The sequence below is a fragment of the Pseudomonas sp. MWU12-3088 genome, from assembly GCF_023242405.1.
Lineage (GTDB): Bacteria > Pseudomonadota > Gammaproteobacteria > Pseudomonadales > Pseudomonadaceae > Aquipseudomonas > Aquipseudomonas kribbensis.
The window spans coordinates 227,597-340,356 of record NZ_JALJEA010000003.1 but is presented as its reverse complement, the minus strand read 5'-3'; the positions used below and the strand labels follow the sequence as shown (position 1 = coordinate 340,356).

Genomic DNA, 112,760 nt, shown 5'->3' with positions numbered 1-112,760 from the left:
CGGGCGTGAAGGATGAAACCCAGATCCACACCCACATGTGCTACAGCGAATTCAACGACGTGATCAAGGCCATCGCCGACATGGACGCCGACGTGATCACCATCGAAACCTCGCGCTCGGACATGGAATTGCTCGATGCCTTCGAAGCGTTCGACTATCCGAACGACATCGGCCCGGGTGTCTACGACATCCACTCGCCACGGGTGCCGGACACGGCGGAAATGGTCAAGCTGATGAGCAAGGCCGTGAAACGGATTCCGGCAGCGCGGTTGTGGGTCAACCCCGATTGCGGGCTGAAGACCCGTGCCTGGCCGGAGACGGAAGCAGCGTTGGTGAACATGGTGGCGGCAGCGCGGCAACTGCGCAGTCAGCTGGCTTGACGCACAGCAAAACGGAGAGCGGCCAACCGCTCCCCGTTTTGTTTTACAACGCTTCGAACCAGGGCAGAACCGGCGAGCGTTTGCCGATGTCGGCATACGGCAGCGCCGCATTGTCGGCGTGAGTCAGGTAGCGGTGGTCCGGCAGTTTCAGGTGCGCTTTCTCGAACTCGGCGAATGACGGCCTGAGTTTGTTGTAGTGGAAATGCGCATACCACAGCAGACGCGGCGGGCGGACGCTCAGGTCGTGGATTTCGTATTCCTGCATATGGTCGGGACGACCGTCGGCGCGATTGCGCAGTTGTTTCATCAGGGCCACCTTGCGCACTTCCACGGCGTTCTGCCGGAGCAGGTCATCGAGCATGCCGTCGGTGGGTTTACGACTCCTCAGGGTTTGTCGGGTGCGCAGTTGCCGTCCGGTGAGGCGCAATTCGTCGGCCTTCGATTTCAGTTCGCCGATGATCGGGTTCTCTGCCGACATCGCTTCAATGTCGCTGGCCCGACGGCCCAGGTCATCGGCTTCACTGAGCATCATGTGTTCCACATCCACCGGGAGCATGTCGCGCTCGGCGTGTCCCTGCACCTTGGCCTGATAGGCCGCTTGCCCGTCGAGGCGCTTGCGGGCGTCGGCCAGCAGTGATGCGAGATTGCGGGAAGGGGCAGACTGCGGTGTGTTCTCCGTCAGCAAACGGAACTTGCCATTGTCAGCCTGCTCCCAGACTTCCCGGCCCGCTTTGCCATGGTTCAGTACGAACTGCCGCTTGCGGGTTCTGGGTTCCCAGTTTTCCACCCCGATCAGCCACTGCTGGTCTTCGGTCTGGAAAATCTTCTTCTCGCTTTGTGCCGCTGCACGAGGTGGAGCGGGATGATCGATAGCCTTCCTGGCGCGTTCGGCCATGGCTTCGATACCGGCCATCAGCGGTTCGAACTCTTCCATGTGAAAGTACTGAGGATAGCTGGCCGTCCACTGGTTCATTTCCCGGCAGTATCGGGTGTAGGTGTCGAGGCAGTTGCCCAGGATCTGTGTGCGCTGCGCACGGTTGGCGCTCACTTCGGACAGGCTGAACTGGGTGAAGAGCGCACGATCCATGTCCACGCGTAGTTGCCAGGCCCGTTGTTGCAGGTAGAGCCAGGAGACATCACCGGTGTTTTCGAAATTCTTGATGGATTCCAGGCGGTGAGCGGTCTTCAGATATCCCAGATTGAAATCGTTCATGCGCCCGTTCAAATAGGTGACGGCCTCGGTCAGTCTGGCCTTGTCCGCACGTACCCCGATCAGTGCGTACCAGCGGTTCATTTCGCCCATGAGCGCTTCGACTTCTTCAATGGCGATGGTCACATCGACGCGCAATCTGCGCATTTCCTGCAGCAGGACCAGGCGTTCGGCAACCGAGTTGTCCGGCAGGGCATCGAGGGTTGCGTGCCGGGTGTCGATCTCGTCGAGCCATTTGTAGATCCGGTGGTTGGCCATATAGACACGGTGCTTGAGCCGGTCGGTCACCCTTGCGGCGTCCTGGCTTTGTATTTCAAGCAGGGCGCGCAACTTGTTGCCATGGGTAAGGGGGCGCAGCTCGGCGACTGTCTGGTATTGCCGGGTGAGCAGGGCAATATCCTCGTCGCAGGCTTTCTGTGCGACGTTTCTCAGCAGAGCGTCATCGGGAGCCTGGCTGTAAGCGTTGATTGCCCTGTCGGTTCGTTCGATCTGGGGATCGAGGCGGTAACTCAGGTCATCGCATTCAAGCGTCAGTTGATGATGTCGGCGGTAGGTCCGGTCGACCAGCCAGCGCGGAAGGCGCTCGCGGATTGCCAGTGGCCAGAGCGGGTCGAGTGTATCGGCCATGTGCCCGAGCACGCCGCCGCCACCGGCACCGCCGCCTTCGAAGGTGGTGCCGTAGACGCCGAACCAGGTGTCCCATTCTCCGGCCTCGTTCAAGGCGACGGGTTGCTTGTAGGTATTTTGTGAAGTGCCGCTCAGGCGCCAGTTGCGTGAGTCGCGGCTCCATTCGACCTGATAGATCCGGCCCTGCCGGACGATGAAATCACCGTCGGCGTGGCGGTAAATGTTGCGCCAGACGCCTCCTTCGGCCGGTCGCAGGCCTGCCAGCGAAACGGGTTTCTCATATTCGTAACCGGCAAAACGCTCGACGATGCGCCGGGCCTGCTGTGTATCGGGAGCGGTCAGCGTGACGACCTCCGAGGCCAGGTTTCGCAGCAGGCGGGCACGAGTGGCCGAACGGGCCGTCAGGGCTGCACCGGCGCCAGGAACGATGTCGATCAGCGCGTCGATCAGGCACAGCAACACCGATTCGACTTCGGCCAGGCCGTCGCCGAGCCTGCCCCGCAAAAAAGCCGCGACTGCCTGGTTGGCCGCGTTCCAGGCGTCGTACAGGGCGATGGCACTGCCAACGAATGGCAGCATGCCCAAGGCCATTTTGATGTAATCGAACACCCGTGTGCCCTGCAGGGCATAACGTTCCCGATACAGCGTGTCGTTGGAGCGCGAGGAACCGCGATGGGCCTCGATCAGACGGCCCATGTATGCATTGAGCAGATGAGCGGCCAGCGACGTGGTTGCCGGCCAGCGTGGACCGACACCGATCATGGCATCGAAGCGTTTGTCCACCGCCTGAGCGATACGACGTTCGTGGGCGTTTACATTGCCTTGCAAGGCCCGGCCGGCCAGATAGCGGATCATCTCGTCCTGGCTGCAACGGTTGAACAGATCCTTGCGCGCAGCTTCAAGGCTGTCGTAGCGGCGCAGAAACCTCGCGTCGGGAGCGTCCGGCAAATAGAGCAGCGTCGTGCCGCTGATTTGTTCTTCGATGAAGGTCACTCCCGACAGCGTGACGGGGCCTTCATTCGGTGTATCAGTGCCACCGGCGGCGAGGAACGCCGGAAGCAGGGCAATGCGGCGACCGGCGGCTGTCCAGGCATCGGGCGTGTCGGCGTCGATGGCGGTTTCGAACAGGTTCAGGTCCGCGTCACCAATGTGGTGTTGCAGCCGCGCGCATCGGCCTTGCAGCTTGAGCATCACCCGCCAGGGTTCGAGCAGGCATTCCTGACGGTGCTCGCGCTGGAACGGCGGTTCTTCGGCCGTGCCTTTGAAGGTGTCGTAAATCCTGTTTTCGTAAGCCTTGGGCAGGTCCAGTTCCGGCATCAGTTTGCGCAGGTAAGCCCGGGTAATACCGGCAGTGAGGGTCTGACGCTCCCGCTCATCGGTGGCGCTGACTTCGACGCGCATGAAGTCAAGGCGCAGGGGCAGTTGTTCAAGGTTCATCGACGGGGTGTTGTCGATATTGAGCTGGGCCAGGGTTTCGAGGGGCATCCGGCTGCGTGTCGCACTGGGGACGGCGACCAGTTTTTGCGGGGTGCCCGGTGCACCGGGCACACTGAAGGCTTGTTTTTGCAGTACAACCGAGTCCGGCAGATCCAGCTGTACCGAAAAGTGTCCCGTGAGAGAAAAATCCCGACGCAGTCGGGTGTGCAGATGCTGTCGAGTGAAATCCTCCCTGGGTGGCAGCGCGACAGTCAGCAATTCGTGACTGCGGTGCATCGCAGTGATCCAGGCCTGGATCAGTTCCTTGAGTGTGCCTCGTTCGCTGTCACTCAGGTCGGCCAGCCAGGCCGGTACCTGTGTGGCGAGGGTCGCGCTGCGTTCCTGCTGGATGCGATGAGACAGCGCCAGGCGTCGTGCGGCATCGGCAGGTACCTGTAGCAAGGGAAGTGTCTTGCGGCGCAGTTGCTCCAGTTCATCTGCACGCTGTTGTGCCTGTGACGGCTCGCTGTATCGCTGGCGAATCGTTGCCGCCCGGGTTTCAAACTCGCCGGTCAACTGATTCAACATATGGAGCAACGGGTCGTCGGTCTGGGTGTTCAATTGCAAGGTTTGCTGTGCGTCACTGGCGTGCAGCTTGAACACGTGCCGTTCAAGTGCCTGGCGATTGGCGAATCGCTGGAGGCCGCCACCGCTGCCGGGCCAGTAAAGCAACAGGCTCTGTATCGAGCCCATGAACATCAGAACGAGCGGGCCAAGGAGCGTCTGGCGATGGTTGGTGACTTTGCCTCCTGCGGATTCAATCAGTGACAGCGTCAGGCTTTTCACCACCCGGTCGGCATCGGTTCGATCGGGGGCATCGAGCCATGCGATGAGCAGGTCATGTTCTTCGACACTCAGGCGATTCAGCGCCCGTTGCATCCCGGCTTCGGCCCGCAGACCTTGCATGTGTGCGTTGTACAGCGCGGTGAACTGGCGGTTGAAGGTGGTCAGGTCCAGCACCCGTTCGCGATAGAGCAGAGCGCGTGCTGCGAGATCGGCGGCCTGCTCGGCCGTTTCCTGTGTCGTTTGCAGCGCCTCGAACGATTTCAGGGTGTCGCCGTTGCTTAATGATTCGAGCGCAGCGTCTGCCCGGGTGACGCTGGCCTGTCTCAGGGAACGGGGAATATCGGGATGCAGGCTGCCGAACAGCGAGACTTCGTCTTCGTCTGCTGCCCGGACGCCGGACGGTTGATTGTCCAGGCCGGGCGGGGCGCAGAAGACGGCAGTGCTGCGTTGCCGGTCGACTCTGTCGGCGAGGTCCAGCGCGTGGAGGCCCTGTTCGGCCAGACCGCGCGTGCCGTCCGTGCCGTTGCGCAGGGAAGCAACCTGCGCGATTTGCTGCTGCAGCAGCCATTCGTTGACAGCCGTGACCAGCGATTGCCCGGCCGGGATGTATTCGACCTGAAGGTTTTCGAGCGGCAGACCGGCGGGCACCAGAGGTCGTTGTGCCAGCCAGGCATGCAAGTCACAGCGTCGGGCGAAAGCCTGGATTGCGTCCGCTCGATCAGGCACGTACAGCAACTGTGCGGCATCGTCTCCACCACTGATGACCCAGGCTGCCGGCAGTTTCACCCGCACGCCATTGTGCAGGCGCAAGGTCGGCAGCTCGACGCGGAGGGCATCGTCAGCCGCAGGCCGCGTACCCGGCTCCCCCATCAACGACCACAGTGGTTGAAGCTGGTCGGCTGTCACCGTGCGTCGGGCGAAGGCCACTTGCGCGGCCGCCTCGATATGCCCGTGATACAAGCGGCCGACCTGTTCCCGGCGGGAACGGGGCGTACCCGGAGCGCGGCTCTGCCAGTAGGCATTCCAGCGCTCGTCGAGCGCCAGTGCCGGTTCGAGGGCTTTGATCCGGGCGAGCAGTTGCGACGGGGTGAGTACCGCCAATGCATGACTGCTGTTCACACCGGTCACCCGGCACCGGCTGTCGAGCCATTCCTCTGGTCGGGTGGATTGGGTGACGAAGGCGCAGGCTGTCACCAGGCTGACCCGACGCTCCGGGTACCCGCCACCGGGTGAGAACGACAAGCCAGCCTGCTCACCGTCCAGGTCCAGTTCCTGACGGAGCAACCGGTTGAGCGTCTCGCGTACCGACGGTACGCCGGCACACAGTTGTCGCAGTCCTTCGCTGCACGCTTGTCGGCGGGTGGCTGCACTGTGCAGCAGGCTTTCATCGACAGACGCCGGCAGGGCGGTAAAACCGGGAAACGAGGGCAACGGCGCAGGGGTGTTCACTAGGAAGAAACGTTCGATCATGGCAATGGGGCTCAAGGGAAGGGCGGCGGATCCGCTCCACTCAAGCGCCATTCAAGGAAAATCACCGGATGCCCGGGTGCTACATAGTTATCGGCCCGTTCGACCGCTCGGCACTCTTCATCAAACTGTCATCGAACTGTGGCAGCGCGCTTGAACAAACTTCATCAGACTCGCGCTCTACTGGGGTTCTGCGTTTCGGTGTTTTTCATGTTCAAGGGAATTTTTGCAATCGCGGCGTTGTTGGCCGCGGTTTTTTTCGTTCCGGCGTCTTCTGCGGCGTCGCGTTGTGATGTCAATGTTCCGACTGAACGGGTCGATCTGGCACAGGTGAGCCTGGCGTACCAGAGCATCGGTCGTGCGTCGGATCCGGCTTTGTTGCTGGTGATGGGGCTGGGCGGGCAGTTGATCCACTGGCCGGATGAAGTGGTGGTCGCCCTGTGCCAGCAGGGTTTCCGGGTGATCCGCTATGACAACCGCGATGTCGGTCTTTCGACCTGGCGCCAGGCACCGGCCGAGGCCAACCTGACGTTTGAAGTGCTGCGCTACAAACTCGGTCTGCCGGTGGCGGCGCCTTACAGCCTGACCGACATGGCCGACGATGCGCTGGGCCTGATGGACGCGTTGCACGTCGAGCAATTCCACGTGCTCGGCGCGAGCATGGGCGGGATGATCGCCCAGCACCTGGCGGCCATGGCGCCGCAGCGGGTCGAGAGCCTGACGCTGATCATGACCAGCTCCGGTGCCGAAGGTTTACCGGCACCGAGCGCGGCACTGGTGCAATTGCTGTCGCGGCGCGGCGCACCCAACCGCGAAGTGGCGCTGGAGCAGCAAGCGGATCTGCTGGCGGCGCTGGGCAGCCCGATGGTTACCGATGATCGTCAGATGCTGTTGCATCAGGCTGCGGTGGCGTATGACCGGGCCTTCAACCCCGAAGGCGTGAAGCGCCAGATCATGGCGATCCTCGCCGAACCGAGCCGGGTGGCGCTGCTCAATCAGTTGCGAGTGCCGACCCTGGTGGTGCACGGCACCGCCGATCCGTTGCTGCCGGTGATGCACGGCGTGCATCTGGCGGCGCACATTCGCGGCAGCCAGTTGAAGCTGATTCCGGGTCTGGCCCATCGTTTTCAGGAGGCGTTCAAGGCGCCGTTGCTGGCGGCGGTGCTGCCGTACTTGCAGCAACACCGTGAAGACACCTCGCACTGGGCGCAGATCGAACCGGTGGGCGAGCGCAACCTGCTCTAGCGGGTGTATCGTGCAGGTCTTTGACCCCGATTGAACGCGCGAGGTGTGTCATGAGTTCTGCCCTGAAAATCGATTTTGTCAGCGACGTGTCCTGCCCGTGGTGCGTCGTCGGTCTGTACGGTTTGCTGCGGGCGCTGGAGATTCTGCGTGACGAGGTGCAGGCCGAGATCCGTTTCCAGCCGTTCGAGCTGAACCCGAAGATGGGCGTCGAAGGGCAGAACATTGGCGAGCATATCCAGGAAAAATACGGCTCGACCCCGGAGCAGTCACAGAAGAACCGTGAAGTGATCCGCGCCCGTGGCGCCGATGTCGGTTTCGCCTTCCGCACCGATTCCAACAGCCGCATCTACAACACCTTCGATGCGCATCGGTTGCTGCATTGGGCGGGCGAGGAGGGCTTGCAGTTGCCGTTGAAAGAGGCGCTGTTCAAGGCGTATTTCACCGATGGTGGCAACCCGTCCGATCTCGGGCAACTGGCGCAGATCGCCGAAAGCGTGGGTCTGGACCGGCAGCGTGCCGAGGCGATCCTGGCGTCCGACGAATTCGCCAGCGACGTGCGCGAGGAAGAACAAATGTGGCTGTCGCGCGGTGTGAGTTCGGTGCCGACCGTGGTGTTCAACGGCCAATACGCGGTGACTGGCGGGCAACCGGTGGACACCTTTGTCGGGGCGATCCGGCAGATCATGAGCGAGGCGAAGGGCGGCACGGTGAACTGAGGCCGCGAGGTTCCCGGGCAAGACCCGGGAACCCGGATCAGCGGACGATCTTGTCGACGTGAATCCCCAGTTTCTTCAGGCGATACCAGAAGCTGCGCTCGGAAATCCCGATCAGTTGCGCCGCCGCAGCCTGCACGCCGTTGCTCTGGGCCAGCGCGGCGAGGATGTAGGCCTTTTCCACCTCTGCCAGCGCCGCTTCCAGGTCCGCCGGCACGCTGCCTTCGGCGACCAGCGCTCCCGGCTGGGTCGGTTGTGAGGCGAACAGATAGGCCGGCAAGTCCTGCTCTTCAATCTCCGCGCCGGACGCCACGATGGTCGCGCGCTCGACGCAGTTCTGCAGTTCACGAATGTTTCCCGGCCACGAATAACGGGCCATCGCCTGCAACGCCTCGGCACTGAAACCGCTGAAGCGCTTGCCCGCCGCAGCGCCCAGGGTATGGGCGAAATGCCGGGCCAGCGGGGCGATGTCTTCGACCCGATCCCGCAAGGCCGGCAACGGAATCGGGAACACGTTGAGGCGGTAATACAGGTCTTCGCGAAATTCCTTGTTGGCCACCGCGTCCAGCAGGTTCTTGTTGGTCGCGGCGATGACCCGCACATCGACCTTGCGCTCGCGTGGATCGCCTACCGGTTCGATGATGCGTTCCTGCAGGGCGCGGAGGATTTTCGCCTGCAACGCCAAAGGCATTTCGCCGATTTCATCGAGAAACAGCGTGCCCTTGTCCGCCTGCTGAAAACGCCCGACCCGGTCCGCCACCGCACCGGTGAACGCGCCTTTGCGGTGGCCGAACATTTCGCTTTCCAGCAGCCCTTCCGGGATCGCCGCGCAGTTGACCGCGACAAACGGCTTGTCGGCGCGGTTGCCGTGCTTGTGGATGGCCCGGGCGACCATTTCCTTGCCGGTGCCGCTTTCGCCGGTCAGCAGGATGGTAGCGTTGCTTTCGCGCACCGAATCGATCGCGCTCAGGACCCGGCGAAAGCTCGGGCTGTCGCCCACCAGGCTGTCGATCTGCTGGTGCTCGTCGAGTTCGGCGCGCATGCGCAGGTTGTCTTTGAGGATGTCGCGAAACTGCAGGGCCTTGCTGACGGTGATGTCCAGCTCATCGATGTCGAAGGGTTTGGCGATGTAGTCGAAGGCGCCGTTGCGCATCGACTGCACGGCATTCTTCACCGTGCTGTAGGCGGTCATCACGATCACCGGCAACTGCGGATAGCGGTTCTTGATTTCCGCCAGCAGTTGCGGGCCGTCCATGCCGGGCATGCGCCAGTCGCTGATCACCAGATCGATGTCTTCGGACTCCAGCACCTTGAGCGCGTGCAGGCCGTTGCCGGCGGTGAACACCACAATGTCGTTCTGACTCAAGGCCGATGCCAGCAGGTCGCAGAGCTTGGGCTCGTCGTCCACCACCAGTACGTTATGCGTCATCGCTGTCCTCGTCGAAATCTTCACCGTTGGCCGGAATGTACAGGCTGAAGGTGGCTCCGGCATCTTTTTCACTGACGCATTCGATACGTCCGTCATGGTTTTCCATGATCGAGAAGACTTTGGCCAGACCGAGTCCGGTGCCGGACGCCTTGGTGGTGACGAACGGCGTGAAAATCCGCTCGAGCATGTCCGCTTCGATGCCCTGGCCCGTGTCGCTGATGCTGATGACTGTGTTGTGCTGATCGCTGTGGATGCCCAGGGTCAGGCGGCCGCCGTCGGGCATGGCGTCGATGGCGTTGACGATCAGGTTCAGGCCCGCCTGTTTGAGTTGCCGTGCATCGGCGTACAGGGTCGCACCCGGGGCGCGATCCTCGATCTGCACATCGATGTTGTGGCTGGCCAACTCCGGGGCACAGAAGCCCACCAGTTCATCCACCAGTGGCCGTGCCAGTTGGGTCGAGCGCAGCGGTGCGCTGGGTTTGGCGAAGTCGAGAAATTCGGTGATCAGGTCGTTGATGCGGCTGACTTCACTGACCACGTATTCCAGATGACGCTTGTCGGTCTCCGGCAGATCGGCGCGCCGGTGCAGCAGTTGCGTGGCGGTCTTGATGATGCCCAGCGGGTTGCGGATTTCATGGGCCAGGCCCATCGCCACTTCGCCCAGCGCATGCAGGCGGTCGCGGCGCCGCAGTTGCGACTCCAGGTGCTGCAGCTCGCCGAGGCGTTCGCTCATGTGGTTGAAGATGCTGCTCAGTTCCGCCAGTTCATCGCCACCGGTGACCGGCAGGCGCTGGCGGTAATCCCCGGCGATCACCGCTTGTACGCCTTTGGCCAGACCGCGCAGCGGCTTGGTCATGCGCTCCGACACCAGCCAGCCCACCGCCAGCGAAGCCGCCGAGCTGAGGATGAAGATCAGGATAAACAGGTTGCTCTGGTTCACCAGCCCGACCAGCGTGGTGTGGCGCAGCAGGCCGCTGAATACCACGCCTTGCAGTTCGCCGTTTTCGTTGAGAATCGGTCGGTAGATGCCGCTGTAGCGCTTGGTCGACTGCTCGATCGGCAGCTTGGTGCTGCGCAACTGGTCCTCGATTTTGGCGGGCACGATTGCCGGGTGATCTTCAAAGCGCTGGGTGGAAAAGATCTCGGAGAAATCGGCGTCTCTGGCCAGGTACAGACGCAGGTCCAGAGAGTGCACGTCGGCAACGCTGGTGAGGAAACTGTTGTCGAGGTAGGTCACCACGATCAGTTTGTAGTCGGTGCCGTCCTGCTCGCTCTCGAAGGTCGACACCACGGCGCCGGTCGCCACGCCGCCGACCTGCAGGGTTTGCAGCACGGCTTTGGGCGCGGTGCTGATCTGCCGCACGATGTCATCGGCGGCGGTGCTGAACACCACTTTGTGATCGCTGTTGCGCACCAGCGCGACCACGTCGATGCCCATGGAGTCGGCAATGTCGGCGGTGAGTTTGTCGCGCCGGGCCGACTGCCGGTCCGTGGGCGGCCGGGTGTAGCGCAGGAACAACTGCGCGATCCGGGCATTGTCGCGCACGATCTCGCGGATCTCGTCCTCGACGATCTTGGTCGATTCCTGCAGCCAGATCCGCACGTTGCTGTCGAAAATCTGCGACAGGGTGGTGGCCGCCAGTTCGGCGGCGATCATGGTCGGAATCACGCTGACCAGCCAGAACGCCAGCACCAGTTTGCGTTGCAGGCTCCAGCCGGAGAGGGCGAAGGGTCGGGCGGTGGCGCGTCGGTCTTTGCTCATCATGCTCGCTTATTGTTGTTCGCTTATCGCAGTCGCCATGGCCGGATCGGTACGGTCCGGGCGGATGAAAATCTTCACCAGCCGCAGCAGGTGATTGAGTACGGGGTGGCGATGGCGGAAAAACACCGTATTGCCGATGAACGAACAGCCCAGGCGCAGCTTACTGGCATAACCGGCCTGGCCGCACGCGTAGATCGGAATCCGGTGCTCAATACAGTAGCCGACATTCGCCAGCCAGCTACGCATGTACAGCTTGTGCTCGCGGGTGCGGGCCAGATCGTGGGCGAAGAACTTGTCCACCAGCCGCTGTTCGTCCAGCAGCACCAGATTGAACGCCACCAGCTCATCGTCCACCCAGTACAAAACGCAGGCGGCACGCTCGTCGAGGTGTTCCAGCACCTGGCGGAAATACGCAGCCGGCAGGCATTCGAAGGTCAGGTCGCTGCGCGCCAGTGTCGCTTCATAGAGCCGCATCATGGTCGGCAGCAGGTCGTCCACCGAACGTCGCCATTCGATGCGCGGGCCTGAACCGCGCAGGGTCCGGCGCAGGTCCTTGCGGGTGGATTTGCCCAGGGTGCCGAGGTAGGCGTCAACCGAGGCGAATTTGATCGGCAGCTCGGCACCGGGCAATCCCGGCATGCTTTGCAAACCGGCCTCGCGACAGGCCTGGAGCCATTGCGGGTTGCGGTGGGAAGCGTCCTTGACCGCCAGCAGGCCGACGCCGGACTGGTCCGCGTCCTCGCGGGCCAGTTGCAGCAGGCGTGCGAACAGTGACGGCAAACGTGCCGGATCGAGCGACGGGTGCGTGCCGACATGGCACTGCTCCGCCACCGGCGAGCCGAGGGCATACAGACGAATGTCGAACAGCCCCGGCCAGCAACTGCGCAGCCATTGGCTCAAGCGCTTGCCGGTGCCCTGCAGGGTGGTGTCGAGCGAATAAGCCGTGGTGAAGGCGACGACGGCCGCAATCAGCCGGTCGTCTTCAAACAGCGCCAGATAGCGCCAGTGAAAGCCGTCGATGCCGGCCTGTTCCACGGCGCGATAGTAGGCCCAGTCTTCGAGCTCCTCGGGAAAGCAGGCATTCCACGCGTCGCGATCAATCGCTTCGATGGTTGAAAAGGCTTGGGCCGTGATCACGTCGTTTCCTTAACCGGCATGGCATGTCGTTTTGCAGGCGCTTCACGCTCTCTGCCGGTATTCCTCGGTTGGCAGGGAATCAGCGGAGGGCGCAAGGTCGGTGCGATGGTTGTTGATGAACTGCACGCTCAGTTCCACGACGCGTCGGTACTGCAGGTCGACGGTGATCATGTGATAACAGTCGTCCAGCAGAATCTTCACCACTTCGCCACCGAGCTTGCGTTCCACGTAGTCGGCATTCCAGCGGCTGGTGATGTCGTCCTCGATGGAATGCAGCACCAGCGCCGGCACGGTGATCGAAGGCATGCGCTTGCGCACCACGGCGTTCATCCGGTGCAGTTCGCGCACGGTCACGCCTTCCATGGTCAACAGGCCGGCCTCACTGCTGTGGCCTTCCTTCATCTGCCGTTCGACGATAGCCCGCAGGCGCTCGTTCTTGATGCCGTAGGGCGGTTTCTCTTCGAACTTGCAGATATGCACGCCGAACGGGATTTTCATCAGCAACGGCGTGAGGAACGCCAGTTTGTTGATGCTCCAGCCGTCGTACTTGAGCGTGGTGGAATACATCAGCAACCCGGCCACCTGGCCTGGATGCTCGGACGCCACGTACATCGACATCACTGCACCCATCGACAGACCGCCGACAAATACCTTGCTGTGCTGACGACGAATGCCGACGAAGGTCTTGCGCACGCCTTCGTACCAGTCACGCCAGCCGGTGGCCTGCAGGTCGGCATTGCCGCCGCAGTGCCCGGCCAGGGTCGGCACGTACACCGTGCAACCGGCCTTGGCCAGTCCCACGGCGACCCGACGCAACTCCGTCGGGGTGCCGGTGAGGCCGTGGATCAACAACACCGCGACCTCCCCTGTGCCGAGAACGAAACCGGCGTCGCCTTCGCCCAGATCGATCCCGGCCGCGTTCATCGTTTCATCGCCCGGGCCAGCAGACGGTCGAGCAGGGCGATGCCCAGGTCGATTTCCGGGTAGCTGATTTCCAGCGACGGCGCGAGGGTGATCACGTTCTTGTAGTAACCGCCCACGTCGAGGATCAGGCCCAGTTTGCGACCGTCGATCTCGATGTCGCCCTTCATGCCTTCCTCGACCATGAAGTCCAGGGTGGCCTTGTCCGGGGTGAAGCCGTCCGGGGCGCAGATTTCGCAGCGCAGGGCCAGGCCCAGGCCATCGACGTCGCCGATGATCGGGTAGCGTTTCTGCAGGTCCTGCAGGCCTTCGAGGAAGTATTTGCCCTTGGCCATGACCATCGCGCCGTAGTCGACTTCGCTGGTCATCTTGAACATTTCCAGGCCCACGGCGGTGCCCAGCGGGTTGGAGGCGAAGGTGGAGTGGGTCGAGCCTGGCGGGAAGACTTTCGGGTTGATCAGCTCTTCCTTGGCCCAGATGCCGCCCAGCGGGTTGAGGCCGTTGGTCAGTGCCTTGCCGAAGACGATCACGTCCGGTTTGACGTCGAAGTGTTCGATCGACCACAGCTTGCCGGTGCGATAGAAGCCCATCTGGATTTCGTCGACCACCATCAGGATGCCGTGCTGGTCCAGCACATGCTTGAGTTCGCTGTAGAAGTTCATCGGCGGAATCACGTAGCCGCCGGTGCCCTGGATCGGCTCGACGTAGAACGCGGCGTATTCACTGGCTCCGACCTTCGGATCCCAGACACCGTTGTATTCAGTCTCGAACAGACGGGCGAACTGCTGCACGCAGTGGCTGCCGTATTCTTCCTTGGTCATGCCTTTCGGGCCGCGGAAGTGGTACGGGAACGGGATGAAGTTGGCGCGCTCGCCGAAGTGGCCGTAACGGCGGCGATAGCGGTAGCTGGAAGTGATCGACGAGGCGCCGAGGGTACGACCGTGGTAACCGCCCTCGAAGGCGAACATCAGGCTCTTGCCGTTGCTGGCGTTACGCACGACTTTGAGCGAGTCCTCGATGGACTGCGAACCGCCGACGTTGAAGTGCACGCGACCGTCGAGGCCGAACTTCTTCTTGGCGTCCACGGCGATCATTTCCGACAGCTCGATCTTGCCTTTGTGCAGGTACTGGCTGGCGATCTGCGGCAGGGTGTCGATCTGCTGTTTCAGCGCATTGTTCAGGCGCGGGTTGGCGTAACCGAAGTTGACCGCCGAGTACCACATTTGCAGGTCGAGGTAGGCCTGGTCTTCGGTGTCCCAGACGTAGGAGCCTTCGCAGCGGCTGAAGATGCGCGGCGGTTCGATGTAGTGAACGGTGTCGCCGTAGGAGCAGTACTTGGCTTCTTTTTCCAGAAGGATCTGGTCTTCCTGGGTAGCGATTCGAATATCAGACATGGTGGAAGAGTTCCTGGGTTTCGGTATTGAAGGTGTCGGAGTTGAAAGCGGTGGCGTTGGCGGCGCTGGCCTTTGGCAGCAGCGCCAGCAGCGCCGGGAGTTCGGCGAAGCTGTCGAAGCGCGCGTAAGGGATCGCGTTGCGTTCGCAGTACTCGGCGAGGCGGCCCTTGGCGAAGACGAAGTCGGCGGTGGACGACACGCACATGTCGGACTGGCCGTCACCGATCACCAGCACCCGTTTGTTGCCCGGCGTGGATTTGCATTTGCAGTTGCCAGAGGCCGCGCGGCAGGCGTCGCTGGAATGCGGGAAGTCGATGCGCCAGCTTTCGTGGTCGAGCTGTCGCAGGCGGTTGGCGAGGATCGGCAGCAGGGTCACGTAGTTGCGCGACAGGATCCGCGCGATGCCTTGCTCGATGCCGTCGCTGACCACTTCGAACGAAGCGCCCAGGCCGATGGCGTGGTCGACGAAGTCGGGGAAGTCCGGGTCGATCTCGATGCTGTCGAAGAAGTCCAGCAATTGGCCGGGCGTGGCCTTGACCAGCGAGAGCTGGCGGCTGAGGCATTCACGGGAACCGATTTCACCGGCCAGCCACTGGTTTTCGATCGTTTCCCAACTCGGGTCGGCGAAACGTTCGAGAATGCTGTCGATCACGTCGGTGCGGGTGATGGTCCCGTCGAAATCACACACGATATGCCAGTCAATCATCTGCATTACCTATTGGTCAGAGCGCGTTGTGTGCGCTTGCCGAGGGGTAGAGCAGGGACTGTGCCAAGTGCCATCAGCCCCTTGCCGGCGGGGCCGATGAGGTGCTTTGGCAATTCGAAGCTACAATTTTTGTAGCTTGCTACAAACAACATGAGTGCTTGCGCGGCGGGTGGCATCCGGGGATTGATGCGCGCATGTTCAATTAAAGGAATGGCCTCATGATGAGGAAGACACTGTTTTTATTCGCAGCGCTGGGCGCTTTCTCAGCCAGCGCCATGGCGGACGGGATTACCGGGGAGGCGGGCGTGGGCCTGGGTTATCAGCCCCATGACCCGAGTGGCAGCCGTTATGAAACCCGGCCGATACCGTATCTGGATCTGGACTGGGGCGACGTCAGCCTCAGCACCGACGACGGCCTGACCTGGAGCGCCTTGAAGACCAACGGCTTCAGCGCCGGCCCTTATGTGAATTACCTGCCGGGCCGCACCTCCAACGGCGAACTGCGCGGCTTGCGCGATGTGCCGGACATGGCCGAGGCCGGTGGGTTCGTGCAATACGCGCCGGCCGACTTCTGGCGGGTGTTCGCCTCCGTCGGCCAGGCCATCGGCGGTAATGGCGGGCAGGGCGGCGTGCTCGGTCGGGTCGGCGGCGAGATCGGTTATCCACTGGGTGGTGGCGTGATTGGCAGCAGCAATCTGACCGCGCATTTCGCCAACGCCCGGCAGAACAACACCTTCTTCGGTGTCAGCGACAAGGAAGCCCTGGCGTCCGGCATCCGTGCCTACAACGCCGGTGGCGGCCTGCAGAACATTGCGCTGACCCAAAGCTTCGAGTTCCCGCTTGGCCCGCAATGGTCGCTGGTGACCAGCGCCAGCTGGATTCACCTGACCGGTTCGGCCGCCGACAGCAGCATCGTGAAAAGCGTCGGCGATACCAATCAGGGCGAGGTGCAGATGGCGATCGCCTATAAATTCAAGTAAGCCCGACGGGAACTGGTCTGGCCTTTGCAGACAGCCGTGACGAACCCATTGTTTCAGGATGTTCTTCATGGCTCGCCCTGCTTACCGTTTGCTGGCCCATTCGTTGTGGGACCTGATTCCCGTGGCCCTCGGCCTGGCCCATTTCGCCTTCGTGGTGTGGCTGGTCCTGGCCTTCCATGCGTTGTCCTGGTGGGCACTGCTGCCGCTGGCGTTTTTGTATGCGGTGAGCCTGTCATGGAGCATCAACAGCATTTCCCATAACCAGATCCACAATGCCTATTTCACCCCGGCGTGGCTCAATCGCGCCTTTGACCTGTTGCTGTCGGTGACCATCGGTTTCTCCCAGACCCTCTATCGCGATATCCACAACCGTCATCACCGGGGCAACTCGGACCGGCCGGGGGCGGATGGCAAGACCATCGATCCGTTGTCGATCTATCAGCGCGGCAAGGATGGTCAGCCCGAGAATCCCTGGGCCTACACCTTCCTGAGCTTCTTTCGCGACGACCCCAAGCCGATCTACGACGAGATGCAGCGCAAGCGTCCCGCGGATGCGCGCTGGGTCAAGGTGGAGATCGGTGTGACAGTGGCGTTCTATCTGGGGCTGGCGATCTGTGACTGGCGGGCGGTGCTGGTGTTGTTGCCGTTCTGGTACCTGGGTCAGGCGCTGTCTTCGCTCAACGGTTACTACGAGCATTTCGGCGGCAACCCGGATTCGCCCATCGCCTGGGGCGTCAGCGCCTACAGCCCGCTCTACAACCTGTTATGGATGAACAACGGCTACCACGCCGAGCATCACTACCGGCCGAAAATGCACTGGACCCGGGTCAAGGCGTTTCACCGGGAAATCGCCGGGCAGCAGCGAGAGGCGGGGGTGAAGGATATTCCGATGGCCCACGGCCTCGGATTTCTGGTGGCGCATCGCAAGAATTGAACCGTAAGAAATGTGGGAGCCCGCAGGCTCCCACGACCGTTCACCTCAGTTTTCCTCGCCTTCGGCCAGCAGCGCAATGCCGCCCATGATCACGGCCACACCCACCCAGTGCAGCAGGCTGATCTCTTCACCCAGCCCCAGCCACGATCCCAGCAACACCCCGACAAATACCAGCGAACTCAGCGGAAACGCCAGGGACAGGCTGCTGCGCCGCAGAATCAGCATCCAGACAAAGAACGCGCCGATGTAGCAGGCAATCGCCACCAGCACTCCCGGTGCCTGGGCGACGCTGAGCAGCCATTGCAGGGTGAAGTCCATTTGCCCCAGTTGATCGCCGCCGACCTTGGTCGCGATCTGCCCGCCACTTTCCAGAATGATCAGCAACGCCCAGAGCACCACGGTGCCGAGGCGGCCGTGAAGCCAATCCATCGAGCCATTCCTTTTGAGTATCAGTTGAGAGTCAGGCATGGCCGACACACACGAGCATCACGCCCGCCGTAATCACCAGTGTGCCCATCCAGCGCCGTCGGCTGACGGTTTCGCCGAGAAACACCTTGCCGGCCAGCACCACGCCGCAATAGGCCAGCGCGGCGGCAGGGAACAACAGGCTCAGCGGCGCCCGGGACAGGGCTTCGAGCCAGACGAAAAACTCGATCACGTAGGCGCCGATGCCGCACCACAGCAGCGGTGCGTTGAACACCTGGCCCCAGAACGCACCGAGCCGAAAACCACCTTCCAGTTCCGGCAAACGGTCCAGGCCGAGCTTGAAGCAGAGCTGGCCGATCACGTCGAGCACGATGGAAAACGCCACCAGCAGAATCACGGTCAAGGTCATGGGAACAGCTCCTCGAACAACTCGATCAGAGCCTGATTGGTCGCCGAGTTGCGCAGCAGATCGGTCTCGCTCCAGCGTTCGGCCGGGGGCTGGTCGGACTTGGCCTCCCAGCGTTTGAACGCGTTGCTGAAGGCCGGGCGGGCGAACTCGCCGCAGATGTCGATGCCGATCACGCGCTTGCTGGCGGCGAGGCTGCGGATGGCCTGAAGCAGGTGGCTCAGGCGCATTTGCCCCTGATCCCAATTGGTCGCGGCGTCTTCGCTGGCCAGCACGTCCTTGTCGATGGTGATCCACACCGCTTTGGTCGGAAGGCTGGCGATCATCCGATCGAGAAATGCCGACCAGTCCTGATCCGCCAGATTGTTCCAGTGCAGCAGATTCTCCTGTTGCTGATGACCGGCGCCATCGCCGACCCGGCCCCAGACTTTCGACGGCGGATGCTGCCACGGAAACAGCTGCAATACTCCGCGTTTGAGGGCGCCGAGATTGCCGCCCTTGATCTGCGGATTTTGCAGGTCGTCGCTGCACGGCCCGAGGGTGACGATGCGTTCGATGTTCGGCAGTTTCAGGGCCTGATTCACCCATGAGCCACAGTGGCGACGGGGGGCAAAGTGCACCCAGTCGGGATGGTTGTCGAAGTGGATCAGGCTTACCGGCTCCGGCAGGTCAGTCAGGAAGGCCGGGGTCAGATGGTGATAGTCGCCGGAACCGACGAAAAAGATTTCCGGCGTGGGGCCGCTGTGCCGGGGCCGTTCACGCAAGCGTTCGGCAAACCGGCGGAAGGTGCGTTCGCTGGACCAGAGCCGCAATTTCGGGCCCAGGTCGAGCAGGTCCAGGCGCCGGGCACGGCCGCTGTCGAGCAGCCGCGCGATGGACGCCTGACCGGTCAGGCTGTGGTCGAGATCTAAAATATTCAAGGTCGCAATTCACCCTTGGCAGACCCTCCCAGACACCGGCCTCATCGAACATGAGCGCCGGCCGGGCGGGCTTTCGGGGGTAAATGCAAGGGACGGGCCAGCCCCTCTCCCGCACGGCAGCTCAGGCGTGCAGGCGTACCCAGACGCTGACCAGCACCGTCGCCGCCATCAGCCACGCGACAGCCGCCACGGCCAGCGAAGCTTCGAGACGCATCCGGTCGACCATCACGTACAGCGTCGCCAGATAAACGAAGTAGGGAATGATCGACCACATGCCGAACACGATGGTGGTCTTCAGGTCATCGACCGAGCGACCCTTGCCGACGATGTAGTGGGCGATCAGGGCGAAAGTCGGAAACAACGGCACCAGACCGGCGATGTAGTAGTTTTTGGTCTTGGCCAGCATGGCGAGGATCACCACCACCGCCGCACCCAGAAAGGCTTTGAAAATCAGATCCACGTCGTTCTCGCTTAATGGCTCAGGCCGTATTTTTTCACTTTGTCGAACAGCGTGGTCTTGGCCATCCCCAGCTCCAGGCTGGCCTGGGTCAGATTGCCGCCGCTGCGCTGCAGGGCATCGCTGAGCAGGTTGCGTTCGAAGGCTTCCACCGCTTCGGCGAACGCCAGGCCCTGGCCGCCGCTGCCGGCGCCGGACTTCTTGAACGCCGGCAAACCGAGGGCGAAGCGTTCGGCAACGTTGCGCAATTCGCGCACGTTGCCCGGCCAGTCGTGGCTCATCAGGCTGGACAGGGTCTGGTTGTCCAGCTCCGGCAGCGCGCGGTCGAAGCGCAGGGCCGATTGCTGAGTGAAGTGTTCGAACAGTTGCAGGATGTCTTCGCGGCGCTCGCGCAGGGGCGGTAGCTCAAGGGTCACCACGTTGAGGCGGTAGTACAAGTCGCTGCGAAATTCGCCGGCCTTGCTCGATTCGTCGAGGTCGGACTTGGTCGCCGCGATCACCCGGCAATCCACCGCCACGCTCTGGTTCGAACCGAGGCGTTCGAGGGTGCGCTCCTGCAACACCCGCAGCAGTTTGATCTGCAACGACAGCGGCATGCTTTCCACTTCATCGAGAAACAGCGTGCCGCCGTCGGCGTGTTCGATCTTGCCGATCCGCCGCTTGCCGGCGCCGGTGAAGGCGTTGGCCTCGTGGCCGAAGATCTCGCTTTCGAACAGGTTTTCCGGCAGGCCGCCGCAGTTCAGCGCGACGAACTGTTTGGTGTGGCGGCGGCTGAAGTCATGCAGGCAACGGGCGACCAGTTCCTTGCCGGTCCCGGTTTCGCCTTCGATCAACACGTTGGCCGAGGTATCGGCGACGTTGGCGATCAGTTCGCGCAGGTTCTGCATGGCCGGCGAGCGACCGATGATTCGTCCTTCAAGGGAATCGCGCTCGGCCAGTTGCCGGCGCAGGGACGAGACCTCACGAGCAAGGCTGCGTTGCTCCAGCGCACGCCGGGCCACATCCACCAGCCGTTCGGGGGAGAACGGTTTTTCCATGAAGTCGTAGGCGCCTTTCTGCATCGCGCCGACCGCCATGGAGATGTCGCCATGACCGGTGATCAGCACCACCGGCAGGCTGCGATCACGCTGCTTGAGGCGGGTCAGCAGTTCCAGACCGTCGATGCCGGGCAGGCGAATGTCACTGATGACGATGCCGGCGAAATTGTCGCCGACCCGCTCCAGCGCTTCTTCGGCACTGCCGACGCCGATGCAGGGGATGTCTTCCAGGGTCAGTGCCTGCTGGCAGCCGAGCAGCACATGGGGATCGTCTTCGACGATCAGCACACTAAGGTCGTTGTTCATATTGGCTCGGCAGGAGTAGGGCTTACCAACGGTAAACTGAGGACGAAGGTGGTACCACCGCCGGCCGGGTGCTCGACACCCAGATGCCCACCGGTGGCGGCGGCCAGGCTGGCGGAAAGGGTCAGGCCGAGGCCCAGGCCCTGTTCGCCGGGTTTGGTAGTGAAGAACGGTTCGAACAGATGCTTGCGCGCTTCGGCGTCGATACCGTGACCGTTGTCGCGCACCCGCAGGCGATATTTGCCGTCGAACTCTTCGCCTTCCAGCCACAGTTCCGGCAGCGGTTGGGCCTGCATGGCGTCGAGGGCGTTGCCGATCAGGTTGACCAGAATCTGTTCCAGTCGCGTCTGGTCGATCTGCACTTGTTCATCAATAAACTGGCGATGCACTTGCAACGCGGCTTTTTCGACACGGGCTCCGAGCACTTGCAGCGCCGCGTCCACCGCTTTGCCGAGGCTGGCGCGGCCCTTGTCGTCACCGCGCCGGGCGAACGAGCGCAGGCTGGCGGTGATCCGGCCCATACGGTCGATCAGGTCGTTGATGGTCTTGAGGTTGGTGCTGGCGACGTCGAGCTGGCCGCGCTCCAAGAAGCGCACGGTATTGCCCGACAGAGTACGCATCGCTGCCAGTGGCTGGTTCAGTTCGTGGGCGATGCTGGTGGACATCTGGCCGATGGCCGCAAGTTTGCCGGCCTGCACCAGTTCGTCCTGGGCCCGGCGCAGGGTTTCTTCGGCCTGACGGCGTTCGCGGATCTGACTCTTGAGCCGCTCGTTGCTCGCGCGCAGGTCGGCGGTGCGTTCGGTAATCCGACGCTCCAGCTGATTGTTGGCTTCCTGCAGGGCTTCCCGGGCGGCGAGGCGGGTGGCGATGACCTTGCGGCGCTCGTTCCAGGCAATCAGCAGGAACGCCACCAGCGCAAAAGCGACCGCCACCAGGATTCCCTGATTGATCGCTTCGCGGCGCAGGTCCTGCAACGGCGTGAGCAGGGTGAAATTCCACGGGGTGTCGCTCAATGGTCGGGTCTGTGCCAGGTAGCTGATGTTCTCTTCGTCGCGGTCCTGTTGCGGCAGGACTTCGCTGTTGGCCGGGAAGGTAAGTTTCTCCACGCCTTCGGCCAGGGTTTCCCGGGCCAGCGGTTGCAGTTCGTTGAGCGGAAACCAGTAGTACTGCAGGCTGCGGGCGAGTTTTTCCTTGGTCTCGTCGCTCAGCGGCACCACGGATTTCAGACGTCGGGCCGGGTCGCTGGAGAGAATGATGATGCCGTTCTCGTCACTGACGAAGGCTTCCAGGCGCGCCCGTTGCCAGCGCTCTTCCATGGCTTCCATGCGCACTTTGACCACCGCGACGCCGATGATCTTGCCGTGTTCTTCCAGGCCGTGGGCCAGGTAGTAGCCGGGTTCGCCATTGGTGCTGCCGATCCCGTAGAAACGTCCGGGTTCGCCACGCACGGCTTTCTGGAAGTAGGCGCGGAAGGACAGGTCTTCGCCGAGGTAACTGTCGACATCGCGCCAGTTGCTGGTGGCCATCACCCGGCCGGTGGTGTCCATGACATAGATGGCCCGACTGCGGCTGCGCCGGTTCAGGCCTTCCAGGTAATCGTTGACCGTTTGCCGGTGTTCCGGGGTCGGGTCGCCAAGCAACTGCGAAACGCTCGATTCGAGTTCCAGCAGGCTGGGCAGGTAGGTGTATTTGCTGATTTCGCTTTCGACGGCGCGGGCGTTCAGTTCGAGCTGGCGCTGGCCGTTTTCGCTGAGGCTGCGAATGCCGAAGCGTTCACTGATCCAGAAGCCGGCGTAACCCAGTCCGACCATCAGGATGATGATCAGCGGCGGCAGGAACAAATGGCGGATCAGACGGGGTTTCACGGCAAGTGATGGCGTGGTTGCGCGATAGAGATTGGGGTCGCATTTCATCACAGATGCCTTGGGTCAACCACCCGGATTCCCCGACAGTTGCTGTCGGGGAGTCCGGCAGTTTTTTAGTGCTGCAGGATTTTCTCGAGGAAATGCTGCGCGCGTTCGGAGCGCTGGCTGATGTCGCCGAAGAACTCTTCCTTCTTGCAGTCTTCGATGATCTTGCCGGCATCCATGAAGATCACGCGGTCGGCCACTTTGCGGGCGAAGCCCATTTCGTGGGTCACGCACATCATGGTCATGCCTTCGTGGGCCAGTTGCACCATCACGTCGAGCACTTCGTTGACCATTTCCGGGTCCAGCGCCGAGGTCGGTTCGTCGAACAGCATGACGATCGGGTCCATCGCCAGCGCACGGGCAATCGCCACACGCTGTTGCTGACCGCCGGAGAGTTGGCCCGGGTGCTTGTGGGCGTGAGCCGACAGACCGACGCGATCAAGCAGTTGCAGGCCTTTCTTGGTCGCCTCTTCCTTGCTGCGGCCCAGTACCTTGATCTGCGCGATGGTCAGGTTTTCGGTGATGGTCAGGTGCGGGAACAGTTCGAAATGCTGGAACACCATGCCGACGCGCGAGCGCAGTTTCGGCAGGTTGGTCTTCGGGTCGGCAATCGACGTGCCGTCGACCACGATGTCGCCTTTCTGGAACGGCTCCAGCGCGTTGACGCACTTGATCAGGGTCGACTTGCCCGAACCGGACGGACCGCAGACCACGATCACTTCACCCTTTTTGACCTCGGTGCTGCAATCGGTCAGCACCTGGAAGTCCCCATACCACTTGTTGATGTTCTTGATAGAGATCATACGGCGAACCTTTTTTGCAGACGCTTGACCAGCTGCGAGGCGGCAAAGCTGATGATGAAGTAGACGACACCGGCGAAGATCAGGAACTCGTTGGAGCGTCCGATGATGTCGCCGCTGGAGCGGGCGGAGTTGAGGAAGTCCACCAGGCCCACGGTGTAGACCAGCGAGGTGTCCTGGAACAGGATGATGCTCTGCTGCAGCAGCAGCGGGGTCATCTTGCGGAACGCCTGGGGCAGGATGATCAGGCGCATCATCTGGCCGTAGGTCATGCCCAGTGCCTGAGCGGCACCCATCTGGCCCTTGGGAATCGACTGCACGCCGGCCCGGACGATTTCGCAGAAGTACGCCGCTTCGAACATCATGAAGGCCACGATGCACGAGGTGAACGCGCCGATCGGGGTGTCTTCGCCGGTGATCCAGCGCAGCACGAACGGCACCGCCAGGTAGAACCAGGTGATCACCAGCAGCAGCGGGATCGAACGGAAATAGTTGACGTAGGCGCCGGCGAGGTTCGACAGCAGTTTGTTGTGGGACAGACGGCACAACGCAAGAATGGTACCGAGGATGATCCCGCCGACCACGCCCAGCGCCATCAGCTTGAGGGTCATCAGCATGCCGTTCCACAGGCCGGGAATGGCCGGGACGATGCCACTGAAATCGAATTCCATCATTTACCCCCCACGGAGATCAGGCCGGGCACGGAGACTTTCTTCTCGACCATGCGCATCAGCAGCATCAGGCTCATGTTCAGGGTGAAATAGATCAGGGTCGCCAGGGTGAAGGCTTCAAACAGGTTGGCCGAGAACTCGGCGGTCTGTTTGGTTTGTGCCAGCAGTTCCATCAGACCGATCAGCGAGGCCACGGAGGAGTTCTTGAACACGTTCAAAAATTCCGAGGTGAGCGGCGGAATGATGATCCGGTAGGCCTGGGGCAGCAGCACGTTCCAGTAAATCTGCGGCAGCTTGAAACCCATGGCGCGGGCGGCGGATTCCTGGCCACGCGGCAGCGCCTGGATACCGGTGCGAACCTGTTCGCAGACCCGGGCGGCGGTGAACAGGCCCAGGCACACGACAACGCTCAGGTAGGCCGAGGTGGTCGGGTTCAGATCCTGTTTGTACCAGTCCTGCAGGTTCTGCGGCAGCATGTCGGGTACCAGGAAGTACCAGATGAACAGCTGAACCAGCAGCGGCACGTTGCGGAACAGTTCGACGTAGCAGGTCGCGATGCCCGCCACGATGCGGTTCGGCACGGTGCGCATGATGCCCAGCAGCGAGCCCAGCAACAGGGCGATGATCCAGGCCACGACGGCGATGGCGATGGTCCAGCCCAGGCCGGAGATGAACCAGTCGAGATAGGTCTCGCTGCCCACGCCGGTGGACTTGAAGAACACGCCCCAGTCCCAGTTGTAATTCATTAGGGTCTCCCCTCGATTCGATCGATGTACAAGTGCCCGCCTGGGGAAGATCCTTTCCCGTCTGACGTTGAACGTCAGGCACACGCGATCGGCTCGAAAACCACCAGGTCGAGTGTTCCAGTTGAAACCAGCAGGTATTAACTGTCGCCCGAGGGAGGGTTGGCTCCCTCAGGTGACAAGGTTAGATCAGTGTCAGATTTTTACGTCTGGCGCAGGCTTGTCGCTCGGATTGGCGATCAGCTCTTTAACCTTTTCGCTCATCGGGAAGTTCAGGTTCAGACCCTTCGGCGGGATCGGACTCTCGAACCACTTGCTGTAGATCTTGTTGATCTCGCCGGACTTGTAGAGCGCGACGATGGCGTCGTCTACAGCCTTCTTGAAGGCCGGATCGTCTTTACGAACCATGCACGCGTAGGCTTCGAAGGACTGTGGAGTACCGGTGATGACCCAGTCGTCCGGCTTCTTGGCCTTGGCTTCTTCGCCGGCCAGCAGGGCGTCGTCCATCATGAAGGCGACGGCGCGGCCGCTTTCCAGCATCTGGAAGGATTCGCCGTGGTCCTTGGCGGAGATGACGTTCATGCCCATCTGCTTGTCAGCGTTCATCGCCTTGATGATGCGCTCGGAGGTGGTGCCGGCGGTGGTCACGACGTTCTTGCCTTTCAGGTCGGCAAAGTCAGCGTAGGACGGCTTGCCTTCCTTGTCTTTCTTGACCAGCAGACGGGTGCCGATTTCGAAGATGTTGACGGTGAAGTCGACTTGCTGGGCGCGTTCGGCGTTGTTGGTGGTGGAGCCGCACTCGATGTCCACGGTGCCGTTCTGCACCAGCGGGATACGGGTTTGCGAGGTGACCAGGTTGTACTTGGCGTTCAGGTCAGGCTTGTTCAGGTCTTTTTTCAGGGCTTCGACGATAGCGACCTGAATGTCGTGGGAGTAGCCCACAGGTTTGCCCGAAGCATCGGCGATGTAGGAGAAGGGAATGGAGCTGTCACGATGCCCGAGGGTGATGGTGCCCGAGTCGTTGATCTTCTTAAGGGTGCCGGTGAGTTCGGCAGCGAAAACTGGTGTGCTGATCAGAGCGGCAGCAATGGCTGCGCCCAGGATATGGGGAACGATGCGCATCAAATTTTCCTCGACATTGTTTTTTTTATGGAGCCGGTTGAGCGGGCCCTTTTGTGCTTCGAATGCCTGACGGCTCCTGTTGTGCTGGCGCAACAGGCATTCGTCGAAGGAGTGTAGAGCATGAGTCGTGCCAGACCAGTTGCAACAAGTTAACTGGTTGATTTTGCTGGTGATTAAAGTTTTGTGATGGTGTTTTTCAGCGTTTCTGATCCGGTTATCCGAACCGACCGACAGGTCGCGTTCGGAAAACCGAATGCCGGCAATTCAGCGCCAGACGGGCAGCAGGTCCAGGGTGAACAGCAGGTGCGCGACCGCGCAGATCACGCCGAAAAACAGCACCAGAGCGATCATTGGCGTCCCGCCCCAGACCCTATAGAGCGGGCTGCCAAAGCGTTTGCGCGAGGCCCGGGCCAGCAGTGCCGGGGTGATGACGGCCCAGAGCGTGGCGGCCAGCCCGGCGAAACCGATGGCGTGAATGAAGCCTTCCGGCCAGAGAAACCCGCAGAGCATCGGTGGCAGGAATGTCGCGGCAGCGGTTCGCAGACGGCCCGTGGGCCGATCGTCGAAACCGAGCACGTCGGCCAGATAGTCGAACAGGCCCAGGGTCACGCCGAGAAACGAGCAGGCCACGGCGAAGTTGGAGAAGAAAGTCAGCAGCAGGTCGACATTGGCGCTGTCCAGGCGTGAGCCCAGAGCGCTGATCAGCACGTCGATGTTGCCGCCACGCTGGGCGATGCCCTTGAAGGCTTCGCGCTCAATGTTGCCCATGCTGCACAGCATCCACACCAGATACAGGCCCAGTGCGATCAGCGTGCCGCCCAGCAGGCAGGCACGGATTCGCTTTGGGTCCTTGCCGAAATGCTTCATCAGGCTCGGCACGTTGCCGTGGAACCCGAACGAAGTCAGGCAGAAGGGCAGGGTTACCAGCAGATAGGGCCAGTAGCTGGTGGTGCCGTTGTTCAGGTCGAACAGCGTGGCCGGTTGTACATGGCCGAGCAGGCCGCCAAAGGTCAGAAAGAATGCCAGGATCTTCGCGCCGAACACCACGGTGGTCATCCGGCTCACCGCCGAGGTGCTGAGCCAGACGATGAACGCCACCAGCACGGTGAAACCCAGCCCGCCGGCACGCGGTGAAAGCGAGACACCCATGGACTGCAGGGTGTGATGGATCACTGAACCGCTGGCGGAAATGTAGGCGTAGGTCAGGGTGTAGAGCACGAAGACGATGCTCAGACCGTTGATCCGGTTCCAGGTACGACCCAGCAGATCACGGGTGATGGTCGAGAAACTCGCGCCTTCGTGGTAGTTGAGGTTGGCCTCGAGAATCATCAGGCCCGAATGCAAGGTGCAGAACCAGGCAAACATCAACACGGCGACCGACCCGTAAAACCATAGCCCGGACATGACCACCGGCAGGGAAAACATTCCGGCGCCGACGATGGTTCCGCCGATGATCATGGCGCCGCCCAGGACCGAGGGCGAGCGTTCGAGTGCGGCGGGGGAAGGGGATGAAACAAGTGACGTGGCACGCATGGCTGGGCCTGCATTGATATTGTTATGGAAGGTTCGATCCGGCTCGCCCCTTGTCGGGGCGAGCCGTACTCATCGGATGTTCAGCAGGGGGGACAACCGGCTCACGGCCTGCAACAGAAATCCGTCCTGCCCGGGCAATGCATCGAACGACAGGCCCACCGGCAGCGAACCCTTGGCCGCCACCGGCACGGTCATGCTCGGCGCTGCCAGGTTGCTGGCCGGATCGGTGTTGCGCACGAACCGCTCGAAATGGCTTTCATCCGCACAATCAGCCAGCAACGGTGCACTGCAACTGACCGTCGGGTAGGCCATCAGATCCAGCTGGTGGTGGCTGAACAGTTGCCGGTACTCCTGCTCCAGCCGGACCTTGCCCATCAACGCCTGCACATAGTCGGTATAGGAAATCGCCGGGCTTTCCAGCTGTGCAGTGAGGATTTTCTTGATCCCGGGATCGCCGATCCGCGCCAGGATGTCGAGGAATTCTCCGCCGCGCCCTTCCTTCATCAGGAACCGTGGAAAGTCGATGAAGAATTCGTAAATCGGCAGCGGGAACTGGATGCACTCGTTGATCTCGCCGATCACCGTATCGTCGATCGCAACGATTTCCATGCCGGCGCTGGCGAGTGCGTCGATGGCGGCGCGGCAGTCGCGGCTGACGTTGTTGTCCAGATCGGCCCAGAGGAAGCGTTCGGGAATTCCGATGCGCAGCGCACGATCTTCGGGCAGTGCCGGCAGGCGCCGGCCGGTCAGGTGGCCGTGGACGAACCGGCAGTCTTCCACCGTGCGCGTCAGCAGGCCTGGTGTGTCCTTGGTCTGCGAGACCGGGACGATGCCGTCGGCCGGGTATTCGCCGGTTGTCGGGCGCAGGCCGACGACGCCGCAGAACGCCGCCGGGATGCGCACCGAGCCGCCGGTATCGGTGCCTGCCGCGCAGGGCACCAGCCCGGCGGCGACAGCGGCGGCACAGCCACCGCTGCTGCCACCGGCGCCATGCAGCTCGTTGGCCGGGTTGATGACCGCGCCGTAGGTGTGGTTGGCCGACGTCACGCCGAACGACAGTTCGTGCATGTTGTTCTTGCCCACCACCCGCGCGCCCAGTTGCTTGAAGCGCGCCACGATACTGGCATCGTGCTGTGGCCGGTAATCGGCCAGGCCGGGGGTGCCGGCAGTGGTCGGCATCCCGCTGACATTGATGTTGTCCTTGAAGGACACCGGCAGCCCGTACAGCGGCGCCTGGCGATCCGCGTCCGGCGTGTAGGCGAACGTCGCGGGGTCGAACGTGATGAAACTGTGCAGATGCTGCGCCCGCTCATGGCGCTCGCGCAGGGCTTGCTGCCAGGTGTCGAGGCAGAGCTCGCCACGGCGAAATCCGTTGACGAGCTGTTCGATGGAAAACTGTCTGTACATGGAAAGTCTCGGCGAAAAGAAAGGGACGCAATCAGCAGTAGCGATACTGCGGAACCAGCCCGTCGAGTGGATTGCCGTCGATCAGGTCGCCACCCAGGCTGCTGATGACCGAGCAGGCGGCGTTCAGGGCCGTCTGGATCGAACCTTCGGCCCAGCCGCCGGTGAACGAAGCGCCGCAGCCCGCCAGGTAAAGACCGGTGTCCTGACGCGGATCGAGAGCGGTGCGGAACTGATAGAACAGGCGCTCGGAATAGATGTCGTCGCCGGGGAAATTCAGTTTGAAGGCGCCGAGGGCATGCTTGTCGGTCAGCCAGTCGTATTCGAGCACGTAGCGCTGGTAGTCGCCGTTGAGCGGGACCAGGTGGCGGGCGAATTCCGGCGCGCTTATCGCCAGCTCGTCCACCAGGCGCAGGCAGCGCTGCACTTTGTCGGTCATCGAAACCATCTTGTGCGAGTCGTCTTCCCAGGTGTAACTGATCAGCACCACGCCCCAGGAGTCCGGGTCCTGTGGCGCGTAGTCCAGGCAGTACACGCCCTTGACCAGGGTGTCGGTCTGGATGTTCTGCGCCAGGCCGTGTTTGAGCCAGAACTTGTCCCTGGTCAGGATGAACAGCTTGGAGGACCCGACCATGTGGGTTTCGTTGATGGCCCGGGCCACGTCGCGATTCACGAACGCCTGGTTCTGGGTGAGCTTGAGATTGACCTGCAAGGCGCGGGTCGTGGTGGTGGTGATCACCCGGTCGCAGGCGTAGGTTTCACCGTTGCTGCCGGCCAGCAGGATCTGTCCGTCGGGGCCCTTGTTGATCGATTCGATGCGAGTACGGCAGATCATGTCGCGCAGTTGCATGCCGTTGAACCGGGTGTCGGCGATCAGCTCTGCCAGCGAGGAGATGCCGTTCGGCACCAGCCGCTGATTGACTTCCAGCGCGTTGACCACCAGCCGCAGAATCTCGGTGAACGAGGCGCGATAGACCGACTGGAAACCACCGGAACCGATGCCCAGCGAGCCGAACAGGTGGAAGTCTTCCGGTTTGCGCCAGACCTTGCCGCCCGGCGGGTTCTTGCTGGTGAAGATACGTACCATCGCCGAATAGAAAGAGCTGTCACCGAAGCAGTCCAGATAGCGTTGCCATTCCGGCTGCACTTCGCAGTAATTGTGCTGCTTGAGCAGTTCGGTCAGCAGTAGCGGCGGGGCAAGGCTGGTGCCGTCGTCGAGTACCGCGCCTTCGCGCAGAAACGCATTCCAGCCCTGATGCACGGTGCTGAACAGCGCCGGCGGCGGTTGCATCGCGGCCCAGTGATGGGCCTCGCCACGATAATGCAGTTCGGTATCGACCACCCCCGGATCGGGAAAGGCTTCGGTGGTCTGGATGCCGAACTTGTTGAGGTAATGGAACAGCCCGACCTCGCTCGGTGGAAAGCGCATGGCGCCCATTTCCGCGATGAACTGCGGTTGTTCTTCATCGAAGCATTGAGTCAACAGGCGACCGCCGATGTGGCTTTCTTCGGCCTCGAACAGGGTCACGCGACGGGCACCGGCACGCAGCAGTTCATAGGCCGCCACCAGCCCGGTCAGGCCGGCGCCGACGATGCCGATGTGTTTTTCTGCCGTGTGTGCCGGCAGGTTTCCGATGGCCTGGTCGGCGTTGCGCAGGAACTGACCGTAATCGTAGAGCAGGTCGACATAGGGGAAAGACAGGCACGCGGTATCCTGGCTGGCAGGATGGTTCATGGAGTTCACAGGGGTAATTCTCGGTCGGTCAGATGATGAGCTGCAGGCTTTCGAGGGCGCGGTCGGGGTTGAGCAACAGGATCTTCTTGCCCTGGATTTTCCACTCGCCGTCGAGATTGATCAGGCGATGTTCGACGGTGGCGGGGTAATGCCATTCGCGCTCGCCACGGGCCTCGCAATACAGCAGATTGCTGCTGGCGACGGCGCTGCAGGACGGCTCTTCAATCGTGATCCGGGGGCGCTGGGCAATGTGCAGGCAACGGCTTTTCGGCTGTTGGGAAAAGTTGCGGGCATTGGCCAGGCGGTTGATGCGCAGGGTGGTCAGGAAGCGGTCTTCATACACCAGCGAGGATTCGTGCAGCGGGCTGCGCTGTTCGCGAGTCATCGGAATCCAGTAGGTGTAGTCATCACTCAGCAATTGTTGCCAGGCGTCGAAGTCCTGTTGATCGAGCAGGTGCATTTCGGTCTCGAGCAAACGCTCGATCGCCCGTTCAGTTTGATCGTGGTGCATGGTCGTCCCGCATCAGGTTTTGCCAGTTGTCGTAGAAGTTGCGCATCGCCAGTTCACTGGTGCCGGACACCACGCGGGTCTGGTCGTAGGTCTCGCCCGGTTCGAACAGGCGGGCAACGTTGACCCATTCGTTGGCGTCGCTGTGCAGGCCCTCCATGGCGCGCTCGTACATCTCCACGTCGTCATGGGCGACCATCGAGCATGGCGAGTTGATCAGGTTGTTGTATTGCACGGTGCGTTCCAGCAACTGCACCGGGGCGCCCTGCAGTTCGAAGATCCACGACTCGACGATGGTTTCCTGCGCACTCACCGGGCGGATCACCCGCAGCGTCTGGATCGGGCCCTTGACCATCAGGTTGGGGAAATACACGGTGTTGTGCCGGGTGTCGTCGAGAATGGCCCGGGCCTGGTCCTCGCCGTAGCTTTCCACCATCAACTCCCAGTAGCCGGGAATGCCCGTGTAGGCCTTGTGGATCGAGTTGCTGACCCCGGTGTGTCCGTGGCCGTTGGGCCAGACGCGGATGCCCATGCCGGCGAAGAATTCATACGAGGCCATGAACGGCGAGAACAGTTCCACGGCCATCGGCGCAGGCTGGCTCTGGTCACCGGTTTCCTTCCACAGGCGAATGGCTTCGCCGGCCGAGGATTCGTGGGCGATCATCGGGTGGCAGGTATCGGTCTGGTTGTCGACGACCATCTTCCAGTTGCAGCGATGCTTGTGCAGCAGCGGCTGACCGACCACGCGCAGCTTGCCTTGCGGGGAGCGCATGACCATGTTGTCCAGGGTTGACAGCGACTCGCCGAAAAATTCGTCGAACCCCATGCCGGTCTCACTCAGGCGCACGAACACGAAGCCGCGATAGTTGCGTACCGCCGCGACCGGCTGCATGCCCTTGTGGGCCGAGCAACTGCTCAGGTCGCAGTCGTCGTATTCCTTTTTCACCGGGATGCTCAGCAGCTCGCCGTCGGTCTTGAACGTCCAGGCGTGATAGGGGCAACGCATGAAGCGGCCCACGTTGCCACGCGCTTCGGCCAGCACCTTCACGCCCTTGTGCGGGCAGCGGTTGTGCAGCACCACGATGTCGCCGTTCTTCTGGCGCACCATGGCCAGCGGCTGGGCGGCGAGGGTGGTGGTGAAGTAATCGCCGGTTTCGGGGATCAGGCTGTCGTGGCCCAGGTAGCACCAGCTTGCGGCAAAGACGCGTTGCTGTTCCTGTTCGAACAGTTGTTGATCAAGGAACAGAGACTTGTGCACTTCTCTGCCATTGAAATAGTTGTCCAACGGGGTGTCCTCTTCAGATCGCCAGCTTCAGGCGTGGGCTTTTCGCTCGGGAAACGCAGGGATAGATCCGTGCGCTGCAGGCCGCTTCTTGTTCGCTCATGATGAAATCCCGGTGCTCGACGTCGCCTTCCAGCACGTCCAGCGCGCAGACGCCGCACTCGCCGCGACGGCAGTCAGAGATCGGGTCCAGACCCGCGGCTTCCAGGGCTTCGAGCAAGGTCTGGTCGGGACCGACCTCGATGCTCACAGCGGAATCTGCCGCCTCGACCGTGAAACCCCGGGCGCCTTCATCCCGGGCGACATTGAACACCTCCAGATGAATGCGATCGCGGGGCAGCCCGGAGGATTCGGCGTGGCTCAGGATGTCGCTGAGCATCGCCGCCGGGCCGCAGACGTAGAGCCGGTCTTCGGCGCACAGGTCAGCGAGTACCTGGTGAATCGCCGGGCGCTGGCCGGGCAGGTGTAGGCTCATGCGGTCTTGCAGCAGTGAACGCAGCTCTTCGGCGTAGGCTGCATCGTCGACGCTGCGGGCGAAGTAATGCAGGTGCGCCGAACGCTCCAGCGCTGTCAGATGCCGCAGGATGCCGGTCAGCGGAGTGATGCCGATACCGCCGGCAATCGCGATGTCGCGACCGCTCTGCTCGTCGAGCGGGTAGTTGAAGGTGTTGAACGGGCCTTCGAGCTGCACCTGGTCGCCGGCCGCCAGCGAGCGCAGGTACTGGCTGCTGGGGGAGTCGTCACTGAGGCGAATGGCGAAGGTGAAGTGACCTTCGGCGCTGTCGCCCAGCTCCACGGTGGAGTAATGACGCCATTCACCCGAGGGCGCTATCAGCCATTTGAAGTGCGCACCGGCATGGGCCGATTGCGGGGCGGCGGGGACGCCGCTCACGGTGATTTCCTTGATCGATGCCGACAGCATCCGGCAATGGGTAACGGTGTAATTCATGCCGGGTTTTCCTGGGCCAGCGGCGTTTCGTGCAGGTACAGCCAGCGGGTGCTGTGCTGATGCACACGCAGGATCGCCACGGAAATGCGCGAAGTCTCGCGCTGGTTCTGGCGATGGGTTTCCTTGTAGCGCAGGGCGACGGTCGGGCCTTCGTGCCAGATCGTGTGCAGGTCGCTGATGTCGATTTCAAGGCCCGGACGGGCACCGACCGCACCTTTGAACAGTTGCTCGACCTGGGCCCGCCCGACCACGGCGGCCGAGGTGGTGACCATGCTGAAGTCTTCGCTGAAGACATCCATCAGTGGCGCGATGGCGGCTTCGCCGGCGCCGTCGGCATTGGTGAAGACACGATGAATCAGTTCATGCACGTGGTGGATGCTGTGGCGGGCTAGTTCAACCGGGTTGTTGTTCATGGCATTCCTTTGGAGGGTTCAGTTGGCTCATTTGAAACAGCGGGAACAGTCCGACCAGTGCAGCAATCGCGAACGTGGCGTGATAGGCCGGGGTCGAGTCGAACTGTTTGAGCAGCAGGTTGTAGATCATCAGGAACAAAGCCGCGCCGACGCTGAACGACATCTGCCGGTTGATGTTCCAGATCACACTGGCCTTGTGGGTTTCGCTGCCCTTGAAGTCCATCAGCGAGGTGGTTTGCGCGGTGTTGGCGCCGATTCCGCCGCCGATGCCCATCAGGCTGTAGGCGATCACGATCACCCCGATATCGGTTGGCGCATCCACCAGCATCAGGGTGGCGATGCCGGCGCTGTGGATCAGCATGCCGAGGGTGAACAGGCGCCGGGCGCCGATTCGGTTGTAGACCCGGCCGCAGGTGAGCATCGCGATGAATGCGCCGGTGGCGTAGAGGATCATGAACATGCCGGTGAGGCGGGCGCTGAAGTGCAGGGTGTTCTGCAGAAAGAAGATGCTCATCAGGTTGACCCCGGTGAACACGCCGGGAATCGCGTAATAGATGAAGATCGAGGTGCTGAGCTTTTTGCTCTTGAGCAGGCTCAGGTCAATGATCGCGTCGCGCTTGCGACGGTAATGCAGCAGGTACAGCGCCACGAACATCAGGCCCGCTGCGACACAGGCAATGGCCTCGATGGCAGGATAGTCGCCGCCGTACAGCGACATGCCCATCAGCAGGCTGCCCAGCGCGGCACTGACCAGCAGCAGGCCGAGGATGTCCGGGCGCGCCAGGCTGGTCGGTCGGCTTTCGCGGATCCAGAACCAGGATAATCCGGCAGCGATCAGCGAAAACGGAATGTTGCTGTAGAACACCCAGCGCCACGAACTGCTGTCGACGATGATGCCGCCGACGGTCGGCGAAATGGCCGGGGCGATCAGGGCCACGGCCATCACCAGCGTGGAGATTTTCGCCCGTTGCTCGCCCTGGAACAGGTTGAAGGTCAACGCCTGACCCACCGGAATCAACAACCCGCCACCGATGCCCTGGACGAAGCGCCAGATCACCAGCTCATGGAAACTGTCGGCCAGGCCGCACATCCACACGGAACCGGTGAATACCAGCATCGATGCGGTGAGAATCTCGCGGCTGCCGAAACGCCCGGCGAGCCAGGTGCTGACAGGAATGATCAGGGTCAGGCCGAGGATGTAGGCATTCGCCACCCAGGCCACCGAAGAACTGCTTACTTGCAATGTCGCCGATATGCTGGGTAATGCCACGGCGGACATGAATATGTTTATGCAGTCAATAAAAAAGCCGATCAGAAAGATCAGCGCGATCTTGTAGCGATAGTTCATTGTTGTTTCCTCTTTGTCGCAAAGCATAGGGGCGATGGACTCGGAGTGTCGATACGACTATCCTTGAAACAATGTTTGAAAGGATTAAACAGTGAACGCTACCGCCATGCATTCTCATCTGAATCGGGTTCAGACATTTCTCGCCGTGGTCGACTTCGGCTCTTACACCAAGGCCGCGAACTACCTGAGTATCAGCAAAGCCATGGCCAGCCTGCATGTCAAGGCGCTGGAAGAAGTTCTTTCGGCGACATTGCTGATCCGCAATACCCGGAATATATCGCTGACTGAAATCGGTCAGGACTTTTATGAAGAGTTCAAGGGGATTGTCGCGGACATCGATAATGCCTTTGATAATGTACTGAAGGGTAATAACCGGGTTTCTGGAAAGTTACGAATTAGTTCAACCAGTGAATACGGCGAGAAGTTCATTCTTCCGTTGATTCCATTGTTCAGCGAGCGTTATCCGGAAATTCGCCTGTGCTACAACTTCAATTCATCGCTGAATGATCTGGTGGCGGAAAAACTGGATTTGGTGGTGCGTCTGGGCAATCTGGCGGATTCCGCCTTCAAGAGCCGCAAGCTGGCGGATTATCAAATCGTGCTGGTGGCGACTCCGGCGTTTGTCAAGCGTCACCCGGTGGCACAGCCGCAAGACCTTAACGGTGTGCCATGGATTGCCAACAGCAATTTGCAGGCGCCCACGCAATGGGTACTGCGCGATGATCGGGGAGGGACGGTGGAGGTCAATGGCACCAGCCATTTCGAATCCAATTCCTCCACGGCGATTCGCTCGATGACCTTGTCGTCGCTCGGTGTCTCGGTGCTGCCGGGCTGGGTGGTCGAGGACGATATTGCCAGCGGACGGCTGGTTCGCCTGTTGCCGGCGTATACGTTGCCTTCTCAGTCGATCAACGTCGTATTTCCCAATACCGCGCATCTGCCGCACAAGTCGCGGGCGTTTATCGATTTCCTCCTGCTGCACCTGGCGCAGTAACGCAAAAAGCCCCTGAATCGCGAGATTCAGGGGCTTTCGTCAACGCGGCTTGAAGATCAGGCCGCTTCGATCTTGCTGCGGTTCTGCTCGACCTGGTTCAGGTAGGTCGCCAGTTTTTCCTGTTCGGCCGGGGTGGTGAACAGGCCCAGCTTGCTGCGGCGCCACAGGATGTCGTGAGCGGTGGTCGCCCACTCTTCGGCGCACAGGTAGTCGACTTCACGGGTGTAGAGACCGCCGCCGATGTGTTCGCCCATGTCGGCCAGGCTGTCCACGCCTTCGAGCATGCGCCAGGTGCGGCTGCCGTAGGTGGTGGCCCAGCGGCGGGCGATTTCGCTTGGCACGAAGTCGAATTTGTCGCGGATCAGCGCGCTCAAGGCCTGCGGCGTGGTCATGTCTTCGCCGCCCGGCAGCGTGGCGCTGGCGGTCCAGCTCGGACGCATCTGGGTGAAGAACGGCATCAGTTGCGCCATCGCCGACTCGGCGAGTTTGCGGTAGGTGGTCAGCTTGCCGCCGAACACCGACAGCAGCGGTGCCTCTTCGGTGCTGCCGGACAACGCCAGGGTGTAGTCGCGGGTCACGGCCGAAGGATTGTCGGATTCGTCGTTGCACAGCGGACGGACGCCCGAGTAGGTGTGCAGGATGTCGTCACGGCTGATCTGCTTCTTGAAGTGGGCGTTGACCACTTTGAGCAGGTAATCGGTTTCGCCGTCGGTGATCGCCACTTTGGCCGGGTCGCCGGTGTACTCGCGGTCGGTGGTGCCGATCAGCGTCAGGTTGTTCAGGTACGGAATGGTGAAAACGATGCGCTGATCTTCGTTTTGCAGGATGTGCGCGTGATCGCCTTCGTACAGTTTCGGCACGATGATGTGGCTGCCCTGGATCAGGCGGATGCCATACGGCGACTCCATCTTCAGGTCGTCACGGATGAACTTGGCGACCCACGGGCCGGCGGCGTTCACCAGAGCCTTGGCGGTGATCGAGAACAGGCTGCCATCGGCGCGTTCCAGGTTCAGGTGCCACAGGCCTTTGGCGCGGCGGGCGCTGACGCAACGGGTCTGGGTGTGCACATGGGCGCCTTTTTCACGGGCGGCCATGGCGTTCAATACGACGAGGCGGGCGTCATCGACCCAGCAGTCGGAGTATTCGAAGCCTTTGGTGATTTCGCTTTTCAGTGCGCTGTCGGCGCCGAACTTCAGGCTTTTCGAACCGGCGAGCTTTTCGCGCTTGCCGAGGTTGTCATACAGGAACAGGCCGGCACGGATCATCCACGCCGGACGCAGGTGCGGGCGGTGCGGCAACACGAAACGCATCGGCTTGACGATGTGCGGGGCCTTGGCCAGCAGCACTTCGCGTTCGGCCAGGGCTTCGCGCACCAGACGGAATTCATAATGTTCGAGGTAGCGCAGACCACCGTGGATCAGCTTGCTGCTGGCCGACGAGGTGTGGCTGGCCAGGTCGTCCTTTTCGCAAAGGAACACCGAGAGACCGCGACCGGCAGCATCCGCTGCGATCCCCACGCCATTGATCCCGCCGCCGATGACGGCGATATCGTAGATCTCGGAGATAGGGGGCGTACGCAAGGTAGAGGTGGACATCGGCTGGCCTCGGGCTCTTTTGATTTTCTGTCTTGGAAATCGAACATGAATGTTCATTTGCGAAAATGGTAGCCCATAAAGACGCGCGCAGCCAGTCGACTTCGATTGAAAAAACTCATCGAAGGGCGGCTAAAAGAAAATATTCGAACATCAGATGCGCATAAGGCGCCCATGAAGGCGCCTTATGCTTGAGGAGGGTTAAACGACTTCCAGACGAATCTTGTTCTGGCTCAGCAGTTGCGCCAGGGCCGGCACCGGCTGCTGATCGGTGACCAGGCAATCGATCAGGCTGATCGGACCGAGGCGGATCATCGCGTTACGGCCGAATTTGCTGGAGTCCGCCGCCAGGATCACCTGCCGGGCATTGGCGATGATCGCCTGGGACACCCGCACTTCCTGGTAATCGAAATCGAGCAGGCTGCCGTCTTCGTCGATGCCGCTGATACCCACCAGCGCAAAGTCGACCTTGAACTGATTGATGAAGTCCACGCTCGCCTGGCCCACAACGCCACCGTCGCGTCGGACATTGCCGCCGGTGAGCAGCACATCGAAATCATCCTTGGCACTGAGCATCGAGGCGACGTGCAGGTTGTTGGTGATGATTTTCAGGTGGCTGTGGTTGAGCAGGGCGCGGGCGATGGATTCGGTGGTGGTGCCGATGTTGATGAACAACGAGGCGTGATCGGGGATCTGTGCGGCGATGGCTTCACCGATGCGTTGCTTTTCATCGCGCATCTGATCGGCGCGCATCGCATAGGCGGTGTTTTCGACGCTGGAATCATAGGCAGCGCCGCCATGGTAGCGACGCAGCAGATTGGCTTCCGCCAGTTGATTGATATCGCGGCGGATGGTTTGCGGGGTAACAACGAACAGCGTGGCCATTTCCTCGATGCTCACATAGCCGCGTTCGCGGACCAGCTCGAGGATTTGCTGCTGACGGGGAGGCAGATTCATGGGGCTTCCTTTGGGCTGCCGTGCAAAATTTGCCCATGATGCCGCAGGAATCCGCTCCCGACCAGTTACATGCCGTTACCAGTCCTCAGACTGGCTTATTCAGCGTCCTCACGTTCCCAGTCACGGGTACGGCTGACGGCTTTTTTCCAGCCTTTATACAGCTTCTCTTTTGCCGCTTCGTCCAGGCTCGGTTCGAACTCGCGTTCGATCACTGCCTTGCCGCGCAGTTCTTCCAGGCTGCCCCAGAAACCGCACGCCAGACCGGCCAGGTAAGCGGCACCCAGTGCCGTGGTTTCGCGCATTTGCGGACGCTCGACCTGAGTGCCGAGGATGTCGGCCTGGAACTGCATCAGGAAGTTGTTCGCCACCGCACCGCCGTCCACGCGCAGGGCTTTCAGGCGTTCGCCGGAGTCCTGTTGCATGGCGTCGAGTACGTCGCGGGTCTGGTAGGCGATCGATTCCAGCGCCGCGCGGATGATGTGATCCACACGCACACCGCGAGTCAGGCCGAACAGCGCGCCACGGGCATACGGGTCCCAGTACGGAGCGCCGAGACCGGTGAATGCCGGTACCAGGTACACGCCGTTGCTGTCCTTCACTTTATTGGCGAAGTATTCGGTGTCGTGGGCGTCGTTGATGATTTTCAGTTCATCGCGCAGCCATTGCACGGTCGAACCGCCGTTGAACACAGCGCCTTCCAGTGCGTAGGCCACTTCGCCGCGCGGGCCGCAGGCGATGGTGGTGAGCATGCCGTGCTGGGATTTCACCGCCTTGTCGCCGGTGTTCATCAGCAGGAAGCAGCCGGTGCCATAGGTGTTTTTCGCCTGGCCCGGCTCCACGCACATCTGGCCGAACAGTGCAGCCTGCTGGTCACCGGCGATACCGCCGATGGCGATGCCGCTCTTGGTGCGACCGTAGATTTCCGAGGAGGCTTTGACTTCCGGCAGCATCTCGCGCGGGATGTCGAGGATCTCCAGCATCTTCGAATCCCACTCCAGCGAGTGGATGTTGAAGAGCATGGTGCGCGAGGCGTTGGTGTAGTCGGTGACGTGCACCTTGCCGCCGGTGAATTTCCAGATCAGCCAGCTGTCGACGGTGCCGAACAGCAGTTCGCCATTGCGCGCACGTTCGCGGCTGCCTTCGACGTTGTCGAGAATCCACTTCAGTTTGGTGCCGGAGAAGTACGGGTCGGTGACCAGGCCGGTGTTCTCGCGGATGTAGTCTTCATGACCGTCGCGCTTGAGCTGCTGGCAGATCTCGGTGCTGCGGCGGCATTGCCAGACGATCGCGTTGTAGACCGGGCGGCCGGTGGTCTTGTCCCAGACCACGGTGGTTTCACGCTGGTTGGTGATGCCGATGGCGGCGACCTGGTCGTGATGCAGACCAGCCTGGGCCAGCGCCTCGACCATCACTGCGCTCTGGGTGGCGAAAATTTCCATCGGGTCGTGTTCGACCCAGCCGGCTTGCGGGTAATGCTGGGCGAATTCGCGCTGCGCGGTGCAGACCACGTTCGCATCGCGGTCGAAAATGATCGCGCGGGAGCTGGTCGTACCCTGATCGAGGGCAATGATGTAGTTCTTATTCTGAATGTCGGTCATGTCGATTGCCTTGGACGAAATAAGGGTGAGTGGGCCGTGGCGCGGGCTCGAAACGGGCAGGAGCCCGCGCCGACTGTTTCAAGAAGTTCTTGGTTTGCCGTCAATGGCCGGTTCTGCGTCCTTTGTAGCAGGTGTGGCGCCGGTCAGGTGACGGGCAATCAGCCCGCGATACCCGGCAGCGCCGAGGCAGGCACCGACAATCGGTGCAAAAATCGGAATCAGGAAGTACGGGATTTCACGGGCGCCGGTGAAGGAAATTTCACCCCAGCCTGCGAAGAAAGTCATCAGTTTCGGACCGAAGTCACGGGCCGGGTTCATCGCGAAACCGGTCAGCGGGCCCATCGAACTGCCGATCACGGCAATCAGCAGGCCGATCAGCAGCGGCGCCAGCGGGCCTTTCGGCAGGCCGTTGTTGTCGTCGGTCAGGGACATGATCACGCCCATCAGGATCGCCGTGATGATTACCTCGACCAGGAACGCCTGGGCAGTCGACAGCGCAGGGTTCGGGAAGGTGGAGAACACCGAGGCCAGCTCCAGGCTGGCGGCCGAGCCACGAACCATGTGGTGAGCCTGTTCGAAATCGAAGAACAGGTTGCTGTACAGCGTGTAAACCAACAGAGCGCCGCAGAAGGCGCCGGCAATCTGGGAAAGAATGTAGAACGGCAGTTTGCGCTTTTCGAAGTCGGCGAAAATGCTCAGGGCGATACTGACGGCAGGGTTCAGGTGCGCACCGGAAACTCCGGCGGTGAGGTAGATCGCCATGCTCACGCCGACGCCCCAGATGATGCTGATTTCCCACAGACCGAAACTCGCGCCCGCGACCTTGAGCGCGGCGACGCAGCCCGTACCGAAAAAGATCAGCAGTGCAGTACCCAGAAACTCGGCCAGGCACTGGCTCGAGAGCGATGGTTGCTGTAACGCAGTTGTCATTGAAAACCTCGGTTTTTGTTGTTGTCTGGCGCGTTTGCCGACAGGGCAAGGCGCGATTTTCGCCGGGGCAGGATCCCCATCCTGTTCCCGGTTTACTGCTGGGTGCTGCGGTGACGATAATTCTTACATTATTCAGATTCGAAAAAATATAGACAAGAAACAAAGCTGTCAAAGGTCGAAAGTGAACCGTCAGTCACAAATAAACTATCAGTCATGTGAATGATCCTGCGGGTCACCGCACAGACGATCTTGTTATCGGTCTGCAAGCCCCGGGAAACGTGGCGCGCAGTAGAGCCTTTTACGTGGCGATGGCCTAGAATCCGGCGCAGGATTTTTTGCCACTGCCGAGCCCGGAGCTGCCATGACCCCTGCGTTGGACTTGTTGAAAAAAGTTCGTGCCGAACATCGCGTGCACAGTTACGAACATGACCCAAAGGCTGCGTCTTATGGGCTGGAGGCCGCGGAAAAACTGGGGCTGGAGCCGGCGCAGGTGTTCAAGACGCTGCTGGCGGCCAGTGAAAAAGGCGAATTGCTGGTGGCGGTGGTGCCGGTCGTCGGAAGTCTCGACCTCAAAGGGCTGGCCCACGCTGCCGGAGTGAAGAAAGTGGAAATGGCCGACCCGGCCGCCGCGCAACGTTCCACCGGTTACCTGTTGGGCGGCATCAGTCCGTTGGGGCAGAAAAAACGCCTGCGCACCTTTATCGATAATTCCGCCCAGGCTTTTGCGACCATTTATGTCAGCGCCGGTCGACGTGGCCTGGAAGTCGAACTGGCGCCCACCGTCCTCGCCGAGCACACCCAGGCGAAGTTCGCCGACATTGGTCGCGCCTGAGTTCTGTATGAGAAAAATTGACCGGTTCTGTCACTGGCGATGGACGAGCTGTGGCGGCATGCTCTTTCGACTGACACAGGGAGAAGGTTATGCAGCTCGAGTTTCATCAGGTCGACGCATTCAGTGATCGGCCTTTCAGTGGCAATCCGGCGATGGTTTATCGGCTCGACGCCTGGCTCGCGGACGATTTGATGCAGAAAATTGCCGCCGAGCACAACCTGGCGGAAACCGCATTTCTGGTGCGCGAAGGCCAGGCCTGGCATATCCGCTGGTTCACGCCGACCACCGAAGTGCCGTTGTGCGGTCACGCGACGCTGGCCAGTGCCTATGTGCTGTTCGAGATCTATAAGGAAAGCGCCGAGCGTCTGGACTTCATCTGCAAGTCCGGGCCGTTGAGTGTCAGCCGCGAGGGTGGCCGGTTGTGGCTGGATTTCCCGGCCATCGAAGCGGTGGAGAAAGGCGTCACCGTGGAGATCGAGCGTGCGCTGAATGTCCAGGCAGTGGATGTTCTGAGTTCCAACGAGCTGTTCGTGGTGCTGGAATCGGAGCAGGCGGTGTTCGATTGCACGCCGGACATGGTCGCCCTGGCCAAGCTTCCTTGGCTCGGCGCCATCGTCACGGCCCGGGGCAATCAGCATGATTTTGTCTCGCGCTATTTCGCTCCGGCCATCGGCATCAATGAAGACCCGGTCACGGGGTCGACCCATTGCAGCCTGATTCCGTACTGGTCAAAACGTCTGGGCAAGTCGAGCCTGACCGCTTGCCAACGTTCGGCGCGAGGCGGGGAGTTGTTCTGTCGGCTGGAAGGCGAGCGGGTGAAGATTGGCGGGAATGCGACGCTCGTTGCGAGCGGCACCCTGATGCTGGGTTAAGGCAAAAAGAGAGGGAGCCATCAGGCTCCCTCTTCTTCATGCGGGTCAGTGGGCAGTGCTATACCGGCGAACACCGTTTTCCACGGCCGGAATCTGCGCAGCAGTGCTGCCGGACGCCTGGAACAACACCAGATGTTCCGCCGCCACGCGAATCCCGACATCCGCACCAACCTGATGGTCAGCATGGCTCGGGAAGATCGATTCCAGTTGCGCGCCGGTCGGCAGCTGCAGGCGATACAGAGTCGAGGCGCCGAGGAATGTCTTGCCGACGATCCGTGCTTTCAAGCCGCTGTCCGGTGCATAAACAATGTCATCCGGACGCAGCAGCACATCCACCGCACCGCCGGTCGGCCAGGTGTAGGCGCGATTGCCGCGCAGTTCGCCGAGTTCGGTGTGCACCGATTCCGGGCTGCCGAGCTGGCCGCGAATGAAGTAACCCTGACCGATGAAGCTCGCCACAAACGGCGTCGCCGGTTCGTGGTAGAGGTTGTACGGCGTATCCCACTGCTCCAGCCGGCCTTCCTTGAACACGCCAACGTGATCGCTGACGGCGAAGGCTTCTTCCTGATCGTGAGTCACCAGAATCGCGCTGGTGCCACGGGCCTTGAGGATGTCGCGCACCTCATGGCTGAGCTTGCGTCGCAGTTCGCCGTCGAGGTTGGAAAACGGTTCGTCGAGCAGCAGCAGTTGTGGCTCCGGCGCCAGGGCGCGGGCGAGGGCGACACGTTGTTGCTGGCCACCGGACAATTCGTGCGGGAAGCGCTTGCCGAGGTTCTTCAGGTTCACCAGTTCCAGCAGTTCTTCGGTCACGCGCTCCTTGTTCGGGTGCTTGCGAATGCCGAAGGCAATGTTGTCTGCGACGCTCAGGTGAGGGAACAGCGCATAGTCCTGGAACACCATGCCGATCCGGCGTTTTTCCGGGGCGAGGGTGAAACCGGCGCTGGAGATGGTTTCACCGCCGAGCTGGATTTCCCCTTCGTGGACCGGTTCGAAACCGGCGATGGCGCGCAGGGTGGTGGTCTTGCCGCAGCCCGAGGAGCCGAGCAGGCAACCGATGTCACCGGCGTTGAGGTGCAGATTGAGGTTCTGCACCACACGTTGATCTTGATAGCCGCAAGCGAGGTTGCGCAGGTTCAGCAGTAATTCATGACTCATGCGTGGTGATATGCCGGTTCTACGAGGAACTCGAGCAGGGCCTTCTGTGCGTGGAGACGGTTTTCTGCCTGATCCCAGGCGACGGAGCGCGGGTCATCGAGCAGATCGAGGCTGATTTCCTCCCCGCGATGGGCGGGCAGGCAGTGCATGAATAGCACGTCCTCGGCGGCCAGGTCGAGCAGGGCGCGATTGACCTGGAAAGGCGCGAACAGCTGGAGACGCTTGGCGGTTTCTTCTTCCTGGCCCATGGAGGTCCAGACGTCGGTGCTCACCAGGTGCGCGCCGCGCACGGCGTCTTTCGGGTCGCGGACGATGATCACGCGATCACCGGCCCTGGCCACGAACTCGGGATTCGGCTCGTAGCCTTCCGGGCAAGCCACACGCAACTGGAAGTCGAACTGGATCGCCGCTTCTATATAGCTGTTGCACATGTTGTTGCCGTCGCCGATCCAGGCCACGGTCTTGCCCTGGATCGAGCCACGGTGTTCGAGGAAGGTCTGCATGTCGGCCAGCAACTGGCACGGGTGCAGGTCGTCGGACAGGCCGTTGATCACCGGCACACGGGAGTTGGCGGCAAATTCGGTCAGGGTGCTGTGGGCAAAGGTACGGATCATCACCGCATCGAGCATGCTCGACATGACGATGGCGCAGTCGCCGATGGGCTCGCCACGGCCCAGTTGGGTGTCGCGCGGCGAAAGGAAGATCGCCTGGCCACCGAGCTGGATCATGCCGGCCTCGAAAGAGATCCGGGTACGGGTCGAGGATTTCTCGAAGATCATCCCCAGGACGCGGTTTTTCAGAGGCTCGAACAGTACGCCGCGGTTACGCAGGTCCTTGAGCTCAACGCCTCGACGGATCACGCTGACCAGCTCTTCGGGCGTGCAATCCATCAGGGAGAGAAAGTGCCTTGCGCTCATCATTGACTACCTTTTTGCTACAAACCGCAGATGCTCAAAGCCTTGTTTACAGGAACAACGGGCGAGACCTGCGGCGTAAGCCGCACGGGGCGACGAAATAGGGGGAGGCGCGATATTGACACTAAATGTCGCGTTTTTCCAATAGGCTACGATTTTTGCGGAGTGTGCGGGAGTGGCGCGGTCACTCGAAGCGCCGGTTTTGAGCCGGATTCCAGACCTTTGTACACTGGCGCCGCCGGGCTTGGCAATCAGGCAGGGCGGGGATGGAGCAGGCCTGGTCGGTTTACGACCGCTCGGCCATGGAAGCGCCGGTCGGATGTCAGACCTGAAACATTTGCTAAAGCAAAGTGCTGGGTTATAAATAACTCACGAGCGACGCAGGAAGCCTCCGCATGGAATCGAAAGAAAAACTGTTAATGGAATTGCTGGGCCACACGGCTCGCTCACTGACCCACCTGACCGCATCGGTCACCTCCTTGTCCTTCGAACTGCTGCGCAGTGAAGACGAAGTGGTCAAGACCGCCGGCCGCCACATGATCGATCGCATGGCGACCATCAGCACCGGGCTCGACGAGCATTGGCGACTGATCGGCGAACTCACCGGCGTGCACGTCGCCCACGAGCAGATTGAAACCATTCAGGAAATCCAACTGGCCGCACCGCCCCAGTTGCCTTCCAACTGATCGCGATGAAGGGCTATCGGCACGCCTGATGGTCGTCGATTCACAAGACGAACGTCGCTGGCGCCACGCCCGGCCACGCGCCATAGTTTTGTTCCCGCAGGCGTTATTGTCTGCCCAGAACAAGACAGAGACTGGCCATGACCAAGACTCTCCATCACCGTGCGTGCCACCTGTGCGAAGCCATCTGCGGTCTGAGCATCGAAACCACTGAAACCGACGGCCAGGTGCAGATCACCTCGATCAAGGGTGACGCACTGGATACGTTCAGTCGCGGGCACATCTGCCCCAAGGCCGTGGCGCTGCAAGACATCCAGAACGATCCGGATCGCCTGCGCCAGCCCATGCGCCGGGTTGGCAGTGAATGGTTGCCGATCGAGTGGGAGGAGGCCTTTGAGTTGGTGGCTGAAAAGCTCTCGGCGATTCAGGCGCAACACGGGCAGAACGCGGTCGCCGTGTATCAGGGCAATCCGAGCGTGCACAACTACGGGCTGATGACCCACAGCAATTACTTTCTGGGCCTGCTGAAAACCCGCAATCGCTATTCGGCCACTTCTGTCGACCAATTGCCCCATCACCTGACCAGTTACTTGATGTACGGCCACGGCTTGCTACTGCCGATCCCGGACATCGATCACACCGACTTCATGCTGATCCTGGGCGGTAATCCGCTGGCGTCCAACGGCAGCATCATGACCGTGCCGGATGTGGAAAAGCGCCTGAAGGCGATTCAGGCCCGGGGCGGCAAAGTGGTAGTGGTCGATCCGCGGCGCAGCGAGACGGCGGCGATGGCCGACCAGCATCTGTTCGTGCGTCCCGGTGGCGATGCGGCGTTGCTGTTTGGTGTGCTCAATACGCTGTTCAGCGAAGGACTGACGTCGGACAGCCATCTGCCGGTGGACGGTCTCGACGACGTGCGCGCAGCGGTGGCGGCATTCACGGCCGAAGCCATGAGCCCATTGTGTGCCGTTCCCGCCGAACAGATCCGCCAACTGGCCCGGGACTTCGCCGCTGCACCAAGCGCCGTCTGCTATGGCCGGATGGGGGTTTCCACTCAGGCCTTCGGCACGCTCTGCCATTGGGTCGTGCAATTGATCAATCTGGTGACCGGCAACCTCGACCGGGTGGGCGGTGCTCTTTGCACCGAGCCGGCGGTGGATCTGGTGGCGTCCACCTCGGGCGGGCATTTCAACAAATGGCAAAGCCGTGTCTCGGGGCGCCCGGAGTACGGTGGCGAGCTGCCGGTCTCGGCGCTGGCCGAAGAGATGCTCACCGAAGGCGAGGGTCAGATTCGCGCGTTGATCACCGTCGCCGGCAACCCGGTGCTGTCCACGCCCAACGGCCGGCAACTGGAGCAGGCACTGGACGGGCTGGAGTTCATGGTCAGCGTCGATCTGTACATCAACGAAACCACCCGTTATGCCGACCTGATCCTGCCGTCCACCTCGGCGCTGGAAAACGATCACTACGACACCACGTTCAACCTGTTCGCGGTGCGCAACGTCACCCGTTTCAACCGGGCGATTCTCGCCAAACCTGAAGGTGCGCTGCATGACTGGGAGATCTTCGTCGGCCTGGCCAAGGCCTTTGCGGCGAAGGCCGACAAGGAGCTGAAGCCGACGATGCCGCCGGCGAAGATGATCGACATGGGTTTGCGCATGGGCTTGTATGGCGATGCATCCGAGCACAAGTTATCGCTGGCGACGCTGTTCGATCATCCGCACGGCGTCGATCTGGGGGCGCTGAAGCCGAATCTGGCACCGCGCTTGAAGACTGCCAATCAACGCGTCCAGGCAGCGCCGCCGGAAATTCTCGCCGATCTGGCGCGTTTCTCTGCCTTGCAGGCGCCGGCCGCCGATGAACTGTTGATGATTGGTCGCCGTCATGTGCGCAGCAACAACTCGTGGATGCACAACTATCATCGACTGGTGAAGGGCAAGCCGCGTCATCAGTTGCTGATGAACCCGGAGGATCTCGCCAGTCGCGGGCTCACTGATGGCCAGCTTGTGCGCGTCAGCTCACGGGTCGGGCAGATCGAGGTCGAGGTGCTCGGCAGTGCGGACATGATGCCGGGCGTGGTCAGCCTGCCCCACGGCTGGGGCCATGCTCGACCGGGTGTGCAGATGGCGATTGCCAGCGGCCAGCCGGGCTCCAGCGCCAACGATCTGACCGATGAATGCCAGCTCGACGAGTTGTCGGGCAATGCAGCGCTCAATGGTGTACCGGTGACGGTGGCGGCGGCTTGAGCATGTCTGTCGGGGAGACCGAGCAGCGCGCTCGGGATTCCGTTACAATGCGCCACCGTGCCGACCCATGAGTCGGAAAGTTCAGCCGAGGTGCTCCATGGATATCATCGAAACGATTAAAGAGCAGATTGCCAACAACACCATTCTGCTTTACATGAAAGGCTCGCCGAATGCCCCGCAGTGTGGCTTCTCCGCGAAAGCTGCGCAGGCCGTCATGGGCTGTGGCGAGAAGTTCGCCTACGTCGACATCCTGCAGAACCCGGAAATCCGTGCCAACCTGCCGAAGTACGCCAACTGGCCGACTTTCCCGCAGCTGTGGGTAGCCGGTGAACTGGTCGGCGGCAGCGACATCATGGCTGAAATGTTCGCCAACGGTGAGCTGCAGACTCTGGTCAAGGAAGCATCCGCCAAGGCTGCTGCGGCCAAGTCCGAAGCCTGATTGGTTTCAGCCCGGATTTCGGCGAGTCTGAAGTCCGGGCAATAAAAAGCCCCGCCTCTCGAAAGAGGGCGGGGCTTTTTAATGTCTCGGGTTCAGCGCTTGCTGATTACTCGTCTTCGCCCATCTGCGATTGCAGATAGTTCTCGAGGCCGACTTTATCGATCAGGCCCAGTTGGGTTTCCAGCCAGTCGATGTGTTCTTCTTCGGATTCGAGAATGTCTTCAAGCAGTTCGCGGCTGCCGAAGTCGCCAACCGATTCGCAGTGAGCGATGGCGGCCTTCAGATCGGCGTGGCCGGTCTTCTCGATACGCAGGTCGCACTCCAGCATTTCCTTGGTGTGCTCGCCGATGTGCAACTTGCCCAGATCCTGCACGTTTGGCAGGCCTTCGAGGAACAGGATGCGCTTGATCAGCTTGTCCGCGTGCTTCATCTCGTCGATGGATTCGTGGTACTCGTGCTTGCCCAGCTTGTTCAGGCCCCAATCTTCATACATGCGCGCATGCAGGAAGTACTGATTGATCGCGACCAGCTCATTGGCAAGGATCTTGTTGAGATGCTGGATGACTGTTACGTCGCCTTTCATGATGGGAGTCCTGCCCTAAGTAGCGGTATATACGGCAGAGTTTGAGCTTGGTATTTATAAGTGTCAAACCTAAGTTATTGAATAATATATGAAAATTAATCGGAATAAGAATGTTTGTGTTCCGCGTCTAGTCGCTAAGCAATTGATTTGCAGGCATAAAAAAACCGGACATTAGTCCGGTTCTTCGAATTGGGTGCAATTACGCTGCAGTAAATTCTACAGGGTAGGGGATCGCGGCCTGGGCGGTTTGCAGCTTGGTCAGGGTTTCGCGTACCACTTCCTTCGCGAGGCAGGCACATTTGCCGCATTGGCTGGCTACGCCGGTGGCCTGACGGACTTCTTTATAGCTGCAGCAACCTTCATAGATCGCTTCGCGGATCTGTCCGTCGGTGACGCCAGTGCAGAGGCAAACATACATAAGTGAGAACCGTCGCTGGTTGTGGCTCAATTGCGATGGATCTTAATGTTAACGAGAATGATTGTCAAAGTGCTTTCCCAACGGTTTTCATCACCAACGGCTGTGACTGACGAACGGTGGTACATGGCTGAATGCCAGCCGGGATTTCGCGAAAAACCTTTGAGGACAGTCGAAAAACGCAGTGTATGATGGTCGGCCCTTGCGAAGGGGGTTCGTGTCACAGGGCTGTCGCCTGAGGGTGACAGGCTGGCGCGGACCCTGAACTTCAAGTTTCTACACCAGGAGATATCAATGAGCGTACTCGTAGGCAAACAAGCCCCTGACTTCACCGTCCCGGCCGTACTCGGCAATGGCGAGATCGTTGACAGCTTCACCCTGTCCTCGGCCATCAAAGGCAAATACGGCCTGGTGTTCTTCTACCCGCTGGACTTCACCTTCGTCTGCCCGTCCGAGCTGATCGCTCTGGACAACCGCATGGCTGACTTCAAGGCGCGCAACGTAGAAGTGGTCGCTGTGTCGATCGACTCGCACTTCACCCACAACGCCTGGCGCAACACCCCGGTCAACAATGGCGGCATCGGCCAGGTGAAATACACCATGGCTGCCGACATGAAGCACGAAATCGCCAAGGCTTACGACGTTGAATCCGAAGGCGGCGTGGCTTTCCGTGGCGCGTTCCTGATCGACGACAAAGGCGTTGTCCGCTCGCAGATCATCAACGACCTGCCGCTGGGCCGTAACATGGAAGAGCTGATCCGTCTGGTCGACGCTCTGCAATTCCACGAAGAGCACGGCGAAGTCTGCCCTGCCAACTGGAAAAAAGGCGACAAAGGCATGAACGCTTCGCCGGAAGGCGTTGCGGCTTACCTGACCGAGAACGCTGCTGCCCTGTAAGGCGCAACGTCGAGGTACAAAAAAACCGGCTCTTGAGCCGGTTTTTTCATGCGCGGGATTTAACCCGACGACCATCAGTCGTCGAAGTCTTCCCAGCCGCCCATCTGTTTCCAGCGGTTGACGATGCCGCAGAACAGCTCGGCGGTCTTCTCTGTGTCGTAACGCGCGGAGTGCGCTTCACGGCCATCGAAGTCGATGTCGGCTGCCTGACAGGCCTTGGCCAGTACGGTCTGACCGTACGCCAGACCGGCGAGGGTCGCGGTGTCGAAGCTGGAGAACGGGTGGAACGGGTTGCGCTTCATGTCCAGCCGCGCGACGGCAGCGTTGAGGAAGCCCAGGTCGAAGCTGCTGTTGTGGCCGACCAGAATCGCGCGCTTGCAACCGTTGGCCTTCAAGGCCTTGCGCACGCCACGGAAGATATCGGTCAGGGCCGTCTCTTCGCTGACTGCCATGCGCAACGGGTGATCGAGCTTGATCCCGGTGAACTCCAGCGCGGCCGCTTCGATGTTGGCGCCTTCGAACGGCTCGACACGGAAGAAGTAGGTGTGATCCGGGTAGACGAAACCCTTTTCATCCATGGCGATGGTGGTCGCGGCAATCTCCAGCAACGCATCGGTGGCCGAGTTGAAGCCACCGGTCTCTACGTCGACGACAACCGGCAGGTAGCCGCGAAAGCGTGCTGCCATCGGATGGCGCGAACCGCCGCCACCTTGACCGTCCAGTTCGTCGTCGAAATGGTCTTCACTCACGCGTGTTCCTCCAGCAGGCGCCAGCGCAGTTTTTCACCGGCGCGCAGCGGGATAACGTTCAGCTCGCCGAAGGGCAGGCTGGTCGGGGCGGTCCATTCTTCACGAACCAGGGTGATACGGTCGGTGTTGGCCGGCAGACCGTAAAAGCGCGGGCCGTTGAGGCTGGCGAACGCTTCGAGCTTGTCCAGCGCATTGCGCTGCTCGAAGGCTTCGGCATACAACTCGATGGCAGCGTACGCGGTGTAGCAGCCGGCGCAGCCGCAGGCGGCTTCCTTGGCGTGCTGGGCGTGCGGCGCCGAGTCGGTGCCGAGGAAGAACTTCGCGCTGCCGCTGGTGGCCGCGTCGAGCAGAGCTTCCTGATGGGTATTACGCTTGAGGATCGGCAGGCAGTAGAAGTGCGGCCGGATCCCGCCCACCAACATGTGGTTGCGGTTGTACAGCAGGTGATGCGCGGTGATGGTCGCGCCGACGTTGGCCGAAGCCTCGTTGACGAACTGCACGGCATCGCCGGTGGTGATGTGTTCGAACACGACCTTGAGGGTCGGGAAACGCTCGACCACGCGGCGCATGTGCTCATCGATGAAGATTTTTTCGCGGTCGAACACGTCGACGTCGCCACGGGTGACTTCACCGTGGATCAACAGCGGCATGCCGACTTCGGCCATGGCTTCCAGCGCCGGGAAGATCTTGTCGATGCTGGTGACCCCGGAATCGGAGTTGGTGGTGGCGCCGGCCGGGTACAACTTGGCCGCGTGGACAAAACCGCTGGCCTTGGCTTCACGAATTTCTTCGGGCTGGGTACGGTCGGTGAGGTACAGCACCATCAACGGCTCGAAACGACTGCCGGCCGGGCGGGCAGCGAGAATCCGCTGGCGATAGCCGTCGGCTTCAGCGGCGTTGCGCACCGGAGGTACCAGGTTAGGCATGATGATGGCGCGACCAAAGGTGCGCGCAACATCTGCAACGGTATTGGTCAACACGGCACCATCGCGAAGATGAATGTGCCAGTCGTCGGGACGCAGCAGGGTCAGGCTGTCGGACATGAGGGGATTCCAGGCGGGTCAAACTGAGGCGAATGCTACCGGAAAAGACTCTTGCAGGCACTCGCTATCAAGTTTTGCGACGAGCGTCCGATATCCCATAGGTATGCCGTAAACATGTATGTATCGGTCTTTTTTGTTGTAGAAGCCAATGGAGCCTCCCGTGCGCCAGCGTTATTTAGCCTTGCTCAGTGTGTTTGCCAGTCTTCCCGCGATGGCACTGACCTACCAGACCCGTCTGGAGAACATTGAGTGGACGGTCGAAGGCGACAAGTTCGAATGCCGCCTGACGCAGCCGATCACCGATTTCGGCTCGGGCCAGTTCGTGCGCAAGGCCGGCGAGCAAGCGATCTTTCGCCTGAATGCCTACAACGCGATGCTGGGCGGTGGTTCGGCAACCTTGCTGGCGGCGGCAGCGCCCTGGCAGCCGGGGCGCAATGACATCAATCTGGGCAGCGTCAGGATCGGCACCGGCAACGTGCTGTTCAACAGTTCGCAATCGCAGGCCGGCGGGCTGATCAGCGGTTTGCTGGAGGGTCGCAGCCCGGTGGTGCGACGTGCCTCCGGTGATGGCCGGGTCTCCGAAGTGCGTCTGCTGCCGGTCAAATTCAGCAAGGCGTTCAACGACTATCAGACCTGCGTGGCGAAACTGCTCCCGCAGAATTTCGATCAGGTCAAAAATTCGCAGGTCGGTTTTCCGGGCGAAGGCACCGATCTGGATGCCGCCGCGAAAGCCAAACTGCAAGTGATGCTCGAGTTCATGAAGGCCGATCCGACGGTCAATCATATTGAGCTTGATGGCTATTCCGACAACAGCGGCAATCGCCTGACCAATCGTGAGCTGTCGCGCCGTCGTGCGCTGGCGGTGGTCGATTTCTTCAAGGCCAACGGCATCGCCGAATCGCAAATCACCGTGCGTTTCCACGGCGAGCAATACCCGCTGGTACCGAACACCAACGCCGCCAACCGGGCGAAAAACCGGCGGGTCAGCGTGAAGTTGGCCCGGGTGGCACCGGTTACCGCTCCAGCACCTCAAGCCAGTACGCCTGCCAACGCCGCGGCGACTTCCTGACCGGTCGGTCATCGTCGCGCTCTCGACAGATTCTGTCGCTTTGTCGTCTTAAGCTGTCGCGCCTCTGTAAATTATCGCGTTTGAGCGGTAGACTCCTCGGCTTTCCGTAGAACCCCGTGGAGTGATGGCATGGCGGACGTAAACAAGGTCGTTCTGGCGTATTCCGGCGGCCTGGACACTTCGGTGATCCTCAAGTGGCTGCAGGATACTTATAACTGTGAAGTCGTGACCTTCACCGCTGACCTGGGTCAGGGCGAAGAGGTCGAGCCGGCTCGCGCCAAGGCGCAGGCCATGGGCGTCAAAGAAATCTACATCGACGACCTGCGCGAAGAATTCGTGCGTGACTTCGTGTTCCCGATGTTCCGCGCCAACACCGTTTACGAAGGCGAGTACCTGCTGGGTACTTCCATCGCGCGTCCGCTGATCGCCAAGCGTCTGATCGAAATCGCCAACGAAACCGGCGCCGACGCCATTTCCCACGGCGCGACCGGCAAGGGTAACGACCAGGTACGTTTCGAGCTGGGTGCCTACGCGCTCAAGCCAGGCGTGAAAGTGATCGCCCCTTGGCGTGAGTGGGACCTGCTGTCCCGCGAGAAGCTGATGGATTACGCCGAGAAGCACGCGATCCCGATCGAGCGTCATGGCAAGAAGAAATCCCCGTACTCGATGGACGCCAACCTGCTGCACATCTCCTATGAAGGCGGCGTGCTGGAAGACACCTGGACCGAGCACGAGGAAGACATGTGGCGCTGGACCGTCTCCCCGGAGAAGGCTCCCGACACCCCGCAATACCTGGAACTGACCTACCGCAACGGCGACATCGTCGCGCTGGACGGCGTCGAAATGACCCCGGCCACCGTACTGGCGACCCTGAACAAGATCGGTGGTCAACACGGTATCGGCCGTCTCGACATCGTTGAAAACCGTTACGTCGGCATGAAGTCCCGTGGCTGCTACGAAACCCCGGGCGGCACCATCATGCTGCGCGCTCACCGCGCCATCGAATCGATCACCCTGGACCGCGAAGTCGCTCACCTGAAAGACGAGTTGATGCCGAAGTACGCCAGCCTGATCTACACCGGCTACTGGTGGAGCCCTGAGCGTCTGATGCTGCAACAGATGATCGACGCATCCCAGGTCAACGTGAACGGCGTCGTGCGCCTGAAACTGTACAAGGGCAACGTGATCGTGACCGGCCGCAAGTCCGACGACTCGCTGTTCGACGCCAACATCGCGACCTTCGAAGAAGACGGCGGCGCCTACAACCAGGCCGACGCGGCGGGCTTCATCAAGCTCAACGCACTGCGCATGCGTATTGCTGCCAACAAGGGCCGCAAGCTGTTCTGAGCCCATCGGGCCTGATGTGAAATAGCGGCCTTGTCGTTGTGACAAGGCCGCTATGTTGTAAAACCCTTCTGTTTACCTGATCGTTGCCGATTAGCGTTTCCGTATCAATGGGTACTTTGTGCATCGCACTGATGCGCTTCGTGTATCCGCGCCTCAATTTAAACTTTTCCCAATACAGTGATGTTCAGCGAGTGGACATCGTAAATAATACAATGCGTCGTTCCCATGGTTTTTTTTCCTTGTTTTAGCGTTTTGGCGAAATTTTCTTTCGGTAAAATATCTGACATGTCGTCGGCTAAAACGAGGAGTATTCTTGGTAAGTTCTTACCGGGGTGTGGGATTTTTTTCAATTGCGTGTCGATTTTTGATTCGGTGTTCGGGCCTCGAATATCAATGATGCACAGTGTGCTCAGTGGTTTTGGTAATTTTATGGTGTGCGGTCCTGTATTCGATTGAGCTGTAGACTCGCCGAGAATGTCAGGGGGTTCATCTTTAAAAGCTTTGAGAAAGTTCTTGTCGTTATCAAAATCGGAGGGCGCATAAAGGGATCGGTAGTTGAAGTTCAATGTAATGAAGAACAGGAATAACAAATAAAATGGAAAGCTGATCAGAAACCAGATGTAGATTTCCCGTTCGTCGTTATCAAGGAAGGGCAAGGACACCGCTGCGGACGTTTCGGAGATAAACGCGAATATGGCAATGACACTGATGGGGTTGGTGATTTTTCTGTTGTTCTTTAACATTTTCTTTACTCATGAGTGTGATTGTTCTCGTCATGTTGGATGGTTTGAGATGTTGTAATCGGGAGAGTGTGTTCTCCGGTGTTTGGTGTTTATAGTAAAAAAGACCGGATGGATATAAGTATGTTGTTTCGGTTTTTTTGTCCTGCTGATTGCATCTTTTTCAAGGTCCGCTATCCGGTAGTCATGCCAATGAGTCTTTTCTGTAGGATAAATCTTTATTGCCTGTAGGAAGTGTCTCTCGCTACTGATGCAAGGGAACTTCGCTATGCCATGGATGAAATGACTACGTTATTGTGCCGGTTCTAAAAATTCGAACAGCGAAACTGGACTTGCCCATGAATAAAGTGCTGATCGTGGATGATCATCCTGTCATTCGTCTTGCGGTGCGTATGCTGATGGAGCGTCATGGCTACGAAGTCATTGCAGAAACGGATAACGGAGTGGATGCCTTACAACTGGCTCGCGACCAGATGCCCGATATTGTCATTCTCGATATCGGTATACCGAAACTTGATGGTCTGGAAGTGATTGCGCGGCTTACGACCAGCGCGATGCCCCTGAAAGTGCTGGTGCTGACATCCCAGGCCCCGGGGCATTTCTCCATGCGTTGCATGCAGTCGGGGGCAGCAGGGTATGTTTGTAAGCAACAGGATCTGACCGAACTGCTCAGCGCTATCAAGGCTGTGCTGTCCGGATACAGTTATTTTCCGAATCAGGCGTTGCACACCGTACGCACAAGTCTGGGAAATGCCAGTGAAGCCGATATGGTCGATCGTCTTTCCGGGCGCGAGATGATGGTGTTGCAGCAACTGGCACGCGGCAAGACCAACAAGGAAATCGCCGATGGCATGTTTCTCAGCAACAAGACCGTCAGCACCTACAAGACACGGTTGCTGTTGAAGCTCAACGCGCGTTCGCTGGTGGATCTGATCGAACTGGCCCAGCGCAATGGCCTGGTCTGACCGCTTCAGATGCTGACGGATCATGGGCAGATCGGCATCAGCTTGCAGTAGAAACGAAAAAGCCTCCGTTGCGGAGGCTTTTAAATGTCAGAGATCAAAGTCGTAATCGGCCAATTGCTTTTGCAGTCGGCGTTCCTCAAGCATGTTATCGATGGTCCGGCGTTTGCTCAGGTTCGTTTTGGCGACCTCAACCACCGGTTCGTCGTCCGCATCCGCGACGAAATCGTCTTCTACGTCCACTTGCTCTTTGCTGGTGCTCATAAGGTTAACTCCAGGCTAAGACTGCCTTTGGCGCTCCTTATATCGATATTCCACCAGATCGTAAAAAAGATTTTTTCAATCGCAATATCAATAATTCAAATAGGCGCTCAATCGTCCGAAGTTTTGGCCTTGTATTCGCACAAGTCTTCGATCCGACAGCTGCCACACCGCGGCTTGCGGGCCAGACACACGTAGCGCCCGTGAAGAATGAGCCAGTGGTGTGAATCGAGCAGGTATTGCTTTGGCACAAACTTCATCAGTTTGTTTTCCACCTCGACCACATTCTTGCCAGGGGCAATACCGGTGCGGTTGCTGACCCGGAAAATGTGGGTGTCCACCGCCATCGTCAACTGTCGGAACGCGGTATTGAGCACGACGTTGGCGGTCTTGCGGCCTACGCCGGGCAATGCCTCCAGTTCTTCGCGCGTCTGCGGGACTTCGCCATTGTGCAGTTCGACCAGCATGCGACAGGTTTCGATCACGTTTTTGGCCTTGCTGTTATAGAGGCCGATAGTCTTGATGTACTCGGACAGACCTTCGACGCCCAGGGCATGAATGGCGGCCGGTGTGTTGGCCACCGGGTAAAGCTTTGCCGTCGCCTTGTTTACGCCGACATCAGTTGATTGCGCGGACAGAATCACCGCAATCAACAGTTCGAAAGGCGAGGAATAGGCCAGTTCGGTCTTGGGTTCGGGATTGTCTTCGTGAAACCGGCGGAAGATCTCCAGACGTTTTGCGGCATTCATGGGTGATGCGTTTCCTCGGGAGGGGCGGCGGAGCGAGTCCAGGCCTGACGGGCGGCGAGCAACAGCCCCAGCAATATGAAGGCGCCGGGAGCCAGCGTCGCGAAATGCAGGCCGTCGCCGAACAGAATCAAACCTTGCCAGTGATCCGACAGGTGATGGCCGATGCTGCCCTGACCGAGCAGCTCGCGCAACACCGCCAGCACGGTCATCAGTGCGATGAACAAGCCGCACAGTTTCAGACGTCCTCGGGCTGGCAGTCGAAAGAATCCATTGTGTTCGAATATGACGCACTGCAAACCAATCAGACTGACGTAAAGGCTGACCAGTTGCTGCCACTGCACAGCGGCGCGTTGCAGCAGAATATCGGCGCACCCCGTCAACGTCGCGGCCAGCACCAGGCTGACCGGTAACAGGCTCTCGCCGCTCAGTCGTGCCCGCAGCGGTGCCATGCACACGCCGTACAGGCTCACCACAACAGCGAACATCAACACAATCGCCAGTGCACCCGCCACGGAGTCGGTGGCGCCGATCAACAGCACCAGCATCATTGAGTTCGAAAGTGTCGCTGACGTGTTCATGGCGCGCTCCCGAGCAGGGTCGTCCGGTGATCATCGAAATAACGCAGGGCATCGTGGATGGCGTTGATGGCTGCGCGGGACGTGATGGTTGCGCCAGCGATCTGGTCGAATTGCCCCTGATCCTTTTTCAGGGCCCATCCGGCATCGGTCGGTTGGCTGCCGGATTTGCCGATAAACGCCTGCAGCCAGGTGTTCGGCCAGTCGCCGATGTGCCCGCCCAGCGCCGGTGTTTCAGTTTGCTCCAGGGTTTTCACGCCGAGCAATCGGCCATCGGCATCGATGGCAATCAGCAACTCGATGGGACCCGCATAGCCCTCGCTCCGGGTGCGTAGCAGCACCGCCACCGGTTGACCGGACTTGGTCGCCCGATAACCACCCAGCAACTCGCTGTGGCTCAAGTGGGTGTCGGCCAGCGTCAGAGGTTGTTCCAGCGGCTGATTGTCGTAGGCATCGACTGAAAGCACGTCCAGCAGTTTGCGACTTTCGAGCTGGCGCTGTTCGGCGGCGATGTGCGGCGCACTGCTGCGTTGCACGACATACGTCACGCCGACGCCTGCCGTCGCCAGCAACACCAGGGTGATCAGGCTGTTCGTGCGGTTCATGGTTTCACCTGCGCCTGACGAGCGACTGCAAGGCGTTCCAGCGCCGGCACGCACAGATTCATCAGCAATACCGCGAACGCCACACCATCCGGATAGCCGCCCCAAGTGCGAATCAGATAGGTCAGCAGGCCGACGCCCACGCCGAACAACAAGCGGGCGAGTGGACTTTTTGCACCGGAAACCGGTTCGGTGACGATGAAGAATGCGCCAAGCATGGTGGCGCCGCTCAGCAGATGAAACAGCGGCGAGCCATGGGAGTCGGACCCCGAACCGTTCCAGCACAGCAGGCTGATGACAAACAGGCTGGCGAGCATGCCGACCGGCGCCTGCCAGCCGATCACCCGCCGCTGCAGCAGGAACAGCCCGCCGGCGAGAAACGCCAGATTCACCCACTCCACACCATGACCGCCAAAACGGCCGAATGCCGGATTGCTGGCAAACAGTTCGTCCATGGTCAGGCTTTTATTGATGCGCAGACTGTCCAGTGCGGTGGCCTGAACCCAGGCGTCCGGCTGCGTGCCCAGATTGAACACTTGGCCAAAAGCCGCCGTCAGATCCATCCCATGGGCAGGCCAATGAGTCATCGGCTGCGGAAACATCACCATCACCAGGGCAAAGCCGAGCATGGCCGGATTGAAAGGGTTTCGGCCCACGCCACCGTACAAGTGTTTGCCCAACAGCAGGCCTGAGCCGATCGCCGTGACCGTCAGCCACCAAGGGCAATAAGGCGGCAGGGCGATGGCCAGCAGCGTGGCACTGACCACCGCGCTGCCATCGGTCAGGGTCGCTTGCGGCGGCTGTCGGCGCAGACAGGTTACGGCGGCTTCGACGCTCAAGGCTGTGGCAACGGACAGGATCAGGTTGATCAACACGCCCCAGCCGTAAAACCAGAACAACACCAACAACCCCGGCAATGTCGCCAGCAGAACCAGCTTCATTGCCTGTTGCAGGCGTTCGTCTCTGGTTTCAATGGATGACATGGGCTTCCACCTGCCGCTCCGCCTCTTGCAGGCGGGCGCGGGCTTTGTCGAGGACTTCGGCTGGCGTGCCGTCACGTCGTTGCAGTTTGTTCAGGTCGGCGCGCGCGTAGGCCAGTTCGGTTTTCAGCTGACGAAGCTGATTGTCGATCGGACGTTTCTCCACACGCACCAGATCGGGAGCCGGTTGCTCGCTGGCCGCTTCGGCGTCGTGCAACGCTTGTTCGGCATCACGCAGGGCTTGTTCGAGCGTAGCAATCTGCTCCTGCGGAGCCTCTGCGGTCTGCGCCTTTTTCAGCTCGGCACGGCGCATCGCCAGCTGGATTTTCGCTCGTTTCAGATCGGCGTCTTTCGCTGCGGCTGTCACGACCGGCGCAGGTGCGGCGCTGCTCTCCAGTTTCGCCAGGGCTTGTTCGGCGGCTTCGAACTGCTGCTGCAACACGATCAGTTGCGACTGTTGTTCGAAGGTCGGCGGATGACCGAAGGCTTTCAGCGATTTGTGCAACTGAGCTCGGCTCATCGCCACGTCGATCTTGGCCTTTTTCAGCGCGGCGTCGGCGGTCGCGGCTTTCTGCGCTCGCACTCGTTCCAGCGCTGCCTGCACCGGATCTAGCGTGGCGGAAGCAACTTCAACCTGTGCCGCTCGCTGCGCCCGGGCCTCACGTTCGGCCTGCTTCTGCTGTTCTTCTCTTTGCAGCCGGGCGTTACGCCGTTCGAAACGTTGCCGGGCGTGATCGCGCTTGGCGGTGCGCGCCTGTTGCTCTTCGAGGCTGTTGGCCAGGCCGCCCACCACTGGCAACGTTCCGAGCGGCAGCGGGTGCATCTCGATGCAATCAACCGGGCAGGGCGCCACGCACAGGTCGCAACCGGTGCACTCGTCGATGATCACCGTGTGCATCAGTTTCGCCGCGCCGACGATCGCATCGATCGGGCAGGCCTGAATGCACTTGGTGCAGCCGATGCATTCGGCTTCACGGATAAACGCCACTTGCGGCGGCGCGGTGCCACGGCTGATATCCAGTTCCAGTACCGGGATTTTCAACAGTTCTGCCAGCGCCGCGATGGTTTCGTCACCACCCGGCGGGCACTTGTTGATCGGCTCGCCGTCGGCGATGCCTTCAGCGTAGGGTTTGCATCCAGGATGGCCGCACTTGCCGCATTGGGTTTGCGGCAGCAAGGCATCGATGCGTTGAATCAGACTCATGTTTTGATCAGTCCACTGAATCCGAGAAAAGCCACAGCCATCAGTCCGGCGCCGATCAACTGGATCGGCAGGCCGCGAAAGGGCAGGGGAATATCGTTGTCGGCCGTGCGTTCGCGCAAATCGCTGAACAGGCTCAGCACCAGCCAGAAACCCAGGCCGGTGCCCAGACTCAATACTGTGGCATGAAGCAGGCCCTTATCCGCTTGCGCGTTGATCAGCGTCAGCCCCAGCGCGCCGGCATTGCCCAGCAGCAGCGGCCACAATCCGTCGAACGGCATATCGGGTCGCCAACGCGTCAGCCCCCTCAGCAACGGCGCGATCAGCAGGACGCTCAGCGGCAGGAATACGAACAGACGCAGGAACTCCAGTTGCAACGGCACCAGCAGCCAATGCCAGATCGCGTAACCCGCCACACCGACAATCAGCATCAGGCACAACGTTGCCAGCCCCAGCGCATGCACCTGACGGCGTTCGCCAGCCAACAGCGGATCGACGCCCAGCGGCCAGTGCAACACGAAGTTGTTGATCAGCGCAGCACTGAAGAGCGTAAGCACGAGTTCGGTCATGGTTCTGCCGGTGAGAGCGGGCGGGCGTCACTTAAGATTAGGCATTATCCGGCCGCCATGACGGGTGGGCCAGATATGAAAAATCCCACAGGCGCACGGGGTACGCCTGTGGGATCGATCAGTGCAGAACCTTACTTGATGCGCTGACCCGGCTTGGCGCCGCTGTCCGGGCTCAGCAGGTAGATTTCTTCACCGCCAGGGCCGGCTGCCATCACCATGCCTTCGGAGATGCCGAACTTCATTTTCCGTGGCTTGAGGTTGGCGATCATCATGGTCAGGCGACCGTCGAGTTTCGACGGGTCCGGGTAAGCGCTCTTGATCCCGGAGAACACGTTGCGTTGCTCGTCACCGATATCCAGTGTCAGGCGCAGCAGCTTGTCCGCGCCTTCGACGTGTTCGGCCTTGACGATCAGTGCCACGCGCAGGTCGACGGCGGCGAAGGTGTCGAAGTCGATTTCCGGCGACAGCGGATCCTTGGCCAGTTCGCCGTTGCCGGCAGGCGCGGCGGCGCCGGTGTCGGTCTGGCTGGCGGTCAGGTCTTCTTTCGAGGCGTCGGTCATGGCTTGGACTTTTACCGGGTCGATGCGGGTCATCAACGGTTTGAATTCGTTCAACTGGTGGTTGGCCAGCAGCGTGGTGTGGTCGTTCCAGGTCAGCGGGGCGACGTTGAGGAACGCCTCGGCATCGGCGGCCAGCACTGGCAACACCGGTTTGAGGAAGATCACCAGCTGGCGGAACAGGTTGATCGCCGTGGCGCAGACCGCCTGGACTTCATCCTGCTTGCCTTCCTGCTTGTTCAGCGACCATGGCGCCTTGTCGGCGATCCAGGCGTTGGCACGGTCGGCCAGGGCCATGGTTTCGCGCATGGCGCGGGCGAAGTCGCGGGCTTCATAAGCGTCGGCGATGCTCGGCGCGGCAGCCAGGAACGCTTCGGTCAGTTCCGGCGCGGCGTTGTTGTCCACCAGCAGGCCGGCGTTGCCCTTCTGGATGAAACCGGCGCAACGGCTGGCGATGTTGACGACTTTGCCGACCAGGTCGGAGTTGACCTTCTGCACGAAGTCTTCGAGGTTCAGGTCGAGGTCGTCCACGCCACGGCCCAGTTTGGCCGCGTAGTAGTAGCGCAGGTATTCCGGCGACAGGTGATCCAGGTAGGTGCGCGCCTTGATGAAGGTGCCACGGGACTTGGACATCTTCTGGCCATTGACGGTCAGGTAGCCGTGCACGTTGATGCCGGTCGGCTTGCGGAAACCCGCGCCTTCGAGCATCGCCGGCCAGAACAGGGCGTGGAAGTTGACGATGTCCTTGCCGATGAAGTGGTACAGCTCGGCGGTGGAGTCCTTGCCCCAGAACGCGTCGAAGTCCAGCTCCGGCGTGCGGTTGCACAGGTTCTTGAAGCTGGCCATGTAGCCGATCGGCGCATCCAGCCACACGTAGAAGTATTTGCCCGGCTCGCCCGGGATCTCGAAACCGAAGTACGGCGCATCGCGGGAGATGTCCCACTGTTGCAGGCCGGCGTCCAGCCATTCGGCGATCTTGTTGGCCACGGCGTCCTGCAGGGTGCCGCTGCGGGTCCAGGTCTGCAGCATCTGCTGGAAGTCCGGCAGCTTGAAGAAGAAGTGCTGGGAATCCTTGAGCACCGGGGTGGCGCCGGAGATTGCCGACTTCGGATCCTTCAGGTCGGTCGGCGCGTAGGTCGCACCGCATTTTTCGCAGTTGTCGCCGTACTGGTCTTCGGTGCCGCATTTCGGGCAGGTGCCCTTGATGAAGCGGTCGGCCAGGAACATTTTCTTTTCCGGGTCGAAATACTGGGTGATCGAACGTTGGGCAATGTGCCCGGCGTCACGCAGTTTCAGGTAGATCTGGCTCGACAGCTCACGGTTTTCTTCGGCGTGAGTGGAGTGGAAGTTGTCGAAGTCCACCAGGAACTCGGCAAAGTCGGCGCTGTGTTCGGCCTGGACGTTGGCGATCAGTTGTTCCGGGGTGATGCCTTCCTTTTCCGCGCGCAGCATGATCGCCGATCCGTGGGCGTCGTCGGCGCAGACATAAATGCACTGATTGCCGCGATGCTTCTGGAAGCGCACCCACATATCGGTCTGGATGTATTCCAGCATATGGCCAAGGTGGATCGAACCGTTGGCGTAGGGCAGGGCGCTGGTGACGAGAATCTTGCGTGGTTCGGACATGTGGGGCTTCGCTACTTGATGAAACGGAGGTCGGCCACTATAAAGCGCCGGGAAAGATATTTCACCCCTGCAAATGGTTGCCGGACATGCCGTCCGGACGACAGAAGGGGTAGGATACCCGCCATCTTTTCCCAGTCTTGTTATCGGAGTTGCCCATGAGCGCCGTCACTCGCGCAGCGGTGGAAGCCGTCCTCAGCCAATACACCGACCCTTACCTGAACCAGGATCCGGTCAGCGCCGGTTGCGTGCGCAACATCGAAATCACCGGTGACCGTGTCAGCGTGCAGCTGGAAATCGGTTATGCCGCCGGTCTGTTCAAGAGCGGCTGGGCGCAAATGCTGCAACTGGCCATCGAAAACCTCGACGGCGTGGTGTCGGCCAAGGTCGAAGTCAACAGCGTGATCGCCGCGCACAAGGCCCAGGCTCAGATTCCGGGGCTGGCCAACGTCAAGAACGTGGTCGCCGTGGCGTCCGGCAAGGGAGGTGTGGGCAAATCCACCACCGCTGCCAACCTGGCGTTGGCACTGGCCCGTGAGGGCGCGAAGGTCGGGATCCTCGACGCCGATATCTACGGCCCGAGCCAGGGCATCATGTTCGGCATTCCCGAGCGCACCCGTCCGCAGATCAAGGACCAGAAGTGGTTCGTGCCGCTGCAGGCCCATGGCGTGGAAGTGATGTCGATGGCCTTCCTGACCGACGACAACACACCGATGGTGTGGCGCGGGCCGATGGTCTCCGGCGCGCTGCTGCAACTGGTCACCCAAACCGCCTGGGGCGACCTGGATTATCTGGTGATCGACATGCCGCCCGGCACCGGCGACATCCAGCTGACCCTGGCGCAGAAAGTCCCGGTGGCCGGTGCCGTGATCGTCACCACCCCGCAGGATCTGGCGCTGCTCGATGCGCGCAAAGGCGTGGAGATGTTCCGCAAGGTCAACATTCCGGTGCTGGGTGTGGTGGAAAACATGGCCGTGCATATCTGCTCGAACTGCGGGCATGCCGAGCATCTGTTCGGTGAGGGCGGTGGCGAGAAGCTGGCGACCCAGTTCGGCGTCGAACTGCTGGCGTCGCTGCCGCTGTCGATGCTGATCCGCGAACAGGCTGATGGCGGCAAACCGACGGTGATTGCCGAGCCGGACAGCCAGATCGCGATGGTCTACCAAGAACTGGCCCGCCACGTCGGCGCGCGGATCGTGTTGCAGGAAGCGGCGTCGCCGGCGATGCCGAACATCACCATCAGCGACGATTGATGGCTGTGTTTTAAACAAAAACGCCCCGGTGCCTGAGCACCGGGGCGTTTTTCATTGCGCGACTGACGTCAGATGCGCAACCCGCCATCCATCTCCAGGATCCGGCCGGTGTAGTAATCGTTCTCGAAGATGTACGCCGCCGAATGGGCGATCTCTTCCGGCTTTCCCATGCGCTTGAGCGGAATGCCCGACGTCATTTTCTCCAGCGCTTCGGGTTTCATGCCCAGAGTCATCTCGGTTTCGATGAAGCCCGGCGCAATGCCCGCCACGCGAATGCCGTAGCGCGCCAGTTCCTTGGCCCAGGTCACGGTCGCTGCAGCCACACCGGCCTTGGCGGCGGAGTAGTTGGTCTGGCCGACGTTGCCCGCGCGGGAGATCGACGAAATGTTGATGATCGCGCCGCTGTTCTTCAGCTCGACCATTTTTGCCGCCACTTCACGGGTGCAGAGGAACACACCGGTCAGGTTGACGTCGATCACCGCCTGCCACTGGGCCAGGCTCATCTTGGTCATTTCGCCGTCCTTGACCTTGAGCAGCAGGCCGTCGCGCAGGATCCCTGCGTTGTTGATCAGGCCATGGATCGCGCCGAAGTCTTCGGCGACCTGGGCAACCATGTGTGTCACTTGCTCTTCGTTGGCGACGTTGCACAGATAGCTGCGGGCCTCGACGCCCTTGGCCTTGCAGGCCGCGACGGCGTCATCGAGTTTTTCCTGGTTCAGGTCGACCAGTGCCAGCTTCGCGCCCTTGCCTGCGAAATACTCGGCCATCGAGCGGCCCAAGCCTTGGCAACCGCCAGTGATAATGATTACTTTGTCGTTGAGTTGCATTCGCATGTCCCCGAGAGCAGGTCAGAGTGGTGTCCTTTAGAGAGCCTCTCGATCTGCGCCTGACATGGCCCGGCTGCACATGAGAACTGCCCCTGTGGCGACTGATACTTATCCGTGTCGCCCGTCCGTTTTTTCGACGGATTCTATTTAAGGAGTCATAAATTGAGCGTTGAAGCGGCTAAGAATGCCCGAGAATTGCTTCTCAAGGAATACCGTGGCGTGCTGTCGACCCACTCCAAATCAATGCCCGGTTTTCCGTTTGGCTCCGTGGTTCCCTACTGCCTGGACGAGCAGGGCCGGCCGCTGATCCTGATCAGCCGCATCGCCCAGCACACCCACAATCTGCAGAAAGATCCGAAATGTTCGCTGCTGGTGGGTGAGCGCGAGGCTGACGATGTGCAAGCCGTTGGTCGCCTGACCTATCTGGCCGAAGCGGAAAAACTCGAAGACGCAGCCGCCATCGAAGCCGCCGCCGAGCGTTACTACCGCTATTTCCCCGATTCGCAGAATTATCACAAGGCCCACGATTTCGATTTCTGGGTGCTCAAGCCTGTGCGTCATCGCTACATCGGCGGTTTCGGCGCGATTCACTGGGTCGATCACCTGACCCTGGCCAACCCGTTCGCCGGCAAGGCCGAGATCAGCATGGTCGAGCACATGAACAGCGACCACGCCAAGGCCATCGCGCATTACGTCGACCTCGCCGGGCTGCCGAAAACCGTCCCGGCACAAATGGCCGGGATCGACACCGAAGGCATGCACCTGCGCATCGGTCAGGCGCTGTACTGGCTGCCGTTTCAAGCGCCTTGTCATACGCCGATACAAGTGCGCGAAGCCTTGGTTTCTCTGGCTCACGCCGAGGTCTGGCCAAAAAATGCGGTGGCCGACGCTTGAATTCACGAAAGGGCGACGTCATCTAAGGCTTACTGCAAGGCATTTCTTGCGTTGAGGAAACTTTGATGCGCCCTTTTTTGTTGCTCTTTCTGCTGTTCCCGGTGTTGGAGCTGTTCGTATTCGTCAAAGTGGCAGGCTCGATCGGATTTTTCCCGGCCCTGCTGCTGATCATTCTCGGCTCGATGTTCGGCGTATTCGTGCTGCGTATCGCCGGACTGGCCACCGCCCTGCGTGCCCGTGAAAGCCTGAACCGCGGCGAACTGCCTGCGCAGACCATGCTCGAAGGCCTGATGCTGGCCCTGGCCGGTGGCCTGCTGATCCTGCCGGGTTTCATCAGCGACGTGGCCGGTCTGATCCTGCTGCTGCCGTTCAGCCGTCGCCTGTTCGCCAACAAGATGCGCCAGCGCGCCGAAGAACAGGCCATGCGTCAGCGTGCGTTCGCCGATGACCTGCAACCTCGCGGCGGTCCTGCACCGCGCCAGCCTCTGGGCCGCGAAGGCGATGTGATCGAAGGCGAGTTCGAACACCGCGACACCAAGTAACTTCTGCACTCACACGGCACCTTCGGGTGCCGTGTTCGTTTACGGCCGCGTACATGACGAGCCGCGATGAAAAAATTTTAGGCCTGCCCTTGTAATAAGCTTATGCGCCCTTATGTATCGGTCACCGAAAGGTTTCCGGTATTTGAACCGGACAGACTTCCGCGGTTCGCTCGACGAGCCGCAACCGGCGCAGGCCGGATTCGTTAAACCCGCCGGGACTACACCGGCCGATGAAAACCACAATTAGGAGAGATCGACAATGAAGCTTCGTCCTCTGCATGACCGCGTCGTCATCCGTCGCAGCGAAGAAGAAAAGAAAACCGCTGGCGGTATCGTCCTGCCAGGTTCGGCTGCTGAAAAAGCCAACCACGGTGAGATTCTGGCTGTAGGCCCGGGCAAGGCACTGGAAAGCGGTGAAGTGCGCGCACTGTCCGTGAAAGTGGGCGACAAGGTTGTGTTCGGTCCGTACTCCGGCAGCAACACCGTGAAAGTCGACGGCGAAGACCTGCTGGTAATGAGCGAGAACGAAATCCTCGCCGTTATCGAAGGCTGATTACCCCCGTTCATTTTCCCGCTACTACAAAGTATTTAAGGAATATCGATCATGGCTGCTAAAGAAGTTAAATTCGGCGATTCCGCCCGCAAGAAAATGCTGGTTGGCGTAAACGTCCTGGCTGACGCGGTAAAAGCGACCCTGGGCCCGAAAGGCCGTAACGTGATCCTCGAGAAGAGCTTCGGCGCTCCGACCATCACCAAGGACGGCGTTTCCGTTGCCAAGGAAATCGAGCTGGAAGACCGTTTCGAAAACATGGGCGCGCAGCTGGTCAAAGACGTTGCCTCCCGTGCCAACGATGACGCTGGTGACGGTACTACCACCGCTACCGTTCTGGCTCAGTCGATCGTCAACGAAGGCCTGAAAGCCGTCGCTGCCGGCATGAACCCGATGGACCTGAAGCGCGGTATCGACAAAGCGACCATCGCTGTCGTTGCCGAGCTGAAAAAGCTGTCCGCACCATGCACCGACACCAAAGCGATCGCTCAGGTTGGCACCATCTCCGCCAACTCCGACAACTCCATCGGCGACATCATTGCCGAAGCCATGGAAAAAGTCGGTAAAGAAGGCGTGATCACCGTTGAAGAAGGCTCGGGCCTGGAAAACGAACTGTCGGTCGTAGAAGGCATGCAGTTCGACCGTGGCTACCTGTCCCCGTACTTCGTCAACAAGCCGGAAACCATGGTTGCCGAGCTGGAAGGCGCGCTGATCCTGCTGGTCGACAAGAAGATCTCGAACATCCGCGAAATGCTGCCAGTGCTGGAAGCCGTTGCCAAAGCCGGCCGTCCACTGCTGATCGTTGCCGAAGACGTTGAAGGCGAAGCCCTGGCGACTCTGGTAGTGAACAACATGCGTGGCATCGTCAAAGTCGCAGCCGTCAAGGCTCCAGGCTTCGGCGACCGTCGCAAGGCCATGCTGCAGGACATCGCCGTTCTGACCGGCGGTACCGTTATCTCCGAAGAGATCGGCCTGAGCCTGGAAAGCACCACTCTGGAACACCTGGGCAGCGCCAAGCGCGTGACCCTGTCCAAGGAAAACACCATCATCGTTGACGGTGCTGGCGTTGAAGGCGACATCCAGGCGCGTATCGCTCAGATCCGTGCCCAGGTTGCCGAGACTTCCTCGGACTACGACCGTGAAAAACTGCAAGAGCGTCTGGCCAAGCTGTCCGGCGGCGTTGCAGTGATCAAGGTTGGCGCCGGTTCCGAAGTTGAAATGAAAGAGAAGAAAGCCCGCGTTGAAGACGCCCTGCACGCAACCCGCGCAGCCGTTGAAGAAGGCGTGGTACCTGGCGGTGGCGTTGCGCTGATCCGCGCTCTGAACGCGATCATCAACCTGAAAGGCGACAACGCCGACCAGGACGTAGGTATCGCTGTTCTGCGTCGCGCCGTTGAAGCACCGCTGCGTCAGATCGCTGCCAACAGCGGCGACGAGCCAAGCGTTGTGGTCAACGAAGTCAAGAACGGCAAAGGTAACTTCGGTTACAACGCTGCGACTGGCGAATACGGCGACATGATCGAAATGGGCATCCTGGACCCAACCAAGGTAACCCGTTCGGCTCTGCAAGCTGCATCGTCGATCGGCGGTCTGATCCTGACCACCGAAGCCGCTGTTGCTGATGCACCGAAGAAAGAAGGTGCAGTAGGCGGCGGTATGCCGGACATGGGCGGCATGGGTGGCATGGGCGGCATGATGTAAGCCAGCCTTACCCCGAAACGAAAAACCCCGCCTGCGATGAGCAGGCGGGGTTTTTTATTGTCCTGATTTTGTTATCTGGCGTTTGAGTAATCAGGCGTTAACCGGTTGTGTCTTCATGACCGCTTCCGCTTTGACGGTCGGGCGATACAGCACCCAGTAATACGACCCCAGGCAGATCAGCCAGCAGAAAATCGCCGTCCACACGTTGTGCGAAAAGAAGTGCGCGCCCTGCATCATCCGGCTGATCGAGAACACCGAACCCAGCGCAAAGGCAAAGATGAACGCCTGTCGCGCCAGTCGCGGGCGACGATCACGCAGCACGAAGAACAGCGCAAACAAGGTGAACCCCGTAGCCGCATGACCACCGGGCCAGCAGCGGCCGGGCTTGTCGGTCGGCGGGCGGTGATCCAGCAGTTTGCTGTAGGTTTCATGGCCGCCGAACTGCTCGAGGCTCCACGGGCACTGCACGGCGGTGACGGCTTTCATCGGTGTCACGAACGAAGTCGCCAGGCCCAGGGACAGCACCAGACAGCCCAGTTCACGCTTGTACGGTTTGATCCGGTCGATGAAAAACGCGCCGATGAAACCGATGACGGAAAACACCGAAAACGCGATCACCACCTGTTTGGCGCGATCGTGAAGGATGTTTTCCAGGAAGTAACTGTGGCGCCCGATGAAGTCGCCGGCGGCGGGGTCATAAAACATCCGGGCCAGGTTCATGTCCAGGTCGGTCAGTTCCAGCAGGATTAGAAGGGCAGCCGCGACGGCGGGAATCCCCAGGCACAGCCAGAAGTTCAGCGGGCGAGGGGCAGGGCGTACAACGCTTGATGACATGACGGGTCCAGAACGGGAAAACGCCCCGGAGCATCAGTCCGGGGCGCTTCGATTAACGATCGCTGACTTGCGCGGCACCCTCCTTGGGTGCTTTCCAGCCAAGCAGCTGTTGCTTGAAGCCATAACTGGCGGTTTGGTAATACGAGATGGCGCGGCTGACCAGCGGGTCGTCGCTGTTGACCCGGGACTCGCGGCTTTCGGTCAGTGCGTCGTCATGCCGACGCAGGCCCTGGCGCGGGCTGAGGATCGCCAGATCCTTGCCGTCGAACAGGCCCAGATGCTGATAGTTGCCCACCACGACTCGAGGTGGCAGCGGGTTGTCCGCCAGCAGGTTGCGACCGAAGAACGTCGATTGGTAATCCAGGTTCAGCAGCCCCAGCAGCGTCGGCGCGAGGTCGATCTGGCTGGCCAGTTGCGCGTTTTCCCGTGGCTCGATCAGCTTCGGTGCATAGATGAACAGCGGGATCTGGTAGTTGGTGATCGGCAGGTCTTCCTTGCCTGCGCTGCCGGCGGTGTGGTCGGCGACGAAGATGAAGATCGTGTTGTCGAACCACGGTTTCTGCCGCGCCTGCTCCAGGAACTGGCCGATGGCGTAGTCGGTGTACTTCACCGCACCATCGCGACCGTTACCGGATTTGATGTCAATGCGGTTTTCCGGGTAGGTGTACGGACGATGGTTGGAGGTGGTCATCAGTTGCAACAGGAAAGGCTGCTGCTTGGCGTAGTCGGCGTCTGCCAGTTTCAGGGTCTGCTTGTACAGATCCTCGTCGGCCATGCCCCACGCATTCTTGAAGTGAATCTCCGACTCGTCGACGCTGCTCTGGTCGACAACGCGATAGCCGTTGCCACTGAAGAACGCGTTCATGTTGTCGAAGTAGCCACGCCCGCCGTAGACGAACACGCTGTCATAGCCGACAGCGCTCAATTGCTGGCCGAGGCTGGCGAAACCGCTTTCGCGACCGATGCGCTTGACGATCGAACGGCCCGGCGTCGGTGGAATAGCCAAGGTGATGGCTTCCAGACCCCGATCGGTGCGAGTGCCGGTGGCGTAGAAATTGTTGAAGTACAGGCTCTGCTTGCGCAGCGCGTCGAGGTTCGGCGTCAGGTTGCGGCCATCACCATTGCTGCCCAGGTATTTGGCGCTGAGGCTCTCGATGGTCACCAGCACGATGTTCGGCTTGCGGGTGACGCCCGGGTTGTCGATATCGCGACGGATGTCCTGCGGATCCTGACCGACGAAGCGGGCATTGGGCTCGTTCAGTTCGGCACGCATCTGACCGGCGACTTTGTCCGCTGGCAGGCTCTTGTAGAACTGGCTGTAGTCCAGCTCGTTGTTACGGAACGCGGCGAAGAACTGATACGGGCCGTTGCTCGCCAGTTCGTTCTGATAGGCATTGCCGCCCTGGGCGCGAGGGGCGTCCTGGCTGATCATTTGCAGGCTGAGTCCGGCGACCACCAGCAGCGCCAATGCATTGAGCAGGCGCCCGCGCAATGGCGGCAGCGGGGCATCCAGTGCCGCGTTGAACGGTTTGCGCAGCGCGAAACTCAACGCGATGGCCAGCACCGCCAGGATGCTCAGCAACTTGCCGATCGGGTAGGACTCCAGCACGTTGTTCAGCACTTCGTCGGAATACACCAGATAATCGACGGCGATGAAGTTGAAGCGCACCCCGAACTCATCCCAGAACAGCCACTCCGCCACCGCCGTGAACAGCATGGCGTACAGGCTGACCGTCAGCAGTCCCTGCAGGAACCAGCGGTGACCGCGCCGCCGCCACAGGCCCGGCGGGCACAGCAGCAGATACAGGCCCATCGGCAGAGCCGCGTAGGCGAGAAAGCCCAGGTCGTAGACCAGGCCGACGCCGAACATGGACAACGCACCGCCACCGGCCTCATCCAGATGAGTCAGCAGCAGTACGGTGCGAGTGAGGAGAAACACGACCAGCCAGGCGCCGGTGACCAACAACAGATAGCGCATAGGCGCTGTCTTGAAGAAACCCATTGTTTTCTTTTCCTTTTATCAATGGCGCGGGAGTTTCGCGGCGCCACTGTAGTCAGGTTGTGAATCGATAGTGAAAACTTTGTTAAAGATTTATTTCGTCCGGACAATTTCATCTGCCGGGGCACCAGCGCTGGCCCTGAGCCGAAACAGGCCTTAAGCTGCGCGGGCCATGACGGCCGTTACTGTGTACGGAAGAGGTGCCCATGCGAATTCTATTGGTCGAAGACAACCGCGATATCCTGGCCAACCTGGCCGATTACCTGGGCCTGAAAGGCTATACCGTCGATTGCGCCCAGGACGGTCTGTCGGGCCTGCATCTGGCAGCCACCGAGCACTATGACCTGATCGTGCTCGACATCATGTTGCCGGGTATCGACGGCTACACCCTGTGCAAACGCCTGCGCGAAGATGCCCGTCGTGACACGCCGGTGATCATGCTCACCGCCCGCGATCAGCTCGATGACCGCTTGCAGGGCTTCAAGTCCGGGGCTGACGATTACCTGGTCAAGCCCTTCGCGCTGTCGGAGCTGGCTGCGCGGATCGAGGCCGTGATGCGCCGTACTCAGGGCGGCGGTCGACGCTCCTTGCAGGTCGGCGACCTGAGCTACGATCTCGACACACTGGAAGTGACCCGCGAAGGCAAGCTGCTCAAGCTCAACCCGGTGGGCCTGAAACTGCTCGCGGTATTGATGCAGAAGAGCCCGCACGTCCTGCGTCGGGAAATTCTCGAAGAGGCCCTTTGGGGCGACGATTGCCCGGACAGCGACAGCCTGCGCAGCCACGTCCACCAATTGCGTCAGGTGATCGACAAACCGTTCGCCAAACCACTGCTGCACACCGTGCACGGCGTGGGTTATCGCTTGGCCGAGGGCCGCGATGGAGTTTAAGCAGAGCCTTGCCCAGCGGATCATCATCGCTTTTGCGCTGATGAGCGCACTGGTGGCGGGGGCCTTCGCCATGGGCATTGTCGCGACCGTGCACCTGGTGGAAGAAAAACTGATTTCTGCTGGACTGGGCGGCGACCTGCAGCGTCTGTTGCTGATGGACAATGTTTCGGACTGGAGCCATCGGCCCGAGCCGGACCAGTTGTTCTATTTCAGCGGCGGCCCAGGGGACTTCGAGTTGCCCAAGGACCTGCGGCATCTGGATTCGGGATTCCACGAAGTCTTCCGCGAGCAACTGTCCTATCACGCGATGGTCGAAATCGTCGACGGTCGGCGTTACGTGCTGTTGCAGGATCAAAGCGATTTCGAAGAGCGTGAGCGCGTGCTGTTTGCCGTGGTGCTGGTGGGCTTCGTGCTCAGTCTGGCGCTGGCGGTTTTCCTCGGCTGGGTGCTGGCGCGCAAGGTGATGGCGCCGGTGGTCCGGCTGGCGCGTCAGGTGCGTCATCGCGATCAGTTGCTGGGGCTGGCACCGCCGCTGGCGCCGGACTACGCCGCTGACGAAGTGGGTGAACTGGCGGTGGCCTTCGATGCGACGCTCGGGCGTTTGCGTCAGGCGTTGACCCGTGAGCGGTTGTTCACCAGTGACGTCAGCCACGAATTGCGCACACCGCTGATGGTACTGGCCACCTCCTGTGAGCTGCTGCTGGAGAACCCGGGCATCGATCAGCGCGGCCGCGCCCAGGTCGAGCGTATTGCCCGTGCCAGCGAAGAAATGCGCGAACTGGTGCAGACCTTCCTGATGCTGGCCCGTGCCCAGCGCGAAGATGCAGGGGCGGCGCCCCGGCACAGTCTCGGTCAGGTGGCGGACAATCTGTTGGGCGTGTGGCGCGAGCCGATCGAATCCAAAGGGTTGAAGCTGATTTTCGAGCCGGGCAACCCGCCGGACACCCGTTACAACGCCACACTGCTCAATGCCGTGATGGGTAACCTGCTGCGCAATGCCCTGCACTACACCGAGCAGGGGTTCATCCGGCTGACACTCAACGACAACGGTTTCGTGGTCGAGGACTCGGGTGTAGGCATTCCCGAGGAAAAGCGCGAGGAAATGTTCAAACCGTTCGTGCGTGGCAATGAAAAACGCGGAGAAGGCCTTGGACTGGGGTTGTCATTGGTGCAGCGCATCTGTGAAAACCAGGGCTGGAGCGTGACTTTGAGTACGATGGATCCCAATGGCTGCCGTTTCGAGGTAGATCTGGGCAAACAAGAATCCCTCCCAAATGGCACAAAAAAGCTGCCAACCTGAACAAAACCTGTATAACCTTGAAATAGTTCGTGGGTTTACGCGACGTTTTTTTCACAAAGGGATGACCTGACGCTGACACGCCCCTGCATAAGGTGGGGATATCAGCAATTCAGGAGTCCCGATGATGGCCGGCCCGATCAAACTCGATTTTTCCGAGAAGTACGACGACAACCATGCGCAGAAATATCTGCGCAAGCACCAGGATGGTCTGGGGCGTCGCCTGTCCAACTGGCGTGATCAGCAGTTGGCCCGCAAGGCGCTGACGCTGGTTGGCGAACCGGGACTGGTGCTGGATCTGCCGTGCGGTGCCGGACGTTTCTGGCCGTTGCTGGCAGAAAAGCCCAATCGGGTAATCATCGGGGCAGACAATTCCGAGTCGATGATCAAGACGGCGATGCAGGCCCAGCCGGCGGATGTGGTTAAGCGGGTACAACCCTTGCACACCTCGGCGTTCGATATCGCGCTGCCTGACAACTCCGTGGACAGCATTTTCTGCATGCGTCTGCTGCACCACATCGGCGAAGCAGAGCATCGGCGGACGATTTTGCGCGAATTCGAACGCGTTACCCGGGACAGTGTGATCGTTTCGTTGTGGGTAGACGGCAATTTCAAGGCCTGGAAACGCAAGCGCGCGGAGAAACGCCGCGGCCAGGAAGGTTATCAGAACCGGTTTGTGTTACCGGCCGCTACGGTTGAAAAGGAATTCGAAGAGGCAGGATTCAGAATCCAGGAACAACTGGACTTCATTCCGCTCTATGCCATGTGGCGAGTTTACGTATTACGCAAGAGGTAAGAGGATGGCAGTGCAATTTGCAGCAGAAACGGGAGTCGCTCCCCAGGATCGCTTTGACTACTACTGGAACCAGCGCGGTGAGTGGGTGGAAGAACCCAACGTGCGTCGTGGTGGCGAAAGTGGCGTGCAGCGGGTGGCGGGGCGCGATGGTCAACTGCTGTATGCCAAACGCCAGACAGGACATATCTATCGCAGCTGGTTGCATCCGTTCGGTCGGCCGACCGTATTGCGTGAACTGGATGCATTGACCGGCGTAGCCAGACTTGGCGTCCGGGTGCCGGAAATCGTTTTTTGCGGGGCCCAGCCTGATCCACAGCACAAATGGCGGGCGTTGCTGGTCACCAAGTCGCTGGACGGTTTCCAGGAACTTGAACAGTGGGAAGCGGCAGGTGGCCGCGAGCAGTACGGTGAAGCCGTGTATGAACGCGTGCTCAAGGACCTCGCCGAAAACCTGGCTCGCATGCACAAGGGCCGTTGGCAGCACAGCTGCATTTACATCAAGCACGTCTTTGTCCGCGTCACTGGCGAAGGCGACTCGGCCAAGGTCGAAGTGGCCCTGATCGATCTGGAAAAATGCCGTCAGCGCCTGACCGCTTACCGTGCGGCCTCCCATGACATGAAACAATTGCGCCGCCACTCGTCGTTCAGCCCTACGGACTGGAAAAAACTCGTCTATTTTTATGAGACGGCGTTTGGCAGCGCTATCAAGGGTTTATAGCGATGAAACTAGAAATTGCGCGAGGTTTGTTTCTGGTAGGAGCCTTGGCAGTTGCATCTTTGGCGGTGGCGGCCTGGGAACAGCCACGCATGCAAGTGATCGGGGCATCGAGCAGCGATGCCCATTGTCCGATGCCACGGGTGGCGAAAGCCTCGGTGGCAACCAAACCCGACCATGATTTGCTGCTGTTCATGTTCGGGCTTTCTCAAGGGATGAGGCCGCAGAGTTGAATCGATTGAAACGAGCCAAAGGCCTCGCAGATGCGAGGCCTTTTTTGTGCGCGTGTGAAAATGGCGGTTACGGGGCGGGGGTGGGATCGGGTTTGGCCAGCACGGTGTAGACACAGGGCAGGACGAACAGCGTAAACAATGTCCCGATCGACATCCCGGTGGCAATCACCGTGCCGATATCGAAACGGCTCACCGCGCCCGCGCCACTGGCGATGATCAACGGCACCATGCCGAACACCATGGCGGCAGTGGTCATCAACACGGGACGCAAGCGAATCGCCGCCGCCTCTTCAACGGCCTCGCGGGCCGTCAGGCCTTTCTCCTTGCGCAACTGGTTGGCGAATTCGACGATCAGGATCCCGTGCTTGCTGATCAGACCAATCAGCGTCACCAGCCCGACCTGGGTGTAAATATTCATGCTCGACCAGCCGAGGAACAGCGGAATCAGCGCCCCGCAAATCGACAACGGTACGGTCACCAGAATCACCAGCGGGTCGCGGAAACTCTCGAACTGCGCCGCCAGCACCAGGAAGATGATCGCCAGCGCCAGGGCGAAGGTCACCCACAGCGCACTGCCTTCCTGGACGAACTGCCGCGAGGCACCGCCGTAGTCGAAGGCAAAACCCGCAGGTGCTTCTTCCCGGGCGATCTGCACGACGCTGTCGATGGCTTCGCCCATGCTGACCAGCGGGAACCCGGACAGCTTCGCCGCGTTCAGTTGCTGGAACTGGTTGAGCTGTCGCGGACGTGCCCGGTCAGTCACGGTGATCAGGGTCGACAGCGGCAGCAACTCGCCCTGGGTGTTTTTCACGTAGTAGTTGTTCAGCCAGTCCGGGTTGTCGCGATAGGCCCGTTCAACCTGGGCGATCACCTTGTAGCTGCGGCCTTCGATGGTGAACCGGTTGATCTCCGCCTCGCCGAGCAAGGTCGCGAGGGTACCGCCCAGATCCTGCATCGACACGCCCATCTGCGCCGCCTTGGCACGGTCGATATCGACCACCACTTCCGGTTTGTCGAAGGCCAGGTCGAGGTCGACGAACGCGAATTTGCCCGACTCCATCGCACGCTTCTTGATCCGGTCGGCCACCTGCAGCAACAGCTCGTAGTCGTTGGCCGTGTTGATCACGAATTCGAACGGCAGGCCCTCGCCGGTGCCGGGCAGGGAGGGCAGGTTGAAGCCGAAGATCTGCAGACCCGGGATGCTGCCGAGCTTGCCTTGTACCTCGGGAAGAATCTGCATCTGGGTGCGGCTGCGCTCGTTCCACGGTTTGAGCAGGAAACCACCGATGCCGCTCTGCACACCGTTGTAGCCGTTGATCTGGAACGAGGAGTAGTACTCCGGGAATTCCTTGAAGATCTTCACGAATTCTTCGGTGTAGGTGTTCAGGTAATCGAGGTTGGTCGGTTGCGGCGCGTTGGCCATCATGAAAATGATGCCTTGGTCTTCGTCCGGCGCCAGTTCCGATTTGGTGAACTTGAGCAGCACCGGAATCAGGCACAGCACGATCACCGCGAACACCAGCACCACCGGCCGGGTGTTGAGCGTGCCGTGGAGCATGCTCTGGTAGCGTCGCTTGAGGTTTTCGAAGATGCGGTCGAGACGATGGGCAAGTCCGCTGGGGTTTTCCTCGTGACGCAACAGCAGGGCGCACATCATCGGCGACAGCGTCAGGGCGACGATGCCGGAAATCACCACGGCCCCGGCGAGTGTCAGCGCGAACTCCTTGAAGAGTGCCCCGGTCAGCCCGGTCAGGAATCCGATCGGTGCATACACCGCCGCCAGGGTGATGGTCATCGACACCACCGGCATCGCGATTTCCCGGGCGCCTTCGAGTGCGGCCTCCAGCGGGGTCTTGCCTTCCTCGATATGCCGGTGGATGTTTTCCACCACGACGATGGCATCGTCCACCACCAGACCGATGGCCAGCACCATCGCCAACAGGGTCAGCAGGTTGATCGAATAACCCATCATCTGCATGAAGAACATCACGCCGATCATCGACAGCGGAATGGTCACCACCGGGATCACCACCGAACGCAGGGCACCGAGAAACAGGAACACCACCACGATCACGATCAGCACGGCTTCGAACAGGGTTTTCACCACTTCGTCGATGGAGGCCTGGATGAACAGCGTGGCGTCGTAGGCGATTTCGCTCTTGAGGTTGGGCGGCAACTGGGCTTCCAGCTCCGGCATGATCTTGCGTACTTCCCTGATCACGTCCAGCGGGTTTGCGCCGGGCGTTGCCTTGATCCCGATGTATACCGAGGGAGTGCCACCGAAGGAGCTGATGGAGTTGTAGTTCTCCGCACCCATTTCCACCCGAGCCACATCGCTGAGCAATACACGGCTGTCGCCACTGACCTTGAGCGGAATCTTGCCGAAGGCCTCGGCTGACTTCAGTTCGGTATTGGCGTTGATACTGGTGACCACGTACTCGCCTTTCACCTCACCGGCAGCGGAGAGGAAGTTGTACTGGCGCACGGCATTGGTCACATCGCTGGCGCTAAGGCCGAAACCGGCGAGCTTCACCGGGTCGATCCACAGGCGCATGGCGAACACCTGGTTACCCAGAATCTCCGCTTCGGCCATACCCGGCAGGGTCGCCAGCTTCGGCTGGATCACCCGCGACAGGTAGTCAGTGATCTGCGGGTTGCTCAATTCCTTGCTGAAGAAGCTGATGTACATCAGCGCCGAGGCATCGGCGGATTCCTTGCTCAGCACCGGGTCTTCGGCATCCTGCGGCAGTTTGTTCTTCACCTCGTTGGCCTTGGCCAGCAGTTCGGTAAACAATCGGTCGCTGTTGGAACCGATGCGTGCGTAGATCGAAATCACCGAGAAGTTCTGGCGACTGACCGAGGTCATGTAGTCGATACCCTCGGCACTCGCCAGGCTCTGTTGCATCGGCTGGGTGATGTAACCCTGGATGGTTTCGGCGTTGGCTCCGGGATAAGCGGTAGTCACCGTGATCAGGGCGTTTTCCATCTGCGGGTACTGGCGCAACGGAAGCTTGCTCCAGGCCTGGAAGCCCAGCAGCACAATCAGCAGGCTGACCACGGTGGCGAGCACCGGGCGGCGAATGAACGGATCGGTAAAGGCCATGAGGATTCCTTGATCAGTCGGCGCGACGCGGACTGTTCGGCTCGCCGAGGGTCTTGTCTTCGCTGATGGCGATGTGGGCGCCGTTGTCCAGTTTGATCTGGCCGGCCGTCACCACTTGCTCGCCGCTTTGCACGCCCTTGTTGATCATCACCAGGCCCTCGCGGCGCTCACCGGTTTCAATGAAACGGCGCTCGGCGATCAGCACCGGCTGGCCCTTGTCGTCTTTTTCGACGCTGCCGTCCTCGGCCTTTTTCTGCCCGACCACGTAAATCGAGTTGCCGTAGAGGGTGTAGGTGATCGCGCTTTCCGGTACGACGATGTGTTTCTGCGGATCCGGCAGCAGCACTTCCAGGCTGGCGAACATACCCGGCAGCAACTTGCCATCGGGGTTGGCCAGCGTCGCGCGAACCAGAATGTTGCGGGTGGTGCTTTCGACAATCGGGTTGATCGCACTGATGGCGCCGGGAAAGTTCTGGCCGGGATACGCGGCTACCGAAATCTGCACCGGTTGGCCGATGGCCAGTTTCGGCACTGATTGTTCGGGCACATAGAAGTCGGCGTAGAGGCTGCTCAGATCCTGCAGGGTGGCGATTTTCGTGCCGCTGGCGAGGTAGTCGCCGACGTCCACCTGACGAATGCCGATGGTGCCGCTGAACGGTGCGACGATGCGTTTTTTCGCCAGCGATGCATTGAGCTGATTGACCGTGGCCCGATTCTTTTGCAGCACCGCCGAGAGTCGGTCGAATTCGCCCTTGGAGATGGCGCTGCTACCGACCAGTTGGCTGCCACGACCGAAATCCAGTTGCGCCAGGCCGAGATCGGCCTTGGCGGTTTCCAGCAAGGCGGATTCGACGGCGCTGTCGAGTTGCAGCAACGGTTGCCCGGCCTTGACCTTCTGGCCTGATTCGAACTTGAGCTCGGTCACGGTGCCGGCCACTTCCAGGCTCAGCTCGACACCTTGCAGCGCCTTGAGCGTGCCGACGGTAGGCAGGCGCATCTGCCACGGGCGCTCGGCGGCTGTGGCCACGGCGACGCTGATCGGCGGTTTCGGTTTGGCAAAGCCCTGGATCATCGTGTAGATCGAGAAGGCCTTGTAACCGGCGAGAAGCAGAACGATCAGCAGTACAACACCCAACATGATCAGCATGCGGCGACGCAGCATATTCCAGTTCCTTGGAGAAAATCAGGCGAGACAGGCGGGAACATTACCCCGACTCCGGCAGGGATTCCAACTGCCAGTTTTTACAGGGTAGGAGGGGATGAAGTGGAGGAGGGGAGCACCGCCGACCGAACGGCCGGCGGCGGTTTTCAGGCCATCAGGTGCAGATGGTTGTCCCAGAGCCCTGCGGGCAGATCCAGCGGTTTGGCCAGCAGTTCATCCTGGCGACAATCGTAGTAGCGGCAACGTCCTTGCCCCGAGGTCACGACAAAGCCGTCCTTCACCGCACCGACGCCGGCGCAGTCGGGCAACGGGGCATCGAGGCGCACTTCGCCGCTGTCCAGATCCCAGATGAAGAAGCGGTTGCCACGCGGTGCGGTCAGTGCCACCAGACGCAGATCGCTGTGCACGGCGACGCTGGCGGTGTAGTGCCCCATCGACTGCAACTGATGCTCCGGCACCGGGAACGCCACGAACGGTTGGCCCGGACGCTTGATCGCCAGCAGTTCGGAGCGCTCCTGGGAAGGCCCCATGAATTGCTGGCCGGCAACGATGGTGCCGTCGCTGGCGATGCCCAGATGCCGCACGCTGTTCATCTGCTGGGCGAGGGTTTCCTTGCTCAGCAGGGTGCCGTCGCGTTGCATCAGCACCAGGCTCGGTTCCATGGCGTCGAGGTTCATGTCGACCCGGCTTTCGGCCTCGGTGCGGATTCCGCCGTTGGCCACCACCAGGGTTTCGCCGTCGGGCATCCACGACACCTGATGCGGGCCGAGACCGTGGGTGGAAATCTCCCCGCTGTGTACCAGCCGTTCACCCTCGAACTTGTACACCCCGAGCAGGCCGCGACCCGGATCGGTGGTGTCGTTTTCGGTGGCGTACAGGTAATCGCCGCTGTGGTGAATCACCGCGTGGCCGTAGAAATGCCGGTTCGGCTGCGAGGTCACGGTCTGCAGCAAGGCACCGTCGCGCAAGTCGATCAGGTAGCTCTCGGTGCCCGGACGGCGGGCGACGAACAGCGCGATCGGCAGCGTCGGGTGATTGATGATGTCGTGGCAGCGCTGACCGACTTCGGTGGCGAACACCCGGGTGCCGTCCAGCCGATAACCGACGGCGTAATGTTTGCCGTCGGTATCGTCCCGCGCCGACAGCAGCAGCGGGCTCTGATCCTTGCGCTTGAACAGCGTCCAGCCGCCCAGTGTCACTGCTCCCAGCAGCAAACTACCTAAAGTCAGAGCCTGGCGTCGCAGCATGGCACTTGCCCTCATCAGTCACCGTCGTTGGCGTTGAAGCCCAGTTGGATGCCCAGCGCCTTGGCCAGTTCGCCTTCGTGCAGGCGATGGACGACGTTGAGGCTGTCGTAGATGTCGTTGAGCTGCTGGCGACCGGCGTCGTCTTCGAGCATTTCGGTCAGCGAGCGCTGAGTGCTGCCGAACAGTTTGAGCGAGGCTGCGTATGCCGCATCGATCTTGTCCGCCAGCGGTTTCTGTTCGGCCGGCAGCAAGCCGCGCAGGCCTTTGTTGTCGACGCCTTCCCACACGGTCTTGGCGGCGGCGAGGCTGGCTTCCATCGCCGTCAGCGACGACTGGCTGCGCCATGCATCGGCCTGGAACGGTTGCGGCACGCCTTTGCTCTGACGGCCCATCGGGGTGCCGAGTTTTTTCTTCAGGGTGTCGAGGGCGGTGACCTGTACCCGCAGCAGATCGGCGATCGCTTCGTGGGAGTCGGCGTAGCGCTGGTTGGGGAACTTGCTCATCTGCGCGAGCATGCCGTCGGTGTTGTTCCAGTTGCTCAGAATCTCTTCAGCCAGTTGTTTCTGGCGCTCGCCGATGGCGACCAGCAACGGGCAGTATTTGGCTTTCTGTTCGTCATTGGCCACGTCAGGCTTGGCGTCGAACAGGATGTATTCGTAGGCCGACAGGCCCTGGACCACGACGCTGGATTTGGCCAGGGCGGCGGCGTCGATTTGCGGCTGGGCGGTGACCAGTTGCTCGACCTGACGGCCAACGAGGTTTTTCTTGTCCGGCCAGAACTGCACCTGCCACGAGCGGTTGCCCTCGGACAGCGGGCCGATCAACAGCGGTTGCAGTTCGGCCCAGGCTTTCTGCGCGTGCAGGAAGTCGGCGCGGGCGGTTTCCAGGTTTTCCTTGCCCTGGCAGTAGGCGAGGGCGCTGACGGCCAGTTGCCGGTCAGCCTCGACCCAGCGGGTGTAGGTCGGCAGGATCACCGATTTGGCGATGGCGGCCGAGGTGACGGCTTGCGGATCCTGCGGTGAGCAGGCGCCGAGGGCCAGTGCGGCAAGGCTGGTGAACAACAGCTTGGGACGGAACATGTCGGGCTCCCGATTCTTTTAAGTGTTTAAAGTGAATTCAAGAACGCCAGCAGCGCGGCACGCTGCTCGGCATTGAAAGACAAAACCTGTTGCTGCGCAGCCTGAGCTTCGCCGCCATGCCAGAGCACGGCTTCGAGCAGGTTGCGGGCGCGGCCGTCGTGCAAAAGCTGGGTGTGACCGCTGACCGCCTGCGTCAGGCCGATGCCCCACAACGGCGGGGTGCGCCAGTCGCGGCCGCTGGCCTGGAATTCGGTGCGGTTGTCGGCCAGGCCTTCGCCCATGTCATGCAGCAGCAGATCGCTGTACGGGCGAATCACTTGATTGGCCAGTTCAGGTTCGGCCGCGTTGGCGGCGGTGGTGTATTTCGGCGTGTGACAGGACTGGCACCCCGCTTGGAAAAACAGGCTCTTGCCGGCCAGCACCTGAGCATCGTTGACGCCCCGGCGAGCGGGAACGGCGAGGTTGCGGGTGTAGAACAGCACCAGACGCAGGATGTTGTCGCTGACTTCAGGTTCGCCGTCCGGGCCATTGCCATTGGGCGCCTGTTTGCAGGCGATTTGCGCGTCGGTGCAGTCATCAAATGGTCTCAGGCTCGTGGTGAGGCCCATATCACCAGAAAACGCGTGAACATTTTGTTGATTGAGGTTCGGTTGTCCGGCTTTCCAGCCAAATCGGCCCATCACGGTCTTTTGCTGCGCGTCGTCCCAGACCCGGTTGGGCCGGCCGTTGATGCCGTTGTTCTCTTTGGCCTGCGTGGTGGCGTTGGCGAGGATGGCTTCTTCGGGGATCGCTTCGAGCAGACCCAGACCGATCATCGGTGGCGCAACCCGTGCGGAGAAACGGGTGTCCGGGTGCATCGGGCCGTAGCCAAGCTGAGAGAACTGCAACACCGGTTTGCGCAGCTCGACTTCGGTGCCGTCCTTGAAGCGCACCGGCACTGGCGTGTAATCGACCCGCACCTTGCCTTCCGGCGCGACGCCAGGCACGGCCATGTCCTGGAACTGTCCGCCGTAGACCGGCTCCGGCACCACACCGACCTGCTCGATCAATCTGGCGTATTGCGGCGCATCGGGAATCGACAGGCGCACCAGCATCGATACGGCGTTCGGCGCATCCGGGGGCGGTGGATGGCCGCGACCGTCCTTGATGTGGCAGCCCTGGCAGGCATTGGTGTTGAACAACGGGCCGAGGCCATCGCGGGCGGTGGTGGTCGACGGCGCGATCACCCAGGGGCTGCGAAAGAAACTGTTGCCGACACTGAAATCCACCCGACGCGAAGGTGGCAGGTTGGCCGAGGGCAGGGAAAATGAATTCTGATCGGTCTTGCGCACGGTCGCGGCACCGCCGGAACGGGCTTCGCCGGGCTCGGCCTTGGTGAAACGCGGGGCGTCATCGCAGGCACTCAGGCCAAGGGCCAGAAACAGTGCGGACAAGCGAAGAGGCAGCGACGGCATCAGACTTCCTGCGGACGGGCGAAAATAAAGGCGCAAAGTCTAACAGGGCGAGGGGGTTTGAATAAGAGGAATTATCGTTTGCTTGATACAAGTCAGGCCGGCCGAAACGAACAAGGCGACCCGAGGGTCGCCTTGTTCAGTCAGACAGCGATGATCAGAACTCGTGATCGGCGTTGTCCGGGTTCAGGTCGCTGATGCCCAGTTTGCCGGCAGCCGCTTCGATCGAACCGGTCTGCTTGACCAGCGAGGCGATGGCGTCACGGACGATCTGGTTGCCGGCGGTGTTGCCGGCGGCGATCAACTGGTCGTAGTGCTCACCCTTGTTGGCGTGATCGACCATGACCTGGATCTTGGCTTCGGTAGCGGCCAGATCGTTTTTCAGGGCGGTGTCGGCAGCCGGGTCAACCTTGGCCACCAGCGACGACAGGCTGGCGCCGGTCATCTTGGTGCCGTCGACGCGGGTGTACTCGCCCAGGTAGACGTTACGAATGCCTTTGGCATCGTAGAAGTGCGAGTTGTGGGTGTTGTCGCTGAAGCAGTCCTGTTCGTCTTCCGGGGAGTTCGCTTCCAGGGACACTTTCATGCGCTCGCCGGCCAGCTCGCCCAGGGACAGGCTGCCCATGCCGAACAGCATTTTGCGCAGGCCGCTTTCAGCCGGTTCGGCTTCCAGGGTGGCGCGATAGTTGTCGGCCACGTTCGGCTTCCAGTTGCCGACCATTTCTTCCAGGTCGCTGACCAGCAGTTGGGTCACGGCTTTCAGGTAGGCACGACGACGATCGTTGTGACCGCCGGTGGCGCCGGCACCTTCCAGGTAGTCCGACGCCGGACGGTTGCCGGCGCCAGGGCCGGTGCCGTTCAGGTCCTGGCCCCAGAGCAGGAATTCGATGGCGTGGTAGCCGGTGGCGACGTTGGCTTCGGAACCGCCCAGCTCGTTCAGGCTGGCGAGTTTTTCCGGGGTGATGTCCTTGACGTCGACCTTGTCTTCGCCGACCTGTACTTCGGTGTTGGCGATGATGTTGGCGGTGGCGCCCGGGTTGCCCAGTGCGTGCTCGTAGGACTTGTCGACGTAGTCGATCAGGCCTTCGTCCAGAGGCCAGGAGTTAACCTGACCTTCCCAGTCGTCGATGATGGTGTTGCCGAAGCGGAACACTTCGCTCTGCAGGTAAGGAACGCGGGCGGCGATCCAGGCTTCACGGGCGGCTTTCAGCGTGTCGGCGTTCGGCTTGGCAAGGAATGCATCGATCGTGGTTTGCAGGGTTTTCGCGGTGGATTCGGCATCGCTGTAAACGGCGAAGACCATGTCGGCGTAGTGCGCGACCACAGCCTTGGCAGCGGCTTCGTCGACTTTACCAACAGCGGCAGGCGTCGCCGGTGCGGCGGTGCTGGCGGCTGGCGTCGGCGCAGCTGGAGCGGCGGCCTTGTCTTTACCTTCGCCGCAACCGGCGAGGGAAATGGCGATGGCCAGCAGACTGGCGGTAGCCAGAGGCATACGAATCATGGCGAACATCCTGCTTCGGTAATTGAGTGGACAGGCGCGGGGGTGCGCAAAAGCTGCGACATAATGCAAATCTTTCGCATTATGTGTAAAGGGTTGTAGCTGGAAATATTTCCTGTTTGCACAGGGGTTGCGCTGGATCAACGGCGTGGGTTGTTCCCGTTATCAGTGGCGGGGAGTCCAGTGCCGGAGGTTTCAGAGAATGGCGGCGTTGCTGCGTTGCGCCTGCTTGAGATACACGCTCAGTTCCCTCGCCGGCAGCGGCTTGCTGTAGTGATAGCCCTGACCTTCGTGGCAGCCTTCGGAGATGATGTAGGTCTCCTGTTCGGCAGTTTCCACACCTTCGGCGATCACCTGCATGCCCAGGCTCTTGCCCAGTTGAATGATGGCGCGAACGATGGTCGCGTCATCGTCGTCATCCAGCAGATCCTGGACGAAGCTCTTGTCGATCTTGATCTTGTCCAGCGGCAGACTCTTGAGATAACTCAGCGAGGAGTAGCCGGTTCCGAAGTCGTCGATGGCGATCAGTGCGCCGGAGCGGCGCAGGCTCAGCAAGTGCTGGGCGGCGGTGCTGATGTCTTCCATCAGGCCGGTTTCGGTGACTTCCAGTTCCAGGCTGCGCGGTGGCAGGCGGTACATCTGCAGCAGGTTGTTGACCACTCTCGGCAGCTCGGCGTGGTGCAGTTGCACGGTGGACAGGTTGACCGCCATGCGCAGGTCGACGAAGCCCTGATCGTGCCATTCGCGCAGTTGCTTGCAGGCCTGATCCAGCACCCACTCGCCGATGGCGATGATGGTGCCGTTCTGTTCGGCCAGCGGAATGAACAGGTCCGGCGGCACCAGTCCGTGTTCCGGGTGTTGCCAGCGGATCAGTGCCTCGACGCCGACCACACGGTGATCGCGGTAGCTGATCTGTGGTTGATAGACGAGGTAGAACTGATCCCGCAGCAGGGCATCGCGCAGGTCTTTTTCCAGTTCGCGACGGCGGCGCATTTCGCTGTCGACGCTGGCGATATAGAACTGATAGCGGTTGCGCGAGCGGGTCTTGGCCAGGGTCATGGTCTGCTCGGCTTTCTGCAACAGCTTCTCGGTGCTGTCGCCGTCCTCCGGAAACAGGGTGATGCCGATGGTCGCGCGCAGGCGGATTTCCTGATGATCGAGGGCGAACGGGGCTTCCAGGTCGTCGAGAATGCTTTGTGCCAGTTCCGCCGCTTCGTAAGGTTGTTCGATGTCGGCCTGCACCAGGGCGAACTGGTCGCCGCCGAGACGGGCGAGGGCGCCGAGGCGTCCGCTGTGGGCACGCAGGCGATCCGCCAGGGCCAGCAGCAGCTGGTCGCCGGTCTGGTAGCTGAATTGTTCGTTGATGCCTTTGAAGTCATCCAGCCCGACGCACAACACCGCGACCCGGCGCTGCAGCTTGCCGGCGTCCACCAGGATCTTGTCCAGCTGTTGCTGCAATTGTTGGCGGTTCGGCAGGCCGGTGAGGAAATCGTACTGGGCCATGCGCAGCAGGCTGTTTTCCGCTTCGTGGCGCAGATGGGTGTTGCGTTCGATGGATTCGAGCAACTGGTTGGCGGTGTTGATCCAGATTCCCAGTTCGTTTTTCTCGTGCCCCTTGAGCTGCGGAATCTTGTGTTCGCTGGGGCGGTCCGGATTGATTTCGGTGAGGTGCTCGATGATCCGCGACAGCGGCTTGGTCAGCAGCCAGTGATAGACCAGATACAACACCAGCCCCATGGCCAGGGCGCGCAACACGCCGGAAATGAAGATGATCACCGAACTGACGATGAAACCCTGGCCGTAGGTGGCGGTGTCGAGGGTGATGCTCAGGTCGCCGTAATATTCGCTGTAGGGACCGCGCCCCACCAGTTGGGTGGTGAAGGTTCGCTCCTGGCCGAGGATCAGGTCGGTCAGCCAGCGGCTGCTGGATTGCTGCAATTCACGGGATTTCTGCGCGAGCATCGCTTCGTTGGGATGCCCGATGGAGGCCTGGCGCACGGCGTCGTCCTGGAACAGGCCTTCGATCACCTGCATGCCCATTTCCCGGTCCAGGCTGTAGACCGCCTGGGTGGAGGGATCGCGGAACATGTCGAGGATACGTTCGGCATCGCCGGCGACGGCCTGGCGGGTTTTATAGGCATCGAAAACAATCTGCGCGCAGCTCAAGACCACGCCGACGATCAATGCCGACAGGAGCACGACCCGGAGCAACTTCACCGACAAGCTGTTCTTGAGTTCCAGCTTCAAAGGGTTATTCCTTGTTCCGTGCGGGTAGCGTCAAGTTGCCATGAGTATTGGCAATCCCGTGTTGGCAGTCAAAGGGACAATCGAACCGCGGAAAGTTTGTCCGTGGCCTTGGCCGAAATGCGGCTGCCTGGAGTATTGGCCCTGATTGTACTGTGTCGGTAGTTTTGCTCTCCAACTTGAGGGGCGTCGGACAATTTTTCCTCTGTTTGATGTTAGTCCGCTGTGGCTTGGGAGCAAGGGGGAAAGGGCTGCTTTGCGTGTGGGAAATGGCCTTGTTTGTGACGGTATTCGCCGACCTGATTGCACAGGCATAAAAAAACCCGGCAATAGCCGGGTTTTTGTCTGGCGCGCAGCTTAAGCGGTGAAGGTCTTGCCTTCGAACTGCTCGGCCACGAACTTCCAGTTGACCAGGTTCCAGAACGCTTCAACGTACTTCGGACGCAGGTTGCGGTAGTCGATGTAGTAAGCGTGTTCCCAGACGTCGCAGGTCAGCAGCGGGGTGTCGCCGCTGGTCAGCGGGTTGCCGGCGCCGATGGTGCTGGCCAGGGCCAGGGAACCGTCAGCCTTTTTCACCAGCCAGCCCCAGCCGGAACCGAAGGTGCCGATCGAGGTTTTGCTGAACTCTTCCTTGAACTTGTCGAACGAACCGAACGCCGCGTTGATGGCATCAGCCAGTGCGCCGGTTGGTTGACCGCCGGCGTTTGGCGCCAGGCAGTTCCAGTAGAAAGTGTGGTTCCAGACCTGAGCGGCGTTGTTGAAGATGCCGCCCGAGGAAGTCTTGACGATCTCTTCCAGGGTCTTGCCTTCGAACTCGGTGCCTGGCACCAGGTTGTTCAGGTTCACGACGTAGGTGTTGTGGTGCTTGTCGTGGTGGAATTCCAGGGTTTCCTTGGAAATGTGCGGCTGCAGGGCATCGTGTGCGTAAGGCAGCGGCGGCAATTCGAAAGCCATGATGATTCTCCTAATCAGGTCTGTTGCGGTGAGCGCAAGGCCGATCACGGGCGGCCAGAAATGCACCGGCGAGTTTTTACTCTTTGCGGCGCAGGGTTCGGATCATAGCACCGGGGGTGCGGCATAACCACGCAACAACTGTGTGGGATAGAGGTTCCAGAGCCTTTTGGAATAAATCACGAAGCCAATATCAATTGACCGGCTACCGTGAACATCATCACCGCCACCAACAGATCGAGAATTCGCCAGGTCCCCGGCCGCGCCAGCCACGGTGCCAGCCACGCCGCGCCGAACGCCAGGGTGAAAAACCACAGCAGCGAAGCACTTGCCGCGCCCACTACATAGGCGCCTGGCACCGACTGTTGTGCACCAAGGGAGCCGATCAGCAGCACGGTGTCCAGATAGACGTGCGGGTTGAGCAGGGTCACCGCCAGTGCGCTGAGCATCACCGCCCGCAGTGAACGCACGGTCTGGTTTTCACCCTGTTGCAGGCTCTGTTTCGAGAACGCCCGGCGCAACGCCTGGCTGCCGTACCAGATCAGGAACACCGCGCCGCCCCAACGGGCAACCGCCAGCAATGTCGGATTCTGCGCCAGTACCGTGGCCAGACCGAAGACGCCTGCCGCTACCAGCAATGCATCACAGGCGACGCACAGCGCGGCGACCGGTAGGTGATGTTCACGACGCAGGCTCTGGGCGAGGACAAAGGCGTTCTGGGTGCCGATCGCCATGATCAGCCCGAAGGCCACCAGCAGGCCGTTGGTATAGCTTTGCCACATGACAGTTACTCCGCGTTGGCTGCGAGATCGCGCAGCACTTGCATGGCGCGTTCGGCGTCGGCCTGACCGACGAACAAATGGTCGTGGTAATAGCCGGCAATCACGTTGCAGCTGATGCCGGCCTTGCCCAGTGCAGTGGCGAATGCGGCGGTCAGGCCGACGGCTTCCAGCGCCGAATGCACGTTCAAGGTGATCCAGGCCGCGACATAGTCGAAACTGAAACCGGCGCGCTCGGCGTGGGACCGTTCGAGAATCACCGTCAGCCCTTCCTGTTCACGGAAACTTCCGACAACTTCCAGGCCACTCGGCAACTGCCCGTCGCGCAAGGTGCAGAACACGTATTCGCCGGCATTGAGCTGCGGGCTCATGCTGCGCAGCAGGGTGGTCAACGAGGTTTCGCCAGCCATGGGGAGGGTCCTTGATAAAGAGTGCTTGCTGGCTATTCTCCGGGCAGACGCTGTATAAGAAAAACCAATAGTGCTGATCGCTCATTAGGAATACTGATGTTCGACTATAAATTGCTTTCCGCTCTGGCCGCTGTGGTCGAGCAGGCCGGATTCGAACGGGCGGCGCAGGTGCTGGGCCTTTCGCAATCGGCGATTTCCCAGCGGATCAAACTGCTGGAAGCGCGGGTCGGTCAACCGGTGTTGGTACGCGGGACACCGCCGTCACCCACCGAGATCGGCCGGCGCCTGCTCAACCATGTGCAGCAAGTGCGTCTGCTTGAACGGGATCTGCAGACGCTGGTGCCGGCGCTGGACGAAGAGGGCCTGCCGGAACGGCTGCGTATCGCCCTGAACGCCGACAGCCTCGCCACCTGGTGGGCGGAGGCCGTGGGCGACTTCTGCGCCGAACAACACCTGTTGCTGGACTTGATCGTCGAAGACCAGACCGTCGGCCTCAAGCGCATGCGCGCCGGTGAAGTCGCCGCATGCCTGTGTGCCAGTGAACGACCGGTGGCGGGCGCCCGCAGCGTGCTGCTCGGCGCCATGCGTTATCGGGCGCTGGCCAGCCCGGCGTTCATCGAGCGGCATTTCCCCGACGGCGTGCGGGCCGAACAACTGCCGCGCACCCCGGCGCTGGTGTTCGGCCCGGACGACTTTCTGCAACACCGTTACCTTGCATCCCTCGGCGTCGATGGTGGTTTCGAACATCATTTGTGCCCGTCGTCCGAAGGTTTTATCCGCCTGACCGAAGCCGGTCTCGGCTGGGGGCTGGTGCCGGAATTACAGGTGCGCGAGCAACTGGAACGCGGCGTGTTGCGCGAACTGTTGCCAGATAAACCGATCGACGTGCCGTTGTACTGGCATCATTGGCGCAATGGCGGCCAGTTGCTGGGGTTGTTGACCGAGCAATTGGTGCGTTCGTCGGCGCAATGGCTGGTGCCGTTGGACTGACGGCCAGCGTCAAGACTCACGAATCAGGCAAAACGAAAGACAGCGGAGCTCTACATGAAAATTCTGGTCACCGGCGCAAGCGGCTTCATTGGCGGACGCTTTGCGCGTTTTGCCCTGGAGCAGGGCCTGGACGTGCGGGTCAACGGTCGCCGGGCCGAAGGCGTCGAGCATCTGGTGCGTCGCGGCGCCGAGTTCGTTCAGGGTGATCTGAGCGACCCGGACCTGGTGCGTGCGCTCTGCACCGACGTCGAAGCCGTGGTGCATTGCGCCGGCGCGGTCGGGCTGTGGGGGCGCTATCAGGACTTTCATCAGGGCAATGTGCAGGTCACCGAAAACGTGGTGGAAGCCTGCCTCAAGCAGCGGGTGCGGCGCCTGGTGCACCTGTCATCGCCATCGATCTACTTTGACGGCCGCGACCACCTCGGCCTGACCGAAGAGCAGGTGCCCAGGCGTTTCAAACATCATTACGCGGCAACTAAATATCTGGCGGAGCAAAAGGTCTTCGGCGCACAGGAATTCGGCCTCGAAACCCTGGCCCTGCGTCCGCGTTTCGTCACTGGCGCCGGCGACATGAGCATTTTTCCGCGTCTGCTGAAGATGCAGCGCAAGGGGCGTCTGGCGATCATCGGCAACGGCTTGAACAAGGTTGACTTCACCAGCGTGCACAACCTCAACGAAGCGTTGCTGAGCAGTCTTCTGGCGGCCGGTTCGGCATTGGGCAAGGCCTACAACATCAGTAACGGCGCCCCGGTGCCGTTGTGGGATGTGGTCAATTACGTGATGCGCAAGATGGAAGTCCCACAGGTCACCAGGTACCGGTCCTACGGGTTGGCCTACAGCGTGGCGGCGCTCAACGAAGGTGCATGCAAACTCTGGCCGGGACGGCCCGAACCGGCCCTGTCGCGCCTGGGCATGCAGGTGATGAACAAAAATTTCACCCTCGACATCAGTCGCGCCCGGCATTATCTGGACTACGATCCGAAAGTCAGTCTCTGGACGGCCCTCGATGAGTTCTGTGGCTGGTGGAAAGCCCAGGACATTCGTTGATACGAAGTGCTGAACCCCGCCGCGGGTTGGGGATCAATCCCTGCGGCTGCGGGGTTTATACTGCGCCGCAATCAGCCATTACCGGGTTTCACAAAGGTTGCCTCAATGTCCATGCGTAACGATGCCCACGATGATTTCGACGATGTTCCGAGCCTGCGTGCCGACACACTCGATGACGACGATTTCCCTGCTACCACTCGCACTTCCGTGCATTCGCGCACGCCACCCGTGGTCAAGGTCAAGTCGGCCAGCACCGGGCCATTGTGGGCGCTGGTCGGTGCGTTGTTCTTTGCTTTCATCGGCCTGGCCTGGTGGAGTTTCCAGCAGATTTCGCTGATGGAGCAGCAACTGGTGGCGACCCAGGAAAGTTTCGCGCGGATCAGTGAAGAAGCGGCGGGGCGCCTGCAGGACATTTCCGGCAAGGTCGTGGCCAGCCAGACCAACGTCAACACCGACAGCGAAGCGCTGAAGTTGCAGATCAAACAGTTGCAAAGCGCACTGCAGGATCAGAGCAAACAGCAGCAGGGTGTGGCGGGGCAGGCGACGGACCTGGACAAGCGTCTGGCGCAGATGACCGCCCAGACCACCGAACAGCAGAACGCCAATACCCAGTTGCAGGCCCAGGTCAAAGCCCTGAGTGCAGAGCTGGCGACACTGAAAAACGCGCCGGCCGATACCAGCAAGGTCGACGCGCAACTCAAGGGCTTCGACGCGCAGTTCAAGAGCCTCGGTGCCGACATCACGGCGCTGAAGAAACAAGGCAGTTCGAACGCCGCCATCGAGCGTCTGGAGCAGGAAATCGTCGTGCTCAAGAGCGAGCAGGACAACCGTCCGGCCGCTGCGCAGGGCGGCTCCAGCACCGCCGAGTTCGATGCATTCCGTGGGCAGATGACCCGCAACATCAACACCCTGCAGGCGCAGATCCAGAACCTGCAGCAGCAGATCAACGCCCGGCCGTAAGCCTCTTCTGTGGCGAGGGAACGTGCTCCCTCGCCGCATCCCCCTCGCAACATTCAGACGCTTTGTGAATATCCATACCTCCCTTCAGGCCGTCTACGCTCTTGAAACACCAACAAGAACGAGGGATGCGTCATGGGGTTTGTGCAAAAGCTGGCCTGGCTCGGTGCGGTGCTGTTGTTGAGTTTCGGTCAGGCCAATGCGGCCACGGAAAAGGACGACAGCAAGGCTGCCATCGCCTTGCTGGAAAAGGCTCTGGCCTACTATCACGACAACGGCGACAAGGCGTTCGCGGCATTCAGCCGCCAGGGCGAATTCGTCGACAAGGATCGCTACGTGTTCGTGGTCGATACCAAGGGCGTGATGCTCGCCAGCGGCGGGCCGTCCTCGGCGTTGATCGGTCGGGATGTGAGCGAAGTGCTTGGCCCGGATTTGCAGAAGGCGTTCAAGGACGCGTTGAAAGTGCCGGAAGGCAACGGCATCCAGCAGGCCGAGTACCGTTGGCAGAACCAGGCCGACGGCAAGGTCGAGCGCAAGCATGTGTTCTATCAGCGCATCGGTCAGCGGATTCTGGCGGTCGGCTACTACTTGCCGCGTGCGTCGGCGGAGCAGGCGAAATCGTTACTCGACAAGGCCGCCACCGATCTGACCAAGGACGAAAAGGGCACGCTGACGGCGATCAATTCGCTCAAGGGCGGCTACCTGCAGGATGACCTGTATGTGTTCGTGGTGGATCTGAACACCCAACGCTACGTCGCCCATGGCACCAACCTGCGGTTGATCAACACCGACTTCGCCAAGGTCAAGGACCCGGAAGGCAAACCCGTGGGTGAGCCGATTCTGGCGTTGATCGGCAAGCAAGATGAGGGCGAATACGAATACCGCTGGAAGAACCCGGTGACCGGCAAGGTCGAGGACAAGCATGCCTATCTGAAGAAGGTCGGCGGGTTTCTGGTGGCGGTCGGTTATTACAGCGCTTGATCCCTGTGGCTCCCACGCACTGCGTGGGAGCCAATGCATCCGTCAGCGGGCGCCGTGCTCACGCCCGCGCAACAAGCGGTTCGGCATGGCAATCGCCGCCGCCAGCCCGAGCAGCGACACCCCGGCACTGACCATCAGCAAATGCCGGAACGTCACCAGCAATTCGGCGCGCAAGGCATTCTGCGCGTCGCCGGGGGCCGCGTTCAGGCCATCGAGCAGCACGTTGCCGGAGTGACCTTCGCCGATCAGCGATGCGCCGGTAAGGTGGGCGAAACTGGAGTCCTGCAACAACGCCAGCAGCAGCGCCGACATCAACGCCACGCCCACCGCGCCACCCAGGGAGCGGAACAGGTTGGTGGTGCTGGTGGCGACGCCAATGTCTTTTTGTTCCACCGAGTTCTGCGTGCCGACCAGCGAGGTCGGGAACTGCATGCCGCCGGCGATACCGCTGAGCAACATGAACAGGCTGCTGATCAGCGTCGCATCGGGTGGGCTGAAGGCCATGCCGAGGATCGAGATCGGCATCAGCAACGCACCGGTGAAAATCTGTGGTTTGTAGCGCCCGGTAATCGAGGTGCGACGACCGGCGAAGTACGCACCGATCGGCAAGCCCATCGCCAGCGGCAACAAGTGCAGCGCCGCGCTGTCGGCGCCGGCACCGGTCACGCTCTGGAAACGCAACGGCATCAGCACGATCAACGAAATCGCCTGGAAGCTGCAGAAGAAAATCGTGCACCAGCACAGCAGAGCGTTGCGATTGGTGAACAGGTGCATCGGCAGCAACGGCTCACGGGCACGGCGCTCATGCCAGACGAACACCGCCAGCACCGCTACCGCGCAAGCGAAAAGACCGAGCACTTCGCTGCTGCGCCACGCATGACCCTGGCCGACTTGAGTGATCGCCAGCAACAGCGCCGTCAGGCCGATGATCATCAGCAGTGTGCCGAGGTAGTCGATGACCGGTTTGCGCTGGGGAATCGGCAGACCGACCAGGTTGCGTCGCGCCACCCAGTACGCGCCAAGGCCCAGCGGCAGGTTGATGAGGAACACCCAGCGCCATGACAGGTATTCGGTCATGTAGCCGCCCAGCACCGGGCCGGCCACGCTGGCCACCGCGTACATGCTGGAGAAGTAACCCTGATAGCGCCCACGCTCACGGGGCGGCACGATGTCGCCGATGATCGCCTGGCTCACCGAAATCATCCCGCCGGCGCCGATGCCCTGGAAAATCCGCGCCAGCACCAGTTGCTCCATGCTCTGGGCCATGCCGCAAAACAGCGAGGCGAGGGTGAACAGGCCCATGCCGAACAGCATCAGTTTGCGCCGCCCGTACAGGTCACCGAGCTTGCCGTAGATCGGCACCGCCACGGTCATCGCCACCATGTAGCCGGAAATCACCCAGGCCAGCAGGCTGACGTCCTTGAATTGCGCGGAGATGGCCGGCATGGAAACGGCGACGATGGTCTGGTCCAGTGCACCAAGGAAGATCGCCAGCATCAGCGCGACCAGCACGCTGCGAATGGCCGGTTTGGGCGTTTCGGGGTGGTTGAGATTGGTCACGGGCGAACCTGCGGGCAGTGATTGACCCGCAGGGGCAAGGCGAGCGGGTGGATGCTCGCCAGTGTAAGTCGGTAGCAGGCTATTCGATAGCCTCATAAGGAAGTCCGACGTAATTTTCTGCAATGGTTTTTTGTCCCGCTTCTGAACTGACAAAGTAGTCCAGTTCCGAGGCGCTGATGCGCTGACTGAAATCGTCGTGCTCATCGAAACGGTGCAGCATCGAAGTCATCCACCAGGAAAACCGCTCGGCTTTCCACACCCGACGCAGGCAGATTTGCGAATACTTCTCCAGCAAGTCAGTGCGCCCTTCGCGATAGACCTTCAGCAGAATCCTGAACAGCGTGCTGACATCGCTGGCCGCCAGATTCAAACCCTTGGCGCCGGTCGGTGGAACGATATGCGCCGCGTCGCCCACCAGAAACATGCGCCCGTACTGCATCGGTTCGACCACGAAACTGCGCAGCGGCGCGATGCTCTTTTCAATCGACGGGCCGGTCACGAGTTTCTGCGCCAGATCCTCCGGCAGACGATTGCGCAGTTCATCCCAGAAGCGTTCATCCGACCAGTCGTCGACGCTTTCCTCGGCCGGCACTTGCAGGTAATAGCGGGTGCGGGTCGCCGAACGCATGCTGCACAGGGCGAAGCCGCGTTCGTGGCGGGCGTAGACCAGTTCGTCGTGAATCGGTGGCGTGTCGGCGAGTATCCCCAGCCAGCCGAACGGATAGACCCGTTCGAAAATCTTCAGGCATTCGGCTGGAATCGACTGACGAGCCACGCCGTGGAAACCGTCGCAACCGGCGATGTAATCACAATCGACGCGCCAGGTTTCGCCGTCCTTTTCAAACGTGACGAAGGCCTCGTCGCTTTTCATGCCACAGGGAACGACATGGCTGGCTTCGTAGATGGTCTGTCCGCCGGTCTCCCGACGAGCGGCCATCAGGTCGCGGGTGACCTCGGTCTGGCCATAGACCATCACGGTTTTTCCACCGGTCAGCGCCTGCAGATCGATGTGCACCCGACGCCCGTCGAGGGCCAGTTCGAACCCACCGTGGACCAGCCCTTCGGCGTCCATCCGCTGACCCACGCCAGCCTCGCGCAACAGCTCTACCATGCCCTGTTCAAGGACTCCGGCGCGAATTCGGCCGAGCACATAGTCAGGTGTCTGTCGCTCAATGATCAGGGTGTCGATGCCGGCGTTGTGCAGCAGTTGGCCGAGCAATAATCCGGACGGACCGGCGCCAATGATGGCGACTTGGGTTTTCAGCGTTTTCATTGTTTTTATGACTCGCAAGCTTCACGCGACAACGGCCGGTGAATGATTTTCAGGATTCGAGTGCTTGCATTTTTCCCTTGCGGGTCTGTCAATTGAAGGTGAAAACTGAGCCGATACCTGTACATTCTGCCAATCGGTGCGATTATCGCCCGCAACCTTCGAGGCCTGGATTGAAGTGATGAACAAGCCTGACCTGCCTTCGATTCCGGTGTTCAAGCTCTACGGTGAAAGCCTGGACTGGCCGACCCCTGACTTGCTGCACTGTGAAACCATTTCCAAACGCAGCCGCGAACATCAATGGGAAATCAAACCCCACCGCCACGCCGATTTGTGCCAGTTGCTCTTCGTATTCAAAGGTCAGGCAGAGCTTGAAATCGAAGGTCAACGCACGCAACTGAACGAAGCCGCCATCCAGATCCTGCCGCCGCTATCGGTGCATGGATTCCGTTTTTCCGAGGACGTCGAAGGATTCGTCGTCACCCTCGCCACACCGTTGATCAACCATTTGCAGGCGCAGCTGGGCAGCGCGGTGCAGGCCCTGGCCCAGGCCGAAAGCTATCCGGCGGGGCAGGACGCGGAGTACCTCAACAGTCTGTTTGCCGCGTTGCAGGCCGAGTACAACGGCCATCAACCGGCGCGGGAAATGCTCATGCATTCGCTGGTGAGCGTGATCATGGTCTGGGTCAGCCGTCAGGCGATCCGCCGGCATAACGCGAGCCAACGCCCGCAGCGTCAACGCGAGTACCTCAACGGTTTCATCCAGTTGGTCGAAGAGACTTACCGCCAGCATGTGAAGGTCGAGGACCTGGCTCATCGTCTGGGGATTTCCGTCTCGCACCTCAACGGCACCTGCCGCGAACTGGCAGGGCAGCCGGCGTTGCAGATCATGCACGAACGTCAGTTGCTGGAAGCCAAGCGCCTGCTGACGTACACCAGCATGACGATTTACGAGATGTCCGAGGTATTGGGTTTTTCCGATCCGACCAACTTCACGCGCCTGTTCCGGCGCCGTGTGGGGATCTCGCCAAAGGCGTTCCGCGACCGCTTGAAGGCCGAGCAGAACGACGACGCCTGACGTCCTGTATCAGCGCAGGGCGTTGAGGGTGGCGTTGTGAGGGATGCAGCGCTCGAAGTTGCAGCTCGCGTACTCACGGGGCAGTTGCCGCAACTGCTCCACGCGCCATGCCGCGGTGCCGTACAGCGCCAGCGTGGCCGCGCAGGTGATGAAAATCGCGAGGTATCTTCTTGTTCTGGTGCTCATGATCATGACGTTGACCTCTGAACGAATACCCTTGGGTACTACTTTCAGCATAGGTCAGCGCCGTGGAGTTGCCAGCCGCGCGGCGATCGGGTTTACAACCCGACATCCCATTGCGGATTTTCGGGAAAGCGCAGTACCAGGAAATCCAGCATGCTGCGCAGTGCCGCCGGCATGTGCTTGCGTGAGGCGTACACCGCGTAGATGTTCATCCGCCGAGGTTCGGCGTTGGGCAGCAGGCGCACCAGTTCGCCGCTGTGAATATGCACGCCGGCCTGATAGGTCGGCAGCATCGCCACCCCGGCGCCGGCCAGTGTGGCGCGCAGCAGGGTGCTGGCCTCGTTGGCGCTGATGTTGCCCTGCACCGGCACCGAGACCGGCTCGCCATCCTCTTCGAAATGCCACAGGCTCTTGCCGAAATAGGAGTGGGTCAGGCAGTTGTGCCGGCTCAGGTCTTCTACGCGCTGCGGTTGTGGATGTTCCTGCAGATAGGCGGGTGCGGCGCAGACCACCGAGCGACAGACCGTCAGGCGCCGGGCGATCAGGTTGGGGTCGAGGTCATTGCTGGTGCGGATCGCCAGGTCGATGCGCTCGTCCACCAGGTTCACCGTGCGATCGAGCATTTGCAGGTCGATGTTGACGCCCGGGTAGCGCTTGACGAATGCGGCCATGGCATCGGCCAGTTGCGCCTGGCCGAACGAGGTGCTGACGCTGATCCGTAGCAGGCCCCGCGGCGCATCGTCGGGCTCGCTGACGGCGGCCTGCATGTCGCCCGACAGTTCCAGCATCTGCCGGCAGCGCGGCAGGATTTCGTTGCCGGCCGCGGTCAGGCTCAACTTGCGTGTGGTGCGGTGCATCAGGCGCGCGCCGACCCAGTCTTCCAGTTCCGCCAGATACCGCGACACCACCGGCCGCGACAGGTCCAGGTGATCAGCCGCCGCCGACTGGCTGCCCAGATCCACCACCGTGACAAACACCCGCATTGCTTGAAGACGATCCATGATTTGCCCGCTTTCAGAAACAAACTATGTTTAAGCATCGCATTTTTTGTAACGAGTCTGGCAACTAAGCTCTGTCCCATCGCCAAGCACGGCATTCGAACAGCGGAGCAACCCATGATCGGCTTCACCACTCTCAAGCGCGTTTTACTGGCCACCGCCACCCTCGGCTTTGCTGCTCACGCGGCGGCTGCGAACCTGAGCCTCGATGTCTACAACCCGGGCACCAACGCGATCTTCCCGGTGACCTCGGTGCTGGTCAGCGGCGAGAAGGACGCGATATTGGTAGACGCGCAGTTCGGCAAATCCCAGGCAGAACAAGTGGTGGAAAAGATCCGCGCCAGCGGCAAGCAACTGACCACCATCTACATCAGCCACGGTGACCCGGATTACTACTTCGGTCTCGACACCCTGACCAAGGCCTTCCCGAACGCCAAGGTGCTGGCCTCGCAGCCGACCGTTGATCACATCAAGCAAACCGTCGACGGCAAGCTCGCATTCTGGGGCCCGAAAATGGGCGCCGACGTGCCGGCCAAAACCATCGTGCCGGGTGTGCTCAAGGGCGACAGCCTGATGCTCGAAGGCCAGAAACTGCAGGTGGTCGGCCTGGAAGGCAAGCAACCGGATCGCAGCTTCGTGTGGATTCCATCGCTGAAAGCTGTGGTGGGTGGTGTCGTCGTTGCCGAGAACATCCACGTGTGGATGGCCGATACCCAGACTGCACAATCCCACGCCGACTGGCTGGAAACCCTGCACTCGATCGAAACCCTGAAGCCGAAAACCGTGGTGCCGGGTCACTACCTGGGTGACAGCGCCCGTTCGCTGGCCGCCGTGAAGTTCACCGCCGATTACATCAAGGCCTTCGACGAAGAAACCGCCAAGGCCAAGGACTCTGCCGCGCTGATCGCCGCGATGAAAAAACGCTACCCGAAACTGGGCGAGGAAAGCTCCCTGGAGCTGAGCGCCAAGGTCGCCAAGGGCGAGATGAAGTGGTAACCCGATTCTGAAAAACGCAGCACTCTCAAGCCAACTGGAGAATGTCATGAGCAAGATCGCAATCATTGGTGCCACCGGCCGTGCCGGCAGCCAATTGCTGGAAGAAGCCCTGCGTCGCGGCCACAGCGTCACCGCCATCGCCCGGGATACCTCGAAGATCGGCGCCCGTGCCGGTGTGGTCAGCAAGAACGTCGACGTGCTGGATGCCGCCGCGCTGGAAGCGGCAGTCGCCGGTAACGATGTGGTGATCAGCGCCGCGCATTTCGCCACGGTGCCGGCCAGCGCGCTGCTCGGCCCGGTGAAACAGGCCGGAGTGAAACGTCTGCTGGTGGTCGGCGGTGCCGGTTCGCTGTTGCTGCCGGACGGCACCCGCGTGATCGACAGCGCCGGTTTCCCGGCCGAGTACAAGGCCGAGGCCAGCGCCGGTGCAGCGTTTCTCGACGCCCTGCGTCAGGAGAAGGAACTGGACTGGACGTTCCTGTCGCCGTCGGCGCTGTTCTTCGAAGGCGAGCGCACCGGTAAATTCCGCGTCGGCAAGGATGACTTGCTGGTGAGTGCTGAAGGCCAGAGCTCGATCAGCTTTGCCGACTACGCGATTGCGCTGATTGACGAAGTGGAAACGCCGAAGCATTCGCGTCAGCGGTTCACCGTCGGATATTAAGTACTAAAAAGCCCCTCACCCCATCCCTCTCCCTCCGGGAGAGGGATGGGCGGGCGGCGTTCCGATGAGGGCAGGGCGTCACCGCGTATGAGCCTGCTCCACCAGCCACCCCATCAACTCCTGCAACTTCGCCGACGGCTCCGACGCCGGCGCCACGATGTAATAACCCAATCCCGTCTTCACCTTCAGATCGAACGGCATCACCAGTCGCCCGGCGTTCAAGTCATCGCCGATCAACGACCAGTCGCCGATCGCCACCCCGGTCCCGTGGGACGCCATCGACATCGCCTGATCCAGCGTCTCGAAATGCTGACCGCTGGCGATGTTGCTCAAGTGCAGTTCGGCGGCTTCAAGCCATAGCGTCCAGTCGTCATCGGTGTGGGTCGGGTGCAGCAGCAAGTGTTGTTGCAGATCCGCCGGTGTGTGCAGAGTCGGCCCGCCGTTGAGCAGCGTCGGCGAGCAGACCGGCGTCAGTTGTTCATCGAACAGATGCAGCGTGGCAGGGGAATCGTGGGGCGCGGTGCCGTAGATCACCGCCGCGTCGAACTGCTCGCGATGAAAGTCCACGCCGTGTTGCAACGACGCCGTGAGTTTCACCGGCACGTCCGGGCGCTCGCGTTGCCATTGCAGCAGCCGTGGCAGCAACCAGCGCATCACGCAGCTCGGGGCCTTGAGTTGCAGGGTTTCGCGCTTGGCACCGATCTGCTCCATCGAGTCGCCGATCAGGCTGAACACCTGCTGCACCCGTGGCAGCCATTCGCGACCTTCGGCCGTCAGCTCCAGGCCCCGGGCCAGACGAATGAACAGCTCATAACCCAAATGCTCCTCAAGCCCGGCGATCTGCCGGCTCACCGCACCCTGGGTGATGTGCAACTGCTCGGCGGCCCGGGTGAAGTTGCAGCACTGCGCGGTAATCAGAAACGTGTGCAGGGCGGGCAGGGGAGGCAGTCGTTTCATGTGGATCCAAGGTATGACGTGAGGACATGGCTAGTATGAGCTTTTATCGATTGTTGCGGCTACGGGTCGCCCGTTTCAATGAGGCCAATCACCGGTTCCCTCAAGGCCCGGTGCCTCAACGAACAAGAAGGGCAAAGACATGGCGACGTGTGGCGAAGTACTGGTCAAGTTACTCGAAGGTTACGGGGTCGAGCAGGTGTTCGGCATTCCCGGGGTGCATACCGTGGAGCTGTATCGCGGGCTGGCCCGTTCGAGCATCAACCATGTGACTCCGCGTCACGAGCAAGGCGCCGGCTTCATGGCCGACGGCTACGCCCGCACCAGCGGCAAACCGGGTGTGTGCTTCATCATCACTGGCCCGGGCATGACCAACATCACCACGGCCATGGGCCAGGCTTACGCCGATTCGATCCCGATGCTGGTGATCTCCAGCGTGCAGTCGCGCAGTCAGTTGGGCGGCGGTCGCGGCAAGCTGCATGAACTGCCGAACCAGAGCGCACTGGTCGGCGGCGTGGCGGCGTTCTCCCACACCCTGATGTCGGCGTCCGAATTGCCGGGCGTATTGGCTCGTGCCTTTGCGCTGTTCCAGGCCGGGCGTCCGCGTCCGGTGCACATCGAAATTCCGCTGGACGTGCTGGTCGAAGAAGCCGACGAACTGCTGGCCAGCGTGCCGGTTCACATCGACCGCGCCGGTGCTGCACCGGCCGCCGTGAGCCGTATGACCGAACTGCTGGCCGGCGCTCAGCGTCCGCTGATCCTCGCCGGTGGCGGCGCCATCGACGCGGCTGCCGAACTCACCGAACTGGCTGAACTGCTCGACGCGCCAGTGGCCCTGACCATCAACGCCAAAGGCATGCTGCCGTCCAGTCATCCGCTGTTGATCGGTTCGACCCAGAGCCTGGTGGCGACCCGCGCTTTGGTGGCCGATGCCGATGTGATCCTGGCAATCGGCACCGAACTGGCGGAAACCGACTACGACGTGACCTTCGCCGGCGGCTTTGAAATCCCCGGCAAACTGCTGCGCGTGGACATCGATCCAGACCAGACCGTGCGCAATTATCCGCCGCACGTGGCACTGGTCGCCGACTCGCGCAACGCAGCACAAGCATTACTGAGCGCGCTGTCGCACAAACCGCTGGCCGAGCGCCGCAACGACTGGGGTCAGGTGCGCGCCGCCTGTCTGCGTGAAGACCTGGCCGCGACCTGGGACGCCCCGACTCTGGCCCAGACCCGCTTCCTCGAAACCGTGCTGCACGAACTGCCAAACGCGGTGTTCGTCGGCGACTCCACGCAACCGGTGTACACCGGCAACCTCACCTTCAACCCGGAGCGTCCGCGCCGCTGGTTCAACTCGTCCACCGGTTACGGCACCCTCGGTTACGCCTTGCCGGCAGCGATTGGCGCGTGGCTCGGCGGCAGCCTCGAACACGGCGCACGTCCGCCGGTGGTGTGTCTGATCGGCGACGGCGGTCTGCAATTCACCCTGCCGGAACTGGCCAGCGCCGTGGAAGCCCGCACCCCGGTGATCATCCTGCTGTGGAATAACCAGGGTTACGAAGAGATCAAGAAATACATGGTCAACCGCGCCATCGAGCCAGTGGGCGTGGACATCTACACCCCGGACTTCATCGGTGTGGCCAAGGCCCTGGGTTGCGCGGCGGAAGCGATCAGCTCGGCTGAACACCTGCGCGGTGCACTGCGTGCCGCCACCGATCGTCAGGGCCCGACCCTGATCGAAATCGACCAGACCCAATGGATGAAGGCGGTGGCCAAATGATGAATTTCCCGACCACACTCGACGGCCTTTACATCAACGGCCAATGGTCCGCCGGTCGCGAACACCTGCGCGTGATCAACCCGGCCACCGAAGCGCTGCTGACCACGGTCAATGGCGGTGACGAAAGCGCGGTCAATCAAGCGGTAACGGCCGCAACCGATGCATTCAAGGACTGGTCGAAAACCACCGGTGCCGAGCGCGGCGCGATCCTGCGCAACATCGCCAATGGCGTGCGCAACGGTCGCGAACATTTGATGAAGTTGCAGTCGAGCAACAACGGCAAACCGCAGTTCGAAGCGGGCATCGATGTCGATGACGTGATCGCCACCTTCGAGTACTACGCCGAACTCGCCGAAGGTCTCGATGCGAAACAGGACAGCAACGTGCCGCTGCCCAGCGACGATTTCAGCGCACGTTTGCGCCGCGAGCCGTGCGGTGTGGTCGGGCTGATCGTGCCGTGGAATTTCCCGATGGTCACCACCGCATGGAAACTCGCGCCAGCTCTCGCTGCCGGTTGCTGCGTGGTGCTCAAACCGTCGGAAGTCACGCCGCTGCCGGAGCTGGAACTGGCGGCCATCATCGCCGAATCCGGTCTGCCCAAAGGCGTGTTCAACCTGGTGTGCGGCACCGGTCTGGCGGTCGGTGCGCCGCTGTCGGCGGACCCGCGCATCGCCAAGATTTCCTTCACTGGCAGCAACGCCGTCGGTGTGCAAGTGATGCAGCGCGCCGCCGAGTCCGTGAAGGGCGTGAGCCTGGAACTGGGTGGCAAATCCTCGCTGCTGATTCTGGAGGATGCCGACCTGGATCTGGCGGTGGAACTGGCTTGCGGCGGCGGTTTCTTCAACGCCGGGCAGATGTGCTCCGCCACCAGCCGGGTGCTGGTCGCCGATGAGCTGGCCGATGAATTCCTGATTCGTCTGCAGGCCCGTGCGGAAAAAATCCGTGTGGCCGACCCGTTCGATCCTGAAGTCGAGATGGGCGCACTGGTCAATCAGGCGCAGTACCAGCGCGTGCTCGGTCACATCGACCGTGGCCTCAGTGCCGGGGCCAAGCTGATCTGTGGCGGCAATCGCCCGGCGGATCTGCCGCGTGGATATTTCTTGCAGCCGACGATCTTCACCGAAGTGCCCCTCGACAGTGCGCTGTGGTGTGAAGAGATCTTCGGGCCGGTGATCTGCGTGCGCAGTTTTGCTTCGGAGGCCGAGGCGATTGCCCTGGCCAACGACAGTCAGTTCGGTCTGGTGGCCAGCGTGGTCACACGCAATGCCGAGACCGCGGATCGGGTCGCCAACGCCTTGCAGGCGGGGCTGGTGTGGCTCAACGCGCCGCAGGTGATCTTCCCGCAGACGGCGTGGGGCGGCTACAAACAGAGCAGCATCGGCCGCGAACTGGGGCCGTGGGGCCTGGCGGCATTTCAGGAAATCAAGCACGTGATCCGCGCGCTCTGAATGCCCGAAAAAGGTCAGCGCATGCCTCGCAACGAGGCATGCGCCGGCGTCATGGCTCCAATGAGTTTTTATCGATAGTCAGGTGTTTTGCACGACCTCAGGATGAACCCGCTGATCACGTTCAAGCCCTTTTAAACCGGGGGCTTGAGCGGTTCCGATCACGCACGGCAAGGGTTGCGGTCAATCTCATACTTACAAGAATAATGGGAGTCCCAAATGGGCGAGCACGATCTGAACAGGCGTCAATTCATCAAAACCGTCGGCGTGGCCTCGGTGGCTGCGGCGGCCATGAGCATGCCCTTCATCCGGGCCAGCGCCAGCGACACCCGATTTGCCGGCAAGACCCTGCGCCTGCTGACCTGGTCCGATGACACTGGGCTGGCCGCACTGCGCAACATCGCTGCAACGTTTGAAGCCAAGACCGGCGCCAAAGTGATTGCCGACCGCACCGGCAGCACCTCGGAAATGGTCGCCAAACTCAAGGCCGGCGGTGATCGTCCGCAGTACGACATCATCACCCTGGCCGGGGTCGGCGCCGAAGGTCTGGCCGCTGCCGGACTGCTGGAAAAACCCGACCTCAACCGTATTCCCAACCTGATCGACGTCCCGGAAAAATACCGCACCGGGGCCAACGGTCACGGCATCGGTTACCTGCTGTGGTGCAACAGTCTGGTCTACAGCACCCGCACCCAGAAGGAAGCGCCGGACAGTTACGCCGCGCTGTGGGACGCCGATCTGGCACCGAACATCTTCCTGCCGCCGCCGAACTGGACCGAGGCGATGGACCTGATCATCATCGCCGCGAAACTGGCCGGTGGTGACGAGCACAACATCGAACCGGGCTTCAAGAAACTCGCCGAACTCAAGGAACGCGTGGTGACCCTGGGCGAAAACCCCAACCAGATTGCCGAGCTGTTCCGCACCGGTTCCCTGGACATGGGCGGCCTCTACGCCCCGGCGTTTTTCCCCAAGCAGATCCGCGATCCGAACTACGGCCTCGGCGCCACGTTCGGCATGAAGGAAGGTTTCTACACCGACCTGATGCTCTCGGTGATGCCGAAGAACCGTCCGGGCGACACCGACCTCGCCTACGCCTTCATCGACCACTCCCTCGACCCGCTGGTGCAGGGCAAGATGGCCGAAGACATCTTCAACGGCCCGGTCAACGCCAAGGCGATCATCTCCGCCGAAGCGCGCAAGAGCCCGTTCATCCTCACCCCGGAGCAGATCGCGGAGAAGGCGATCATGCACGACAACGCCTTCCTGGCGACCGTGCATGACCAGTGGATTCGTCGCTACACGGAAATCTTTTCTTCCTGATCGAGTGATGGACGCAGGTTCTTCAAACACCGAAGTACCTGTGGGAGCGAGCTTGCTCGCGATAGCAATCTGTCAGTCGATACTGATGGTGAATGTCAGTCCGCAATCGCGAGCAAGCTCGCTCCCACAGGTTTCTCGGTGAATTTGAAGGCAGTGTCTGTCAGTTGTTTTTCCATTGACGAGATCATTGCTATGGAACATCAATCCCTGACCCAACCGGTCGGCGCGGGTGACGTGCGCCCGGCGCGCGGCGTTTCGCCGACAGCCCGTGCGTGGTTTTTCCTCACGCCGTCGATGCTGTTTCTCGGCGTGCTGATTGCCGCCAGCCTGCTGGTGCTGCGCATGAGCGTCGGCACCAAGGGGGCGGAGTGGTCCGGTTTCAGCCTGGCCAGTTACGCCCAGTTGTTCGAACCCTACTACCTCAAATCGTTGCTGCTGACCTTGCGTCTGGCGCTGATCAGCGCGGTGATCGCCGTGGTGCTGGCGATCCCGGTGGCCTACACCATGTCGCGCCTGACCTCGCCGTTCGTGCGGCGGATCTTTCTGGCGGCGGTGCTGTTGCCGTTGCTGGTCAACCTGCTGCTGCAAAGCTACGGCTGGCTGGTGATCCTCGGCCCCGGCGGCATGCTCAACCAGACCCTGATGGGCCTCGGTCTGATCAAGCGGCCGATCATGTTGCTCTACAACCAGAACGGCGTGTTGATGGGCCTGGTGCAGACCGCGTTTCCGCTGGCCGTGCTGCCGATTGCGAGCGCCATGCGCGGCGTCGCCCGCAGCTACGAAGAGGCTGCCGCGACCCTTGGCGCCAGTCGTTTTCAGGTGTTCCGCCAGGTGGTGTTGCCGATGAGTCTGCCGGGGATCATCACCGGCGCGACGCTGGTGTTCGCCTATAACGCCAGCAGCTTTGTGGTGCCGCTGTTGCTTGGTGGTCGGCGCGTGCCGATGCTCGCGGTGATGGTGCATGACCAGATCGCCCCGCTGATGAACTGGCCCGCTGCGTCTGCCGCCGGGGTGGTGCTGATCGTCACCACACTCGCGATCATGACCTTGTCCGAATACATCACCGGCCGCCGTCGCCGTTTGCTGGAGGCTTCGCAATGAGTGCCCTGATCAAGAAGCGTCAGTCGCTGCTGCCGGGCGATACCGGCAAGTTCGCCGGCATTCTTTCCGGGATCATTTTGTTCCTGGCGGTGTTGCCGATCCTGACCATGATCGTGATGTCGTTCAGTGGCGCGTCGAACCTCGACTTCCCGCCGAGCAGCTACAGCCTGCAGTGGTACAAGGCCGCTTGGCACACCTTCGTTTCGCCGGACGCCAGCGATGTGCTGAGCCTCGGCCAGGCCATGGGCACCAGTTTGCTGGTGTCGTGTCTGACGATGGTTTTCGCCACGCTGATCGCGGTGCCGGCGGCTTATGCGCTGACCCGTTGCGAGTTCCGTGGCAAGGGCGTGGCGCTGCAACTGATGTCGCTGCCGCTGGTGTTTCCGATGGTGGTGCTGGGGCTGGCCTTGCTGCTGGTGTTCGACAGCCTGCCGTTCCACATGACCACCTCGCGGCTGGTGATTGCCCACGTGATTCTGGCGCTGCCGTTCGTGGTGAAGAACTGCACGGCGGCCATGCTTTCCATCGGCAGTGAAGTCGAAGAGGCCGCGCAGATGCTCGGCGCTTCGCCGCTGCGCGCCATTGTCGATGTGGTGGTGCCGCTGATGAAATCGGGGATTCTGGCGGGGATGCTGCTGGCGTTCATCGTCTCGTTCAACGAATTCACCGTGACCTATTTCCTCTACACCATCGACGTCATGACCGTGCCGATCTGGATGTACAGCCGCACCGTGTCATCGCTCGACCCTACCGTGTTTTCGTTTGCCGTGCTGATCGTGCTGATCGACTTCGTCCTGATCTGGGCGCTGGAGAAGCTGGTGGGCGAGGGCGGCGTTTCCTTTTGATTGTGAGGTGCAACATGACTGGACTGATTCTGGAAAACGTCGAGAAACACTACGGCTCGGCCTGCGCGGTAAAAGACGTCAACCTGCATTTGCCCGAGGGCAAACTGGTGTGCTTCCTCGGCCCGTCGGGCTGCGGCAAGACCACGTTGCTGCGAATGATCGCCGGGCTGGAAACCCTCACTGGCGGCGAGATCCGCCTGGACGGCGAGGACATCGGCCACACCCCGGCGCACCTGCGCAACTTCGGCATGGTGTTCCAGTCGCTGGCGTTGTTCCCGCACATGACCGTGGGCGAGAACATCGCCTATCCGCTGAAACTGCGGGGCGTGAGCAAGGCCGATCAACAGGCGCGGGTGGTGGAGTTGCTGGAACTGATCCAGCTGCAAGCGATGATTGATCGTCCGGTGGCGAAACTCTCCGGCGGCCAGCGTCAGCGAGTGGCGATTGCCCGGGCGATTGCCTCGCATCCGAAAATCCTTCTGCTCGACGAACCGCTGTCGGCGCTGGATGCCAAGTTGCGCGAGTCGATGCAGGTGGAAATCCGCCAACTGCAACAACGCCTGAACATCACCACCATCATGGTCACCCACGACCAGCGCGAGGCCATGACCATGGCTGACATCGTGGTGGTGCTGGGCGAGCATCGGGTGCAGCAGGTGGGTACGCCGATTGAAATCTATCGGCACCCGGCCAACGAATTCGTCGCGGACTTCATCGGCTCCGGCAATATCTTCCCGGCCACCGCGCTGGGCGATGGCAAGGTCGTGCTGCCGGGGGGGGATGCCCTGCAAGTGCCGATCTGCAGCACCATTGAGGTCGGGCAGAAAGTGAAAATGCTGATCCGCCCCGAAGACCTGCAACTGTCGGCGCCCCAGGCCACGGCGGGCAATCGCCTGCTCGGCAAGGTGACGTTCGTGCGCGACATCGGCGCGACCATCGAGACCACGGTGGAATGTTCCGGAGTGACTTTCACGGCGCTGAGCACGCCGTGTCAGGGCATCGGGCTGGGGATCGGGCATCCGGTGTCGGTGACGTTGCCGAGTGAGGCGTGTCGGGTTCTCGGTGCCTGATCAGACACTCAACCGCAGGCGCGCCAGATCCCGCAACGGCGGCGCGCCGAACAGGCGGCTGTACTCGCGGCTGAACTGCGAAGGACTTTCATACCCCACCCGATACCCCGCCGCCGACGCTTCCAGCCCCTCAGCCAGCATCAAGCGCCGCGCCTCTTGCAGGCGCAGCTGCTTCTGATACTGCAACGGACTCATCGCCGTCATCGCCTTGAAACGGTGATGCAGGGTCGAGACGCTGAGGTTCACTTCCTTCGCCAGATCATCAATGCGCAGCGGCTGTTCGAAGTTGCCGTTGAGCCATTTGATCGCCTGGCTGATGCGGTGGCTCTGGCTGTTGGCGATGGCGATTTCGTACAGCCGATGGCCCTGCGGGCTGCGCAGCAGGCGATAGAGAATTTCCCGGCGGATCAGCGGCGCGAGCATGGCGATGTCTTTCGGCGTGTCGAGCAGACGGGCCAGCCGCAGCACCGCATCGAGCATCGCGCTGTCGATCTTTTCCACATACAGACCGCGCCCGGTCGGCCGGGTCGGTACGCCCATGGGGCCGGCATCGGCAATCAGCGCGGTGATTTCCGCAGGGTCGATATCCAGGCGCACCGCGAGGATCGGCTCCTCGGGCGAGACATTCACCACCCGACCGCTCAACGGCATCGAAACCGAGACCACCAGGTAATTCAGCGGGTCGTAATTGAAGTACTCGTCCGCCAGCCGCACCTCTTTGCGACCCTGGGCCATGATGCACAGCGCCGGTTGCGCGAGCACCGGGGCGAAATCGTGGGATTTTGTGTGGCGCGACATGAACAGCGAGCCGACGGCGGTGGCATAACTGCCATCTTCGGACGTGTTGCGGCGGATGATGGCCGCCAGTTCCGCGCGCTGCTTTTCCATGTCGGCATCGGGCGGCGCCTGAAAACGATCGAATGACGTCATGCACAGCCTCCTCGGCAAGGGATGGAATGGGAGCAGAGCATAAGTTTGTGCAAGCGCAAGCGGTAGACATATCCTGCGAAATGCTTGCCTGATCCTGCATGGCGTTGTGTGCCTGCCCAGACATGACAGGGGGTATCCCGGCAAACTTGCTCGAAACCGGTGTGACAGGACGGTGACAGCCATTCACGATCTGTTACAGGTCTGAAAGACAGTCTCGCAGGATTGTGCAACGCGGCGGCAGGAATCGACTAACGGCGAGCATTGCCCGGCCCTTAACCTTGGATCCTGTCGCAGCCCGTCCCCGGCTGCCACGCGACTCCCTGGGAGGGTTGAACATGTCCAAGCAGATTCCCGTCAGTCATATGGCCTTCGTTCGAGCGCGCGCCGGGCGCTCGGCGGAACTCGGCATGCGCCTGAGCGCGCTGATCGAACCGTCCCGCGCCGCCGCCGGTTGCCTGAGCTTTTCCTTGCAGCACTCGCAGTGTGATCCGGAGCTGTGGCTGGTTTCCGGTTTCTGGAACAACCAGCAGTCGATGACCGCCTATTTCAGCAGCCCGTCGATGGAAGTGTTTGCCGAGCTGGTGCAGGACCTGGTGGTCAACAGCCTGGATTTTCACACGTTTAAAGACGTGTCGGCGGCGCAGGCGCTGGGTCAAAGTTGCGCGCCGATACACAAACTCGCCGGTTGAGGGTTTAATGGCCAGCCTATTTGACTGAGCCAGGACCTGCGACATGGCACGTAAAGAGTTCGAACACTTCGAAGCGGTTTCCGCTGTAGTCCCCGTCGAGTTGGGCAGCAACAAGGGTTATCACGCGGCAATCGCGGTCAAGGCCCTGGTGGACGGCGGTGCGCCACGCTTTCACAAACTGTTGAATGACCAGGTCTTCCCTGGTGCCATTGCCGCCGATGAAGCGGCCATCAATGAGCTGGACAAGCTCAAGGGCGTCACAGATGACGCCGAGCTGATCTGGTAACTCCGTTTACTTGACGGCGCCCGGGCGCCACATCTTGAACAATGCCTCCGGCCCCAACTGGAAGTAATCCGCCGGCCCGCCGCCGCGCAGAATCGGTTCTGCGGCGGCGGTGTCGTAGATCCCGTCCTTCAACAGCCATTTGGCGATGTGCACGGCAACCACCTCGCCGAGCACCAGCCAGCTCGGCACCGTCTCGCCGTCAGCCCGCTGCAACTGAATGATCTGCGTGACCTTGCACTCGAAGGACACCGGGCTTTCGGCCACGCGCGGTACGGCAATCACCTTCGACGCCACCGGCGTCAGCCCCGCCAGTTCGAACTCGTTGACCTCGGGTGCGACGGCTGCGCAGCTTTGGTTCATCTGCTCGGCCAGCGGCCGTGTCGCGAGGTTCCAGACGAACTCGCCGGTCTGCTCGATGTTGTTCAGGCTGTCTTTGCGCCCGACGCTGGAGAACCCGATGATCGGCGGAATGTAGTTGAACGCGTTGAAAAAGCTGTAGGGCGCGAGGTTCAGCTTGCCCTCGGCATCCTGCGAAGAAATCCAGCCGATGGGCCGCGGACCGACGATCGCGTTGAACGGATCGTGGGGCAGACCGTGGCCATTGGCCGGTTCGTAGAAATGGATGTCATCGGGCATGGCGGGGTGTTCCTGAAGGCTTTTATAAGCGGCCAATAGTGCAAGTCCGGTCCGCGAAGATCAAATCCCGACCTTTGGAAATGAACAAGCCCGGCAATGGCCGGGCTTTGGTGTCTGCATTCTGCCAATCAGCTGATGGCAGCGGCAGTACCGGTTTTATCGAAACCGTCGGCAGCGATGGCAGCGGCGGTGCCGGTTTTGTCGAAGCCGTCGGCAGCGATGGCGGCAGCAGTGCCAGTCTTGTCGAAGCCATCGGCAGCAACCGCTTTGCCGACGTTGGTTTTATCGAAACCATCGGCTGCGTAGGCGCCCGAGTGGCTGGTTTCGATGGCGGCGCTGGCGCCGTTGATGAAATCGGCGGATTTGGTTTTGTCCGAGCCATCGGCGGCGAAGGTGTTGGCGGCCAGTACGGACAGGGTCAGGGCGAGGATCAGTTTGGTTTTCATGGTCGTTCTCCAGATTCGATATTCGTTGGCGGTGTGTCTTGCTTGGGGTTCATGCTACGCCAACTAAATTGATTAAAAAGCGCAAAATAATGCTAAAAACAATCGATTAACTTGATATTAAGGGCGGCGCATTCAATTCGTCTCGTCGTGGGAGCGAGCGACGCGCAGTCAATCGATCAGGTAAGTGCAGGATGCGGCAGGGGCATTAACCGGTGATTAATCGCCGCTTTTGGCGTGTGTGACAGATTTTTCATACATTCCCGACCGGTTTTTCACCCTCGTAACGCCAGTCTGCCGGCGGCCAGAAAACCAAGAACCGGCCGTCACACACTGGAGCTTTACCTGCAATGAACAAACTGCCTCAAATCACCCTGGCCTTCTGGGTCATGAAAATCTGCGCGACGACCCTGGGGGAAACCGCGGGGGATTTGCTGTCGATGACCCTCAACGTCGGCTACGCCATGAGCTCGCTGATCCTGATCAGCGTGTTCGTCCTGACGCTGGTCACGCAACTGATGTCCAAGACTTACAAGCCGTTGCTGTACTGGATCGTGATCCTGTCGACCAGCACCGCCGGCACCACCATGTCCGACTTCATGGACCGCACGCTGGAGCTGGGTTACGCCACAGGTTCCATGATCTTGATCGCGATCCTGCTGGCGATCTTCGCGGCGTGGCGCCTGAGCGGTGATTCGCTCAACGTCACCAAGGTGCAGAGCTTTCGCGGCGAAATGTTCTACTGGATGGCGATCCTGTTCTCCAACACCCTGGGCACCGCGCTCGGCGATTACCTGGCGGACGACTCAGGTCT

106 protein-coding genes (2 of these 106 running past the window's edge) are annotated in these 112,760 nt (G+C 61.0%); 41 read left to right on the top strand and 65 right to left on the bottom strand.

Going from position 1 to position 112,760, the window contains the following annotated elements; translation table 11 throughout:
* On the top strand, positions 1-380 hold the final stretch of the coding sequence (metE, locus tag M5B98_RS10285; RefSeq protein WP_248742633.1) for a 5-methyltetrahydropteroyltriglutamate--homocysteine S-methyltransferase. Its footprint begins 1,933 nt before the window's first position; 380 of the gene's 2,313 nt are visible here — the last part of the coding sequence; its start codon lies beyond the left edge, outside the window; the stop codon is at positions 378-380.
* A gap of 43 nt (positions 381-423) precedes the next feature.
* On the opposite strand, the gene M5B98_RS10280 is transcribed toward metE, so the two are convergent.
* A complete protein-coding gene (locus M5B98_RS10280; RefSeq protein ID WP_248742632.1) occupies positions 424-5,949 on the bottom strand; it encodes a dermonecrotic toxin domain-containing protein in 5,526 nt (1,841 codons plus the stop codon).
* A gap of 207 nt (positions 5,950-6,156) precedes the next feature.
* Here M5B98_RS10280 and M5B98_RS10275 point away from each other — a divergent pair, with 207 nt between their 5' ends.
* On the top strand, positions 6,157-7,191 hold the full coding sequence (locus M5B98_RS10275) for an alpha/beta fold hydrolase (protein ID WP_085709459.1): 1,035 nt from the start codon (positions 6,157-6,159) through the stop codon (positions 7,189-7,191).
* Between the two features lie 50 nt (positions 7,192-7,241).
* Positions 7,242-7,907: a DsbA family oxidoreductase gene (locus M5B98_RS10270; protein ID WP_248742631.1), complete on the top strand. Its 666-nt coding sequence runs from the start codon at positions 7,242-7,244 to the stop codon at positions 7,905-7,907.
* 37 nt (positions 7,908-7,944) lie between these two features.
* On the opposite strand, the gene M5B98_RS10265 is transcribed toward M5B98_RS10270, so the two are convergent.
* The 6 genes from M5B98_RS10265 to M5B98_RS10240 are packed head-to-tail and all read right to left on the bottom strand — an operon-like array spanning position 7,945 to position 15,253.
* Entirely contained in the window at positions 7,945-9,333 is a 1,389-nt protein-coding gene (locus M5B98_RS10265) for a sigma-54-dependent transcriptional regulator (protein ID WP_248742630.1), read from the bottom strand.
* Positions 9,323-11,098, bottom strand: a complete 1,776-nt coding sequence (locus M5B98_RS10260) for a sensor histidine kinase (protein WP_114885259.1) — start codon at positions 11,096-11,098, stop codon at positions 9,323-9,325. Before M5B98_RS10260 ends, M5B98_RS10265 begins: the two co-directional genes overlap by 11 nt.
* A 6-nt stretch (positions 11,099-11,104) precedes the next feature.
* The gene (locus tag M5B98_RS10255; protein WP_248742629.1) at positions 11,105-12,232 is read right to left on the bottom strand and encodes a GNAT family N-acetyltransferase; all 1,128 of its coding nucleotides are present in this window, start codon (positions 12,230-12,232) and stop codon (positions 11,105-11,107) included.
* A 42-nt stretch (positions 12,233-12,274) separates the two neighbouring features.
* Positions 12,275-13,156, bottom strand: a complete 882-nt coding sequence (locus M5B98_RS10250; protein ID WP_248742628.1) for an alpha/beta hydrolase — start codon at positions 13,154-13,156, stop codon at positions 12,275-12,277.
* Positions 13,153-14,547: an aspartate aminotransferase family protein gene (locus tag M5B98_RS10245; RefSeq protein ID WP_085709465.1), complete on the bottom strand. Its 1,395-nt coding sequence runs from the start codon at positions 14,545-14,547 to the stop codon at positions 13,153-13,155. Before M5B98_RS10245 ends, M5B98_RS10250 begins: the two co-directional genes overlap by 4 nt.
* Positions 14,540-15,253 (bottom strand): HAD-IB family phosphatase, encoded by a 714-nt coding sequence (locus M5B98_RS10240; RefSeq protein ID WP_114885255.1) that lies wholly within the window; start codon positions 15,251-15,253, stop codon positions 14,540-14,542. The genes M5B98_RS10245 and M5B98_RS10240 overlap by 8 nt, the downstream gene beginning before the upstream one ends.
* A 218-nt stretch (positions 15,254-15,471) precedes the next feature.
* Here M5B98_RS10240 and M5B98_RS10235 point away from each other — a divergent pair, with 218 nt between their 5' ends.
* Positions 15,472-16,233 carry a MipA/OmpV family protein gene (locus M5B98_RS10235; RefSeq protein WP_119427771.1) on the top strand — a complete coding sequence of 254 codons (762 nt, stop codon included), beginning with the start codon at positions 15,472-15,474 and terminating at the stop codon, positions 16,231-16,233.
* A 67-nt stretch (positions 16,234-16,300) separates the two neighbouring features.
* On the top strand, positions 16,301-17,167 hold the full coding sequence (locus tag M5B98_RS10230; RefSeq protein ID WP_248742627.1) for a fatty acid desaturase family protein: 867 nt from the start codon (positions 16,301-16,303) through the stop codon (positions 17,165-17,167).
* A gap of 45 nt (positions 17,168-17,212) precedes the next feature.
* On the opposite strand, the gene M5B98_RS10225 is transcribed toward M5B98_RS10230, so the two are convergent.
* From M5B98_RS10225 to M5B98_RS10140, 18 genes are all read right to left on the bottom strand, one after another.
* Complete coding sequence (locus M5B98_RS10225; protein WP_371856504.1) at positions 17,213-17,596, bottom strand: EamA family transporter; 384 nt, start codon at positions 17,594-17,596, stop codon at positions 17,213-17,215.
* Positions 17,597-17,627: 31 nt separating this feature from the next.
* Positions 17,628-18,002, bottom strand: coding sequence for an EamA family transporter (locus M5B98_RS10220; protein WP_085709470.1), 375 nt, complete (start codon positions 18,000-18,002; stop codon positions 17,628-17,630).
* On the bottom strand, positions 17,999-18,919 hold the full coding sequence (locus tag M5B98_RS10215; RefSeq protein ID WP_248742626.1) for an arginase: 921 nt from the start codon (positions 18,917-18,919) through the stop codon (positions 17,999-18,001). The genes M5B98_RS10220 and M5B98_RS10215 overlap by 4 nt, the downstream gene beginning before the upstream one ends.
* 121 nt (positions 18,920-19,040) lie before the next feature.
* On the bottom strand, positions 19,041-19,370 hold the full coding sequence (locus M5B98_RS10210) for a GlpM family protein (RefSeq protein WP_167443801.1): 330 nt from the start codon (positions 19,368-19,370) through the stop codon (positions 19,041-19,043).
* Between the two features lie 20 nt (positions 19,371-19,390).
* Positions 19,391-20,719, bottom strand: coding sequence for a sigma-54-dependent transcriptional regulator (locus M5B98_RS10205; RefSeq protein WP_263859893.1), 1,329 nt, complete (start codon positions 20,717-20,719; stop codon positions 19,391-19,393).
* Positions 20,716-22,629 carry a sensor histidine kinase gene (locus tag M5B98_RS10200; protein ID WP_248739258.1) on the bottom strand — a complete coding sequence of 638 codons (1,914 nt, stop codon included), beginning with the start codon at positions 22,627-22,629 and terminating at the stop codon, positions 20,716-20,718. Before M5B98_RS10200 ends, M5B98_RS10205 begins: the two co-directional genes overlap by 4 nt.
* Before the next feature lie 65 nt (positions 22,630-22,694).
* Positions 22,695-23,429 carry an amino acid ABC transporter ATP-binding protein gene (locus tag M5B98_RS10195; RefSeq protein ID WP_085709475.1) on the bottom strand — a complete coding sequence of 245 codons (735 nt, stop codon included), beginning with the start codon at positions 23,427-23,429 and terminating at the stop codon, positions 22,695-22,697.
* Positions 23,426-24,097 carry an amino acid ABC transporter permease gene (locus M5B98_RS10190; protein ID WP_248742757.1) on the bottom strand — a complete coding sequence of 224 codons (672 nt, stop codon included), beginning with the start codon at positions 24,095-24,097 and terminating at the stop codon, positions 23,426-23,428. The genes M5B98_RS10195 and M5B98_RS10190 overlap by 4 nt, the downstream gene beginning before the upstream one ends.
* Positions 24,097-24,843 (bottom strand): amino acid ABC transporter permease, encoded by a 747-nt coding sequence (locus M5B98_RS10185; protein ID WP_085709477.1) that lies wholly within the window; start codon positions 24,841-24,843, stop codon positions 24,097-24,099. Before M5B98_RS10185 ends, M5B98_RS10190 begins: the two co-directional genes overlap by 1 nt.
* A gap of 192 nt (positions 24,844-25,035) precedes the next feature.
* The gene (locus M5B98_RS10180) at positions 25,036-25,962 is read right to left on the bottom strand and encodes a glutamate/aspartate ABC transporter substrate-binding protein (protein WP_085709739.1); all 927 of its coding nucleotides are present in this window, start codon (positions 25,960-25,962) and stop codon (positions 25,036-25,038) included.
* Between the two features lie 264 nt (positions 25,963-26,226).
* Complete coding sequence (mtr, locus tag M5B98_RS10175; protein ID WP_248742625.1) at positions 26,227-27,495, bottom strand: tryptophan permease; 1,269 nt, start codon at positions 27,493-27,495, stop codon at positions 26,227-26,229.
* Between the two features lie 69 nt (positions 27,496-27,564).
* Positions 27,565-28,902 carry an amidase family protein gene (locus M5B98_RS10170; protein WP_248742624.1) on the bottom strand — a complete coding sequence of 446 codons (1,338 nt, stop codon included), beginning with the start codon at positions 28,900-28,902 and terminating at the stop codon, positions 27,565-27,567.
* Between the two features lie 31 nt (positions 28,903-28,933).
* A complete protein-coding gene (locus M5B98_RS10165; protein ID WP_248742623.1) occupies positions 28,934-30,634 on the bottom strand; it encodes an NAD(P)/FAD-dependent oxidoreductase in 1,701 nt (566 codons plus the stop codon).
* Between the two features lie 28 nt (positions 30,635-30,662).
* Complete coding sequence (locus tag M5B98_RS10160) at positions 30,663-31,145, bottom strand: aromatic-ring-hydroxylating dioxygenase subunit beta (RefSeq protein WP_085709481.1); 483 nt, start codon at positions 31,143-31,145, stop codon at positions 30,663-30,665.
* Positions 31,126-32,427 (bottom strand): aromatic ring-hydroxylating dioxygenase subunit alpha, encoded by a 1,302-nt coding sequence (locus tag M5B98_RS10155; protein WP_248742622.1) that lies wholly within the window; start codon positions 32,425-32,427, stop codon positions 31,126-31,128. Before M5B98_RS10155 ends, M5B98_RS10160 begins: the two co-directional genes overlap by 20 nt.
* 13 nt (positions 32,428-32,440) lie before the next feature.
* Positions 32,441-33,373 (bottom strand): PDR/VanB family oxidoreductase, encoded by a 933-nt coding sequence (locus M5B98_RS10150; RefSeq protein ID WP_248742621.1) that lies wholly within the window; start codon positions 33,371-33,373, stop codon positions 32,441-32,443.
* On the bottom strand, positions 33,370-33,786 hold the full coding sequence (locus M5B98_RS10145; protein WP_114885232.1) for a DUF4440 domain-containing protein: 417 nt from the start codon (positions 33,784-33,786) through the stop codon (positions 33,370-33,372). The genes M5B98_RS10150 and M5B98_RS10145 overlap by 4 nt, the downstream gene beginning before the upstream one ends.
* Positions 33,767-35,134, bottom strand: coding sequence for an MFS transporter (locus M5B98_RS10140; RefSeq protein ID WP_248742620.1), 1,368 nt, complete (start codon positions 35,132-35,134; stop codon positions 33,767-33,769). The genes M5B98_RS10145 and M5B98_RS10140 overlap by 20 nt, the downstream gene beginning before the upstream one ends.
* A 106-nt stretch (positions 35,135-35,240) precedes the next feature.
* Between M5B98_RS10140 and M5B98_RS10135 the strand changes: the two genes are divergently transcribed.
* On the top strand, positions 35,241-36,128 hold the full coding sequence (locus M5B98_RS10135; protein ID WP_248742756.1) for a LysR family transcriptional regulator: 888 nt from the start codon (positions 35,241-35,243) through the stop codon (positions 36,126-36,128).
* A gap of 56 nt (positions 36,129-36,184) precedes the next feature.
* Here M5B98_RS10135 and glpD read toward each other — a convergent pair whose 3' ends face one another.
* From glpD to M5B98_RS10115, 4 genes are all read right to left on the bottom strand, one after another.
* The gene (gene glpD / locus M5B98_RS10130; RefSeq protein WP_248742619.1) at positions 36,185-37,723 is read right to left on the bottom strand and encodes a glycerol-3-phosphate dehydrogenase; all 1,539 of its coding nucleotides are present in this window, start codon (positions 37,721-37,723) and stop codon (positions 36,185-36,187) included.
* A gap of 198 nt (positions 37,724-37,921) precedes the next feature.
* A complete protein-coding gene (locus M5B98_RS10125; protein ID WP_085709487.1) occupies positions 37,922-38,677 on the bottom strand; it encodes a DeoR family transcriptional regulator in 756 nt (251 codons plus the stop codon).
* Between the two features lie 95 nt (positions 38,678-38,772).
* Positions 38,773-40,275, bottom strand: a complete 1,503-nt coding sequence (glpK, locus tag M5B98_RS10120; RefSeq protein WP_085709488.1) for a glycerol kinase GlpK — start codon at positions 40,273-40,275, stop codon at positions 38,773-38,775.
* A 78-nt stretch (positions 40,276-40,353) separates the two neighbouring features.
* On the bottom strand, positions 40,354-41,205 hold the full coding sequence (locus M5B98_RS10115) for an MIP/aquaporin family protein (RefSeq protein ID WP_114885224.1): 852 nt from the start codon (positions 41,203-41,205) through the stop codon (positions 40,354-40,356).
* A gap of 361 nt (positions 41,206-41,566) precedes the next feature.
* Here M5B98_RS10115 and ybaK point away from each other — a divergent pair, with 361 nt between their 5' ends.
* Both ybaK and M5B98_RS10105 read left to right on the top strand, forming a co-directional pair.
* Positions 41,567-42,037, top strand: a complete 471-nt coding sequence (gene ybaK, locus M5B98_RS10110; protein ID WP_248742618.1) for a Cys-tRNA(Pro) deacylase — start codon at positions 41,567-41,569, stop codon at positions 42,035-42,037.
* Between the two features lie 89 nt (positions 42,038-42,126).
* On the top strand, positions 42,127-42,909 hold the full coding sequence (locus tag M5B98_RS10105) for a PhzF family phenazine biosynthesis protein (protein WP_248742617.1): 783 nt from the start codon (positions 42,127-42,129) through the stop codon (positions 42,907-42,909).
* Between the two features lie 45 nt (positions 42,910-42,954).
* Here M5B98_RS10105 and M5B98_RS10100 read toward each other — a convergent pair whose 3' ends face one another.
* Entirely contained in the window at positions 42,955-44,064 is a 1,110-nt protein-coding gene (locus M5B98_RS10100) for an ABC transporter ATP-binding protein (protein WP_248742616.1), read from the bottom strand.
* Positions 44,061-44,981, bottom strand: a complete 921-nt coding sequence (argF, locus tag M5B98_RS10095) for an ornithine carbamoyltransferase (RefSeq protein ID WP_248742615.1) — start codon at positions 44,979-44,981, stop codon at positions 44,061-44,063. Before argF ends, M5B98_RS10100 begins: the two co-directional genes overlap by 4 nt.
* A 392-nt stretch (positions 44,982-45,373) precedes the next feature.
* Between argF and M5B98_RS10090 the strand changes: the two genes are divergently transcribed.
* The 3 genes from M5B98_RS10090 to grxD all read left to right on the top strand — a co-directional run bounded on the left by M5B98_RS10090 (position 45,374) and on the right by grxD (position 48,346).
* A complete protein-coding gene (locus M5B98_RS10090) occupies positions 45,374-45,664 on the top strand; it encodes a hypothetical protein (RefSeq protein WP_065258633.1) in 291 nt (96 codons plus the stop codon).
* A gap of 137 nt (positions 45,665-45,801) precedes the next feature.
* Complete coding sequence (locus M5B98_RS10085; protein ID WP_248742614.1) at positions 45,802-47,907, top strand: molybdopterin oxidoreductase family protein; 2,106 nt, start codon at positions 45,802-45,804, stop codon at positions 47,905-47,907.
* Between the two features lie 97 nt (positions 47,908-48,004).
* Positions 48,005-48,346, top strand: coding sequence for a Grx4 family monothiol glutaredoxin (gene grxD, locus M5B98_RS10080; RefSeq protein WP_039765841.1), 342 nt, complete (start codon positions 48,005-48,007; stop codon positions 48,344-48,346).
* 106 nt (positions 48,347-48,452) lie between these two features.
* On the opposite strand, the gene bfr is transcribed toward grxD, so the two are convergent.
* Positions 48,453-48,929, bottom strand: coding sequence for a bacterioferritin (gene bfr, locus M5B98_RS10075; RefSeq protein WP_011335740.1), 477 nt, complete (start codon positions 48,927-48,929; stop codon positions 48,453-48,455).
* 199 nt (positions 48,930-49,128) lie between these two features.
* A complete protein-coding gene (locus M5B98_RS10070; protein WP_003227725.1) occupies positions 49,129-49,347 on the bottom strand; it encodes a bacterioferritin-associated ferredoxin in 219 nt (72 codons plus the stop codon).
* Positions 49,348-49,638: 291 nt separating this feature from the next.
* On the opposite strand from M5B98_RS10070, the gene M5B98_RS10065 reads away from it, so the two are divergent.
* Positions 49,639-50,241, top strand: a complete 603-nt coding sequence (locus M5B98_RS10065) for a peroxiredoxin (protein WP_007963972.1) — start codon at positions 49,639-49,641, stop codon at positions 50,239-50,241.
* A 74-nt stretch (positions 50,242-50,315) separates the two neighbouring features.
* Here M5B98_RS10065 and rnt read toward each other — a convergent pair whose 3' ends face one another.
* Entirely contained in the window at positions 50,316-50,990 is a 675-nt protein-coding gene (gene rnt, locus M5B98_RS10060; protein ID WP_085709496.1) for a ribonuclease T, read from the bottom strand.
* Positions 50,987-52,033: a dihydroorotase gene (pyrC, locus tag M5B98_RS10055; protein ID WP_248742613.1), complete on the bottom strand. Its 1,047-nt coding sequence runs from the start codon at positions 52,031-52,033 to the stop codon at positions 50,987-50,989. The genes rnt and pyrC overlap by 4 nt, the downstream gene beginning before the upstream one ends.
* 160 nt (positions 52,034-52,193) lie before the next feature.
* Here pyrC and M5B98_RS10050 point away from each other — a divergent pair, with 160 nt between their 5' ends.
* Both M5B98_RS10050 and M5B98_RS10045 read left to right on the top strand, forming a co-directional pair.
* Positions 52,194-53,102: a flagellar protein MotY gene (locus M5B98_RS10050; protein ID WP_085699676.1), complete on the top strand. Its 909-nt coding sequence runs from the start codon at positions 52,194-52,196 to the stop codon at positions 53,100-53,102.
* Positions 53,103-53,231: 129 nt separating this feature from the next.
* Positions 53,232-54,449, top strand: a complete 1,218-nt coding sequence (locus M5B98_RS10045) for an argininosuccinate synthase (RefSeq protein ID WP_007963976.1) — start codon at positions 53,232-53,234, stop codon at positions 54,447-54,449.
* 158 nt (positions 54,450-54,607) lie between these two features.
* Here the strand turns inward: M5B98_RS10045 and M5B98_RS10040 are convergent, their stop codons facing one another.
* Entirely contained in the window at positions 54,608-55,192 is a 585-nt protein-coding gene (locus M5B98_RS10040) for a hypothetical protein (RefSeq protein ID WP_248742612.1), read from the bottom strand.
* Positions 55,193-55,527: 335 nt separating this feature from the next.
* On the opposite strand from M5B98_RS10040, the gene M5B98_RS10035 reads away from it, so the two are divergent.
* Complete coding sequence (locus M5B98_RS10035; protein WP_085730184.1) at positions 55,528-56,154, top strand: response regulator transcription factor; 627 nt, start codon at positions 55,528-55,530, stop codon at positions 56,152-56,154.
* 87 nt (positions 56,155-56,241) lie between these two features.
* On the opposite strand, the gene M5B98_RS10030 is transcribed toward M5B98_RS10035, so the two are convergent.
* The 8 genes from M5B98_RS10030 to metG form a co-directional block, all read right to left on the bottom strand.
* Entirely contained in the window at positions 56,242-56,415 is a 174-nt protein-coding gene (locus M5B98_RS10030) for a PA3496 family putative envelope integrity protein (protein WP_167443787.1), read from the bottom strand.
* A 107-nt stretch (positions 56,416-56,522) separates the two neighbouring features.
* Positions 56,523-57,161 carry an endonuclease III gene (gene nth / locus M5B98_RS10025; RefSeq protein WP_085709532.1) on the bottom strand — a complete coding sequence of 213 codons (639 nt, stop codon included), beginning with the start codon at positions 57,159-57,161 and terminating at the stop codon, positions 56,523-56,525.
* Entirely contained in the window at positions 57,158-57,739 is a 582-nt protein-coding gene (locus M5B98_RS10020) for an Rnf-Nqr domain containing protein (RefSeq protein WP_248742611.1), read from the bottom strand. The genes nth and M5B98_RS10020 overlap by 4 nt, the downstream gene beginning before the upstream one ends.
* The gene (locus tag M5B98_RS10015) at positions 57,736-58,341 is read right to left on the bottom strand and encodes an RnfABCDGE type electron transport complex subunit G (RefSeq protein ID WP_248742610.1); all 606 of its coding nucleotides are present in this window, start codon (positions 58,339-58,341) and stop codon (positions 57,736-57,738) included. The genes M5B98_RS10020 and M5B98_RS10015 overlap by 4 nt, the downstream gene beginning before the upstream one ends.
* On the bottom strand, positions 58,338-59,321 hold the full coding sequence (locus tag M5B98_RS10010; protein WP_248742609.1) for an RnfABCDGE type electron transport complex subunit D: 984 nt from the start codon (positions 59,319-59,321) through the stop codon (positions 58,338-58,340). The genes M5B98_RS10015 and M5B98_RS10010 overlap by 4 nt, the downstream gene beginning before the upstream one ends.
* The gene (gene rsxB / locus M5B98_RS10005; protein ID WP_248742608.1) at positions 59,308-60,522 is read right to left on the bottom strand and encodes an electron transport complex subunit RsxB; all 1,215 of its coding nucleotides are present in this window, start codon (positions 60,520-60,522) and stop codon (positions 59,308-59,310) included. The genes M5B98_RS10010 and rsxB overlap by 14 nt, the downstream gene beginning before the upstream one ends.
* Positions 60,519-61,088 (bottom strand): electron transport complex protein RnfA, encoded by a 570-nt coding sequence (locus tag M5B98_RS10000; protein ID WP_248742607.1) that lies wholly within the window; start codon positions 61,086-61,088, stop codon positions 60,519-60,521. The genes rsxB and M5B98_RS10000 overlap by 4 nt, the downstream gene beginning before the upstream one ends.
* 131 nt (positions 61,089-61,219) lie before the next feature.
* On the bottom strand, positions 61,220-63,271 hold the full coding sequence (gene metG, locus M5B98_RS09995) for a methionine--tRNA ligase (RefSeq protein ID WP_114885196.1): 2,052 nt from the start codon (positions 63,269-63,271) through the stop codon (positions 61,220-61,222).
* A 155-nt stretch (positions 63,272-63,426) separates the two neighbouring features.
* Between metG and apbC the strand changes: the two genes are divergently transcribed.
* A complete protein-coding gene (gene apbC, locus M5B98_RS09990) occupies positions 63,427-64,521 on the top strand; it encodes an iron-sulfur cluster carrier protein ApbC (RefSeq protein WP_248742606.1) in 1,095 nt (364 codons plus the stop codon).
* Between the two features lie 68 nt (positions 64,522-64,589).
* On the opposite strand, the gene M5B98_RS09985 is transcribed toward apbC, so the two are convergent.
* Positions 64,590-65,348, bottom strand: a complete 759-nt coding sequence (locus M5B98_RS09985) for an SDR family oxidoreductase (protein ID WP_011335726.1) — start codon at positions 65,346-65,348, stop codon at positions 64,590-64,592.
* A 162-nt stretch (positions 65,349-65,510) separates the two neighbouring features.
* On the opposite strand from M5B98_RS09985, the gene M5B98_RS09980 reads away from it, so the two are divergent.
* From M5B98_RS09980 to groL, 4 genes are all read left to right on the top strand, one after another.
* Entirely contained in the window at positions 65,511-66,242 is a 732-nt protein-coding gene (locus tag M5B98_RS09980) for a HugZ family protein (RefSeq protein WP_085709541.1), read from the top strand.
* 65 nt (positions 66,243-66,307) lie between these two features.
* Entirely contained in the window at positions 66,308-66,784 is a 477-nt protein-coding gene (locus M5B98_RS09975) for an FxsA family protein (protein WP_085709542.1), read from the top strand.
* A 259-nt stretch (positions 66,785-67,043) separates the two neighbouring features.
* The gene (locus M5B98_RS09970) at positions 67,044-67,337 is read left to right on the top strand and encodes a co-chaperone GroES (RefSeq protein ID WP_011335724.1); all 294 of its coding nucleotides are present in this window, start codon (positions 67,044-67,046) and stop codon (positions 67,335-67,337) included.
* Positions 67,338-67,388: 51 nt separating this feature from the next.
* Complete coding sequence (gene groL, locus M5B98_RS09965) at positions 67,389-69,035, top strand: chaperonin GroEL (RefSeq protein ID WP_085709543.1); 1,647 nt, start codon at positions 67,389-67,391, stop codon at positions 69,033-69,035.
* A 90-nt stretch (positions 69,036-69,125) separates the two neighbouring features.
* Here the strand turns inward: groL and M5B98_RS09960 are convergent, their stop codons facing one another.
* Positions 69,126-69,869 carry a phosphatase PAP2 family protein gene (locus M5B98_RS09960; protein WP_248742605.1) on the bottom strand — a complete coding sequence of 248 codons (744 nt, stop codon included), beginning with the start codon at positions 69,867-69,869 and terminating at the stop codon, positions 69,126-69,128.
* Between the two features lie 52 nt (positions 69,870-69,921).
* Entirely contained in the window at positions 69,922-71,871 is a 1,950-nt protein-coding gene (locus tag M5B98_RS09955) for an LTA synthase family protein (RefSeq protein ID WP_248742604.1), read from the bottom strand.
* A gap of 203 nt (positions 71,872-72,074) precedes the next feature.
* On the opposite strand from M5B98_RS09955, the gene colR reads away from it, so the two are divergent.
* The 5 genes from colR (at position 72,075) to M5B98_RS09930 (ending at position 75,799) form a co-directional block, all read left to right on the top strand.
* Positions 72,075-72,758, top strand: a complete 684-nt coding sequence (colR, locus tag M5B98_RS09950; protein ID WP_085709546.1) for a two-component system response regulator ColR — start codon at positions 72,075-72,077, stop codon at positions 72,756-72,758.
* The gene (locus M5B98_RS09945) at positions 72,748-74,058 is read left to right on the top strand and encodes a sensor histidine kinase (protein WP_248739238.1); all 1,311 of its coding nucleotides are present in this window, start codon (positions 72,748-72,750) and stop codon (positions 74,056-74,058) included. Before colR ends, M5B98_RS09945 begins: the two co-directional genes overlap by 11 nt.
* 124 nt (positions 74,059-74,182) lie before the next feature.
* On the top strand, positions 74,183-74,851 hold the full coding sequence (locus tag M5B98_RS09940) for a class I SAM-dependent methyltransferase (protein WP_085709742.1): 669 nt from the start codon (positions 74,183-74,185) through the stop codon (positions 74,849-74,851).
* Positions 74,852-74,855: 4 nt separating this feature from the next.
* Positions 74,856-75,569: a lipopolysaccharide kinase InaA family protein gene (locus M5B98_RS09935; RefSeq protein WP_248742603.1), complete on the top strand. Its 714-nt coding sequence runs from the start codon at positions 74,856-74,858 to the stop codon at positions 75,567-75,569.
* A gap of 2 nt (positions 75,570-75,571) precedes the next feature.
* On the top strand, positions 75,572-75,799 hold the full coding sequence (locus tag M5B98_RS09930) for a hypothetical protein (protein ID WP_114885184.1): 228 nt from the start codon (positions 75,572-75,574) through the stop codon (positions 75,797-75,799).
* Between the two features lie 67 nt (positions 75,800-75,866).
* Here the strand turns inward: M5B98_RS09930 and M5B98_RS09925 are convergent, their stop codons facing one another.
* The 10 genes from M5B98_RS09925 to M5B98_RS09880 form a co-directional block, all read right to left on the bottom strand.
* On the bottom strand, positions 75,867-78,902 hold the full coding sequence (locus M5B98_RS09925; protein WP_248742602.1) for a multidrug efflux RND transporter permease subunit: 3,036 nt from the start codon (positions 78,900-78,902) through the stop codon (positions 75,867-75,869).
* A 13-nt stretch (positions 78,903-78,915) separates the two neighbouring features.
* Positions 78,916-80,064: an efflux RND transporter periplasmic adaptor subunit gene (locus M5B98_RS09920; RefSeq protein WP_248742601.1), complete on the bottom strand. Its 1,149-nt coding sequence runs from the start codon at positions 80,062-80,064 to the stop codon at positions 78,916-78,918.
* A 146-nt stretch (positions 80,065-80,210) separates the two neighbouring features.
* Positions 80,211-81,311 carry a DUF1513 domain-containing protein gene (locus tag M5B98_RS09915; protein ID WP_248742600.1) on the bottom strand — a complete coding sequence of 367 codons (1,101 nt, stop codon included), beginning with the start codon at positions 81,309-81,311 and terminating at the stop codon, positions 80,211-80,213.
* A gap of 14 nt (positions 81,312-81,325) precedes the next feature.
* Positions 81,326-82,390, bottom strand: coding sequence for an imelysin family protein (locus tag M5B98_RS09910; protein WP_134827940.1), 1,065 nt, complete (start codon positions 82,388-82,390; stop codon positions 81,326-81,328).
* Positions 82,391-82,416: 26 nt separating this feature from the next.
* On the bottom strand, positions 82,417-83,844 hold the full coding sequence (locus M5B98_RS09905; protein WP_248742599.1) for a di-heme oxidoredictase family protein: 1,428 nt from the start codon (positions 83,842-83,844) through the stop codon (positions 82,417-82,419).
* A gap of 154 nt (positions 83,845-83,998) precedes the next feature.
* A complete protein-coding gene (locus tag M5B98_RS09900) occupies positions 83,999-85,342 on the bottom strand; it encodes an imelysin family protein (protein ID WP_248742598.1) in 1,344 nt (447 codons plus the stop codon).
* 192 nt (positions 85,343-85,534) lie between these two features.
* The gene (locus M5B98_RS09895; protein ID WP_085709556.1) at positions 85,535-87,586 is read right to left on the bottom strand and encodes a putative bifunctional diguanylate cyclase/phosphodiesterase; all 2,052 of its coding nucleotides are present in this window, start codon (positions 87,584-87,586) and stop codon (positions 85,535-85,537) included.
* A 354-nt stretch (positions 87,587-87,940) separates the two neighbouring features.
* On the bottom strand, positions 87,941-88,537 hold the full coding sequence (locus M5B98_RS09890; protein WP_016773431.1) for a superoxide dismutase: 597 nt from the start codon (positions 88,535-88,537) through the stop codon (positions 87,941-87,943).
* A 176-nt stretch (positions 88,538-88,713) separates the two neighbouring features.
* The gene (locus M5B98_RS09885; protein ID WP_085709557.1) at positions 88,714-89,316 is read right to left on the bottom strand and encodes a LysE/ArgO family amino acid transporter; all 603 of its coding nucleotides are present in this window, start codon (positions 89,314-89,316) and stop codon (positions 88,714-88,716) included.
* A gap of 5 nt (positions 89,317-89,321) precedes the next feature.
* On the bottom strand, positions 89,322-89,723 hold the full coding sequence (locus M5B98_RS09880) for an ACT domain-containing protein (protein ID WP_007953258.1): 402 nt from the start codon (positions 89,721-89,723) through the stop codon (positions 89,322-89,324).
* Between the two features lie 90 nt (positions 89,724-89,813).
* Between M5B98_RS09880 and M5B98_RS09875 the strand changes: the two genes are divergently transcribed.
* From M5B98_RS09875 to M5B98_RS09860, 4 genes are all read left to right on the top strand, one after another.
* Complete coding sequence (locus M5B98_RS09875; protein ID WP_248742755.1) at positions 89,814-90,713, top strand: LysR family transcriptional regulator ArgP; 900 nt, start codon at positions 89,814-89,816, stop codon at positions 90,711-90,713.
* A 54-nt stretch (positions 90,714-90,767) separates the two neighbouring features.
* The gene (locus M5B98_RS09870; protein ID WP_248742597.1) at positions 90,768-91,760 is read left to right on the top strand and encodes an NAD-dependent epimerase/dehydratase family protein; all 993 of its coding nucleotides are present in this window, start codon (positions 90,768-90,770) and stop codon (positions 91,758-91,760) included.
* 105 nt (positions 91,761-91,865) lie between these two features.
* Positions 91,866-92,720, top strand: a complete 855-nt coding sequence (locus M5B98_RS09865) for an ATPase (protein ID WP_248742596.1) — start codon at positions 91,866-91,868, stop codon at positions 92,718-92,720.
* Positions 92,721-92,852: 132 nt separating this feature from the next.
* Positions 92,853-93,698 (top strand): cache domain-containing protein, encoded by an 846-nt coding sequence (locus M5B98_RS09860; protein ID WP_248742595.1) that lies wholly within the window; start codon positions 92,853-92,855, stop codon positions 93,696-93,698.
* Positions 93,699-93,740: 42 nt separating this feature from the next.
* On the opposite strand, the gene M5B98_RS09855 is transcribed toward M5B98_RS09860, so the two are convergent.
* Both M5B98_RS09855 and pobA read right to left on the bottom strand, forming a co-directional pair.
* Positions 93,741-95,258 carry an MDR family MFS transporter gene (locus M5B98_RS09855; protein WP_248742594.1) on the bottom strand — a complete coding sequence of 506 codons (1,518 nt, stop codon included), beginning with the start codon at positions 95,256-95,258 and terminating at the stop codon, positions 93,741-93,743.
* A 79-nt stretch (positions 95,259-95,337) separates the two neighbouring features.
* Positions 95,338-96,531, bottom strand: coding sequence for a 4-hydroxybenzoate 3-monooxygenase (pobA, locus tag M5B98_RS09850; protein WP_248742593.1), 1,194 nt, complete (start codon positions 96,529-96,531; stop codon positions 95,338-95,340).
* A gap of 178 nt (positions 96,532-96,709) precedes the next feature.
* Between pobA and M5B98_RS09845 the strand changes: the two genes are divergently transcribed.
* The gene (locus M5B98_RS09845) at positions 96,710-97,606 is read left to right on the top strand and encodes a helix-turn-helix domain-containing protein (RefSeq protein ID WP_114885158.1); all 897 of its coding nucleotides are present in this window, start codon (positions 96,710-96,712) and stop codon (positions 97,604-97,606) included.
* Between the two features lie 9 nt (positions 97,607-97,615).
* Here M5B98_RS09845 and M5B98_RS09840 read toward each other — a convergent pair whose 3' ends face one another.
* Positions 97,616-97,843, bottom strand: coding sequence for a hypothetical protein (locus tag M5B98_RS09840; protein ID WP_248742765.1), 228 nt, complete (start codon positions 97,841-97,843; stop codon positions 97,616-97,618).
* 41 nt (positions 97,844-97,884) lie between these two features.
* Complete coding sequence (locus tag M5B98_RS09835; protein WP_248742592.1) at positions 97,885-98,790, bottom strand: LysR family transcriptional regulator; 906 nt, start codon at positions 98,788-98,790, stop codon at positions 97,885-97,887.
* A 114-nt stretch (positions 98,791-98,904) separates the two neighbouring features.
* On the opposite strand from M5B98_RS09835, the gene M5B98_RS09830 reads away from it, so the two are divergent.
* Together M5B98_RS09830 and M5B98_RS09825 are read left to right on the top strand one after the other, a co-directional pair.
* Positions 98,905-99,783, top strand: coding sequence for an MBL fold metallo-hydrolase (locus tag M5B98_RS09830; RefSeq protein ID WP_096818389.1), 879 nt, complete (start codon positions 98,905-98,907; stop codon positions 99,781-99,783).
* A 46-nt stretch (positions 99,784-99,829) separates the two neighbouring features.
* Positions 99,830-100,444: an NAD(P)-dependent oxidoreductase gene (locus M5B98_RS09825; RefSeq protein WP_248742591.1), complete on the top strand. Its 615-nt coding sequence runs from the start codon at positions 99,830-99,832 to the stop codon at positions 100,442-100,444.
* Positions 100,445-100,522: 78 nt separating this feature from the next.
* Here the strand turns inward: M5B98_RS09825 and M5B98_RS09820 are convergent, their stop codons facing one another.
* Positions 100,523-101,401 carry a LysR substrate-binding domain-containing protein gene (locus tag M5B98_RS09820; RefSeq protein ID WP_248742590.1) on the bottom strand — a complete coding sequence of 293 codons (879 nt, stop codon included), beginning with the start codon at positions 101,399-101,401 and terminating at the stop codon, positions 100,523-100,525.
* Positions 101,402-101,540: 139 nt separating this feature from the next.
* Between M5B98_RS09820 and M5B98_RS09815 the strand changes: the two genes are divergently transcribed.
* The 6 genes from M5B98_RS09815 (at position 101,541) to M5B98_RS09790 (ending at position 108,962) form a co-directional block, all read left to right on the top strand.
* Positions 101,541-103,178, top strand: coding sequence for a 5-guanidino-2-oxopentanoate decarboxylase (locus M5B98_RS09815; RefSeq protein WP_248742589.1), 1,638 nt, complete (start codon positions 101,541-101,543; stop codon positions 103,176-103,178).
* On the top strand, positions 103,178-104,626 hold the full coding sequence (locus M5B98_RS09810) for an aldehyde dehydrogenase family protein (protein WP_248742754.1): 1,449 nt from the start codon (positions 103,178-103,180) through the stop codon (positions 104,624-104,626). Before M5B98_RS09815 ends, M5B98_RS09810 begins: the two co-directional genes overlap by 1 nt.
* 216 nt (positions 104,627-104,842) lie before the next feature.
* Positions 104,843-105,946 (top strand): ABC transporter substrate-binding protein, encoded by a 1,104-nt coding sequence (locus tag M5B98_RS09805; protein WP_085730221.1) that lies wholly within the window; start codon positions 104,843-104,845, stop codon positions 105,944-105,946.
* Positions 105,947-106,138: 192 nt separating this feature from the next.
* On the top strand, positions 106,139-107,047 hold the full coding sequence (locus tag M5B98_RS09800; protein ID WP_248742588.1) for an ABC transporter permease: 909 nt from the start codon (positions 106,139-106,141) through the stop codon (positions 107,045-107,047).
* On the top strand, positions 107,044-107,892 hold the full coding sequence (locus tag M5B98_RS09795) for an ABC transporter permease (RefSeq protein ID WP_248742587.1): 849 nt from the start codon (positions 107,044-107,046) through the stop codon (positions 107,890-107,892). The genes M5B98_RS09800 and M5B98_RS09795 overlap by 4 nt, the downstream gene beginning before the upstream one ends.
* 14 nt (positions 107,893-107,906) lie before the next feature.
* Positions 107,907-108,962 (top strand): ABC transporter ATP-binding protein, encoded by a 1,056-nt coding sequence (locus M5B98_RS09790; RefSeq protein ID WP_248742586.1) that lies wholly within the window; start codon positions 107,907-107,909, stop codon positions 108,960-108,962.
* Here the strand turns inward: M5B98_RS09790 and M5B98_RS09785 are convergent, their stop codons facing one another.
* Positions 108,963-109,892, bottom strand: coding sequence for an AraC family transcriptional regulator (locus M5B98_RS09785; protein WP_248742585.1), 930 nt, complete (start codon positions 109,890-109,892; stop codon positions 108,963-108,965).
* A 335-nt stretch (positions 109,893-110,227) separates the two neighbouring features.
* Between M5B98_RS09785 and M5B98_RS09780 the strand changes: the two genes are divergently transcribed.
* Positions 110,228-110,581, top strand: coding sequence for a putative quinol monooxygenase (locus tag M5B98_RS09780; protein ID WP_085709576.1), 354 nt, complete (start codon positions 110,228-110,230; stop codon positions 110,579-110,581).
* A 43-nt stretch (positions 110,582-110,624) separates the two neighbouring features.
* Entirely contained in the window at positions 110,625-110,867 is a 243-nt protein-coding gene (locus tag M5B98_RS09775; protein WP_096818378.1) for a hypothetical protein, read from the top strand.
* A gap of 6 nt (positions 110,868-110,873) precedes the next feature.
* Here M5B98_RS09775 and M5B98_RS09770 read toward each other — a convergent pair whose 3' ends face one another.
* Together M5B98_RS09770 and M5B98_RS09765 are read right to left on the bottom strand one after the other, a co-directional pair.
* Positions 110,874-111,503, bottom strand: coding sequence for a flavin reductase family protein (locus M5B98_RS09770; RefSeq protein WP_114885139.1), 630 nt, complete (start codon positions 111,501-111,503; stop codon positions 110,874-110,876).
* A 128-nt stretch (positions 111,504-111,631) separates the two neighbouring features.
* Positions 111,632-111,949 (bottom strand): hypothetical protein, encoded by a 318-nt coding sequence (locus M5B98_RS09765; protein ID WP_114885136.1) that lies wholly within the window; start codon positions 111,947-111,949, stop codon positions 111,632-111,634.
* A 347-nt stretch (positions 111,950-112,296) separates the two neighbouring features.
* Between M5B98_RS09765 and M5B98_RS09760 the strand changes: the two genes are divergently transcribed.
* Positions 112,297-112,760, top strand: partial view of a hypothetical protein gene (locus M5B98_RS09760; protein WP_119427823.1) — the 5' portion only. It continues 295 nt past the right edge of the window; the window shows 464 of its 759 coding nt (coding positions 1-464); the start codon lies at positions 112,297-112,299; its stop codon lies beyond the right edge, outside the window.

What these genes read in the sequence shown, in the direction of transcription:
- M5B98_RS10280 (WP_248742632.1), bottom strand. Translation starts at nt 5,949, where the DNA reads ATGATCGAACGTTTCTTCCTAGTGAACACCCCTGCGCCGTTGCCCTCG.
- M5B98_RS10275 (WP_085709459.1), top strand. Translation starts at nt 6,157, where the DNA reads ATGTTCAAGGGAATTTTTGCAATCGCGGCGTTGTTGGCCGCGGTTTTT.
- M5B98_RS10270 (WP_248742631.1), top strand. Translation starts at nt 7,242, where the DNA reads ATGAGTTCTGCCCTGAAAATCGATTTTGTCAGCGACGTGTCCTGCCCG.
- M5B98_RS10265 (WP_248742630.1), bottom strand. Translation starts at nt 9,333, where the DNA reads ATGACGCATAACGTACTGGTGGTGGACGACGAGCCCAAGCTCTGCGAC.
- M5B98_RS10260 (WP_114885259.1), bottom strand. Translation starts at nt 11,098, where the DNA reads ATGATGAGCAAAGACCGACGCGCCACCGCCCGACCCTTCGCCCTCTCC.
- M5B98_RS10250 (WP_248742628.1), bottom strand. Translation starts at nt 13,156, where the DNA reads ATGAACGCGGCCGGGATCGATCTGGGCGAAGGCGACGCCGGTTTCGTT.
- M5B98_RS10245 (WP_085709465.1), bottom strand. Translation starts at nt 14,547, where the DNA reads ATGTCTGATATTCGAATCGCTACCCAGGAAGACCAGATCCTTCTGGAA.
- M5B98_RS10240 (WP_114885255.1), bottom strand. Translation starts at nt 15,253, where the DNA reads ATGATTGACTGGCATATCGTGTGTGATTTCGACGGGACCATCACCCGC.
- M5B98_RS10235 (WP_119427771.1), top strand. Translation starts at nt 15,472, where the DNA reads ATGATGAGGAAGACACTGTTTTTATTCGCAGCGCTGGGCGCTTTCTCA.
- M5B98_RS10230 (WP_248742627.1), top strand. Translation starts at nt 16,301, where the DNA reads ATGGCTCGCCCTGCTTACCGTTTGCTGGCCCATTCGTTGTGGGACCTG.
- M5B98_RS10225 (WP_371856504.1), bottom strand. Translation starts at nt 17,596, where the DNA reads ATGGATTGGCTTCACGGCCGCCTCGGCACCGTGGTGCTCTGGGCGTTG.
- M5B98_RS10220 (WP_085709470.1), bottom strand. Translation starts at nt 18,002, where the DNA reads ATGACCTTGACCGTGATTCTGCTGGTGGCGTTTTCCATCGTGCTCGAC.
- M5B98_RS10205 (WP_263859893.1), bottom strand. Translation starts at nt 20,719, where the DNA reads ATGAACAACGACCTTAGTGTGCTGATCGTCGAAGACGATCCCCATGTG.
- M5B98_RS10200 (WP_248739258.1), bottom strand. Translation starts at nt 22,629, where the DNA reads ATGAAATGCGACCCCAATCTCTATCGCGCAACCACGCCATCACTTGCC.
- M5B98_RS10195 (WP_085709475.1), bottom strand. Translation starts at nt 23,429, where the DNA reads ATGATCTCTATCAAGAACATCAACAAGTGGTATGGGGACTTCCAGGTG.
- M5B98_RS10190 (WP_248742757.1), bottom strand. Translation starts at nt 24,097, where the DNA reads ATGGAATTCGATTTCAGTGGCATCGTCCCGGCCATTCCCGGCCTGTGG.
- M5B98_RS10185 (WP_085709477.1), bottom strand. Translation starts at nt 24,843, where the DNA reads ATGAATTACAACTGGGACTGGGGCGTGTTCTTCAAGTCCACCGGCGTG.
- M5B98_RS10180 (WP_085709739.1), bottom strand. Translation starts at nt 25,962, where the DNA reads ATGCGCATCGTTCCCCATATCCTGGGCGCAGCCATTGCTGCCGCTCTG.
- mtr (WP_248742625.1), bottom strand. Translation starts at nt 27,495, where the DNA reads ATGCGTGCCACGTCACTTGTTTCATCCCCTTCCCCCGCCGCACTCGAA.
- M5B98_RS10170 (WP_248742624.1), bottom strand. Translation starts at nt 28,902, where the DNA reads ATGTACAGACAGTTTTCCATCGAACAGCTCGTCAACGGATTTCGCCGT.
- M5B98_RS10165 (WP_248742623.1), bottom strand. Translation starts at nt 30,634, where the DNA reads ATGAACCATCCTGCCAGCCAGGATACCGCGTGCCTGTCTTTCCCCTAT.
- M5B98_RS10160 (WP_085709481.1), bottom strand. Translation starts at nt 31,145, where the DNA reads ATGCACCACGATCAAACTGAACGGGCGATCGAGCGTTTGCTCGAGACC.
- M5B98_RS10150 (WP_248742621.1), bottom strand. Translation starts at nt 33,373, where the DNA reads ATGAATTACACCGTTACCCATTGCCGGATGCTGTCGGCATCGATCAAG.
- M5B98_RS10145 (WP_114885232.1), bottom strand. Translation starts at nt 33,786, where the DNA reads ATGAACAACAACCCGGTTGAACTAGCCCGCCACAGCATCCACCACGTG.
- M5B98_RS10140 (WP_248742620.1), bottom strand. Translation starts at nt 35,134, where the DNA reads ATGAACTATCGCTACAAGATCGCGCTGATCTTTCTGATCGGCTTTTTT.
- M5B98_RS10135 (WP_248742756.1), top strand. Translation starts at nt 35,241, where the DNA reads ATGCATTCTCATCTGAATCGGGTTCAGACATTTCTCGCCGTGGTCGAC.
- glpD (WP_248742619.1), bottom strand. Translation starts at nt 37,723, where the DNA reads ATGTCCACCTCTACCTTGCGTACGCCCCCTATCTCCGAGATCTACGAT.
- M5B98_RS10125 (WP_085709487.1), bottom strand. Translation starts at nt 38,677, where the DNA reads ATGAATCTGCCTCCCCGTCAGCAGCAAATCCTCGAGCTGGTCCGCGAA.
- glpK (WP_085709488.1), bottom strand. Translation starts at nt 40,275, where the DNA reads ATGACCGACATTCAGAATAAGAACTACATCATTGCCCTCGATCAGGGT.
- M5B98_RS10115 (WP_114885224.1), bottom strand. Translation starts at nt 41,205, where the DNA reads ATGACAACTGCGTTACAGCAACCATCGCTCTCGAGCCAGTGCCTGGCC.
- ybaK (WP_248742618.1), top strand. Translation starts at nt 41,567, where the DNA reads ATGACCCCTGCGTTGGACTTGTTGAAAAAAGTTCGTGCCGAACATCGC.
- M5B98_RS10105 (WP_248742617.1), top strand. Translation starts at nt 42,127, where the DNA reads ATGCAGCTCGAGTTTCATCAGGTCGACGCATTCAGTGATCGGCCTTTC.
- M5B98_RS10100 (WP_248742616.1), bottom strand. Translation starts at nt 44,064, where the DNA reads ATGAGTCATGAATTACTGCTGAACCTGCGCAACCTCGCTTGCGGCTAT.
- argF (WP_248742615.1), bottom strand. Translation starts at nt 44,981, where the DNA reads ATGAGCGCAAGGCACTTTCTCTCCCTGATGGATTGCACGCCCGAAGAG.
- M5B98_RS10090 (WP_065258633.1), top strand. Translation starts at nt 45,374, where the DNA reads ATGGAATCGAAAGAAAAACTGTTAATGGAATTGCTGGGCCACACGGCT.
- M5B98_RS10085 (WP_248742614.1), top strand. Translation starts at nt 45,802, where the DNA reads ATGACCAAGACTCTCCATCACCGTGCGTGCCACCTGTGCGAAGCCATC.
- grxD (WP_039765841.1), top strand. Translation starts at nt 48,005, where the DNA reads ATGGATATCATCGAAACGATTAAAGAGCAGATTGCCAACAACACCATT.
- bfr (WP_011335740.1), bottom strand. Translation starts at nt 48,929, where the DNA reads ATGAAAGGCGACGTAACAGTCATCCAGCATCTCAACAAGATCCTTGCC.
- M5B98_RS10070 (WP_003227725.1), bottom strand. Translation starts at nt 49,347, where the DNA reads ATGTATGTTTGCCTCTGCACTGGCGTCACCGACGGACAGATCCGCGAA.
- M5B98_RS10065 (WP_007963972.1), top strand. Translation starts at nt 49,639, where the DNA reads ATGAGCGTACTCGTAGGCAAACAAGCCCCTGACTTCACCGTCCCGGCC.
- pyrC (WP_248742613.1), bottom strand. Translation starts at nt 52,033, where the DNA reads ATGTCCGACAGCCTGACCCTGCTGCGTCCCGACGACTGGCACATTCAT.
- M5B98_RS10045 (WP_007963976.1), top strand. Translation starts at nt 53,232, where the DNA reads ATGGCGGACGTAAACAAGGTCGTTCTGGCGTATTCCGGCGGCCTGGAC.
- M5B98_RS10040 (WP_248742612.1), bottom strand. Translation starts at nt 55,192, where the DNA reads ATGTTAAAGAACAACAGAAAAATCACCAACCCCATCAGTGTCATTGCC.
- M5B98_RS10035 (WP_085730184.1), top strand. Translation starts at nt 55,528, where the DNA reads ATGAATAAAGTGCTGATCGTGGATGATCATCCTGTCATTCGTCTTGCG.
- M5B98_RS10030 (WP_167443787.1), bottom strand. Translation starts at nt 56,415, where the DNA reads ATGAGCACCAGCAAAGAGCAAGTGGACGTAGAAGACGATTTCGTCGCG.
- nth (WP_085709532.1), bottom strand. Translation starts at nt 57,161, where the DNA reads ATGAATGCCGCAAAACGTCTGGAGATCTTCCGCCGGTTTCACGAAGAC.
- M5B98_RS10020 (WP_248742611.1), bottom strand. Translation starts at nt 57,739, where the DNA reads ATGAACACGTCAGCGACACTTTCGAACTCAATGATGCTGGTGCTGTTG.
- M5B98_RS10015 (WP_248742610.1), bottom strand. Translation starts at nt 58,341, where the DNA reads ATGAACCGCACGAACAGCCTGATCACCCTGGTGTTGCTGGCGACGGCA.
- M5B98_RS10010 (WP_248742609.1), bottom strand. Translation starts at nt 59,321, where the DNA reads ATGTCATCCATTGAAACCAGAGACGAACGCCTGCAACAGGCAATGAAG.
- rsxB (WP_248742608.1), bottom strand. Translation starts at nt 60,522, where the DNA reads ATGAGTCTGATTCAACGCATCGATGCCTTGCTGCCGCAAACCCAATGC.
- M5B98_RS10000 (WP_248742607.1), bottom strand. Translation starts at nt 61,088, where the DNA reads ATGACCGAACTCGTGCTTACGCTCTTCAGTGCTGCGCTGATCAACAAC.
- metG (WP_114885196.1), bottom strand. Translation starts at nt 63,271, where the DNA reads ATGTCCGAACCACGCAAGATTCTCGTCACCAGCGCCCTGCCCTACGCC.
- apbC (WP_248742606.1), top strand. Translation starts at nt 63,427, where the DNA reads ATGAGCGCCGTCACTCGCGCAGCGGTGGAAGCCGTCCTCAGCCAATAC.
- M5B98_RS09985 (WP_011335726.1), bottom strand. Translation starts at nt 65,348, where the DNA reads ATGCAACTCAACGACAAAGTAATCATTATCACTGGCGGTTGCCAAGGC.
- M5B98_RS09975 (WP_085709542.1), top strand. Translation starts at nt 66,308, where the DNA reads ATGCGCCCTTTTTTGTTGCTCTTTCTGCTGTTCCCGGTGTTGGAGCTG.
- M5B98_RS09970 (WP_011335724.1), top strand. Translation starts at nt 67,044, where the DNA reads ATGAAGCTTCGTCCTCTGCATGACCGCGTCGTCATCCGTCGCAGCGAA.
- groL (WP_085709543.1), top strand. Translation starts at nt 67,389, where the DNA reads ATGGCTGCTAAAGAAGTTAAATTCGGCGATTCCGCCCGCAAGAAAATG.
- M5B98_RS09960 (WP_248742605.1), bottom strand. Translation starts at nt 69,869, where the DNA reads ATGTCATCAAGCGTTGTACGCCCTGCCCCTCGCCCGCTGAACTTCTGG.
- M5B98_RS09955 (WP_248742604.1), bottom strand. Translation starts at nt 71,871, where the DNA reads ATGGGTTTCTTCAAGACAGCGCCTATGCGCTATCTGTTGTTGGTCACC.
- colR (WP_085709546.1), top strand. Translation starts at nt 72,075, where the DNA reads ATGCGAATTCTATTGGTCGAAGACAACCGCGATATCCTGGCCAACCTG.
- M5B98_RS09945 (WP_248739238.1), top strand. Translation starts at nt 72,748, where the DNA reads ATGGAGTTTAAGCAGAGCCTTGCCCAGCGGATCATCATCGCTTTTGCG.
- M5B98_RS09940 (WP_085709742.1), top strand. Translation starts at nt 74,183, where the DNA reads ATGGCCGGCCCGATCAAACTCGATTTTTCCGAGAAGTACGACGACAAC.
- M5B98_RS09935 (WP_248742603.1), top strand. Translation starts at nt 74,856, where the DNA reads ATGGCAGTGCAATTTGCAGCAGAAACGGGAGTCGCTCCCCAGGATCGC.
- M5B98_RS09930 (WP_114885184.1), top strand. Translation starts at nt 75,572, where the DNA reads ATGAAACTAGAAATTGCGCGAGGTTTGTTTCTGGTAGGAGCCTTGGCA.
- M5B98_RS09925 (WP_248742602.1), bottom strand. Translation starts at nt 78,902, where the DNA reads ATGGCCTTTACCGATCCGTTCATTCGCCGCCCGGTGCTCGCCACCGTG.
- M5B98_RS09920 (WP_248742601.1), bottom strand. Translation starts at nt 80,064, where the DNA reads ATGCTGCGTCGCCGCATGCTGATCATGTTGGGTGTTGTACTGCTGATC.
- M5B98_RS09915 (WP_248742600.1), bottom strand. Translation starts at nt 81,311, where the DNA reads ATGCTGCGACGCCAGGCTCTGACTTTAGGTAGTTTGCTGCTGGGAGCA.
- M5B98_RS09910 (WP_134827940.1), bottom strand. Translation starts at nt 82,390, where the DNA reads ATGTTCCGTCCCAAGCTGTTGTTCACCAGCCTTGCCGCACTGGCCCTC.
- M5B98_RS09905 (WP_248742599.1), bottom strand. Translation starts at nt 83,844, where the DNA reads ATGCCGTCGCTGCCTCTTCGCTTGTCCGCACTGTTTCTGGCCCTTGGC.
- M5B98_RS09900 (WP_248742598.1), bottom strand. Translation starts at nt 85,342, where the DNA reads ATGATTCGTATGCCTCTGGCTACCGCCAGTCTGCTGGCCATCGCCATT.
- M5B98_RS09890 (WP_016773431.1), bottom strand. Translation starts at nt 88,537, where the DNA reads ATGGCTTTCGAATTGCCGCCGCTGCCTTACGCACACGATGCCCTGCAG.
- M5B98_RS09885 (WP_085709557.1), bottom strand. Translation starts at nt 89,316, where the DNA reads ATGTGGCAAAGCTATACCAACGGCCTGCTGGTGGCCTTCGGGCTGATC.
- M5B98_RS09880 (WP_007953258.1), bottom strand. Translation starts at nt 89,723, where the DNA reads ATGGCTGGCGAAACCTCGTTGACCACCCTGCTGCGCAGCATGAGCCCG.
- M5B98_RS09870 (WP_248742597.1), top strand. Translation starts at nt 90,768, where the DNA reads ATGAAAATTCTGGTCACCGGCGCAAGCGGCTTCATTGGCGGACGCTTT.
- M5B98_RS09865 (WP_248742596.1), top strand. Translation starts at nt 91,866, where the DNA reads ATGTCCATGCGTAACGATGCCCACGATGATTTCGACGATGTTCCGAGC.
- M5B98_RS09860 (WP_248742595.1), top strand. Translation starts at nt 92,853, where the DNA reads ATGGGGTTTGTGCAAAAGCTGGCCTGGCTCGGTGCGGTGCTGTTGTTG.
- pobA (WP_248742593.1), bottom strand. Translation starts at nt 96,531, where the DNA reads ATGAAAACGCTGAAAACCCAAGTCGCCATCATTGGCGCCGGTCCGTCC.
- M5B98_RS09845 (WP_114885158.1), top strand. Translation starts at nt 96,710, where the DNA reads ATGAACAAGCCTGACCTGCCTTCGATTCCGGTGTTCAAGCTCTACGGT.
- M5B98_RS09840 (WP_248742765.1), bottom strand. Translation starts at nt 97,843, where the DNA reads ATGCTGAAAGTAGTACCCAAGGGTATTCGTTCAGAGGTCAACGTCATG.
- M5B98_RS09835 (WP_248742592.1), bottom strand. Translation starts at nt 98,790, where the DNA reads ATGGATCGTCTTCAAGCAATGCGGGTGTTTGTCACGGTGGTGGATCTG.
- M5B98_RS09830 (WP_096818389.1), top strand. Translation starts at nt 98,905, where the DNA reads ATGATCGGCTTCACCACTCTCAAGCGCGTTTTACTGGCCACCGCCACC.
- M5B98_RS09825 (WP_248742591.1), top strand. Translation starts at nt 99,830, where the DNA reads ATGAGCAAGATCGCAATCATTGGTGCCACCGGCCGTGCCGGCAGCCAA.
- M5B98_RS09820 (WP_248742590.1), bottom strand. Translation starts at nt 101,401, where the DNA reads ATGAAACGACTGCCTCCCCTGCCCGCCCTGCACACGTTTCTGATTACC.
- M5B98_RS09815 (WP_248742589.1), top strand. Translation starts at nt 101,541, where the DNA reads ATGGCGACGTGTGGCGAAGTACTGGTCAAGTTACTCGAAGGTTACGGG.
- M5B98_RS09810 (WP_248742754.1), top strand. Translation starts at nt 103,178, where the DNA reads ATGAATTTCCCGACCACACTCGACGGCCTTTACATCAACGGCCAATGG.
- M5B98_RS09805 (WP_085730221.1), top strand. Translation starts at nt 104,843, where the DNA reads ATGGGCGAGCACGATCTGAACAGGCGTCAATTCATCAAAACCGTCGGC.
- M5B98_RS09800 (WP_248742588.1), top strand. Translation starts at nt 106,139, where the DNA reads ATGGAACATCAATCCCTGACCCAACCGGTCGGCGCGGGTGACGTGCGC.
- M5B98_RS09795 (WP_248742587.1), top strand. Translation starts at nt 107,044, where the DNA reads ATGAGTGCCCTGATCAAGAAGCGTCAGTCGCTGCTGCCGGGCGATACC.
- M5B98_RS09790 (WP_248742586.1), top strand. Translation starts at nt 107,907, where the DNA reads ATGACTGGACTGATTCTGGAAAACGTCGAGAAACACTACGGCTCGGCC.
- M5B98_RS09785 (WP_248742585.1), bottom strand. Translation starts at nt 109,892, where the DNA reads ATGACGTCATTCGATCGTTTTCAGGCGCCGCCCGATGCCGACATGGAA.
- M5B98_RS09780 (WP_085709576.1), top strand. Translation starts at nt 110,228, where the DNA reads ATGTCCAAGCAGATTCCCGTCAGTCATATGGCCTTCGTTCGAGCGCGC.
- M5B98_RS09775 (WP_096818378.1), top strand. Translation starts at nt 110,625, where the DNA reads ATGGCACGTAAAGAGTTCGAACACTTCGAAGCGGTTTCCGCTGTAGTC.
- M5B98_RS09770 (WP_114885139.1), bottom strand. Translation starts at nt 111,503, where the DNA reads ATGCCCGATGACATCCATTTCTACGAACCGGCCAATGGCCACGGTCTG.
- M5B98_RS09765 (WP_114885136.1), bottom strand. Translation starts at nt 111,949, where the DNA reads ATGAAAACCAAACTGATCCTCGCCCTGACCCTGTCCGTACTGGCCGCC.